Origin of the sequence: Chitinophaga sp. OAE865, assembly GCF_040546735.1 — a bacterium.
Classification (GTDB): domain Bacteria; phylum Bacteroidota; class Bacteroidia; order Chitinophagales; family Chitinophagaceae; genus Chitinophaga; species Chitinophaga polysaccharea_A.
On sequence record NZ_JBEPOF010000001.1, the window covers coordinates 1,802,812 to 1,918,154 of the forward strand.

A 115,343-nucleotide genomic window follows, 5' to 3' on the forward strand; every position below is an offset into this window, starting at 1 on the left:
AACAACCGGATTCCTTACAGTACCAGCGCCAATCGGTGAGCTACGCAGTAGCCGGCGGTTATGCCGGCTTAATGCTGCCGGTGATCACAAGCTTGTATAACAGGTCACTGCGATCGGGCAACTCCCCCCGGGCTGCCGGCTACAGCCGCCTGGCCCTCGGCGTAATGATGCAGCAACAGGAAGATATGCAGGCCGGCGAAGCAGATTATCTTTCCTATGCCTTTGGCGACGAATGGCTGGATTCCCTGCAACAACAAAACCAATCACAAAAACAACAACTGGCAGTTAATAAAGCCGCCAATCATTTCTGGTATTACCAGCTGCTGATCATAGCTGCTATCGCGATTTTACTGGTTGTCCTGGTAACATATTTTGTGCGCGCTTACCGCCTCTCCCGGAAAAATACTGCCAGCATGGCCGCCCTGCAGGAGGAGATCCGGCTGGGTAACAATGCTCTCAGGGATAGCGACGACTTTAAAAATAAACTGATCTCCATGATAGCGCATGATTTCAGAACACCGCTGCACAACATCGTTAATATTACCGGGTTTATAGATGAAAAGTCACTCACTGTAAGGGAAGCCGCCAACATGATCTCGGAAGTGGAACATACTGCTGCCGGTACCCTGGTTATTTTTGAAGAAATATTGCGATGGATCCGTACCCAGTTATCCGGTTTTGTATACCGGCCCAAAATATTCCGGCTGGAAGAAATGATCAGCCATACGGTAAAAAACCTGCAACACCTGGTCACAGGGAAAGAGATCCGCATAGTAGTGGATATCCCGGCAAACACCACCGTTGCGGCCGACTATGAAATGCTGCAGTTTATCCACCGGAATTTTTTACATAACGCTATTAAATTCTCCCCGGATCAGGGAGCGATAACGGTAAAGGCTACACGTAAGGATGGCTGGCTCACCGTTGCCTTCACAGATGAAGGCTCCGGGATAGATGCCGCCATGCTTCCTCACCTGTTTAACTGGAACCGCAACGCTGTTGAAGGAGAACGCGCCGGTAAAGGCGCAGGCCTTGCGCTCATCATCTGTAAAGATTTTATTGATAAAATGAACGGAAAGATACATGCTGAAAACAATGCCGATGAAGGCAGTACTTTTTATTACCAGTTGCCGGAGTGACCAGGAAAAAATATGACGCGTAGTATCCGATATCTGTATTATAAACACATATACGCCGCCGGCCTGCTGGCGATGATATTGTTATGTACTACACAGCGCGCCGCCGCCCGGCAATCCCAATTACCGGGGCTGTTGCAGGAACTGTCTGTTCAGCAGGACAGTATTGACCGTATTAATACCCTTGGCAAACTTGGGGCATTATATATGATGATTAACCTCGACAGCAGCTTTACCTATGCCATCAGGGAATATGAAATGGCAGAAAAATATCAGTACAAAAAAGGATTGGCAGATGCCTTTGATGTGATGAGCTTCTGTTATGCCCTGAGAACAGATTTTAATATTGCCGGTATTTACGGCTACAGGGCACTGCAGCTTCACAAAGCTGTGGCCGACAGCCCCCGCATCGCCAAAACGCTTAGCAACCTGTATCTCTATTACCGGAATATGGGGCGACCGGAAGATGCCAACAATTATTTCTATGAGGCCTTTCATATGGCGGCCAGGCTGCCGGCGTCGCAGGACTCTGTTTATAGCATACTGCTGGTGAATTATGTCATGCGTTTTTATAGGGATAGTACCCGTAAGGACTCCGTACTATGGGCGCTGAGAACCGCAGCAGATATCAGCCGGAAGTATCCTTACAGCCGGCTGCCGCTTTATATCGATGCCTATGCCACTGATACATTGGTAATACAGGGAAGGGGGAAAGAGGCGGAAGCGAGGATCAATCAGCTGGCGGAGGCGGCGCTGAAAAGAGGATTGCCCTATGTGGCAATGGATATTTATAACCGCCTGGAAGATTATAACCGGCTGGGGTACCGTACGGATTCCACCTGTTACCGGGAGCTGTCTTATGAGCTGGCAAAAAAAGCCGGTTGTATTGAGCTGAACCTGCCTACCCTCGCAGGGTTATACGACTACTACCGGCAACAGCGGAATACAGCGAAAACAGGCTACTACAGCAGGGAAATAATGCGGCTGGCCGCACAGTACCGCTACCAGCAGGAAAAGGACCAGGTGAATTACATCGCTTTCTTTTTGAAGGAACAGTCGCTGCAACAACTGGCCCGTAACAACCAGCGGCAGCAGCAGGAGCTGGAACAGGTGCGGCTGCGCAGAAAGCAAAGCCAGTTTATCATAGCAGGGCTGTTCATTATTGTGATCCTGTTATTCATCCTGCTTTACAGCCGGCGCCGGCAATACCTGGCCTGGAAAAGACAGGAGCAGGCATTATCCGACAGCTATACCGGCGTTGCCCTTAAAAATATAGCCCTGCGGGCAAATGATGAGTTCAAGAATAAGCTGATCAGTATTATTACCAACGATTTCCGTGAGCCGTTACAATATATTTCCTCCGCAGCGCTGCAACTGCGCAACCAGGGCGCAAGCCAGGCGGAAATGACGGCTCTGGTCAGGGAGATCGCAGCCGTATCGGGTAATACGCTGAGCATATTTGACAACATTTTAAAATGGATCCGTATGCAGTTATCGGGATTTGCCTACCAGGGAAAGCCTTGTTTGCTGGATGATACTATTGATCATACGTTGAAGCAAATGGTATCCGCCATAAAAGAAAAAGGCCTGGTGGTGGTGAACCTGCTGCCTGCCGGCTGTTGGGTAATGGCCGATCCAGAGATGTTCAGGGGGGCCCAGCTCCACCTGTTGCGGCTTTCCGTACAATATGCACAACCAGGCAGCCTGCTGGTATTATCGGCCTGGAATAAAGACGGGAGGGTGTATGTCCGCATTATTGCGGATACCGGCGCCGGCGCCGGTGATATCCTGCAGCGCCTCTCCGGCTGGCAGCAGGATATGCAGGCCCTTAGTTTTGCTATTACGCGCGACTTTTTAGATAAGATGAAGGGCGGCCTGCAGGCAACGGCCAGTGAAGAGAGGTACCTGGTGTTCACCGCCATGCTGGAAGAGGTTAAAAATACAAACGGATAACAGCTGCGGATGATCGCTGCTGTTATCCGTTTTAATATTGAGCAGTATATTATTTACCGGATTTATCCCCGTCGTACGCCCATTTAATATAGTTGGCGCCCCAGGTAAATCCTCCGCCGAAAGCAGCCATCATCACGTTATCTCCTTTTTTCAGGAACTTTTCATAATCCCACAGGCATAAAGGAATGGTACCTGCAGTAGTGTTACCATAACGGTGAATATTCATCATTACCTTTTCGTCGGGTACATTGATGTACTGGGAAGTAGCGGCAATGATACGTTTGTTTGCCTGGTGAGGAACCAGCCACGCAATATCTTCTGCAGTAAGGTTATTACGTTCCATTACATCCTTCGCAGCCTCCGCCATGTTGGAAACGGCATATTTAAACACCATTTTACCTTCCTGGTATACGTAGTGCTCACGGTTATTTACTGTTTCAATGGTAGCAGGTTTTACAGATCCGCCGGCCTTCATGTGCAGGTATTCGCGGCCATGACCATCACTTTTCAGGATGCTGTCTATTAAGCCAAAGCCTTCAGTATCCGGCTCCAGCAGTACGCCGCCGGCGCCATCTCCAAAAATGATACAGGTGGTTCTATCGGTATAGTCAATGATAGAGCTCATTTTGTCGGCCCCGATAACCATTACTTTGGAGTAACGGCCACTTTCAATGAACCGTGCACCGGTTTCCAGGGCATATAAAAAACCGGAGCAGGCAGCGCTGATATCAAAGCCAAAGGCATTTTTTGCACCGATTTTATCGGTTACCACGTTGGCGGTAGCCGGGAAAGTCATGTCAGGGGTTACAGTGGCCACAATCAGCAGGTCAATTTCTTCCGGGGAAATTCCTCTTTTTTTGCAGATTTCCAGTGCTACGGGAACACACAGATCAGAGGTGCCTTTCCCTTCTCCCTTCAATATCCTTCTCTCCGAGATGCCCGTCCGGGTTATTATCCAGTCGTTGGTTGTATCTACTAATTTCTCTAATTCCTGGTTGGTTAGCACGTAATCGGGAACATATCCACCCACCGCTGTAATAGCGGCCGTTATTTTATTCATATAAACTAAATATGTGTTTAAAACGAGGCGTAAAAATACGATATAAACGTATATTTCCTAAAAAAGTCGCATATGACAAATATTAGGGATTGTCAATCCATTAAAAGTTAGCATCTTTGCCCCGGTTTTCCCAAATACATTATTAATCAATTTCCAAAAGTTTAATAAATTTACTGAATCTTTACCTCGTCGTATGATTGCTTATCTGAATGGAAAATTAGCCTATAAGTCGCCTGCTCTTGTTCATGTGGATGTGAATGGAATCGGTTATGAAGTACAGATCAGCCTCAACACATATTCCCGGATACAGAATATGGAGAGTTGCAAACTGTTAACCTTCCTGCAGATTAAAGAAGATGCACACACGTTGTATGGCTTTTTTGAAGAGGCGGAAAGAAGCCTTTTCCTCCTGCTGATCAGTGTTTCCGGAGTAGGCGCCAGCACCGCGCGCATGATGTTGTCTTCCCTTCAGCCGGAAGATGTGCAACGCGCTATCATGATGGAAAACGAGAAAATGCTCGAAAGCGTAAAGGGAATCGGTGCGAAAACAGCCAAAAGAATAATTCTGGAGCTCAAAGATAAGCTGACGAAACACAAGGATACGGGTATACATTTATCTGCAAGTGTGAACAATACAATCCACGAAGATGCGTTAAATGCTCTGATAACTCTGGGAATAGCCCGGAATATGGCAGAATCGTCGATCCAGAAAGTCCTGAAAAATGAGCCGCTATTGCAAAATTTGGAAGAACTGATAAAGAAGGCTCTGAAAACGTTATAAGAAGAAGTAAATAAAATCCTCTATAAAAACCTATTTTTCTTGGCAAGAAAGACATACTATGGTGCATTTGTAGTGATAGCAATTGTATCCTTTATCATTGTTGATACTGCCGCTAGGGATCGTTCTGGGAATCTGAAATTATTGAGAAGTAGATGGCATCCTGATACCACCATTACTCCTCAAACCAAAATCGATACTACCGGGAAAAAAGATACCTTGAAATACCCCCTTCAAGACAGACGCGGCCCCAAAATAACAGATCAGGGGTCAGGGAACGCTATTGACCTCAAGGACCCCTCGAATATCAACAAGTCGGTAGAATACGACCCGGTTACCAAACAATATACCGTCACGGAGAAAATAGGGAACCAGTATTACCGGAACCCTACCTATATGAACTTCGACGAGTTCTATAAGCTGCAATCCAGACAAAGTGAACAGGACTACTGGCAGAAAAGGGCCAGTGCTCTCGGTAACCTGAACCAGCGCGCCAACGGGCCTGCGCTGTACAACGGCAACAACCTGTTCGACCGTATCTTCGGCGGCAGCAAAGTAGATATCCGCCCCCAGGGTAGCCTGGACCTTACCTTCGGATACCAGGGCCAGAATATCAAGAACCCCGTACTGGTGGAACAAGCCAGGAAAAATGGCGGGTTCAATTTCGATATGGGCATCAATATGAACGTAGTAGGTAAGATCGGGGATAAACTGAAACTTATCACCAATTATAATACCCAGTCGCAGTTCGACTTTGAAAACCAGGTTAAACTGGAATACACGGGCTATAACGATGAAATTATCAAGAAAATTGAAGCGGGTAATGTAAGCTTTCCCCTGCGCAGTACCCTCATTTCCGGTATCCAGTCGCTCTTCGGGGTGAAAACCCAGCTGCAGTTCGGCCGCTTAACTGTTACCAGTGTGCTCTCTAACCAGAAATCACAGAAACAGAACCTCATGCTCAAAGGCGGTACCCAGGTACAGGACTATAACCTCAGGGCCGATGAATATGAAGATAACCGGCACTTCCTGCTGGCGCAATACTTCCGCGACAACTTTAACACCGCCATGTCTAACCTGCCGGTAATTAAATCGCTGGTCAACATCACCAGGCTGGAAGTATGGGTAACCAATAAAACCGGAGCCACCACCCAAACCCGCGATATCGTTGGTTTGATGGACCTGGCGGAACAAAACCCCTACAATAAGAGAGACATCAATGTACTCACCAGCTCCAAGCTGCCGGACAGGGGAACCAACGACCTCTATTCAAAACTGATCAGCGACCCTGCCAGCCGGAACACCGGAACAGTGGTGAGCCGCCTCCTGAATATAGGCCTGCAGCCGGTATCAGAGTTTGAGAAAACATTTGCCCGTAAGCTCGATTCCACCGAATACATTTATAACCGCCAGCTGGGCTTCATCTCCCTTAACCAACAATTACAACCGGATGAAGTACTGGCCGTAGCCTACCAGTATACCTACAACGGAAGGGTATACCAGGTGGGTGAGTTTTCCCAGGATGTACCCCCGGATCAGAACAACAGCGCCAACCAGCCGGTTTTGTTCCTCAAATTGCTTAAAGCCACTTCTGCCCGGCCCACCCTCCCGGTATGGGACCTGATGATGAAAAATATTTACGCCACCGGCGCCTTCCAGGTAAATAAGGAAGACTTCCGCATGGATGTATATTATAAAGATCCCGGCGCCGAAGGACGCCCTCCCAGCGATAAACGGTATATCCCCGATGCGAAAGGCGACTACGCCGGCGCACCGATCATCACCATCCTTAACCTCGACCGCCTCAACAACCAGCTGGACCCACAGCCGGATGGCGTGTTCGATTATGTGGAAGGCTATACGATCAACTCCCTTACCGGTAAGATCATGTTCCCCGTACTGGAACCATTCGCAGACGGGTTGAAAAAAGCCTTTAACGGCGATGCCGCCCTGGAAAAACAATATCTCTATAATGTATTATACGACTCCATTAAAGTAGTAGCGCAGCAGTTCCCGCAACTGAACCGGTATGTGATCAGGGGATCCTACAAATCGGCCAGCAGCTCCGAAATCAATCTCGGCTCCGGTACCACCATCCCGCCGGGATCAGTAGTGGTGACCGCCGGCGGCCAGCAGCTCCGTGAAAATGTGGACTATATCATCGACTATAACCTTGGCAGGCTGAAAATCATCAATGGGGGAGTGCTCAACTCCGGCGTACCTATCAATGTGCAGTTTGAAAATAACTCCCTCTTCGGGCAACAGGTCCGTAACTATTTTGGTACCCGGCTGGATTATCTCGTAAACGATAAACTGAGCCTGGGTGGTACTGTAGTGCGCATGAGCGAAAGACCATATTACCAGAAAGTGAATTATGGAGAAGACCCTATTAAAAATACCATGGTGGGCCTGGACGCGAACTATGCCTCCGAATGGAAAGGGCTTAACCGCTTCCTGGATAAATTGCCCAACTATACCAGCACCTCTCCCTCCAATATCCTGTTCACCGGTGAAGTAGCCCGCCTGTTCCCGGGTCACAGTAAACTGGTGAATGAGCCGGGCAGTAGGAGCGGTACCGCTTACATCGACGACTTCGAAGGCGTGAAAAGCGGGTATGACCTGAAGTTCCCTGCTACCAGCTGGGCACTCGCCTCCACGCCAAAAGGCGCTACCGACGCTAATGGCAGGGTGATGTTCCCCGAAGCAGAATTGAATAATATACTGGATTATGGAAAAAACAGGGCAAAACTGGCCTGGTATATTATTGAACCCACCCTCCAGTTGCCTAAATCACCGAACCTGCCGGCAGGCATCTCTGTGGATGATCAGTCGGACCCCCGGGTAAGGCTGGTATACCAGAAAGAAGTATTTAAAAACAGGTCTACCGACTTCGGACAAAGCCAGCTCAGTACCCTCGATCTGGCTTACTATCCAACAGAAAGAGGTCCTTATAACTTTACCAATACGCCTATAGCCATGGACAACAACGGCCATCTGAGCCGTCCACAGGCTAAATGGGGCGGTATCATGAGAGCCATCGATAACAGCGACTTTGAAACAGCCAATATAGAATACATCGAATTCTGGATACAGGATCCTTTTATCAAACAGCCTAACAGCACCGGCGGTTCCCTGTATTTCAACCTGGGTAACGTATCGGAAGATATCCTCAAAGACTCCAAAAAATTCTTTGAAAACGGGATGCCCGACCCTAACCAGAACCCGAATAAGATCGATTCTTCCAAATGGGGACGTGTACCCAAGTTCCAGCAGCAGATCACCCAGGCATTTGACAATGACCCGAATATCCGCAACTACCAGGACGTTGGGTACGACGGTTTAAAATCGCAGGATGAAGCGGCCTTCTTCAAAGGCTATATGGATACACTGCGTCAGAACTTTGGCGGAAGCCCGGTATATAACCGCGCCGTTCAGGACCCGGCGAATGATGATTATAAACACTACCGCGACCCGGTATATAATGGTCTGAACATCCTGCAGCGTTATAAGAATTACAGCAACCCGGAAGGCAACTCCCCCGTATCTGATCCGAAATCACAGTTCTCTTCCGCAGCTACCAATATCCCCGAATCGGAAGACCTGAACAGGGATAATACCATGAACGAAACGGAGGAATATTTCCAGTACCGGGTGGATCTGAAACCCAATATGGCGGTAGGCTCCAACTTCATTGTAGATAAAATAGAAGCGGATGTAACGTTGCCCAATAACCAGAAAACAACCGAAACCTGGTACCAGTTCAAAGTGCCGCTGAACCAGTACAACGCCAAAATTGGTAACATACCGGATTTCAAATCCATCCGTTTCATGCGTATGTTCCTCACCAATTTCAGCGATTCTATCGTAGTGCGTTTTGGTAAACTGGAACTGGTGCGTAACCAATGGCGCCGTTACCTGTATGAACTGCGCCCCGGCGATCCTATCCCGCTGGATAATACCACTACCTTTAATTCATCTGCTGTAAATATTGAAGAAAACTCTTCCCGTACACCTATTCCATATGTGTTACCTCCGGGAGTAGTTCGCCAGAATACCATCAGCACCAACAATACTACCCTGCAGCTGAATGAACAATCCCTGTCTGTTCAGCTCTGCAACCTGCAGGACGGCGAAATGCGCGCCATGTACAAAACACTGAATATGGATCTGCGCCAGTACAAAAAGCTGCAGATGTTCATTCACGCGGAAGCAGTAGGTACCGCCACCTCGCTGAAAGACGGGCAGATACAGGCAGTGATCCGTATTGGTAGCGACTTTGTAAGCAACTACTACGAATACCGCATTCCCCTGAAAGTAACAGACTGGAATGGTCCGAAAACAGCGCTAGATATCTGGCCTGAACGCAACAACCTCGATCTCCTGATGTCGCAGCTCAGCACCCTGAAACAGCAACGCAATATGTGCGATTCCTGTTCTCCGCTGCTGCCCTACCCTGCCAACCCGGTAGCCGACCAGTACGGAAACTTTATGACGGTAGTGGGTAACCCCAGCCTGGGCGATGCCCGTACCATGATGATAGGTATCCAGAATCCCAAGGATGACGGACAACCCCGCTGCGCGGAAGTATGGCTGGATGAACTGCGCCTTACCGATTTTGATGAAAAAGGCGGGTACGCCGCATTGGCAAGGGTAGATGTACAGCTGTCGGACCTGGGGTCCATTTCCATTTCCGGTAACATGCATACGGCCGGTTTCGGAAATATTGACCAGCGTGTAAACGAACGGTTCAGGGATAATTTCCTGCAATACGATGCAGCCGCCAATCTCGACCTGGGTAAACTGCTGCCAAAGAAAGCAGGGATCTCTATTCCCGTATACGCCGGCTACTCACAATCGGCCAGTAACCCGGAATATGATCCTTACGACCTGGATATAAAACTGAAAGATAAAATTGCCCTCGCCAGGAGCCGACGGGAGAAGGATTCTATCCGGCGCGATGCGCAGGATTTCACTTCCATCAAAAGCCTGAACTTTACCAACGTCCGGAAACTCAACCTGGGCGGTGGTGGAAAACGGCACCTGTGGGATATAGAAAACTTTGACATCAGCTATTCCTTCTCACAGATCCTGCGCCATAACCCCATCATTCAAAGCGATGTGCTCACCAAGCACAGGGGAGGCCTGGGATACAATTTCGCCGGCCAGCCGCATTACCTGGAGCCGTTTAAAAAACTGATCAAAAGTAAAACGCATTGGCTCGACCTCATACGCGATTTCAATGTTAACTATGTACCTTCTATCCTGAGCTTCAGGGCAGACGTTTCCCGGCAGTTTGGCGCTACCCGCGTGCGCAACGTAGGCGGCGATGTGAAATACCAGCTCCCGGAAACCTATAACAAGTACTTTACGTTCGACCGCTACTATACTGTTAAATGGGATCTGACACGAAGCATCAACTTTGAATTCAATGCGGTGAATAATGCCCGTATCGATGAGCCCAACGGACGTATCGATAACTCGGCGAAAAAAGATACGGTACGCCGTAACTTCTTCAAAGGAGGGCGTAATACCAATTACATGCACAACGCCAACTTCACGTACACATTGCCTACGGCGAAGTTCCCGGCGCTGAGCTGGACCAACATCGCGTTTGGCTACAGTACGGAATACCGCTGGACAGGCGCTTCCCAGCTGGCTTTGTATCTCGGTAACGCTATCGAAAACTCCCAGCAGAAAACACTGACGGCAGAATTCAAATTCGTAGAACTGTATAATAAATCGAAATTCCTACGGGATGTAAATGCCAGGAAACCGCAAAACAATAATCAAAACAATAACAATAACAATAAAAACGGTAACCAGCAGAACCAGAACCAAACCGCTTCTTCCGATGAAATTTCACCATGGTTGAAAGGATTGCTGAAACCACTGATGATGCTGAAAAGGATTGGGTTCAACTTTAATGAGAACGCCGGTACCCGTTTACCTGGTTACATAGACAGTACCAAGATCATTGGTATGAACTGGGCCACCATGGCGCCGGGCCTGAACTTTGTGTTCGGCTACCAGCCAGACCGGAAATGGTTCGACAAGTTTGCACAGAAAGGGCTCATTACACCGGATACCTTATTTAACATCCAGGCCCAGCAACAATTTACACAACGTTGGGATTTACAGGCCCAGCTGGAACCAATAAATGACTTGCGCATTGATCTGACCATGACCAAGTCATTTACCAAAACACATACGGAACTGTTCAAAAATCTCACAGATCCGGTGAACTTCCAGCACCTGAGCCCATATGATGCCGGTGGTTTTGAAATTACTTATATCGCCATCAAAACTATGTTTGGTAAGATCAATACCTCGGATGGTATTTCACAAACCTTCCGCAACTTTGAATCGTACCGTAACGCCATTTCAAAACGGTTGGGCGCAGCGAATCCTTATAATAAGGATCCGGGCATTCCAAGCGGCGATCCTAAAGATCCAACTTACGCATACGGTTATACCCGGTATGCACAGGATGTGCTGATACCATCCTTCCTGGCGGCATACACAGGTACCAGCCCCGATAAGGTGTCGCTGCTGAAACAGGGTAACGATAATGTGAGAAGCAATCCTTTCAGCAATTATATTCCAAAACCGAACTGGAGCCTCACTTATAACGGGTTAACCAAGCTGGAGCCATTCCGCTCTTTCCTGACCAATTTTACTATCAGGCACGCCTACACAGGAACGCTGAGTATGAGCTCTTATAATACTTCCATGTATTTTGAAGATCCGCGGCTCACAGGCTACCCGGCGTTCAGGGATACCATATCCGGAAATTATTACCCGTATTTTATGGTGCCCAACCTTACGCTCACGGAGTCCTTCTCCCCATTACTGGGAGTAGACCTTACTTTTGTAAACAGCCTCAATGCCAGGGTGGAATTCAGGAAGAGCCGATCTCTCAGTTTGAGCCTTATCGATTACCAGCTCACAGAAGTGCGCTCCAGTGAGATCATTATCGGCGCAGGCTACCGCGTAAGAGGCGTTCAGCTCCCATTCTCCTTCAGCAGGAATGGTGGCAAAAAGCTGCAGAACGATATGAACTTCAGGCTGGACCTCAGTTTCCGGGACGATAAAACAGCCAATAACCGCCTGGATGCCGACCTGGCTATTCCAACCAGCGGTCAGAAGGTAGTGGGTATCTCCCCGTCTATCGATTACGTAGTGAATAACAGGTTAAACCTGAGATTCTTCTATGACCGCAGGCAAACCATACCGGTGATCTCCACGGCATACCCGATTACCAGCACCAGTGGCGGTATTACCTTCCGGTTTGTACTGTCGCAATAGCAGCCGGATATATATAAACGGATTTATAGTTAGATGGACAACGGCGTGAATTGTCCCGTTTGTCTAACTATAAATCCGTTTTTTCATAACAGGGTATTGATAATTATTTACTAGGTTTGCGGCGTGAAAGGGTTTGGGATCATATGCATATTTCTGGGTCTGCTGTTACAAAACTTCAGCAGGAGCGTGATTTTTGTGCAGTTTAAAATGAACCAGTCCTATATCGCCGGCGTTCTTTGTGAAAATAAGAACAAACCTGAAATGCACTGTAACGGTCGCTGTCATCTTAAAAAGGAACTCGACAGGGATGCGCAGCAGGATAAAAATACCAACAGCGGGAAAGATAAATATGAGGTGATGTTTGTAGAAACGTTACAATCTTTCCACACTACGCCCCCGGTTGATCAACCCGTTTTTAACGCATACTATAAGGCGCCCCGCCTTCATTCGCTGGCCCTGTCCGTCTTCCACCCGCCCCAACTGGTAGTAGCCTGATTTTTGAACCTTAACTACCTGACTAATCCTGTTTGCTATCAGCGAACAGTATAACGACGTACATACATGAAACAATGTTGTTTACTCCTCATTGCTTGCATGGCTGTGGCAAACAGTTATGCACAGCAGATACATGGGCGCGTGGCAGATGCTCAAACCAAAGAAGCCCTGCCAGGTGTAAATGTAAGGCTGTTACATGCCGCTACCGGGTGTAATACCAATACACAGGGGAAATATGAATTAACTGCTGCTGAAGCAGATTCCATAGAAATATCATATGTAGGATATGTTCCTATACAGCTGCCCGTTGATGCAGCGGCAAAAACGCCGGTGATTTACCTGCGGCAGAGCACTACCAGCCTGAATGAGATCATCGTTTCTTCTTCGCGCGACAGACAGCAGCGCTCGGAAGCGCCAATAGCCATCAGCACCATTTCCGCCCAAACACTGAGCGAAACCAAAGCCACTACGCTGGATAGGGTACTGAATAAAGTGAGCGGCGTATACATGGTAGACCTGGGCAACGAACAGCATACCATGGCCATCCGCCAGCCTATTGGTTATAAAAGCCTTTTTCTTTACCTGGAAGATGGTATTCCTGTCAGAACTATCGGCGACTTTAATCACAATGCACTGATCGAAATCAATATGGCTGCATTGAAATCCGTGGAGGTGATCCGCGGGCCTGCCTCCTCTTTATATGGCAGTGAAGCGGTAGGCGGCGCCGTTAACTTTATTACAGCCTCTCCCACATTGGTGCCTACGGCCAAAATTCAACTGGAAGGTAGCAACTGGGGATACAAAAGAACAGACTTCAGCGTATCCAATACAGTAAAGAAGACAGGCTTCGTACTGAGTGGTTACTATGCCAATCAGGCCAATGGCTATATGGACCACAGCGATTTTCATAAACTGGCGCTCACCGCAAAAGTGGAATACCAGGTGAATGAAAAGAATAAATGGACCAACGCCGCCACACTGATCAATTATAAAACAGACCAGACCGGTGGGCTGGACAGCACTCATTTCTTTGCAAAAGATTACCGCAACTTTCAAACATTTACCTATCGTGAAGTAAAGGCATTGCGGTTGCGCAGCACGCTGGATCATGAATGGGATGCGGGTAACCATACTACTTTTACTGCCTTCTTCCGTAATAATACTATCGGGCAAAACCCTTTCTATGCTATCAAAGACATAAGAGGTACTCTGAAAGCAAACGGGCAAATCAACAGTGATGGCTTCAACAGCTATGGCATTATTGCGCAGCACAAAAAACAATTCAGCTGGAAACAGGCCGCGCTCATTGCCGGTATAAGCGCGGATTATAGTCCTGCTACCTATATCGCTAACTATATAGATATTACGAAAGATGCTGCCGGTTATTATACCAGTTATCGTAACACTGATTCCCTGCTCACCGATTACCGCGTTGGACTATTGAACAGTGCCGTATACACACAGTTTGAATTTTCCCCGTTGCCGGAAATGAGGGTAGTAGCAGCTTTACGTTATGATCGGATGGATTATAATTTTGAAAACCATCTCACGCCTTCTGCGTATACCGGCGCACCCAGCGAACGGAATAACTTTAACGCCCTGACACCTAAGCTGGGGCTTACTTATAACCTCGGTAAAGATTGTGGGTTGTATGCAAATTATAGTGTTGGGTTTGCACCGCCTAATATTTCAGAATTGTATACGGGGGTAAAAGTGCCGGTGCTGAAATCTGCAACTTACCGGAACTATGAAGCCGGTGGCTGGTTTGCATTTGCAAAGGAGAAAGGATATGCAGACCTGAGTATTTACCGCATGAACGGCAGTAACGAAATTATCAGTGTAAGAAATGCCGATGGCGTGTATGAAAACCGGAATACCGGCGCTACCACCCACAACGGCGTTGAGTGGAATATTAAATATACGCCGCTTCGAAGTGTATTTGTACGCACCAGCGGCACTTATGCAGCGCATCTTTTTAAAGCCTATTCAGATGGAAGCAAAGTATATAACAACAACCAGATGAGCGGCGCGCCTAAATGGATCACTAATACCGAGATCACCTGGAAACCTGTATTCCTGGATGGTTTCAGGATAGGCGCCGAATGGCAGCATATTAGCAGATACTATATGGATCCTGCCAACACTTCCATATACAATGGATATGATTTGTTTAACGCCAGGGCAGGTTACAGCTATAGGGGATTTGAATGCTGGCTCAACTGCATGAATGTGGGCGATCAGCTGTATGCCACTACTGCAGAAAAATCTGCCTATGGCAAAACGTACAGGGTTGGCCCGCGTCAGACTTTTAACCTGGGCGTGGCCTATACATTTACCGGAAAAAAATAAGCAAATGAAGCAGGCAGCAGTATGGATAGTAACGATGATAATATTTGCCGCATGCCAGCCGCACAGGTTGCAGCCAGGCAAAGCACTGGTGGTGTCGCATGAGGGAAAGGATGCTTCCTGCCCTTATCTTACAAAAGATACGGAAGGCCGGCCGGTATTGAGTTGGGTGGAAACAATCAAGGGCGCCGATACAGGTTTGATGTATTATTCGGTATCTAACGATAACGGGTATACGTTTTCTGAACCGGTGGCGATCCCTGCTTCCTCTGGTGTATACCCGCATGATGAAAATTTACCTAAGCTGCTGTTTAAGCCCGGCGGTACCGTAATAGCCCTTTTTGGAATAGAAGCCAATGACCCGAGGAATAAGTATGCAGGTAAAGTGATGTATACCCAGTCGTTTGATAACGGGAAAACATGGCAGGCCGCCATACCTATGGTAACTGATACAGCAGGGTACGACCAGCGGTATTTCGATATGGCGCTGCTGCCGGGAGGAGAAGCAGCTGCTATCTGGCTGGATAACCGCAAGGATACCAGCGCGGAAGGTTCCACACTTTACTTTGCCACCACCCGTGGCCGCAGCGGGTTTCAAAACGCAGTTCCTGTGGCCACCACTATCTGCCAATGCTGCCGTACCAAAATGTATGTAGCAGAGAATGGGGATATTCATTTGGCGTACCGGGATATTATCAACGATTCTATCCGTGATATGGTGCACCAATTGTCTGCTGATGGGGGCCGTACATTTTCGGCGCCGGTGCGCATCAGCGCAGATAACTGGGTGGTGAACGGCTGCCCGCATACAGGGCCAACACTCACCGCCAACAGTAAAGGGCTGCACTTTGCATGGTTTACAATGGGTGGGGGACAAGGCGCTTTTTACTGCCGATCGGCAGATAACGGAAACACCTATACGCAAAAGGAATCACTGAGCAGATCGCCTATGGCAAAGCATCCGCAAATGGCTACCATAGCAGACCAGGTCCTGGTGGTATGGGATGAACCGGTAAAGTGGAAAAACGATTTTAACAGCCGTATCGGTTTCCAGTATAAAGCAGCGGATGGAAAAACAAAAGAGGCAGGAGTCCTTACGGCCGATAGTGCCTATGCCAATTTCCCGGTGATCAGCGCAGTGAGCGCCGGTAAAGCATTGGTGGCCTATAAGAAAAGAGTGGGAGATAAGAGCGAGGTAGTGGTAAACCTGTTAAGTATGCCGTAACACAATTTTGGGATTTAGTCATTTGCCTGTTAAAAGGAATCAAATAACTAAATCCCAAAAATCAAAAACTTGTTTCAGCTGTAACCCAATGAAAAGCCTTTTTGTCCGGCCCAGTCTTTACGTGATGATGCCCAACGGCCATAATTGCCTTTCCGGGAATTACCGAAATAAAAGCGCCATCCTTCTTTCCACCGGGGATAGTACAGACGCAGCAAATACATAGTCATAAATGTAAGCATAGGGATAGGTTTTCATGATCAGGATAGTTAGCATAAATTTTCTGCAATAAAAAATCCACAGAAAATATATAAATGTTTCCAAATATAAAAACTATCCTCAAGCCACGAAATCACACCTATGTGTTATTTTTTATCTATGTAATAAGCGTTGGCCTGTTGTAAAGGCGTAAGTACCAGGTCGTTGATACAAACGTGCGGCGGCAGCGATGTACAATAGTATACTACGTCTGCTACATCCTGGGCGCTAAGGGGAATAAATCCTTTATATACATCTTTCGCTTTATCTTCATCTCCCTTAAATCTCACCAGCGAAAATTCAGTTTCAGCGGCGCCGGGATGAATAGCCGTTACTTTTATCCGGTATGGCAGCAGATCAATGCGCATACCCTGGGAAATAGCATCTACCGCTGCTTTGGTGGCACAGTATACATTGCCCCTGGCATATACCAGTTTGGCGGCAGTAGAGCCGATATTGATAATATGCCCGGTGGTCCGGGAGCGCATCCATGGAATCACCGTGCGCGACACATACAGCAATCCTTTTACGTTGGTATCTATCATGGCATCCCAATCATCTGTACTGCCTTCATCAATGGTGTTTAAACCGGCAGCAAGACCTGCATTGTTCACAAGGATGTCAATTTTGCGCCAATCTTCCGGAATGTTGCCTAAAACAGCTTTTACTTCCTCTTCTTTTCTTACATCAAAATTCAATGCCAGCACATTGATACCAAATTCCTGCGTTAGCTGGGTTTGCAATGCTTCGAGCCTTTCTTTCCGGCGCCCGGTGATAATCACATCATAACCTTTACCGGCATAAGTAGTAGCGCAAGCCTGACCAAAACCGGCAGTGGCGCCGGTGATAAGAACAATTCCCATGAGCGGTTATTTTTCCTGCAATTTACTAAGGTTCAGCGGACCAACGTAACAGTTCCTTTTTTCATGATCTCTTTCCCGTTGAAATCAGTACCCTGCAATATCCATATGTAGGTGTCTACCGGAGCAGGCGCTCCTTTGAAAGTACCGTCCCATCCGGTGCGGAAATCAGTAGAAGAATAAATTTCCGTTCCCCACCGGTTGAAGATCCGGAAAAATTTGTAGGTGGCAATACCCACCGGGATAAACCGGAAGCGATCGTTCAGCCCATCCCCATTGGGAGAAAACGCATTGGGGATATACATATCGGGGCCGGTATAATATTTTACATGCACGGAGTCGAACCCGAAACAACCCTGCTGATTGGATACACGCAGTGAAAAAGATATATCCCTGTTATAGTTAAGCACCGGCTGCGCAATGTTGGGGTTGCTAAGCCCGTCGGCGGGCGACCAGGAATAAAGATCGCCTCCGCTGCCCTGCATCACCATTTGCTGCCCTTTGGCCAGAATGGTGTCGTTACCGGCATAAGGATTCACTTCATAGATCCGTATATTTTTGCTGACGGTTTTTACACATTGTTTATCTGTTAACAGGGTCAGCGAAATCGTATATACGTCGCCTTTAGTAAACACGTATCTCATGGCACGCTCTGCGCCCGGTGTTATTACACTGTCGAGCATACCAAGATCCCAGATATGACTGGTAATATTTCCATACACATAGGAGGAGGTATCATTGAACTGTATGGGATCACCCCTGCAAACGCCGGTGCTGGTAAAGCCCGCTGTTAATCCGGGGTAATTGAATACTTTGCCTTCGGAGCTGTCGGTGCAGGCCAGCCCGGGATTCACTACCATTTTTACTTTATAAACACCGGTGTCGGGATATTGGTGATAGAACATTGTTCTGGTGTCTGTGAGGGTATCTGTGCCATCACCAAAGGTCCAGTAATAGGTAGATGTATAACCGGCTACGCTGGAATTGGTAATAGGAACATTTAAAGAAGGGTCTTCTGTACAGTTATTCAGCACAGACGGAAAGATGGCAGTGATCTTTGTCTGACAGTTGAATACGGTCAGCAATATATCCTTACTGTGGGTGCCCAGGAATTGTTTGGTAACAGGATCATATTCATTTACACATACGGTTACCACATATTTTCCCGGTCGGTCTGGTGTACAGGTGATCAGTCCTTTGGAGGAAATGGAAATACCAGGGCTTCCGCCCATGGGGTTGCTGCCCGAGTAAGGAGATATATAACTCACTGTGGAATTATAAGGAGGTGGGGTAGTGGAATTGCTTTCATTGGCGTTGGAGCCATCTGTTAATGCGCTGCAGAGATTATAGGTCAGGCTATCGCCATCTTCATCATAAGCAGCATAATCCAGTTGAAACGGCATGGCATTACAGATCACAATGGCAGTATCCCGGTCGAAGTACGCGCTGTTATTATTGGGTCTCGATTCTATACCCGGAATTACGGTGTAGTATGTGGAGCCTTCATGTTCGGAATCATAAATGTTACCCAGCTTTTCGCCCCGGCAGCACCGCTGTGAGGAAACATAATAGCCGCCGGCAATTGGCGGCAGCTCAATAGTGGCGGTATAAAAAGCTACTTCAAGGTGTTGGGCCTGCGGGGCAAGACAAGGATTTTTCAGCGTATCTATCAGCGGGCGGGTAAAAGAAATATAGAGGTAAACAGATGATAAAATTTTGGAGCCGTTGGAACTAAACACGTTGGCGGTAACAGGGTTCTCAAATCTGTCAATACAACCCTGGCGTTCGCCACAGGTAAAATCTGCGTCGCGGTATAATTTGAGAGTGATGAGATAACGGTAGCGGGAGTTATCTTCAGTCATTCCTAATGTCTTATAAAAAATTTCGCCACCAATGATATGATATCCAGCCGCAAAAACAGGGAACAAACAGCAGCTCAATATCATTAAAACTGCGCTCTTCATGATGGGGGATACTACTCTCTGAATTTAACAAAAAAAGAGCATATCCGGTTCAATCACGCCAACTTTATCTTACAAGTGTGACGGTCCCCTTACGTTGAACGGTATTATTGTTAATATCTTTTCCCTGAACTACCCAAACATAGGTACCCACTGCAGCAATACTGCCGTTAACGGTGCCATCCCATCCCTTCAGATAAGCGGTGCTTGAGAATATCAGCTTACCCCAGCGGTCAAACACACGGAAGAATTCCATCTGCACAATACCTACCGGCAACGGGCGGAATATATCATTTAAGCCATCTCCATTAGGAGAGAAAGCGTTAGGGATATATATATCAGGTCCTTTTATAAAGCGTACAAAAATGTTATCTGTTCCGGAACAGCCTTCCTGCGTATAGGCGGTAACGGTATATGTAATATCGCGGTTATACGTAGTTACCGGATTATAAATGTTGCGGCTGTTTAACCCATCCGGAGGGCTCCAGGTATACCGCACACCGCCGGTAGCGTTCAGCTGGAACGGCGTGTTCAGCATGATAATGGTGTCGTTGCCGGCAAACGCATTTACCTTGGGCACTACTTTTACCAGTGCAGTGGCAGTAACCGGTTTGGGGCATCCCAGTGTATCCGTTACAGTTACTGTGAATAAAGTGGTATCAGGCGGATGTGCCAGCGTAACAGCCGATGAGGCTTTATCTACATAAAAGGCAGGCGTCCATTTGTAGTAGGCGCCACCGGTAGCGCGCAGCGTAAGCGGAACGCCAAAACAAACGGTGGTATCCGGAGCGGCAGTGGCCCTGGGAGGGTCCACTACTTTAAGTGTAACGGTATCGGCTGAACGGCATTTTCCCAATGCTACCTGTATCTCATAACTTTGTTTGGGCGGCACAGGTGTTACATACGCATCCGCCAGCGTAGACACTACCTGGTTGCGGTCAAGGTCCGTCCACCGGTAGGTATAAGCTCCATCGGTAACAGCCGGTAAATGTACTTCGTCATTGGTACACACGGTGCTGTCGGAAATGGTTTTCACACGAATGGTATCTCTTACATCTACCTTTATATCCTTGAAATTGGTACAACCCTGTGCATCGGTAAACGTTACTTTGTATTCCGACGATTTTGGAGGGAATACAATGGCATTGGGCGTAGCGGGATTCAGGATAAAATAATTATCGGGCGTCCATGCGTAAGTGCCGGGAAGTGTGCTGATAGCCCACATCTGCAGGCTGTCTTTTGCACAAAGCAATGTATCGTTGGTAGCGGTAAAAGGAGGCTTATCGTATATTACCAGTGGCTTTGTAATGGTTTGCTCGCATCCTTTTATATTCCTTGCCAGCAGCTTTACATTATAGGTGCCCGGTGTTTTGTAGGTATAAAGGGGATTGGCCAGGTTAGACGTATCGCCGTTACCGAAATCCCATTTGTAGTACTCGATGGCGCCGGCATCAGATTGGGTAGGTGCGGAGTTAAACCTGGTTTCTTTATTTACACAGGCGCCGGCAGTACTGAATGCAGGCTTGAATACCGGGTACGCATATACGGTGGCAATGGCGCTGTCGCCGCAATTACTGGCTTTATCCACATACAGCTTTACCGTATACGTGCCTTGTCTGGCATAAGTATGCTGAATAGGATCCGCACTGTTGGTATCGAGAAAGGTGCCGTCCCCAAAGTCCCAGTGGTAGGGCTTTCCCAGTGTACTGTTGTTGGTGAAGGTGATGGTTAAACTGCTGCAGTCTGCATATTTTTCCGGCATGGAAGCAGTGGCCAGCTTCACACAGGAAGTGATGTTGATGTGAAAATCTTTCCGTAATGTACCGATCTTCTGCCCTCTGCGGAATTCATTTACACATACAGTTACCACGTACTTTCCGGCTGCCGGGGCAATGCCGGAAATAATACCGGTTTTAGGATCTATAGTAACGGTAGAACCCAGCGGGCTGCTGCCGCTGAAGGGCGACACATAGCTGGCGAAGTTGTAAGGTGGCGCTACTGCTGCCGGGGGAATATCTCCTTCACTGGTTTGCCCGCCCTTATACGCATCGCAGAACTCGTAGCTGAGGGAATCTGCATCGGGGTCTGTAGCAGAAAAATCATACGTAAATTTCTTATCGGCGCAAACAAGCGTTGCTTCTTCTTTATTAAAGACCGGGCTTGAATTATTGGTAGCGCCGGAGTTGCTGCCGGGTATATCTGCATAATAGGTGGCGCCGGTGCCAAGGTCGCCGGGACGGCCGCCGGGAATAGGCTCTGCTACTATATTCTCCATATAAGGGTCGCGGCAGCAGCTCTGGAAAGCAATGGTATAGCCGGAGCTGTTCACCGGGAGGGAAATAGTAGTGGTGTAAGTGCCTATCTGGTAACAGATCACCGGTGGATTAACAATACACGGATCAATTTTGGCAAGGGTTTTTACTTCAAAATTGGTACGGGTAATCTGGTAACGTCCTATGGTGCGGTAATCGCTTCTGTCGAAAGATGACAATACAACAGCGCTGGGCATTTTGGCAATACGTTCCCCATCGCCGCAAATGCGGTATAATTTCAGCGTAATGGAATATTGAAGCATATTCCCGCTCTGCCCGAGATACTTATAGTAAACCTGTCCGCCTATGATATGGCTGGCCTGCGCCACCAGGGCGCACACCATGCATAGCAGGATGACAAGTAGTTTTTTCACAACAGGTATTTTTTTGATTTATAGTTGACAAAACGCTATAAACTGTTCCAATATCACATTGCTTTCTTCGGCTATTTCCCACATTCCCATGTGGCCTACATTTTCAAAAATATGTATACTGCCTGTTGCCGGTAAAGTTATCTGCGGCAGTATGTTATCCAGTGGTACGGCATTATCATCTTTTCCGATCATAAATAATACCGGCACCCGGAGGGTTTTCAACACTTCTGTTCTGTCCGGTCTTTTTGCCATTGCTTCATAGTACGCCACCAGGGCGGAAAGCTGGCATTCCATGCCCATTTTCACATAGGCGTCTACCAGGTCGTTGTGTTTACTTTTGGTAGCAGGGCTGAACATATTTGGCAATGTTTGCTTTAAAAATGTTTCGGCCCCGTACTGCTCCATTATACGAATGGATTTGCGCCTTCCTTCCTTTTTCTCTTCGCTGTCTGCCCTGGCAGTAGAATGAAAGAGGCCCAGTCCTTTCAGCAGTGCGGGGTATTTTTCCGCCAGTGCCAGCGCAATATAGCCGCCCATAGAGTGACCGATAATAACTGCTTCACTGATATTTTCTGCTAACAGGATGGCATATACGTACTCCGCCATGGATTCAATGGTAAGCGGAGTAGTAAGGGGCGATAACGCGGTGCCGGGTAAATCAGGGATAATAATCCGGTAATGCTCTTTTAGCCGCATTGTTTGGTTGCTCCAAAGCGTTGCATTTTCTGAAAAACCGTGTATAAGCACTATCGTTGCACCCTTGCCTTCGTCGAGCCAGGTGATGTTTCCGTTATTGATTGATTTCCGCATGTCTTAAGCCGGGAATAAATCGTGAAATAAAAGCATGTACCACTAACAAGATACAAAATATTAGTGCTGCTTTCGAAACCAGATCACCATTTTTTACATAGAACGTAATACCTGCCTCCGGTGTTACAGTTGCTTTAAAAACAGCTTCTTTCCAATAGGGTTGTGGCTGATGCACGTTCCCTGCAGGGTCAATGACAGCGGAAATGCCGGTATTCGCGCACCTGGCTATCCATCGCCGGGTTTCAATGGCCCGTATGCGTGCATATTGTAAATGCTGCCGGTGCCCTTCTGTGTTTCCCCACCATCCGTCGTTGGTGATAATGACCAATAAGTTAGCGCCCGGTTTAATATGGGTAGCCATGTAGTTACTGAACACAGATTCGTAGCAGATAACAGGGAACACGTTGATACTATCCTGCGGATTGGTAAACATTTCTACCCCTGGCATTCTGCCGTAGCTGCCGGTAATGCCGCCAAAATCCAGCGCCACGCTTTGCATAAACGATAAATAGCCTACGTAAGGGACTAATTCGGCCCCGGGTACCAGCTCATACTTATGATATACCTGGATGTTCCGGGAAGTATCCACCTGGATCGCGCTATTATAGGCATCCCAGCGGGTGCCGTCGTTCATGGTCCTGGCGGTAGCCGGTATTTCATCGGTAGCGTTGTACCGTTTCGTGGTAGCAGCGCCGCTGATAAGTTTTGCCTTCGGGTAGTGCTGAAGCATCTCGCGGATGGCAATGATCTCCGGTTGATAATTCAGCTCATGTTCCCAGGCGCCCGTTGGAAATAAAGCAGTTTCCGGCCATATAATATAACGGGTATTGCTGTCTGCTTTTTCTTTTGTGAGATGTAAAAGTTTTCCAAGCTGCTCCATCGCCGATCCTGCGCTGAACTTTTCATCATAGGGATCTATGTTCGGCTGCACAATTACCACTTCGGTCTTCCGCGCAGCGTTATCTGCCGGAGCGGATATAAAAGCTGATATGAGCAATGGTAAACCTATTGCCAGCAGAGGTTTCCAGCCTTCGCCCAGCAGGATCTGCTTCCAGCTGAAATCGTATAGGCGCGCCCGTTTCCATACATTGTAGATCACAATATTTACCAGTAGTACCCAAAAGGTGCCTCCGCTGGTACCGGTATACTCATACCACTGGATCCATCCCGGCCTCAATGCAAAAGCATGGCCCAATACCAGCCATGGCCAGCTGAATTCCCAGGTTTGATGAATGTATTCAAATGTTAACCAATATACGATCAGTGCAAAGTAAGCCACCGCTTCCGGCAGTTTCCGCTTCGTGTTTTTGTATCCCAGCCAGGGAATGCTCATCAGCAATGCGTTGAAGCAATTGGCAAACACACCGCTCAGCGGAAGCGTGGTATTGCCTACCCACCAGGTAGACGCCACATTCCAAACAAGAAAAGCCAGGAAAAGAAGACCAAAATATTTCCAGCGGTGCTGTACTTTATCACTGATATACAACAGGGGCGTAAAAGCAACGAAAATGAGCGGCGTAAGCGGCATGGTGGGCCAGGCAAGCCAGCAGATCAAACCACTCAGTATACTCAACAACAGGTAAGGCTTCTTCATGTAGGAATTGCGGATTATGAATGACGAATTATGACGAAGATAAGCGCGGAATCACTGAAAACAAAAACGCCCGGTACTTGGTACCAGGCGTTTATATCTGACATGTTGCTTATCTGCTGTAGTTAGGTGCTTCCTTGGTGATCACCACATCATGCGGGTGGTTTTCCTTCACGGTAGCTGCGGTAATTTTTACAAACTGCGCACCTTGTAAGGCTTTGATATCTTTGGAACCGGTAAGGCCCATACCAGCCCGTAAACCGCCTACAAACTGCTGCACTATTTCAGACAGCATGCCTTTGTAAGGAACACGGCCTACAATGCCTTCAGGTACCAGTTTCTTGATATCATCCTCATCCTGGAAGTAACGGTCTTTACTGCCTTCCTGCATGGCTTCAATAGAGCCCATACCACGGTAGGATTTGAATTTACGTCCTTCGTAAATGATGGTTTCCCCGGGGCTTTCTTCCACACCTGCAAAAATGGATCCTGCCATGATGGTAGATGCGCCTGCTGCAAGGGCTTTCACCATATCGCCGGTATAACGGATACCGCCATCTGCAATAACCGGGATACCCAGTTTCTTCAATGCATCAGCAGCTTCCATAACGGCGGAAAGTTGAGGGAACCCTGCACCTGTAACGATACGGGTAGTACAGATAGAACCCGGGCCTACACCTACTTTTACAGCGTCGGCTCCTGCTTGTGCCAGTGCCAGCGCACCTTCCGCAGTGGCTACGTTACCGGCAATCACCTGCAGTTTCGGGAATGTTTTCTTTAATTTCTTCAGGTTGTTCAGTACAGCAATGGAATGACCATGGGAACTATCCAGGCAAACCACATCTACGCCTACATTGATCAGGGCCTGTGCACGGTCCAGCAGATCGGCGGTGATACCTAATGCGGCACCTACCAGTAAACGGCCAAATTCGTCCTTTACTGCGTTAGGATAGCTGGTCAGCTGCAGGATATCACGGTAAGTGATCAGCCCTGCCAGTTTGCCCTGCTTGTTAACAACCGGTAATTTTTCAATCTTATATTGCTGGAGGATTTTTTCTGCCTTTTTCAGGTCGGTGCCTTCGGGAGCAGTGATCAGGTTTTCGCTGGTCATCACTTCTTTTACAAGGCGTTTTTTGTTCTTCTCAAAACGTAAGTCCCTGTTGGTCAGGATCCCCACCAGTTTGCTGTTGTCGTCAACAATGGGAATACCGCCGATACCGTTTTCTTTCATCAGTCGCAGCGCTTCTCCGATGGTGGCATCCGCTTTCAGTGTAACGGGATCTATGATCATACCGCTTTCACTGCGTTTTACACGCCTTACCATTTCGGCCTGCCGTTCTATGCTCATGTTTTTGTGGAGAATACCTATTCCGCCTTCCCTTGCCAGCGCAATGGCCAGCGTCGCTTCTGTAACAGTATCCATCGCTGCAGATACCATTGGTATATTCAGGCGTATGTTTTTTGTTAATTGCGTAGAGAGATTTACTTCTTTAGGCAGAACTTCAGAGTAGGCCGGTACCAGGAGCACATCATCAAATGTCAGTCCGTCAGCTACAAATTTGGGTTTAGATTTTCCCGCAGGCATGATGCAACTATTAATCAGTTAAAAAATAATTGCACGCAAATGTACACCTAATTACCCAATAAATAAAATAATCACTCCCCACCCGGCCTGGCAGGTTGTTAATTAATCATTAACAAACCAGTTCATAAAGTTGTCCCGGTAAGCTTCTGAGCACACTTTGCATCTCCAGGTTAAAAACAGCGGTAGCTACCTGGCTGCCGGATAACCGGGTTTGCAGGTACAATTCCTCCAGGTGCCGCTGTGATTTTTCCCGGAAAAGCGACATGATCAGCTGTTCTTCTTCGCTCAGTTCGGGGAATAACCGGGTTTGTGACACGGGTACGGAGCCGGCTCCCGTCTTTTCCTGCCAGCCCATAAATGCCAGTACATCCGCTGCACCGGTGAGCAGCGCTGCTTTATTTTGCCCGATCAGGTAATTACAACCTGCCGATTGCGGATCATGCAGCCTTCCGGGGATACAGAACACATCGCGGTGATAGCTGTTGGCCAGGTCGGCGGTGATCAGTGATCCTCCACGCATCCCGCTTTCTATTACAATAGTGGCATCGCAGATCCCGGCTACAATCCGGTTCCGCTTGGGAAAGTTCTGCCGGTCGGGCGCCGTTTGACTTGGATAATCAGTAAGCAGCCCGCCCTGCTCCAGCATCTGCACAGCCACCTGCTTATGCGCCGGCGGATAGATCCGGTCCAGCCCATGTGCCAGTACCCCAATGGTGGGAATCCCGGATGTAAGGGCGGTTTTATGGGCAATAATATCAATACCATAGGCCAAACCGCTAACAATGGTAACACCGGCCTCCGAAAGGCCCGCAACCAGCGCCTCACAAACGCTCCTGCCATAGGCAGAAGGGTGCCGGGTGCCCACAATATTGATCATCCGCGCGGCATTCAGCGATGCATTGCCCCTGTAATACAGCATGGCAGGGTTATCATAGCAATGCAGCAACCGTTGGGGATATGCCGGATCTGTACAGAATAACGGCTGTATCCTGTGCTTCTCCATAAACGCTATTTCCTTTTCTATCTCCGTAAAATCACGGAAACTACGGATAGCGCCCGCTCTTATGGCGCCTACGGTTTCAATCCTTTCCAGCTCCTGCCTGCGGGCATTGAAAATGTTGCCGGCGCTGCCGAAATGTTCCAGCAGTTTCTTTATAGTTATATCGCCGATCAGGGGAATACGGGTTAACGCCAGTTGATACATGAGTTCCTGGGGCATAACAAACAATAATTTCCGCATAATTTACAATTTTCCTCCGGCACTTTTTCTCCCTGGCATGAATTATTTTTGCAGCTACCAACGGATATTTTTATGAAGATGAAATGGATACTGACAGGCATAATGGCAGCAGGATTACTGGCCTGTAAAACTACCCGGCCGGTAGCAGAAAAAAATGCGGGATCGCAACTGCTTCCCGGAGGCCCCGCATGGGCTGCACTATGGCAGCAGCAATCCGGCGAATACAAAGCACTGTGCCTCCAGGCATACCAGCTGGCAGCCCTTCGCCTCGATCAGTACATCGCGGCCAAAGGCAGCAAACCACTGGCGGTAGTTACTGATATAGATGAAACCGTACTCGATAACAGCCCTTACTCGGTACACCAGGCACTGGCCGGCAAAACATACGATGATAAAAGCTGGATGGAATGGACGGCCAAAGCCGTGGCAGACACAGTTCCCGGCGCTCCCTCTTTTTTTAAATACGCTGCTTCCAAAGGCGTGAAAGTATTTTATATCACCAACAGGCTGGAAGCCGAAAGGGCGGTAACCCTGCAAAACCTTCAGCATTACCAGTTCCCGGATGCAGACAATGAGCACCTGTTTCTGAAAACCACTACTTCAGGTAAAGAGCCGCGCCGGCAACAGGTATTACAGCAGTATGAAATTGTAATGCTGTTCGGAGATAACCTTGGCGACTTCTCCTCCACCTTCGATAAAAAACCTTTTGAAGAAAGAAATACCGCCACATTACAGGCAGCGCCGGATTTCGGCAGCCGGTATATCGTTCTCCCCAATCCTATGTATGGCGACTGGGAAGGAGCGCTCTACAATTTCCAGTATAAGCTAACTACCCAGCAGAAAGACTCCATACTGCAAAGCAGGTTGCGGAATTACTAGTGCGGCGTTCCCCTGCGCTGCGGATTTCGTACCCGGAAGAATTATAAAAAATACCCGGCAACCAGCTCAGCTTTACGACAATGTAAACCGATTTCTTCCCATTCATGCCTTAACCTGACAATACTGATGATATAAGCGTCCGCTTACATCTCCCTTAATTATTACAAAATCCCAAAAGTATAATCAGCGAAATCATCATAATCCTGGAAAAGACAAAATCCGCTACAGGCTGATAATCCGGAACACCGTACGCCTGTTGGCAGCTCTTCCTTCTTCGGTGTCGTTGGTAGCAACGGGGTTGCTTTCACCGTAACCCTTTGCAGTAAGCCGGTCTGGCGTAATGCCTTTCTCAGACAGGTAGCTCACAACTGCTTTTGCACGGTTCTGGGAAAGCAATTGATTGTCTTTGTCCGATCCTACATTGTCGGTATATCCTGAAATTTCAATTTTTACAGCCGGGTTATCTTTCAACAGGTTTACCAGTTTGTTGAGCTCTGTTACAGACTCAGGTTTCAGGTTATATTGTTTGCTGTCAAAGAAAATATTATTTAACACGATGCTCGCATTGGCTGCCAGTGGTTGTAATGGAATATTTTTTTCGTAAGGTATACCCGGGTTATGTTCTTTCAGTGAAAAATTATCGGAGTAAAAAAGATATCCTTTCCTGTTCACATGCATGGCATAATCCTTTCCTACCGGTAACGGTGCCAGGTAGTCGCCGTTTTCATTGGTGGTAACGGTAGCAATATTGTAGCCACCCTGCAGATCGGTGATATCGATATTGGCGGTGAGGCGTTTATGCGTGAGCGTGTCGTACACATAACCTTTAACATACAGTGTTTGCAGGGGGCGTGCTTCGGGATAAAGTTCAAAGCTGTAAATATCCAGTGCGCCGCGGGTATCGGAGCGATCAGAGGCCAGGTAGGCGGTTTTCCCGTTTGCTTCCACTACCAGCGATGCGTCTTCGTCAATGGTATTGATAGGATAACCAAGGTTGGTGGCGGGCCCCCAGCTGCCATCCGGTTGGCGCCGCGAATAAAAGATATCCAGTCCGCCATACCCGGGATGCCCGTCGGAAGCGAAGTACAACGTTTGCCCGTCAGCGTGGATGAAAGGAGTTGTTTCCCTGCCGTTGGTATTGATATTGGGGCCCATCCTTTCCGGAACGCTCCACTGCCCGTTGGGTTGCCGCCTGGTTACAAATATATCTGCACCATGATCTGGTGTTTCACGTGCAAAATAAAGTGTTTGTTTATCGGCGCTGAGGCAGGGTTGTGATTCCCAGTCGCGTGTATTAATGGGCGATCCCATATTTTTTGGTGTGGTCCAGCCTGAAGCCGTTTTTTCTGAGTAGTAGAGATCGCAGCTGCCTTTGCCTTCCGGAAATTCGCAGCCTGTGAATACCAGCATGGTACCATCTTGTGAAATGTTTTGTGCGCCTTCATTGAAAGAGGAGTTTACAGGTTCACCCATGTTTTGTGCAGCAGACCAGTGATCGTTATCCCGGTTTGTAATATAGAAATCTTCGTTGCGGCCATTTACACGCCTGGTGAAGATCAATGTTTTACTGTCAATGGTTAATGAGGGGAAGTATTCCGGGTCTTTACTGTTTACCGGGTCTCCAAGGTTTTCGGGGTGGAATGGTACTGCCTGCCTGCCATTGTTTACGGCGAATTCATAATTCACTTTCAGTTTTTCCGCATTGGCACTTTTCGACTTTACAGTTGCAATGTATTGATTGATTAACTGTAACGCACCTACGAAATTACCTGTTCCTGCCATGGCCTTTGAATAGGGTACCATTACCGGACGCAACCCGCTGCTGTCCAGCTGTTTTAATTTTTCAAAAGCAGCTGTGGCAGCAGCATAGTCTTTCAGTTCCACATAGCATAAACCCATTTGCCCGTAGGCATCCGTGAAATTGGGTGCTGCTTTAATAGCTTCCTGCAGCAGCCCGATAGCGGCTTTGGTCTGGTAAGTTCTTACGGCATCAATAGCGCGGTCAAAACTGGCTTTGGCCTTTTTAGGAGCGTTCTCATAGGTAACGGTCTGGGCTTGCAACAGCAGCCCGAAGCCCAGCAGGCAACTTAGTATTAACAGGGAGGTTTTCTTCATAGTATGTATTCGCAATGTAATTAACGAAATTACTATGAAAATAGTGTGAGTGATCGCCGAAGGCGATTAAGGAACGTTAATATACTTATGGATCTGCAACGACATGGTCCACTCGGGATGATCCTTGATATACTCCGTGATCAGCGGCGTCATTTCTGCGCTGCGTTCCCATTCCGGCTGCAGGTACAACTTACAGTGTTTGCCCGCTAAGGCGGCATATTTTTCAGCCCAGGCGAAATCTGTTTTATTAAAGATCACCACTTTCAGCTCATGTGCTGCCTTGCAGATCTCCGGCAATGGCGCCTTGAATTTTTTGGGCGATAAAGTAATCCAGTCCCACTTACCACTGAGCGGGGAAGATCCGGATGTTTCAATATGCGTATGAAATCCATGTTTATGCAGGGAACGGGTAAGTGCATCGAGGTTATGAAGCAGCGGTTCTCCGCCGGTGATCACTGCAATGCGGCCCGGGTAAGCAGCTGCTTCCGTTACAATTTCAGAAACGGCTATCTGCGGATGTTTGTCTGCATCCCAGCTGTCTTTTACATCGCACCACACACAACCCACGTCACAGCCACCCAGCCTGACAAAATAGGCTGCCCTTCCCTGGTGGTAGCCTTCTCCCTGGATGGTGTAAAAGCGCTCCATCACAGGGAGAGTATCGGTATTAATATTTATTGTTGTTACAGACATGTCTTACTTCACAAAGGTCCGGTTTTTTTAGCGTCCGGCTGCATTTAATGCTAAATCAGTTTTCCGGTCTGCCGGTTAGTTCATACTTCCTCTCAAACCAATAGCGGAATGATAGGTATTTTTAAGTAATGCAGCGATGGTCATAGGACCTACACCTCCCGGTACCGGGCTGATATAGCTGCATTTGGGCGCTACTTCATCAAACTTCACATCACCCTTCAGGCGGAAGCCGCTTTTCTTACTGGCATCTTCCACACGGTTAATACCTACATCCACAATTACAGCACCTTCTTTCACCATATCCGCAGTTACAAAATCCGGCCGGCCTATAGCAGCAATGATAATATCTGCCTGACGGCAAATTTCAGCCAGGTTATGTGTCTGGGAATGCGTAAGGGTAACAGTGCAGTTACCAGGATTGGTATTGCGGCTCAGCAAAATGCTCATAGGCGTACCTACAATATGGCTGCGGCCTATTACCACGGCATGCTTTCCTTTGGTGGGAATATTGTAATGCTCCAGCATCAGCATAATACCGTATGGAGTAGCCGGAATAAATGCAGGTAATCCGCTTACCATTTTACCTACGTTCATGGGATGAAAACCATCCACATCCTTGCTTGGATCAATGGTATTGATCACCAGCTCTTCGTTGATATGCTTGGGTAATGGCAATTGTACAAGGATACCATCTACATCCGGGTTCTCATTCAGCAGAATGATCTGGTCCAGCAGATGCTTTTCAGAGATCTGTGCATCAAAACGCAGAAGGGTGGAATTGTAACCGCATTCTGCACATGATTTTACTTTGGATGCCACGTAGGTTTCACTTGCCGGATTATTACCTACCAATATGGCAGCCAGGTGAGGGACCTTTTTCCCAGCGGCCTTCAATTCGGCCACCTGGGCGGCTAATTGGGCTTTTATAGCCTCAGAAACGAGTTTACCGTCTAAAATTTGCATGTGCAAAGGTAAGAAAAAGCTGTATGTAATCAGCTATGAAATCCGCTTTTTGGGAAGCGCCTGCTGCGGTAAGCGGGTAAGGGGAAGAAAATATTTCCTAAGATCCGGCAAAACAAGCCCCTGTAAAGGAACTTGTTTTGCCCGGGCATTGCGCCCGTCAGGAACTTACGATTGGTTCAGTGGAAATTATAAGGCAAAACTTGAATATAATTCTTCCTGCTGATATATGCAACGGAAGAGCCAGATCACAGGGGTTATTAAATTTTTGGCGCCGCATCCAGGATCTCCGGTGCAGATGCGTCTGCATATTTTTCAAAATTACGGATGAACTGACCGGCCAGATCCTTTACCTGCCTGTCGTATGCAGCCTTGTCTTCCCATGTATTGCGCGGGTCCAGTATATCGGATGGAACACCGTCGCAGTGATCCGGGATGGCGAAGCCAAATACAGGATGAGGATGGAAGGTTGCCTTATCAAGACTACCGTTCAGCGCAGCAGTGATCATGGCACGGGTATACGACAACTTCATCCGGCTGCCGGTACCATAGGCCCCACCGGTCCAGCCAGTGTTGATCAGCCACACATTAACATCGTATTTGCGCATTCTTTCACCCAGCATCTGCGCATACTGTGCAGGATGCAAAGGCATGAATGGCGCACCGAAACAGGCGCTGAAAGTGGATTTTGGCTCGGTGATACCAGCTTCGGTACCGGCTACTTTCGCAGTATAACCGGAAATGAACTGGTACATAGCCTGCCCGGGCGACAGCCTGGATACCGGTGGCAATACGCCATAGGCATCGCAGGTAAGGAAGAATATGTTTTTTGGAATGCCGCCTATGGCAGGTTCCATCGCATTTTCAATATAAGGCAACGGGTAAGATACACGTGTGTTTTCCGTGATGGAACAATCCGTATAATTCACCGTATGGGTACCCGGAAAAAATTTGATGTTCTCCAGTAACGCACCTTCACGTACGGCATGAAATATCTGCGGCTCTTTTTCTTCGGAAAGATCAATACATTTTGCATAACACCCTCCTTCAAAATTGAATACGCCGGTAGCGGTCCATCCGTGTTCGTCGTCGCCTATCAGCTTACGTGCAGGATCTGCGCTCAGCGTGGTTTTTCCGGTGCCGCTCAGACCAAAGAAAATAGCGGTATCACCGTTTTCGCCCATGTTGGCGGAGCAATGCATGCTCAGCACATTTTTGTTGTGAGGCAGTTCATAATTCAGGATGGTGAAAATACCTTTCTTGATTTCCCCGGTATAGGCGCTGCCGCCTATAAGAATGATCTTCCTGGTAAAGTTCACTACGGAGAAATTCTGTTGGCGGGTGCCGTCGGTAGCAGGATCTGCCAGGCAGCCGGGGGCCTGGATCACGGTCCAGTCGGTGTGCATTTCATCCAGCTCATCTTCCGAAGGGCGTAAAAACATGTTGTAGGCAAACAGGCTTGACCACGGCAATTCTGTGATCACTTTGATGTTGACCCGGTAATCCTGGTCGGCGCATGCATAGCAATCACGCACCCATACATCTTTGCCGCTGAAATAACGGGTGATCCTGCTGTATAAACGATCAAAATTTTCTTCAGAGATAGGCAGGTTAAAATCGTTCCAGTTAACAGTGTCCGTTGTGATGTTGTCTTTTACAATGAATTTGTCTTTGGGTGAGCGGCCGGTATACGCCCCGGTGTTTACGGCCAATGCGCCTGTATCGGCATATACTCCTTGTTTACGGGCCACCGTTTGCTCTGCGAGTTGTTCGGGTGAAAGTTGGTAATAGACGTTCGCTACGTTCTCTATGCCAAGTCCCCGTAAGTCAGCAACAGGATTCCTTACGCTACTTATTTGCATAAAAGCAAGATTGTTTTGGTGTATAAGCAAAACTAGCGATTTTTTGATATTGTCAAATTCTATAGGTGTTATACCATTGAAATTTAGAAATTAATTACCGCTTTATGGGTGATCGTTGCAATATCTTCAAAATGTGTGTGGTTCATTGCTAGATTGTCTAACCAAAAAAGAGAGAATATACTATTAATTAGTTGTAAGGAAATATTAGTACGATTTTGTCATTTAATGTTGCAGATATTGACCGATTTGCTAATTCAAGCCCTTTTCACATTTCTACCTCCCGAATTTTACATAGGTTTGAGCCCTCATTTGAAATTAAGCGACATGAAGAATCTGCCTTTGGATCCGCAGCTGTTTGTAAAGAACCGCCAGCGCTTTGTGGCTAAAATGCAGCCGCAGTCTATAGCTATTATCAACTCCAACGACGAACTGCCCACCAATGGCGACGCCTTGTATAAGTTCAAACAGAACTCTGATCTGTATTGGCTTACAGGTATTGACCAGGAAGATACCATGGTGGTATTGTTTCCCGATAACCCGGATCCTAAGTACCGAGAAGTACTGGTATTGGTACGCCCGAACGAATTAAAGGAAAAGTGGGACGGGCACCGGTTACGCAAAGACGAAGCCTACGCCGTATCCGGTATGTCTACCGTAATATGGCTCGATAGCCTGGATGCGCTTTTACAACAGTGGATCAACGATGCGGCCAACATCTACCTGAATTCCAATGAAAATAACCGCAAGGCCAACCTGGTACCGGTAAGGGATTACCGCTATGCACAGGAAATGAAAGAACGCTACCCGCTGCATAATTACCTGCGCGCAGCCGTTATCTTCAAAGAACTGCGTGCGGTAAAAACACCGGAAGAAATTAAAGTGATGCAGGAAGCAATGGATATCACGGAAAAAACTTTCCGCCGCCTGCTGAAATTTATCAAACCAGGTGTATGGGAACATGAGATCCACGCGGAAATTTTGCACGAGTTCCTGCGCAACCGCTCCGGCGGCGAGGCTTATGGCTCTATCATCGCTTCCGGCGACCGTGCGCGCACCCTCCACTACGTTTCCAATAACCAGGAGTGTAAAGACGGGGAAGTGGTCCTGATGGATTTTGGTGCGGAGTACGGCGGATATAATGCTGATCTTACCCGCTCAGTACCGGTAAACGGAAAATTTTCACCACGCCAGCGCCAGGTATATGATGCCTGCCTGCACCTGCATAACTACGCGAAATCCATTCTCCGCCCGGGTATTACCATCGCTAAATACCATGAAATGGTAGGAGAGGAAGCCACCAAACAATTTATAAAGATCGGGCTGCTTACAGAAGAACAGGTAAAAAACCAGGACCCGGAAACACCGGCCTACCGTAAATACCTGTACCATGGCATTTCCCATCATCTCGGCGTGGATGTGCACGACCTCGGTCCTTCTTTCCATCAACCTATCCCGGTAGGTGCTGTAATGACCATCGAACCAGGGATTTATATTGAAGAAGAACAACTGGGTATCCGCATCGAAAACAATATCTGGCTCACGGCCGAAGGTAATGTGGACCTGATGAAGAATATTCCCATCACCGCCGATGAAATTGAAGCGCTGATGGCAAAATAACGATGGTGATTTTTATGATTATCCTGGTAAGCAAAGATTAAAAGACAATATTCTATCTTCGCTCACCAGGATAATCACAAATCATCATAATCATAGTTAATGAAACAATTACCGAATATTCTTACCCTATGTAACCTCTTTTGCGGTGCGCTGGCTATTATCTGTATATTGCACGCTCCTGAATACCGCGCAGAGATTAACGGTGCCGACTATACGATTATCAGCCCTGAACCGGTATACTGGGCTTCCGCCCTGGTAGTAATTGCAGGGATCTTTGATTTTTTTGATGGCATGATAGCCCGTCTTCTCAAAGTATCGGGCCCTATGGGAAAAGAACTGGATTCACTGGCGGACGTAGTTACGTTTGGCGTGGTACCCGGTATGATACTGTACCGCCTCCTGCGCAGCGCTTATTTCCAGCAACCGGATGTTTTTGATGTGTCTGTCATCAACCTGGCGCCGGCCTTACTGGTGCCCTGCTTCGCCGCCTATCGCCTGGCTAAGTTCAATATTGATACCCGTCAGTCGGAAAATTTCATCGGGGTGCCAACTCCCGCAGTAGCCCTGCTGGTGGCCTCTTTCCCTTTGATCGTTTTATTTAACCCGTTCAACCTGGCCCACTGGTTCCAGAATATATGGGTGCTCTATATCATCATTGCCCTGCTATGTTACCTGATGGTGGCCGAAATCCCCATGATCAGCCTGAAATTTAAAAGTAAGAGCCTGACGGCCAACTGGCCCCGTTTCCTGCTGATCCTTCTTACCATTATAAGCATACCGCTCCTGCAATTCGCTGCCGTTCCCTTTATATTTATTTGTTACGTAATATTATCGGTAGCAGTACCGCCGAAAATAGAAGCGGTTTAACATTCTGGATTTTTTGATGTAGGTTTGCGGCAAAATTTCTAGCACAATGACTTTTACTGCACATATCAATGTGATGCCACTGAAAGAATTATTAGATCCGCAGGGAAAAGCGGTAATGAGTGGTCTCAAGAACCTCGGCCTGGGCCAGGTACAAGATGTACGTATTGGTAAACACATTACTCTGCAAATTGAAGCCGCCAGCCAGGAAGAAGCAAGGCAGATCGCTGAAAATGCCTGCCAGAAGCTGCTGGCAAACCAGGTAATGGAATCTTTTGAAGTACAAATACAATAATTAATTGCGGATTACGGATAACGGAGCTGTGGGGAGATAACTGGAATTGTCTCCGGGCTGCATCTCCCCACACATTCGTAATTCGTAATTCGTAATTAAATTATGAAATTATATCTAGTTCCATCTCCCATCGGTAACCTCGCCGATATTACCTACCGGGCCGTAAAAGTGCTGGAAGAAGCAGACCTGATCCTCGCGGAAGATACCCGCACGTCCGGCGTACTGCTGCGGCATTACCAGATCAATAAACCCGTTACACCCTACCATCAGCATAATGAGCATAAAATAGTACAGCATCTCCTGCAACAGCTGCAGGATGGTAAAACAATGGCTATGCTCACAGACGCCGGTACACCGGGCGTATCTGATCCCGGCTTCCTGCTGGTAAGGGAATGTACCCGTGCAGGCGTACCCGTGGAATGCCTCCCCGGCGCCACCGCCTTTGTGCCCGCCCTGGTGAACAGCGGCATCCCCATGACCCGATTTGCCTTTGAAGGCTTCTTCCCCCTTAAAAAAGGCCGCCATACCCTCTTTACAAAACTCGCCACGGAAGAACGCACCATCGTTTTCTACGAGTCGCCCATGAGATTGCTCAGAACCCTGGCCGACCTGATCCAGTACTTCGGACCAGACCGTCAATGCTGCGTTTGCCGTGAGCTCACCAAAATGTTCGAGGAAAATAAACGGGGTACACTACAGGAAGTACACGATTATTTCAGCGAGAAAGGGGTAAAAGGAGAAATTGTGGTGGTAGTGCAGGGCGTTGAATAATTATTTTTAACTTCCCGTTGATTGCCGGCATACCCTTGCCGTACCCGTGCTGTTGTTTTGTATAACAAATCATTTAGCCATGCCCGTTACTGATATTGCCGCATTACGACTGCAACACCAGCAGTTGATCAAAACTGCGTTTAAAAAACCACAGGACCTTGTTGCCTACTTCGGCGCCATGCAGGCCCAGGAGCATGCCAACAGCAAATGGGGCGTTGGCGTCAGGCTTCCCGGCAGCACCGATGCAGACATAGAAAAAGCCCTTCTCAACAAAACCATTATCCGCACCACCGTATTCCGCGGCACCCTGCACCTGGTAGCCGCCGCCGATGTGCGCTGGATGTTGCAGCTCATCGCTCCTTCTATAAAAACCCGCATGGGCAGCATGATGCGTAAACTGGAAATGGATGAAACCCTCCTGAAGAAAACCGGCCAGCACATCGCTAGGGCATTACAGGGAGGGAATCACCTTACCCGCAAAGAACTGGTTACCCTGCTGCAGGAAAAAGGTATCAATACAGACGATCATCGCATGAACCATATCATTTACCACGCCGCTATAAACGGTATCATCTGTAACGGCCCCCTGAATGGTAAACAATTCACCTATACATTGCTCGATGAATGGCTTCCCGGTACCACCGCATACAATAAACAGGAATCGCTGGCAGCGCTGGCAAAGCGCTACTTTACCAGCCATGGCCCTGCTACTGTAGCCGATTTCTCCCAGTGGGCAGGCCTGCCCGTTACAGACGCCAAAGCCGGACTGGAAAATGCACAATCCGCCTTAAAATCACTGGAAGTGAATGACACCACTTACTGGATGGCCCCGGGAAAGAAACAAACACCACAGGATACCGCATTGCTGCTGCCGGCCTTCGATGAATATTTCATTGGCTATAAAGACCGCAGTACGCTGATAGACATGCAGTTTGCCAAAAAAGTAATGACCATCAACGGTATTTTTAATCCTGTTATGGTGAGCAATGGCCAGGTCACCGGCACCTGGAAACGCACGTTTAAAAAAGACAGTGTAGCCATTGTTACCGACCCGTTTAAACCACTCAAAAAGGCTGCCCTTAAAGCATTTGAGCCTGCTGCACAACAGTATGCGGATTTTCTGGGGCTTACTCTCAGCAGTTTCTCCTGATTTATATCCCGGCCCTTCCGCATTCATCAAATATCAATGGCGAAATCGCTAAATGATCCTTATTTTAGCTGCTTAAACCAAATGAAACGGAATGAAGTACCGGGTTACAACAGGCAGCTGTATGGCCATCGCTTTGCTGGCAGGCAGCTGGTTAAAGCTAAGCGCGCAGTCGGACCGCTGGCAGCAGAGAGTGAAGTATACAATGGACGTGAAGGTGGATGCGCCGGCCAACCAGTTCAAGGGGCAACAACACCTTGAATATTACAACAACTCCCCCGATACATTAAAGAAGGTCTTTTATCACCTGTACTGGAACGCTTTTCAGCCGGGAAGTATGATGGATGTGCGCAGCCGTGAACTGGGTAAAATTGTGCTGGGAAAAGATAAGAACGGTAACGAGCGCCGCGACTGGGACAACCGGGTACGCGACCGTATTTCCAAACTTAAACCCGATGAAATAGGCTACCAGAAGATCATCTCCCTTAAACGCGATGGAAAACCACAGGATTTTAAAGTAGTGGAAACCATCCTGGAAGTACCGTTGGATAAGCCAATCCTGCCGCACTCCAAAGCAGTGTTTGATATGGAGTTTGCCTCACAGGTGCCGGTACAGATCCGTCGCAGCGGTCGCAATAACTCGGAAGGCGTTGACTTTTCCATGGCGCAGTGGTATCCTAAAATGTGTGAATACGATTATGAAGGATGGCATGCCACTCCTTATATTGCCCGTGAATTTTATGGCGTGTGGGGCGACTATGACGTTAAGATCACCATCGATAAGAAATATGTAATAGGCGGTACCGGTTACCTGCAAAACCCTGATCAGATCGGGCATGGGTATGAAAAACCTGGCGCAAAAGTAACGCCGCCCACCGGTAATACGCTCACCTGGCATTTCATTGCACCTAATGTGCATGATTTCATGTGGGCCGCCGATCCGGACTACAAGCATATCACGCAGAAAGTAGATGGCTTTACCGCCCACTTTTTTTACATCGACAATGAATTTACCCACAATACCTGGCCGCAGCTGGCAAAAATGGTTCCTGCTGCTTATGCCTATATCAAAGCACACTACGGCGCCTATCCTTACGAACAATATTCCTTTATACAGGGAGGCGATGGTGGCATGGAATACCCCATGGGTACCCTTATTATGGGCAACGGTAAAATAAATGGCCTGTATGGGGTAGCCATGCATGAATGGATGCACAGCTGGTACCAGGGAATGCTGGCCACCAACGAAAGCCTGTACCCATGGATGGACGAAGGCTTTACCACCTTTGCGGAAAACAACGTGATCTATAATACCATCGATTCACTGAAAGGACGTAATGCAATGGAAGACTCCTACGCCGGTTATTTTGCGCTGGCAAGAAGCCCGTATGAAGAGCCGGCCAGTACACATGCCGATCACTTTAATACCAACTATGGCTACAGTCTTACCGCTTACTCCAAAGGCGCTGTGTTCCTGGAACAGCTGGGTTATGTAATTGGCGCTCAAAACCGCGACAATGGCCTGCTGCGCTACTATAACGAATGGCGTTTCAAACATCCTAACGTAAATGATTTTGTGCGGGTAATGGAAAAGGAAAGTGGTATTGAGCTGGATTGGTACAAGCAATATTTTATCAATGCGGTGAAGCATATCGATTATGGTATCGACAGTGTTTTTGCAAAAGGCAATAAAACAGTGGTGCGTTTACGCAAAATAGGATATATGCCTATGCCCATTGATTTTATGGTAACTGATAAAAGCGGTAACAAAGTGCTGCATTATATTCCGTTGTCCATCATGTACGGTGAAAAGCCTAATGAGTACCCGGATGTAAAACGTATAGTCGATCCCGTTTGGTACTGGACAAGCCCTGTTTATGAAGTGGAACTGGATACCCCGCTCTCAGACATCAGGGAGCTGGAAATAGATCCCAGCCAGCGTATGGCGGATGTGGACAGAAGTAATAATAAAGCCGTGTCTTAAAAAGATACGTTGTTAATTAATGAGTACCGGGATGTTGTTTATAAAAGCAATATCCCGGTGTTTTTTATGTCTATGTCAATAAAGCTGCAGCCCTGCGTTCTCCTTCTTCCATCATTTCTTTCATTACCTGCGGTATAAATTCCAGTCCTCCCATATGCACATCCAGCGCTTTTTCCGGGCGGATGACATGTAGCTTTATCTTTCTTTTCCCCCTGAAGGGATTGGCGGCAGGTGCATCAAAATACCGTGCTATATCAGCGGCGCTGATGCCTGCTTTTTTCAGATTTTTTTTTACTGCATCCAGGTAGGTAAGTGCATTGTTGATGAGCTGTGTTACCTGAATATCTGTGGCAGCTATTTCATTGGTGTTGTTATCCACATGCTGTTCCAGGATATCGAGCAGATTTTTAAATAAGATATCATCTTCGCCTGGTATTTCCGGGGTGAGAAGGATCACATAGATCTCTGTGGCGCCTTTTTCTATAGCCAGTTTCACAGGATGATAGTGGGCGCCTCCGGCGTTGGTGAACTGCTGTACATGGTCGGGGAGAGAGGCCACTTCCACTGGCGACATAAATACAGGCATACTGCAGGATGCCTGCATAGCTTCGCGGAAAGTGTAATTATCATGAAGGGATATTACATCATAATCTTTCGTCACTATATCCGTACCTGACGGGGAAAAGTAAGTGATGCGGTTGGTTTGAAGACAACGGGCGCTCACGAATATTTCCTTGTTCAGTTGCTGCAAGGCACGGAAACGGGTATCCGTAAAAATATTGGTGATCTTATGCGTAAGGGCAGTAGCGTTGTAAAGGGAGTTGTTTTGGGGAAAGCGTTGCAGCATGGAGCTGGTGCTTACCAGGTCGGCGGTGGTGTTGCTGGTGAATAGTTTTTCCAGCAATGTTATTTCGCCCAAAGCTGCCAGGGGGGCAATTAATGAGCTGATGCCGGTGCCGCAGAAAAAGTCGAAATCAATGGCTGGTTGTTGTGAATATAAGTGCTTCAGAGCGCCAACAGCAAATGCTGCCCTGGAGCCGCCGCCACTGATGACTAACGCAGTTGTAGCCATGAGGATTTTTTAGGTAGCGACAATTTAACTAAAAAATCAAAATATCAGCTGCTGTAATTGGTTTTCCCAGGTATGTCCCTGTAGTTCCTGGTCCTTTAACTTCCCCAGGTGATGGTCATTGTGATGCGCAATAAAATACAGCATCTCACGGATAGTAAGCTTGCCAAGCAGGGGATGGGGAAGGCGGTACCTGTCCAGGTCACTTTCCGGCCAGCCGGCCAGTTTGCTGATTAATTTATCTTTCTGAAGAAGAAAACCCTGTATCAATGCAGATCGCTGCGCCGGGTAGATCACACCTGGCTGGTAAGCCCTGGTCGACTTTGCACCGGCATTCAGTACCCGCTGGTAGTCTGCTACCAGTTGGTCATATGATCTTGACGGGATGGCGCTGGTACCGAAATAAAGCAACGTCACTTTGGGAAATCCCAGGGCGCTGCTTACAGGCCTGATGGATTTTATGAGATGATCGAGCTGCTGGCCGGCAGACCACTTACCGTAAGGAGATGCGGTAAATCGTATATCCGGCAACGTATTCACAAAATCCACGAAGTTGTCGAAACTGGTATTTAATAGAGATTTTATCTCGTGCTGGTTCAGGTACATAGGAAACAAAATTTAGAGGGTTTCAAATACACAATACCTGGCTTTGTAAACAATATACCCGGGCCACTGCATTCTCCTTTGAAGTTACGTCAGATTTGCGAGCCGGCCAATAGCAAATTATATATAAAATGGATTTATGTATAATAAAACCGCCATGTAGCCCGGGAATATTGATCAGCTATGAAGAAAAACTTAAATTATTCCAGCACAGCGCATTCAAAGCCTTGTTTTTGAACGAATTCTATAATAATATTCTCTTCCACCTGGAGATCGGCAATGCGTAATACTTTATCGCAATCGTCCAGGTCCACATGGCAGGCGCCTACCGGAAAACTGGAAGCAATGGCCCGGATCATCTGCTGGCGTTCTTCCGGGCTGCCTATATTGGTTTTGAATATTCCTATCATCGCACAATGTTTTTAGTGTGATTCTTTTTCGTCGTTTTGAGGGGCTTCAGGATCGCGGTAAGAGCCACGGCCACGTTCCCGGTCACGATCATCGCGTTCGCGGTCACGGTCATCACGTTCGCGATCACGGCCGCGGTACCAGTCGTCGCGTCTCCAGCCTTCAAAGCCGGTTCTGCAGCGGTTGCGCAGTTGTTCCCGCATTTTCTCCTGTTCTTCCGGCGTCATGGTGGCCATGCGCTCTTTCAGGCGGGCCTTCCATTCCCTGCCCCGGTTAAATTTATCGTGATGGTTGTGATGCCATCCGAAAAGCAGTTTGCCCAGTAACAACAGTCCCAGTGCCTGCCAGAAAGTGATTACCGGCCCATGGAACAGTTCAGGGATCAGGCAGTTCCATAACAACATGGTAGCAAATCCTACCGCCGTAATGAAAAGTGCGCCGAGTACTACAAATTTTAGTACCTGCAGACCACCTCTTCTTCTGCCAAAATTGTTTCTCATATCTTAATAATTAAATCAGTCGTTAAGTAATTCGTTATACAGCTCCGCCAGTCGCTCCCGGAGGAACAGTACTGCATAACGTTTGCGTGACAGGAGGGTATTAACCCCGATGCCGGTTTCTTCACTCATTTCCTTAAAGGATTTTCCCTCCAGTTCGTGTTGCAGGAATACCTGCCGCTGATCGGCCGGTAGCTCGTCGATGGCTTCCATAATGGCTTCCGACATAATTTTTTTCGCCATGGGGGTGTCTGCCTCCATATTCCTGTCGGAAAGCAGTTCGGGGAGAAATAGCACTTCTTCGCCTTCTATCTCGCGCGTGAAATCAGAAAAAGGAGTTTCTTTCTTCTTACGGAACCAATCGGTGATCTTGTTCCGGGTTACGGCAAACAGCCACCCGGTAATTGAATCCACCTGGCTGCCAAGGCGCAGGTATTCGGTAAACTGGTAGAAAACATCCTGTAAAATATCCTCAGCATCCGACGCATTACTTACCCGTTGCCGGATAAAGTGCAGCAATCGCTTACGCTCCTGCTTCACGGTTGCCTGTATGCGTTCGTTTTGCTCTATGGCCATAATGCTATTTGTAAGGACCAGTTGTTTCATCTTAATAAGGATGACGAAACAACAGAATGGATATTTTATAAGGACGAAAAAAAATCTTCTTAAATTACGTACAAGGAAATCTGTTGTTTATGCATGATCATGCCCACGCCCACACCCCTCCTTTAAATAATGCCCAGGTTAACAGGGCTTTTATATGGGGAATTTCCCTCAACCTGGCTTTCGTGGCAACGGAGTTTATTGCCGGTTTTCTTACCCATTCCCTGGCCCTCATGGCCGATGCAGGGCATAATCTCAGTGATGTGGCCAGCCTGGCCCTGTCGCTGCTCGGCTTCCGCCTGGTCAAAATCACCTCCAACCCCGGCTATACTTACGGCTACCGCAAAAGTACAATTCTTATTTCCCTGTTTAACGCCATGCTGCTGCTTATTGTGGTAGGAGTGATCGGGTACGAGGCTATCCGCCGTTTCAGCCAGCCCTATGAAGTGCCCGGAACGCCCATTGCCATAGTAGCGGGCATCGGTATCCTCATCAACGCATTTACCGCCTGGCTGTTCTTTAAAGACAAAGAAAAAGACCTGAATATTAAAGGAGCCTACCTCCACCTGGCCGCTGATGCCCTGGTATCACTGGGAACGGTGCTGGCCGGCATCATGATCATCTACACAAAATGGTACTGGCTGGATCCTTTACTGAGTATTATTGTAATGGTAGTTATTGTATTTGGTACCTGGGGCCTGCTGCGCGACAGCCTGCGCCTGTCGATGGATGGAGTGCCAAAGGATATCGACCTGCAGGAGATCCGGAAAAAAGCCCTGGCCCTGGATGGGGTAAAGGATATTTATCATATCCATGTGTGGGCGCTCAGTACCACAGAAAACGCCTTAACGGCCCAGGTAACCATAGATCCCCGGCTGGACGCCGCCGGCATCGAAGCCCTGAAAAAAGCGCTGCGCCATGAACTGGAGCACCTGGGCATCCGCCACTCTACACTGGAAACAGGGTTTGGCTCTTAGCCAATACACCGGCGGAAACGCTGGACATCCGCCATCCTGCACTGCAGACCGTGGTTTTAGCTCTTAGCTAATACCACGAACTTCTCCTTAAAACTTTCTTCCGGGAAAATATCATACACCTTTACCAGGCGTGGTTTTAAACCGCTGTCGGAGATTTCCTGGGCCAGGTCTCCGCCTTTGAGGCAAATAAGCCCCTTTTCGAATTGCTTACCCGGCACAGTGGGTTTCTTTATTAAATGTTTGCTCCAGCGCCACAGGTCTCCAAGGGGAGCCACCGCACGCGATACCACAATGTCGAATTTCCGGTTTTTGATATCTTCCACCCGGCTATGCGCCGCAGTGACGTTTTTCAGTTGCAACGCTTCTGCTACCCCTTCCACCACCTTGATTTTTTTACCGATGGAATCTACCAGGTGAAACTGTACTTCGGGGAAAAAGATGGCCAGGGGAATGCCGGGAAACCCGCCGCCGGTGCCCAGGTCAAGGATCTGGGTACCGGGCTGGAAATCTGCAATAGCAGCTATACTGAGAGAGTGTAATACGTGTTTTTCATACAAGGCGTCTATATCTTTACGGGATATCACATTGATCTTCTCGTTCCATTCCTGGTATAATCCCTGCAGCGCCTCAAACTGCGACAGCTGTTCCGGTGTAAAGTCGCTGAAATACTTTAAAATAATCTCCATGCGGCAAAAGTAAAGTAAAAGCAAATAAGCAGGAAGCTATTTGCCTATGCAGGCTACCATTTGTTTTTGGACCTGAAGAACAGGGCAGGGGTAAAAATGATATAATACAATACCATGAAAATGTCCATCAGCCAGCTGAATTTAAACAGGTCGCTTTCATCCAGCCTGCGCATGGCGGAATAAGTAATAATGGACTGTATCAATACTTTACCTCCGAAAATTCCCAGCACATACCAGAGGATGGGCGGCGGAAAGAACAGCGCGAAAATAAAGGCCGGGTAAAAGAGGAAATGCGTCAGCGAAAATAGTCCCAACACAAACTTGTGGCTGAAGCGGTAATGCTTGCCGGTAGACATATGCCTGGTTTTTTGCCGGAACCAGCTTTTCCAGCTCAGCTTAGGTTCTGAGTAAGTGAAAGCCTGTTTGTCGATCACCACGCCTACATTTTTCCTGTTGGCCGCTGTGTTTACAAACAGGTCGTCATCGCCGCTGGCGAGGTGCTGGTGACTTGTAAAACCTTTATGTTTAAAGAAAAGTTCTCTTTTATAGGCCAGGTTACGGCCTACTCCCATATAGGGCATGCCGCTCATGGCGAAGGAAAGGTGCTGTAGCGCGCTGAAGAAGGTTTCATACCGGATGATCTTATTCAGGAACCCCGGCTTTTTATGATAGGCGCCGTATCCAAGTACAATTTCCTTCTTGTCTGTAAAGCCCTGGCTCATCAGGGAAAGCCAGTAGGTGCTGCCAGGCTTGCAATCGGCGTCCGTAAGCAATACATTTTCAAACCGGGCGCCTTTCAAACCGATGGAAAGCGGGTATTTCTTGCCGGGAATAAATTTCGCGGGCTGTTTGATCTCGATATGCCGGTAGTGAGGATAACCCGGCTCAATAGAGCGCAGGTAATACTTGGTATCGTCTTCGGAGTTATCGTTCACCACAATCACCTCATACTCCGGTTTCATATGATGGTGATACCGCTGCTGCAATACCCCCGGCAAATTCTTCTGCAGGTTCAATTCTTCATCCTTGGCACAGATGATCACTGAAAAAGGCCCGTCCGGTGTGTGGTCCAGGTCAAATTTACGTCTATAAAAAGCTACCCGGGAAAATACAAAGAGAAAATAAATGATTTGTATCCCTGCTACGGCAGCAAAAAAGTATAAGGCAATTTCACCCAAATGGTCCATAATGCTGGCAAAAATATAATATTTTTATTATCTGTAAAAGAATTAATTATGAACATTGCACAGGGGCTTCCCGGCAACCCAACCAGCCGCTTCTTCCCCCGCGCTGATCTTCACTTCATTTCAATATCTTTGCGGCCTGAAATATCGACGAGTGAATTTTGAACTGATAACTACAGACAGCGGCAGTAATGCCAGGGCCGGGAAGATCACCACTGCCCACGGGGAAATAGAAACGCCCATTTTTATGCCGGTAGGCACTGTGGGCAGCGTAAAAGCTGTTACACAGGAACAGCTGCGTGCAGATGTACAGGCCCAGATCATTCTTGGCAACACCTATCACCTGTACCTGAGACCCGGCCTGGAAGTATTATCACTCGCCGGAGGCCTGCATAAGTTCAATGGCTGGAACCGGCCCATCCTTACGGATAGCGGCGGTTACCAGGTGTTTTCCCTGGCTGCCAACCGTAAGATAAAGGAAGAAGGCGTGGTGTTCCAGTCACATATCGACGGCTCCCGCCACCTTTTCACCCCTGAAAATGTGATGGATATCCAGCGCACCATCGGGGCCGATATTATTATGGCCTTTGATGAATGCCCGCCCTACCCGTCGGAATACCGCTATGCACGTAAGTCGATGGAGCTCACGCACCGCTGGCTCGACCGCTGCATCAAACGTCTCAATGATACCGAGCCTGCCTACGGTCACGAACAAACCCTGTTCCCTATTGTGCAGGGCAGCACCTATAAAGATCTCCGTAAAGCGTCGGCTGAATATATCGCTTCCCGCAACTGCGCCGGCAACGCCATTGGTGGCCTCAGCGTAGGAGAACCGGAAAATGAAATGTACGAAATGTGCGGACTGGTATGCGAATCCCTGCCGGCAGAGAAACCCCGTTACCTCATGGGCGTGGGAACTCCCTGGAATATCCTGGAAAACATTTCCCTGGGTATAGATATGTTCGATTGTGTGATGCCTACCCGCAATGGACGTAATGGTATGTTGTTCACCTGGAACGGGGTAGTGAATATCCGAAATAAAAAATGGGCCACCGATTTCAGCCCCATCGATGCCAACAGTCCCTGCTTTGCTACCAGTGCCTACTCAAAAGCTTACCTGCGACACCTGTTTGTGGCCGGGGAAATTTTAGGCATGACATTAGCCAGTATCCACAACCTGGCATTTTACCTGGAACTGGTGAAGGAAGCCCGTAAACAAATACTGGCCGGCACTTTCTCTACCTGGAAAACCGGGATGATAGCACAGCTGAAAACACGGTTGTAAAAAGCCCGGACTATAAAATAAACTAATATCTTTGGGGTCATGACTAAAATTGACTGGTACATTTTACGTAAGCTCATAGGTACTTTCATTTATTCCCTGATGATATTCCTATTGATTTCTGTGGTGATAGACACTACGGAAAAGGTGGACGACTTCATGAAGCACCACCTGTCGCTGCATGAGATCATAGTGGATTATTATTTCGGCTTTATTCCCCACATCCTGGCTTTACTGTTCCCGCTGTTTATATTCCTGTCGGTGATTTTCTTTACTTCCAAGATGGCATACCGTTCGGAGATCATCGCCATCCTGGCTGCCGGCGTGAGCTTTCGCCGTTTCCTGCGGCCTTACTGGATGGGTGCATTCCTTTTTGGCGGGGTGCTCTGGCTGGCCAACTACTGGGTGGTTCCTAATGCAAACCGTATCCGTACCAGTTTTGAAAACAAATACCTCCATAGCCATGATGATGAGAAGTCGCAATACGACCGTACCACCCGTATCGATAGCTTCACTTATGTCACCTTTGGCACTTATGATCCCAACTATAAAAGCGGAAGCAACTTCGTGCTGTCTGTTGTAGATAAACAAAACATGACCTTCAAACTGAAGGCCGACCGTATCAGCTGGGATTCCACTTCCAAAAAATGGAAACTGGATTACGTGACCATGCGCACCATGAACGGTTTAAAGGAAATCTGGACCAGCAAGCAGGATACCCTGCTCAAAATACCCCTGGTACCGAAAGACCTTGTGGAAGAAAAGAACCTCCAGGAGGCCATGACCACTCCCGATCTCCGGCGTTATATCCAGCGGGAAAGCATCCGGGGGGCAGAAGGGCTGAATACCTATTGGGTAGAATATTACAGGAGAACTTCGGCAGCTTTTGCCGTGGTGATCCTCACGCTGATCGGGGGTATTATTGCCGCCAAGAAGGTAAGGGGAGGAAGCGGATTACACCTGGCGGTAGGTATCGTTATCAGTGCGAGCTATATTATATTCCTGCAATTTGCTACGGTGTTTTCTGTAAAAGCAGACCTGAACCCGCTGCTGGCAGTGTGGATCCCGAATATGCTGTTCGGCGGACTGGCATTTTACCTGTACCGCAGGGCGCCGAAGTGATGGATAAAGCATGGATACTCCCTGGTTAACCCATATTTACGCCATATTTACGCCATACTTACGCCGTATATATCCCGTACCTATAGATATGATGTATCTATATCTTATCACCTTCTTTCTGCAGGTATTGAATAAGTTGTACCCGGTACAATGCTGTTGTCATCCTATTTATGAAAAGCTGGATCTACCGTTCCCCGGCATTTTCACGGGAAGTTCTCTTCAGGATAAAAATCCGTTTCTCATCTCTTAATAAATTATTTCAAAGATTTTTTCTTTCAAAATTTTCAATTCATTCTGAAAATTTTACATTTCTTTAACGTCTCTATAAGTATTTAATATTTTTCATTTGTAAGATGCTTATAATTATATAATTATGGAGATGCGCCGCGGCAATTTGGCTCCGTTTTTTCATACGCGGATCGTTGTTAATTTGGCATTAAATACCACTAAATGGTGGTAACTTCGTTAACAAATCATTACTTTTGACTATTGATCGATTTTGTTTTCATTACATAACAATAGCAGTAAAATGGGGTACATAAAAGAGAAATTCAAGGTTAAAGCAGATGAACTTAACATTGAAGTAAAAGACCTGGTAAAGAATCACGGCACCAAGAAAATTGAGGACGTAACACTGGCACAGGTTTATCAGGGTATGCGCGGCATCACCGGCCTGGTAACGGAAACTTCCCTGCTGGATGCCAACGAAGGAATCCGTTTTCGTGGATATTCCATCCCGGAATTAAGGGAACATTTACCAAAAGCGCCAGGTGGCGCAGAGCCATTACCTGAAGGCTTATTTTACCTGATGCTGATCGGAGAATTGCCTACAGAAGCAGATGTACAATATCTGTCCAGTATGTGGGGCCGTCGTTCTCATGTACCCAACCATGTTTTTGATGCTATTGAAGCGCTGCCCATCACCGCGCATCCTATGACCATGTTCAACGTGGGTATCATGGCGCTGCAAACAGAATCCTCTTTCGCACATGCTTACGCTGAAGGAATAAATAAAAAAGATTACTGGAGCTACACCTATGAGGATACCATGAACCTCATTGCCCGTCTGCCGCGTATTGCAGCATATGTTTACCGCCGCAAATACAAAGGTGGTCAGCATATTCAGCCAAACGGCATGCTCGACTGGGCCGGTAACTTTGCACATATGCTCGGTTACTCCGATGAAGGATTCAAAGAACTGATGCGTCTTTACATGGTGATCCACGCCGACCACGAAGGTGGTAACGTGAGCGCACACACGACGCACCTCGTAGGCTCCGCACTTAGTGATGCTTATCTCTCTTTCGCAGCCGGTATGAACGGCCTTGCCGGTCCTTTACACGGCCTTGCTAACCAGGAAGTGATCAAATGGATACTCCAGATGCGCGAAGAACTGGGTGGTGGCGTTCCTACCAAAGAGCAAATCGAAGCATACGTACGTAAAACTTTAGCCGAAGGTAAAGTAGTACCAGGCTATGGTCATGCTGTACTGCGCAAAACAGATCCACGCTTCACCGCACAAATGGAGTTCGCTAAAAAACACCTGCCCGATGATGAACTGGTGAAAATTGTATGGCAGGTATATGAAACCGTTCCACCGATCCTGCAGGACCTGGGTAAAGTGAAAAACCCATGGCCCAATGTAGACGCCCATTCCGGCGCATTGCTGGTACACTACGGTCTTGTTGAATATGAATTCTACACCGTATTGTTTGGCGTATCCCGCGCATTAGGCGTACTGGCTTCCCTCTGCTGGGACAGGGCGCTCGGGCTTTCCCTGGAAAGACCGAAATCTGTTACCACCGAATGGATGAAACAGTTCGTGGAAGGAAAAGTAGATGCAATAGCCGAATAGTTTTAATAATTGTTTTTTTAGTAAAAGAGGCAAGTGGTGAATTTTTACCATTTGCCTTTTTTATTTTTGTTGTTCACCAAAAAAGAAATAGCCATTTCTACTTTTACCGCCATATTATCCAACCCGATAGAATACCTGAAAGGAGTGGGCCCGCAGAAAGGAGAACTGCTGCGTAAGGAAATCAAAGTATATACCTTCGGCGACCTGCTGCAATATTTTCCTTTCCGCTATGTGGACCGTACCAGGATCGATAAAATAGCTTCCCTCAGCGGCTATGAAGATTTTGTGCAGATCCGCGGAAAGATCGTGAACATGGTAGTAATGGGCGAAAACAGGTCGAAAAGGTTAGTGGCCACCTTTAAAGATGAAACCGGTACCATTGACCTGGTATGGTTCCAGGGCTGGCAATGGATGCAGAAATCGCTCCGCGAAAACGTGGCTTACCTTGTGTTCGGCAGGATCTCTGTATTTAATGGCGTTACCCAGCTGGCACATCCGGAGCTGGATCTGCTGACTGAAGAAATAGCTACGGGCAAACAATTCCTGGAGCCGGTTTATTATACCACAGAAAAGCTCAAAGCCCGGGGACTAACGGCCAAGGCTATAGGAAAACTGACGAAGAACCTGCTGGAACAATTATCTCCCCTGGAGATCAGGGAAAACATCCCGCTGGATATATTGCAGCAGTATAGGCTCATGCCCAGGTCTATGGCTTATTTCAGGATACACATGCCTGCCAGCGAAGACGATGCGCGACAGGCACAGCGACGCCTGAAATTTGAAGAACTGTTTATTGCACAAATCCGCATATGCAGGCTAAAACTCAAAAGGCACAAGCAATCGCATGGATTTGTATTTGGCGCAGTGGGCGAATCTTTTAATGAATTCTACAACAATCATCTTCCCTTTTCTTTAACAGGCGCACAGAAAAGGGTATTGAAAGAAATACGTACTGATACTGTGCACGGACGGCAGATGAACCGTCTCCTGCAGGGAGATGTAGGCAGCGGTAAAACAATGGTAGCCCTGCTCACCATGCTGCTGGCAAAAGACAACGGCTTCCAGGCCTGTTTAATGGCGCCCACGGAAATCCTCTCGCAGCAGCACTTCAAAGGGATCTCTGAGCTGCTGGAACATATGGATGTAAAAGTAGCCCTGCTAACCGGCAGCATCAAAGGCAAAGCGCGCAGGCAGATCCTGGCCGGCGCGCTCGACGGCAGTATCGATATCCTTGTAGGTACGCATGCCCTCCTGGAAAAAGAAGTGGAGTTCAAAAACCTTGGAATGGCCATCGTGGATGAACAGCACCGCTTTGGCGTGGCACAACGGGCACGCCTATGGGAAAAAAATACTATCCCGCCGCATATTCTTGTTATGACGGCAACGCCTATACCAAGAACACTGGCTATGACCATCTACGGCGATCTCGACGTATCGGTGATCGATGAAATGCCCCCGGGGCGTAAACCTATTACCACCGTTCACCGTACAGAATACCAGCGCCCGCAGGTAATGGATTTTATAAAGGAAGAAGTGAAGAAAGGAAGACAGGCCTACATTGTGTACCCGCTGATCGAAGATTCCGAGAAACTGGACTATGAGAACCTGATGAAGGGATATGAAGAAGTAAAGGCCTTCTTTCCCGAACCGCAGTTTTATATCAGTATGGTGCATGGCCGCCAGCCGGCAGACCAACGGCAGACCAATATGCACCGCTTTGTTACCGGAGACACCAATATCATGGTGGCTACCACTGTTATAGAAGTAGGGGTGAATGTGCCCAATGCCTCGGTAATGGTGATAGAAAGCACAGAACGTTTCGGGCTGTCGCAGCTCCACCAGCTGCGCGGAAGGGTTGGGCGCGGAGCGGAGCAGTCGTTCTGCATACTCATGACAGGCAATAAGTTAAGCCAGGATTCCCGGGAACGGATCAACGTAATGGTGCAAACCAACGACGGTTTCATTATTTCAGAGAAAGACATGGAACTGAGAGGCCCCGGCGATATTGAAGGCACCCGCCAGAGCGGGGTGCTGGACTTTAAACTGGCAGATATTGTGGCAGACAAACCGATCCTGGATGCCGCCCGCGCCAGCGCTGAAAAGATCCTCGAAGAAGATACAGATCTGCTTTTGCCTGAGAATCAGGCATTAAAAGAATTTTTGGCCGCCCAGAGAAGTAAATCTATCTGGAGTAAAATTTCCTGATGGTTTTTACGTTTATTAACTGATGGATGAATGAAAAAAGTATAGAAGCTACTGAAGCTGAGATTCACCTTGTTTCCCATTTAGCCTATCGTACCTCAATTCAGAAGTTTTTGTGCTTGTCCCGACCGTAACAATTTGAGTGGCTTCTGCGTTTAATAGTATTATATTAGTTTTTAAGAATAAAATAAATCTGATCCCGTTGAAATTTACCTTCCCGACCGGCCTTATTGGATGGATGATTTGCTTTTTGTTCACCGGACGATCCGCCCAGGCGCAGCAGCAACGTGCAAACTTCACACCCCTGAATTTTATTGAGAACAAAGGCCAGTGGGATAGAAATATCATCTACCAGACAGAACTGGATGGCGCCGCTATCTTTCTTAAAAAAACAGGATTCACTTTCCTGATGATGAACCAGGAGGACCTCTGGAATCTCAACGACTATGTTCATGGTCACTCTCACCGCGCCGATACCGTGTTCGTTCCCAAAAGCAGCGTTAAACCGGTACAGCCCCAGCCAGGCAACGGCCAGCCGCCTCCGCGGCCCGGTAAAATTCCTGATGTTCGCGGGCATGCCTACAGCGTTACCTTCGTGAACGCAAATCCGGATGTACAAATAGTTCCCGAAAAAGAACAGGAAGCCAAAAGCAACTACTTCATTGGTAACGACCGTACCAAATGGGCCACCGGCGTAAGTTCCTTTCAGGGCATTAACTATAACTCACTGTATTCCGGCATCGATGCACATGTTTATTCAGAAGGCTCCCAGCTTAAGTATGACCTGATTGTGCATCCCGGCGCTAATCCCGATAATATCCAGATGGTGTACGAAGGCGCTACCGGTATGGAACTGAAAAAAGGACAACTGTACGTGCATACTTCTGTGGGAGATGTGATAGAACAACTGCCCTTTGCATATCAGTACATAGATAATCAACGTGTAACCGTTAAGGTGTCTTATAAATTGAACGGTAATAAACTGGGTTTCAGAATATCCGGGGAATATAACCCGGCCTACCCTTTGGTAATAGACCCGATCTATGTGTTCTCTACCGTATCCGGCGCACGTTCTGATAACTGGGGCTTTACTGCTACTTATGATGATGCCGGTAATTTATACGGCGGCGGTATCGTGTTTAACCCCGGGTATCCCGTAACAACCGGCGCCGTGCAAAGCGTTTATGGCGGTGGCACCTTTGATATCGCCATCTCCAAATTCAATCCCAACGGAACCCGGTTGGTGTACGCCACCTACATGGGCGGCAGCGGCCTGGAACAACCGCACAGCTTATTCGTAGATCAACAGGGCAACCTCGTCATTTCCGGCAGAACCACTTCCAGCGACTATCCCAATACCGCTGTAAAAGGAACACGCGGAGGATGGGATATAGCCATCACCAAAATAAATGCAGCAGGCAGCGCCATCATCGGTTCGCTGATCATTGCAGGTACCGGCGACGATGGTGTGAACATGCGGGCCGACCGCCAGGGTGGCGACTGGGTATTGCTGCGCAACTATGGCGACGATGCCCGCAGCGAAGTGGTAGTGGATGATGCAGGTTATATCTATGTAGCCAGCTGCACCCGCTCTACTGATTTCCCTGTAACTCCAGGCGTCTTCCAGGGTACCAACAAGGGCTCACAGGACGCCGTGATCATGAAGATAAACCCGCTTTGCCAGGACCTGGTATGGGCCAGTTACCTGGGTGGCACCAAAGAAGACGCCGCCTATGTAATTGCATTGAACGGCCTCAATAGCCTGTATGTAGCCGGCGGCACAGCCAGCGACGATTTCCCCGCAACAGCCGGCAGCCTGTATCCGCAATACCGCGGTGGCGTATGCGATGGCTTTGTGGTGCATATTTCCGGCGATGGAAGAAGTATTACACAGGGTACTTTCCTGGGATCAGATAATCCGGCTGCAGACCAGGTATACGGTATCCAGCTGGATAAAAACGGATTTGTGTATGTAATGGGCACTACCGAAGGCGCATGGCCTATTAAACAGGTCAGCGCCAATGGATATAATGAAGACGGATTGCAGTTTATTGCCAAATTACAGCCCAACCTGTCGGCCTTCGTGTATTCTACTACCTTCGGCAGAAAAAGAACAATGGTTTCCTCTCCCAATATTTCCCCCACCGCTTTCCTGGTAGACCGCTGCGAGAACGTATATGTGTCCGGCTGGGGCGGAGGTATCAATACTTCCCTGCATTATCCGAACTCGGGAACTGCCGGCTTAACCACCACCAGTGATGGATTACAGCGCAGTACCGATGGGATGGATTTTTATTTTTACGTGCTGCAGCGCGATGCGGTGAGGTTTAGTCCCACCCAGGGCCCGCTGTATGCCAGCTACTTTGGTGGCAATGGTTTGTACGAGCACGTGGATGGCGGCACCAGCCGCTTCGACCGTAACGGTATTATTTACCAGGGTATTTGCGCCTGGTGTAATGTGAGCCAAAGCGGCTTCAAGCCACGGTATCCTACTACGCCGGGCGCCTATTCCAGCACGCCGCCGGCCGCCTGTAATTTCGGCGCATTAAAGATTGCCTTTAATCTTGATGGGGTGAAAGCAGGCGCAAAAACACTGGACCGCCGCACCAACTACTGCGTGCCGGAAACGATCACCTTTGTGGATACCACCCGTCTGCCAGGTAAATCATACCAGTGGTTTTTCCCCGACGATGGCACTGTGCTGAACCTGGGTCCTGAGGGAGATACCGTACAGCATACCTTCAACAAGGTGGGCACCTTCCGTGTAAGGATGGTGAAATATGATCCGTCCAGTTGCAATGGCTCAGATACCGCCTATGTAACTGTGAAACTGGGCAACAACAGGGCGGTGCTCCAGTTTGAAGCCAGGCGCCAGGATCCATGCGATAGCCTGAAGTACATGTTCACCAACGAATCCACACCGGCTGCCGATTTCAGGGATAGCTCATTTATCCTTGACTATGGCGATGGCACACCGCCATTCTATACCGGCATAGATACTTTCCCGCTGATCCATTACTATAAAAATGCGGGCATCTATAATGCTACCCTCACGCTGGTAGACACCAATTTCTGTAATGCGCCGCAAACCATCACCTATACACTTCGTGTAGCCCAGAACGTAGTGGCTAAATTTACAGACCCGGGAACTATTTGCGTAGGCACAGAATTACAGATGGATAATACCACTGAAGGCGGTGAAACCTTTACCTGGACCTTTGAAGATGATGGTTCCGTTTCACACGATCCTTACCCGGTACATAAATTCAATAAGGCCGGCCGCTGGAAAATTACCCTGGAGGTGGATGATCCGAATACCTGTAATAAAAGGGATGCCATTACAATGGAAGTAAATGTAGCGGCGCCACCCACAGCAGACTTTGACTTTTCACCTACCAAGGCAATTGAAAATACGCCAATACAGTTCCTGAACGGTTCATCAGCGAATGCTATACATTACCTGTGGAATTTCGGAGATGGGGATACTTCTTCCCTGGCCAATCCCAGTCATCAATACCTGAGAACAGGTACGTATAATGTGTGCCTCACTGCTACTAACGCAGAAGGATGTACGGATACAAAATGCGAGGAAGTAAGTGCCATTGTGGTACCGCTGTTTGATGTACCGAATGCATTTGCACCAACCGGTAAGAACAATGTATTTTACGTGAAAGCATTTGGAGCCACCAAATTCAATCTTAAAATATTTAACCGTTGGGGACAATTGGTTTTTGAAAGTTCAGATCCTCAGATCGGCTGGGATGGCCGGTTTAAAGGGAATCTGCAACCCATGGATGTTTATGCCTATATCGTAAATCTTGAGTTTACGGATGGCACTAAAGGCAGCAGATCAGGAAGTGTAACCTTGTTAAGATGATGAGCCATGAATCAGATCGTTAAATTATCAACATGTCTGGCAATTTTATTAATTGTTTCAATGGGTGGGACGTATGCGCAGGACCTCCATTTCTCACAATTCTTTAATTCGCCGCTGACAACTAACCCTGCCAATACCGGGTTTATCCCCGACGGCAATTACCGTATTGGCATTAATTACCGCGATCAGTGGACCAGTGTTCCGATCCCATACAGAACAATGTCGGCATATGGCGATTTCCAATTGTTCCGTGACCAGCTGGAATATGGCTGGGTGGGCATTGGCGGTGTATTGCTCCGTGATGTGGCCGGCGCAGGGAACCTGACCTCTACCAAAGGATATGCTTCCATTGCTTATCATCAGTTACTTGGGTTCAGCAGCTTATTGTCGGCCGGCTTTAACGTAGGCTCCGCCGGCAAACGGGTAGATATCACCAAGCTCACTTTTGCCGACCAGTGGAATGGTAAGTTCTTTGATTCGCAGATCCCTACCGGTGAACCTATTACCCAAAGCAGTGTCAATTATTTCGACCTGCAGGCAGGGTTGAATTATGCTTATTTCCCTACAGATAATATTTATGTAAATGCAGGCTTCTCTGTACAACATATCAACACGCCAAGGGAAACTTTTTTCGATGGCAACAACGTGGTGCCCCGCCGTTATATCGGTTTTTTAAATGCCAGTTTGAAGATGAGCGATAAGGTGATCCTGAACCCTGCCGCTTATTATGCTACACAGGCCGGCGCACGGGAACTGATGCTGGGCGCCAATGCCGCTTATAATCTTTCCGGCGATGGCGTACAGCAGCTTTATGGCGGTGTTTACTACCGCGCCAATGATGCAGCTATTTTCCTGGTAGGCTACCAGATCAACGCCATAAGGCTGATGTTTAACTACGATATCACTACCTCCAGCCTGTCTGCCGCCAACAACCGGCGGGGCGCTTATGAAATAGGTATTGTTTACACAGGTCTTTACAGCAACCGCACTTTTAACAATGCCAGGAGATCTACCATCTGCCCATCTTTTTAACTGCCGGGATATTATCACCTGACCGGCAATATGATTATTTTTGTTCCATGACAACGTTTAATAAAGTAACTGCCGCTCATGTAGCGGCATTACGTGAAATAGCCGGCGACCAATATGTTCTGGCAGATGAGGAAAGTATGAGCCGTTATGCACAGGATGAAACCGAAGACCTGCATTATCTTCCCGAAGTGGTGGTAAAGCCGGAAACCACTGAACAGGTGAGCCGGATCATGAAATTGTGCAATGAAGCGCTGTTGCCTGTAACGCCCCGTGGCGGCGGTACCGGTCTTAGTGGTGGTGCGCTTGCACAGTTTGGCGGCGTGCTCATTTCAATGGAACGGTTTAACCGGATCACGCTTATAGATGAAAGGAACCTGCAGGTCATCACGGAGCCGGGTGTGATCACCGAAGAATTGCAAAATGCCGTAAAAGAGAAAGGATTGTTTTATCCGCCCGACCCGAGCAGTCGCGGTACCTGCTTTATTGGCGGCAATATTGCAGAGAACTCCGGAGGCCCCAAAGCCGTAAAGTATGGTGTGGTAAAGGATTATGTGCTGAACCTGGAAATGGTGCTGCCTAACGGGGAAGTGATCTGGACCGGCGCCAATGTATTAAAAAATGCAACCGGTTATAATCTTACCCAGTTGGTAGTAGGCAGTGAAGGTACCCTGGGCATTGTTACCAAAATTGTGTTACGCTTAATTCCATTACCGAAAACAGACCTGCTGATGCTGGTACCTTTTCGCTCTGCGGAAAGCGCCTGTGCAGCGGTGAGCGCTATTTTCCGCGCGGGTTACACGCCTTCCGCCATGGAGTTTATGGAACGTGATGCCCTTGAATGGGTTACCAGATATGTACAAAGCAGTGCTGTAAAAATTGAAGACGATATACAGGCGCATCTGCTCATTGAAGTGGATGGCAACTACCCCGAAGTGCTGATGCAGGAAATGGAAGGCATTGCCGGTGTAGTGGAAGGTTTTGATATCGGGGAGATATTGTTTGCGGAAGATTCCCAGCAGAAAGAAGAACTTTGGAAACTACGCCGCCGGGTGGCGGAAGCAGTAAAGGCAAATTCCGTTTACAAGGAGGAAGACACTGTTGTGCCCCGTGCAGAATTGCCGGTGCTACTGAAAGGGGTGAAAGAGATCGGCAAAAGGTATGGATTCCATTCGGTATGCTATGGCCATGCCGGCGATGGTAACCTGCACGTGAATATCATCCGGGGCACGCTTACCGAAGAACAGTGGAATGGTACCCTCACGGAAGGCATACGGGAAATTTTTCAGCTGGTGAAAACATTGGGTGGTACCATCTCCGGCGAGCATGGTATTGGCTTAGTGCAGAAGAACTATATGGATATTATTTTTGACCAGACCTCCATGCAGCTTATGAAGCAAATAAAGCAGATCTTTGACCCAAAGAATATATTAAACCGGGGTAAAATTTTTGATTGTTAAACCTTTCCGCCGGTAAATAGTTAAATTAATAAATGTGCTCATGAAACGTTTACTTATATGTTTTTTCTTCCTGACCGGAGTGCAGCTGGCCCAGGCCCAGTATTATAAAACAGACACAGCTACCCGTAAAGGCTTCGACCCTTCCCGTTTGGTACTGGGAGGCTCGCTGGGAATGGTGTTTGGCGACTATACCAATGTAGATATTTCCCCGTTGGTAGGTTACCGTTTTTCTGATTATATAGCCGCCGGTGTGAATATTAATGCGCAGTATGGCCAGAATAAATGGTGGGAATATGACCGCGTAACGCAGCGGGATAAATACACCATTTTTGGCGGTGGTATCTGGGGCCGTGTGTACCCGCTTCCAATGGTGTTTATACATATCCAGCCTGAATATAACTTCATTACGCAGAACACTACTTATTACCCGCAAAATGCGGAGAAGCAAACCTATAAAACCAATTATGGTGTTCCCAGCCTGTTGGTGGGCGCCGGCTATACCCAAAGCGTAGGCGGCAGGGTAGGTATTGGTATTTCCATCTTATACGACGTGATCCAGGATCGCCGTTCTCCTTATAACAACAACCTGGTATACAGGGTAGGAGCGGGTCTGGGCTTCTGATCGCCTTCGGCGATGGAAATTGTCTTGGAGCACTGATTACGCTGATTATACTGATTTTTCAGATTTGATTCTGTTGATTTTAGAGATAAGGGAAGATAAAAGCAGATGATATCCGCTTTTTATCTTCCCTTATCTTTTTAAATCTTAAAAATAAAAATCAAACTAATCAGTATAATCAGCGTAATCCTGCTCCAAGACAATTTCCATCGCCGAAGGCGATCTCTTTCGCGCATATTAACCGCATGTTAAATGTTTATAAATGCTAAACTTATTTTTAGTAAGTATTTATCTTTGCAGGGTATTAAATTTCTGGAACGATGGAAATACAATTAGTAGTTTTTGATATTGCCGGCACTACCCTGCATGATGAATCCAATGTAGCAAAGGTATTGCAGCAAACTATCGGGCTGGCGGGAGTAGCCGTAACGCTTGACCAGGTGAACGAAGTGATGGGATATGCCAAACCCTATGCCATCCGCTATTTGCTGCAGCAGCAGAAAGACAGCCGCTATAGCAATGAAGCTTTTATTGGCGACCTGCATGGGCGTTTCGTAGCTGATATGAAAACGCATTATGCCACACATCCGGCAGTGCGGGAAAAAGAAGGGGTATCGGCCGTGTTTGCCGCTTTAAAGGCCAAAGGCATAAAAGTAGCGCTGGATACGGGTTTCGACAGGGCTATCACCAACGTGATCCTGGAAAGGGTGGGCTGGCAGCAGAAAGGGCTGATAGATGCGGTAGCCACCAGTGATGAAGTACCTTTTGGCCGTCCTTATCCTTATATGATTTACCGGATCATGGAAGAACTGGAAATCCGAAGTATACAGGCCGTCGCTAAAACAGGCGATACTATTTCCGACCTGGAAGAAGGCACTAATGCCGGTTGCCGCTATGTAATAGGCGTTACTACCGGTGCCTATACCCGTGAAGAACTGGCGAAAGGCCCGCATACGCACCTGGTGGCCTCACTGGATGAGCTTTTATCTATATTTTAATCACACTATCATTCTTATATCATGCAACAACAACAGGCCGATGTAGCAGTAATAGGCGCAGGTATAGTGGGATTGGCCATGTCGTACCACCTGGCATCGAAGGGGAAAAAAGTAGTGCTGTTTGAGCGCAACAGCAAAGCGATCAGTGCTTCCATCCGCAATTTCGGGCTGGTATGGCCTATAGGGCAAACCGCCGGTAAAATGCACGACCGGGCCATGCGCAGCCGCCGCACCTGGAAGGAGCTGGCCGCTGTAACCGGCCTGCAGTGCCAGGAAACAGGATCACTTCACCTGGCATATGAAAAAGATGAACTGGCCGTGCTGGAGGAATTTGTACAGGCTGCTCCCGGCAATGGTTACAATTGTGAACTGGTGCCCCCCTCGCAAATAGGAAAATATACTTCCGCTGTTAAAACAAACGGGTTGAAAGGCGCACTGTGGAGCGCTTCCGAAATGACGGTAAACCCACGGCAGGCCAGTGCCACCATTGCAAAGTACCTGGAAGAGCATCTGCAGGTAACCGTCCGTTTTGGTACCGCAGTAAATGGCATCAGCATGCCTTACATAGAAACAAAAGACGAGCGCTGGAAAGTAGATGAAGTATTTGTATGCAGCGGTGCGGATTTTGAAACGCTTTATCCCGCTCAGTTTGCAGCCGCTCCCCTGAAGAAATGCAAGCTACAGATGATGCGTACCATTCCCCAACCGGGCAACTGGCAGCTGGGGCCTGCGCTCTGCGCAGGTTTAACACTTGGGCACTATGCGGCCTTTGAAAGCTGTAAAACCCTGGAACCACTGAAGCAACGCTACGCACAGGAAATGCCTGAGTATGTGAAATGGGGTATCCACCTGCTGATTTCACAGAATGGCGCAGGAGAGCTTACCATCGGCGATTCACATGAATATGGTCCGGACTTCGAACCATTTGATAAGGCGTTTATCAATGATCTCATCCTGCAGTATATGCATACCTTCCTGCAGGCGCCGGAGTATACCATCCAGGAACAATGGCATGGCATCTATCCAAAATTAACTAACGGAAAAACAGACCTGGTGTTCTCTCCCGAAAAAAATGTCACCATTGTAAATGGTCTTGGCGGAGCCGGTATGACCTTATCATTCGGTCTCGCAGAAGAAGTGGTGGCGGGCATGCATACCTTTGCGTAACCTTGATAAATTTAAATTAGGTTATTGCTTAAATAATTAATAAATTAATTGCAGATTAAGCGTTATGAGAACACCTGTTGATGAAAACGATAGTACTATCTTAATAAATTTCAACATTATTTATTTTTTTGATTGCCAGCATTAGCAACGTTTCTGCAGCGATGTTTATTTAACAACGCTGCACGTTCATAACGTGTTAAATGTAAAGCAGGTTTCTATATAGTTACCTGCTTTTTTTATGTGTACTGCCGTTACTGTAAGCCAATTATTATATAAATTACATCATTCTCCGTGCCTTCACGGGAACATGTTTTAGCATAATAAAAAAGCAGTCGCATGAACAGTAGTATAAAGAATCTTAAAGAAAGAGACTGGACGGAAACAAGAGCGCATTCCAGCTGGCAGATATTCAAGATTATGGCGGAGTTTGTTGAAGGATTTGAGAAACTGGCAAAAATAGGCCCCTGTATCTCCATATTCGGATCGGCCCGTACAAAACCGGGGAACCGTTATTATGACCTGGCCCAGGAAATATCCACCAGGCTGGCAGAAGAAGGCTTTGGTATTATTACCGGGGGCGGCCCCGGTGTAATGGAAGCCGCCAACAGGGGAGCCCAGGCCGCCCATGGAAAATCAGTAGGCGCCAATATTACCCTGCCTCATGAACAGCATCCCAATATTTATATAGATCCGGAAAATAGCCTCAATTTCGACTACTTTTTTGTCCGCAAAGTAATGTTCACCAAGTATTCCCAGGGCTTTATAATGATGCCCGGCGGTTTTGGTACCATGGATGAATTCTTTGAAGTGGCCACGCTCATTCAAACCAGGAAGATGGATGAAACCCCGATGGTGCTGGTGGGAAAAGAATACTGGAGCGGCCTGCTCGACTGGATCCGCAACGTAATGATGGAAAAGGAAAGCAATATTAATCCTGAGGACCTTGACCTGTTGCAGTTGTTTGATACGGCAGATGAAGTGGTGGAATACTTCCGTGTTTTCTATACAACCAATAAACTAAGACCGAATTTCTGATAATTTCCATTTTAGGAAGCAAAAGCGGATATACATGAACGTAGCCCCGGATAGAATAAAACCCGGCAGAATAACGTTTATGGATATATCCGCTTTTGATGTTTGAAGGCAACAGGCTCACAGTTAGCCGCTTTTCCTTAGCTTTGCAGAAATTTTAATATATGGAGCTTATACCGGCAGCAGTGGAAGCCTACGCAGAAAGATACACCAGTCAGGAAAGTGAATTGATGTACCAGCTGAACAGGGAAACACATCTGAAGGTAGAACAGCCACATATGTTAAGCGGGCAGGTACAGGGACAGTTTCTCAGTATGGTAAGTCATATGATCCAGCCCCGCCGCATCCTGGAGCTTGGCACTTATACCGGTTATTCGGCTATTTGCCTGGCAGCAGGCCTTGTACCCGGGGGAATATTGCACACCGTAGATATCAACGAAGAACTGGAAGCCCTTTGTCATCAGTATTTCTCGGCAAGCGGGAATGGCAGCAAAATAAAAATGCATATCGGCAAAGCGGCTGATGTCATTGAACAGCTGGACGAAGTATTCGACCTGGTGTTTATTGACGCGGACAAATCCGGATATGAACAGTATTACGACCTGGTTTGGGATAAACTGCGCCCTGGCGGATTTATCCTGGCGGATAACGTGCTGTATCACGGCCAGGTACTGGCGCCTGAAAATGAACAGGGCCGCCAGGCAAAGGCCATGGTAAGTTTTTGTGAAAAGGTGCTGGCAGATGACCGTGCCGAACAGGTATTAATTACCATCCGGGATGGTGTATTGTTGATCAGGAAGAAATAAAACGCCCATTAAATCCGAACATACATGCAAGTAAGAAAATTCTTATTGGTAGTCAGTTTTCTTATTGGCTTCGTTACCATACTGCAGGCACAGAACATCACAACGCAGCAGTATATCGCCACCTATAAAAACTTAGCCATCGAGGAAATGCGCCGTTCAGGCGTCCCCGCCGCCATCAAACTGGCGCAGGGAATTATAGAAACACAGTCCGGCAACGGTACCCTGTGTTTGCAGTCGAACAACCACTTCGGTATTAAATGTAAAAATACCTGGACCGGCAAAACCATCAAGTACGATGATGACGCCGCCCAGGAATGCTTCCGGGTATACGAATCCGCCCGTGATTCCTACCGCGATCATTCCGATTTCCTGCATGCCAATCCACGCTATGCATTCCTTTTCCAGTTTGACGGGGAAGATTATAAATCCTGGGCCTTTGGTTTGAAACAGGCCGGGTACGCCACCAATAAAACTTATCCACAGCAGCTGATCAAAGTAATTGAAGATTACAACCTTCAGCAATACACGCTGATTGCTATGGGGAAAGATCCTTCCGATGGCGGCGCTGCTTCCGATGGTACCATGTATGCGGAAGTAACGGAAAAAGAAACCAGGACATCCACCGCAAGAAAAAATCATAACAACACTTCCCCTGCCGGACCAACCCGCAATTATCCCAAAGGGATCTTTGAAATCAACGGCCGCAAAGCAGTATATGTAAAGGCCGGCAGCTCCCTGATCCAGGTGGCCGACCAGCGTAATTTGCGCCTCCGCAAACTGGTGCGCTATAACGACCTGGAGAACGATAATCCGCCTGCAAAAGACATGATCATCTTCTTACAAAAGAAAAGCAAAAAGGGAAACAGGGAATTTCATAACGTAGTGAACGGGGAAACCATGCACGACGTGGCCCAGGCAGAAGGGGTACAGTTAAGATGGTTGCGCCGCCGTAATAAAATGCATGAGGGAGAAGAACCGGCAGCCGGCCAGCGGTTAACACTCGATGGCTTTGCTTCCGCAGCACCGCGACTGGCCAAAAACACCAGGGTACTGAAAGAGGAAGACCAGGAACCCCCTGAAGATTTTTCCCCGCGTAAAGCGATCGATGACATTAAAGAAGAAGTGGCTAAAAATACAATTGGTGGCACTGCTGTACCGGAAACAAAACCTGCGCAGCAGGGTGGCGTACCGGTAGCAATGATAGAAGACCTGAAGAAAGCAGGCCAGGTAACCACCTCCGGCACCGCGGGTACACCAAGGGCATCCACACCGCAACCTGCTCCCCGCCCGGCTACGCCGGCGCCGGTACAGAAATCCAATACGCAGTACCATGATGTGCAGCCGAAAGAAACATTGTATGGTATAGCCAGGATGTATAACAGGTCGGTAAGCCAGCTGCAGGAGTGGAATAACCTGCAGGGATCTGATATCAAAATCGGCCAGCGTTTGCTGGTAAATAAATAAGCAGCGATCTTTCTTTGCTGATGATTGTTAAATAAGGAAATGCAGAAGTATTATGTCAGTGATTAAAGTGCATGACAAAGAGTTCCAACCCTATATTGATGAAGTAGCATTGCAGCAGCGGGTAAAGGAAATGGCGGAACAGATCAACAAAGACCTGCAGGGAGAGCGCCCTTTATTCATAGCTATCCTTAACGGTTCATTTATGTTCGCCGCAGATGTGTTTAAATACCTCACTATTGAAGCGGAGATCTCTTTTATCAAACTGGCGTCTTATAAAGGCACCAAATCTACCGGCAACGTGGTGCAGGCCATCGGGCTGGATGAAGATCTTTTCGGGCGCACCGTGGTGATCCTGGAAGATATTGTGGACACCGGCAAAACGCTGAGCCAGTTCCTGCCCCAGCTGGAGCATCAGCAACCCAAAAAATTACTGGTGGCCTCCCTGCTCACAAAGCCGGAGGCAATGGTGCATCCCATCAAAATTGATTACCTGGGCTTTTCCGTTCCCAATAAGTTCCTGCTGGGATATGGCCTCGATTATGATGGCCTGGGCCGGAACCTGCCAGCCATTTACCAGCTGGTGGAAGCAGGGCAGTAATTATTTTTTCCGGGCGCTTGCCCGGAAAAAATCTTAACTTAATACATGCTCAAGTACCTTTTACTCTTTCTTTTCTGGGGTGGAGGGCTGCAGGCGCAAACAATCTGGGTGTCGGGAGCGGTAGAAGACAGTTTATCCCACCGCCCCATTGCAGGAGTACAGGTGAAGGTGATGGATGACACGGTCCATGTAGTCACAAACGCTTTCGGTCTTTTTAAAATTGCTATCCCCACGGCATCTGCCACGTTATTGCTCACGCAAAACGGTTACCAGCTGAAACAGGTAACGGTGCGCAAATACGACAGGCTGATAATAACGTTGTCGCCCATACGAAAGGATGCGGACCCCGTAGCCCTTGCCAAGGCCCGTTCAAAACTGCAGCATAACAGTAATCCCAATTACGGCAACACCGGTATGGGCACCCGTGCCTTTTACAACGAAACTTACGGCGCTACCTACGAAAATAAATTTGTGCCTGTTTCCACGCACCCGGTGTCGGCTTTTGCGCTGGATGTGGACCGGGCTGCCTACAGCAATATCCGCCGCTTCCTGCGGCTGAAAGAATCCGTACCTGTAGATGCAGTGCGCATCGAAGAAATGATCAATTACTTCCACTACGATTACCCGTTGCCGTTAGCCGGAGAAACAATGGCGTTGTACAGTCATTATACTACCTGCCCCTGGGAAAGCGCCCACCGCCTGTTACAGGTGGCCATCAGGGCGAGGGCGCTGGAAACAGACAGCTTTCCCGCCAGCAATCTGGTTTTCCTGCTGGATGTATCCGGTTCTATGGGCACGCCCAATAAGCTGCCCCTGTTACAGGCAGCCTTTCGTATCCTGGTCAATAACCTCCGCCCGGTAGATAAAGTGGCGATAGTAGCCTATGCCGGTGAGCCCGGCGTTATTTTGCCAGCTACTCCCGGGGATCAGAAAGAAAAGATCCTTAATGCAATAGATAACCTTAGCGCCGGTGGCGCTACTGCCGGCGAAGCCGCTATAAAACTCGCCTACCGCATTGCCTCAGAACAATATATCCCGGGGGGCAACAACCGCGTGATACTGGCCACCGACGGCGATTTCAACGTAGGGCTCAGCAGCGATGATGAAATGGAACAGCTGATCATTGAGCAGAAGGAAAGCGGCGTATTGCTAACCTGCCTTGGCTTCGGCATGGGCAATTACAAGGATTCGAAGCTGCAGTCGCTGTCCGGTAAAGGGAATGGTAATTTTGCTTATATAGATGACCTGGAAGAAGCCAATAAGATATTTGCCCGTGAATTCGGCAGCACCCTGTTCACCATTGCCCGCGATGTGCAGTCGGAAGTATGGTTTAACCCTGCGCTCGTAAAATCGTACAGGCTTATTGGTTATGAGAACAAAGTGCTCCCGGCAGACACTTCTGTGAAAGGGGAGTTCAGCGGAGGAATCATTGGCAGCGGGCATTGTTCCGTGGCATTGTATGAAATTGCCCCTGCGCAAACCGTTACAGATGATACCGTATTGGCTAAGGTGAAAATTTCCTGGCGTGATCCGCAGGATACGGTGATACAACATTTAACCGGTGTTGTTCCCGCTGCCGTGGAAAGTTTTGACAAGGCATCCAACGACTGCCGCTTTGCAGCAGCCGTTGCTTTATTTGGGATGGTGTTGCGCAAATCGTCTTACTGCGGTAAAGGCAATGCCGGAATGGTGAGCGATATTGCGCGTCATGCACTGGGACCAGACAAGGGCAACTATCGCCAGGAGTTTTTGAAGATGGTAAAAATGCTGCGCAAAGGAAAGCATTGATCCCTTTATTTTATTAACCGGTAGCACTTCCTGATCATCTTCTGCTGAAAATCAAAAGGCAAGGTCTGATTGGTAATATCCTTAATGCTGGAGGCGTTGATCTTATCGGCTTCCAGTACAAACCTGCGATAGTTATTGCTGAAGTAAACAACCCCTTCTTTTTTGGTAGCCAGCAATACTTTATTGAGCATGTCTGCATGATCCCGTTGCACATCGAGGAAATCCTTCATCCGCTTGCTGTTGGAAAAGGTGGGAGGATCTATGATCACCAGGTCGTAGGTATTGAGTTTAAGGGTGTCAAGAAATTGCAATACATCGGCATGTACAAAAGTATGTTTAGGGTTATCAAACCCGTTCAGTTTCATATTTTCTTCCGCCCAGGCCAGGTAGGTTTTGGAAAGATCCACGGATGTTACCTCTGCAGCGCCGCCGGCAGCAGCATATACGGAGAAGGAACCGGTATAGCAGAACAGGTTCAGTACCTTTTTATCTTTTGCTTCTTCCCTTACCATACCACGGGTAATGCGGTGATCGAGGAACAGGCCGGTGTCGAGATAGTCCGAAAGGTTCACTTTAAATTGAAGACCCGCTTCATGGGCCGTCATGATATGGCTTTCCAGGCTTAGTTTTTCGTACTGGCTTTTCCTGTTTTCCTTACGCTGCCGTTGTTTTACCCATATCTTATTGGGGGCTACCTCCAGCACTTTACTGATCAGTTCCAGGCAGGTATCGAGCCACTCTTCATGAGCATCTTCTTCCATACCGTGTTTGCGGTGGTATTCTGCAATGTAAACATGATCTTCATATATTTCTATGCTGAAAGGGAATTCAGGAATATCATCGTCGTACACCCGGTAACAGGTGATGTTTTGGCGCCTGGCGAGTTTGGAGGTATGCCGGAAAACTTTCGTCAGCCGGTTTTCGAACATCTGCATTTTTTGTTCCATCGTGTAGAGTTTGGCGTGTTGCGCCTTTGGCGCTTGTCTGAAGCGGATTTTGTCTGACTCAGGATTAAACTGATTACGCTGATTACGCTGATTTGATATTTTTGATTTTAAAAGATTTGGGGAGATATAAGCGAACAAGTATCTGCTTATATCTCCCCAAGTCTTTTTAATCACTTATAAAATCCCAAAAATAAAATCAGCGTAATCAGCGTAATCAGTTTAATCCTGAGTCAGACAAAATCCGCTGCATTAGCTAAAGATATCCCGCACCTTTTCGAAGAATCCTTTTTCAGATTTTTCGGGGTTGGGTTTAAAGTTATCGGACGATTGCAATTTATCCAGCATTTCCTTCTCTTCAGCGCTTACATGTTGTGGCGTCCATACGTTCACGTGGATCAGCTGATCGCCTTTTTCATATGAGTTAACGGAAGGGAATCCTTTGCCTTTCAGGCGGAATATTTTACCGCTTTGTGTACCGGCGGGAATTTTAATTTTGGCTTTCCCGTCGATGGTAGGTACTTCCAGGGAGGTGCCATATACTGCATCGGGGAAAGAGATGTGCAGATCGTAAGCCACATTGAGTCCATCGCGTTGCAGTTCCGGGTGTGGTTCTTCTTCGATCAGGATGAGCAGATCGCCGGGAGCGCCGCCTCTTTCGCCGGCGTTACCTTTACCGCTCATGCTCAGCTGCATGCCTTCCTGAACACCTGCCGGGATATCGATGCTCACCATTTCCTCACCATACATACGGCCTTCACCTTTACAGTGGCCGCATTTGCTGGTAATGATCTGTCCTTCGCCATGACAGGTAGGGCAGGTGGTAACGGTTTGCATTTGCCCGAGAAAAGTTTGGGTAACTTTTCTTACCTGGCCGGAACCGCCACAGGTGTTGCACGACTGGAATGCGTTCTTATCTTTTGCGCCCAGGCCACCGCAATGCTGGCAGGGTACATATTTCTTTACTTTGATCTTCTTGTTGGCGCCTTTGGCGATCTCCTCGTAGGTAAGACGGATCTTTACCCGGAGGTTGGAGCCACGGGTGCCGCGACCACGGCGGTTTCCACCACCACGTGCGCCACCGCCGCCAAAGAAGCTGCCGAAAATATCATCGTTACCAAAAATGTCACCGAAGTTGGAGAAGATGTCGTCCATGTTCATTCCACCACCGCCATATCCACCACCACGGTTGCCATTCATACCGGCATGGCCAAAGCGGTCATATTGCGCCCTTTTATCAGGGTCGCTTAATACTTCATAAGCTTCAGCTGCTTCTTTGAATTTTTCTTCTGCCTCCTTGTTATTTGGGTTGCGGTCAGGGTGAAACTGCATAGCCACCTTACGGTAGGCCTTTTTGATTTCATCCTGGGAAGCAGATTTGGCAACAGCCAGAATTTCGTAATAATCTCTCTTGGTAGACATTATAAAAATCACTTAATGCCGGTGCAAGCACCAGCCTTTGTTTCGGTAAAAAATATTGTTTTACGTCATCGCTGGCACAGGTTATTATGCCACATCGTCATTTTATTTGCCCACAATTACCTTAGCATGACGGATCAATTTGTCATTCAGGTAATAACCTGGTTGCAGTTGATCTACTACCTGGCCAACCAGCTCCGGCGTGGGAGCAGGAATTTCGGTAATAGCTTCATGCAGATCCGGATCAAATGGGGTGTGTATACTCTCCATTGGCTTCAGTCCCTTCGCTTGCAGGGTACTTCTCAGTTTATTGAAAACCAGCATTACGCCATCTTTGGCAGCAGCAATGTCTGTGGTATTTTCCAATTGCTTTATGGCTCTGTCGGTATCATCCAGTACATCCAGCAAAGATATGATAACTTCTTTACTGGCTGTTTGCATCAGTTCTATACGTTCCCGGGCAGTACGTTTACGGTAATTGTCAAATTCCGCCTGTAACCGGAGATATTTGTCACGGATCTCGCCTACTTCTTTTTCTTTCTTCTCCAGTTCACTCACTTCTTCTGAATCAGTATTCGTATTTGAACTATTGCTTATATTTTCTTCTGGCATGCTTTCGTTTTCGCTACCAGCGTTAGCCTGACCGTTTGTCTGCATGTCTTTTTCATTTTCTGTCATAATAAGTAATAATTGTCTGCGCAGGTATCCAGTCAATTTCTTTGCCAACAGCGGTTTTGCCGACAAAAAGGCAGAATTGGGCCGAAAAACCAAAGGCTAACCGCTAAATAGCTACCTTTGCCCCTCGAAATACGATAAATGACTAAAGTTTTTTTAAAGAAACAGATACAGAACAGGGTATTACAAGGGCATCCCTGGATCTTCGGCAATGAAGTGGCCGAAATAAAAGGAGATGTAAATGCCGGTGATATTGTAGATGTATATACGCATAAAGGTTTTTTCCTGGGCCGCGGGTATATCAACCCCCAGTCGCAGATCCTCGTGAGATTGCTTACCCGTGATAAGAATGAAGAGATCAATCCTGAATTCTTTTACCGCCGGCTCCTGAAATGCTGGGAATACCGGCAGAAACTGGGATATGTGGAAAACTGCCGCCTGGTATACGGGGAGGCCGATGATCTGCCTGCACTGGTGATCGATAAGTTCAATGACTACTTCGTTATACAGACACTCGCATTGGGTATGGAAAAATGGAAAGATGCCATCGTGGATGCCATCAACCGTATTTTTTCTCCCAAAGGGATCTACGAGAGAAATGATGTGCCTGTAAGGGAGCTGGAAGGGATGACCCAGCAGAAGGGCTTTCTCAGTGCGCCTTTCGACACTAATCTGATCATTAATGAGAACGGGTTGAAGTTCCATGTGGATGTAGTGAATGGCCAGAAAACCGGTTATTTCCTGGACCAGCAGGATAACCGCCGTGAGATCCGTCATATTGTAAAGGGCGCCGATGTAATGGAGGCCTTTTGCTATACCGGTACTTTTTCCTGCCACGCTGGTTTTTACGGCGCCAAAAGTGTGCTGGGGCTCGATATTTCCGAAACAGCCGTAAGCACTGCCCGCCGGAATGCTGAGCTGAATAACCTGCAGAACATTTGCCAGTTCCAGGCAGTGAACGCATTTGATCAGCTGAAGCAGTGGACAAAAGAGGAGAAGAAATTCGATGTGGTCATACTGGATCCCCCGGCCTTTACCAAAAGCCGTGAAAATATCTCCAAGGCTGTAACGGGTTATAAGGAAATCAATCTTCGCGGAATGAAATTGCTGAAGCCAGGCGGCTTCCTGGTAACGGCTTCCTGCACCAACCTGGTATCGCCAGATCTGTTCCTGCAAACCATTGACGCTGCGGCAAAGGATGCGAAGAAAAGACTGCGCCAGGTAACTTTCCAGACGCAGGCACAGGACCATCCTATCCTGAGAAATATTGAGAACACTACTTACCTGAAATTCCTGATCGTAGAAGTTTCCTGATAAGGACAATTATTAAAAAAGAAAAAGTCACGATCTAAACCGTGACTTTTTCTTTTTTATTTTGATGCCAGATATATCTACTTTACAACATTGAATTTCCCGGATTCTACCAGGTTGCCCCGCTGATCCCGTAACTGGAAAATGTATAAACCATTATAATAATTATCCAGGCTAACCGTTGTTTTAGAACTGATGCCTTTTAACTGATCTATTTTTTTTCCGAGGAAATTATATACAATAAGATCGTACAAGCGATCGTTATTATATTATGCTGTTGAACTTCAAATGTTATGACGGTTGTAGCTGGATTGGGATATAACTTCACAATTTTGCTACCCCCCTCCGTATTTGGTTGGGATTTATCGCTTTGAGCCTTACCTATGCTGGTAAAAAGGCTGAAAACCATTATGAGAATCAGGGTAGAGGTTTTCCACATAGTATTATAAAAATAAAGTTTTTTTCAAATATTTCCTAATTTTTTGTTTGATAAATTCAGCCCGTCCACGCCACGTCTCTGTACATAAAAATAACAAACTACAGGCCATTTTGTTAGCTTTTTCTCACATTTTATGTAATTTTTAACGCTAGAAAGTTTATTTTCATAAATAATTGATTTATAATAGTTTAAAATCTGGGACAATTTACGCTTTCCAGTGTCGAGTTCCGGCTGTTCAGGAAACCCTTGAAAACCAGTGAAATTTCGAAGCCCCCAAACGTCTGGCTGGCAGTTCTCAGCTTTGAAATATTGGTGTCGTAACTCATTCCTACCTCGTATTTATCCATATCAATTTTGATGGTGGGGATAATGGCATCGTTCCACCTGAGGAAGAGGCCGCCATAAATAGCCCTCGTTGATTCCAGTCCCTGGTCCATCAGGCCATACCCGATTAATGCACCGCCAATATATTCCGAATAGGTGCCCTGGTGTAACTGGTTGTAGTGAGCGATCACCTTCACCCTCTCATCTACCGGTATTGTAATACCCGCATTAAAGGTCAGTTTGGGGTGCAGCTCAATATTCTGGTCATTGTAGAAAGAAATTTTAGCACGGTTAAAATGGAAGTAACCGGCCCCGATAAAATAATTCACATCTTCCCCAATCACACTGTTGTAGCTCAATCCCACGCCGGCATCCAGGTAGCTGTAGCCTTTCAGCGCCAGTTTGCCTTCCTCCCCTGTAGCGTTGGCAGGATCAAAACGCCCGTTGGTATACTGGTTGTTGAAGGTCATGTTGGTAGGATCGAATTGCCGTTGTACAAACCCGCCCATAAATCCCATGGAGAGGAAACTGCTTTTATCCCCGTTGAGGGATTTGTGATAGTTGATGGCAGGGAAGATCTGTGTAGACTGTAGTTTGGATGTTCCTGCACGGTCGTAGGTAAGCTGTAAACCCGTGGTAATATAATCATTGCTGCGGCCCACCGGGAATTTTATTTCACCGCTCACCGTACCGGTCTGGTAAGGAATGGTAACGCTGTTCCACTGGTTGCGGTATACGGCCTGTACACGCACATCGCCATTGAAGATGCCTATCAATGCAGGATTGCGGAGAACAGGCGTTTCATAGAACTGTGAAAGATGTATATCCTGGGCATACAGCGGAGTTGCATACGTGATGCAAACAATTGACAGTAATACGCGGTATATGGTTTTCATGTTAGCCAGGTTAAATAATTATCTGAGTAATGTTACGTTACCTTTCATCTTGAAAAATTCATTGGTATCACAATATGCTTCAATGAAGTAGATATATACATCTGATGGTTGGGGCTTGCCATTAAAGGAGCCGTTCCATCCTGTGCTGATATCATCAATATTGATCCGTTCACGGTGATATACTTCCTGTCCCCAGCGGTTGAAGATCCGGAATGATTTTATAAGGCTGATGCCCTTTCCGCGTGGATAGAATATATCATTTTGCCCGTCGCCATTCGGGCTGAAAGTGTTGGGAATAAATACCACATCGGTATTACAAACGAGGTCCACATTCATGATGTCACTTTTCGTGCATCCGTATTGGTTAGTTCCGGTAATACTGTAGGTAATAGGTTTCCGGACAGCGGCAGTAACATAAGGAGAGCTGGTGTTATCCAGGTAATCATCCGGGCTCCATTTCCATTTTACAATATCGGGGCTGCCACTGGCCATCAGCCGCACAACATCTCCCACCATTACCGTTTGGTCTTTACCTGCATTTACCTGTGGTACCGGTTTTACAGCTACTTTTACAGACAGGGGCGCGCTCATGGGGCAAATGGCATCGTTGGTGCCGGTTACCTGGTAAGTGATATCCGCTATGGGTGTGGTTACCGGGTTGGCAATGGTATTATTGGTTAAACCGGTAACCGGCGTCCAGTTGTAGATAGCAGCGCCTGTTGCTTTCAATTGCACCGAAGTACCGTAACAGGCAATGGTATCATTGTTTACGGTAAGATTTACTTTAGGTACCACCACCACATCTGTTGAATCAAATACCGTACAACCGTATACGTTAGATGCCTGAACCAGGTAACGGGTATTTACCAACGGAGAGGCAACGGGATCTGTACAGAGCACACAACTGAGCTGAGTGGCGGTAAGCCATTGAACAGTGCCATCGGATAAGGCGTTGAGGTTAACGCTGTTGCCTTCGCAGATCTTTGGCTGACTGGCAGTTGCTTTTACAACCGGTGTAGGATGAATATTAATGGTTTTAATGACAGAGTCCCTGCAATTGCGGGCATCGGTTACCACCAGCTTTACTGCCTGTCCGCCGGAAGTGCTGTACTTACCGGCTGGCGGCGTATGGGCAGTGGAGCTCTGGCCGTTGCCCAGGTCCCAGTACCAGTTTGCAATCGGGATATTGGGTGAGGTAACAGTATTGTTGATAAAGCTTACCGGCTGGCCTGCACAGGTAACTGGGCCGGTGGTAAAATCAGCCTGCGGCGCAAGAATATTAATATCATCCGGTTTATACACAATATCATCGCAATAGGCGGGATCGTTATAACGAATGGTGAGCTGGTTATCGAAGGTGCCTGCAGTGGCCCATGTTTTTACATAGGTCTGATCCGTGGAAGCGAACGTAGTGCCGTCCCCAAACTGCCAGGTGTAGCTGGATACCAGCCCCAGTGGCACGTTCAGTACGCCATACGTGGCTTTGCTGCCGCGGCAGACAGAGCTGACGCCTGCCGTAAAATCTGCCCGGAAATAATACACCGTCCGGAAACTGCTGTGGTTACAGTTGTTGCCTATCTCTCCTATAGTAAGACGAACGGTATAGTTACCAGGTGTTGTATAATTATGCACCGCATCCCGGGTGTTTACCAGCGGGGAGTTGTCGCCAAAATCCCACTGGTAGGTAGAGTTGGCGCTGGTGCCGATGGAGTTATTGGTGAAGATGAATTTACTTTTATCAGTGCAGTCACGTACTACGGAGAACTGTGATACCGGCCCGGTTACATTTACGGTGGCAGGTGGCGCATCGGTGAAACAGCCATTGCTGCCGGCTTTCATTTGTATTGTAAGGGTACCGTTGGCATTAAAGGAATGCCGGATATCGTTGTTGCTGCCGGATGCCGTTTGCCCGTCCCCGAAATCCCAGCTGTAGGTGTCGGCGAAGCCGGCGTTGGCCAGTAGTCTTACCGGGTCGCCTGTGCAGGTGCTTTCCGGCGATACTGTGAAGCTCACATTGGAAGGAGGATTGCCTGTATGTACAAATTTATCGAAGGAGGCAGTTACCACACATTGCCCCTGTGTAGTAACGGTAACGCCTATATCATAAGTGCCGGTTTGTGTATAAGTGTGGTTCACATTGCCGCCGGTGGAGGATTGCGTAGTGCCATCCCCGAAGTTCCAGGCCCAGGATACTACGGGGTCACTGATATCGTTGGTGGAAACAGCCGTAAAGGCTGCAGTGAAAGGCACGCACCCGGAAAGCGGTGTTACCATGGTAATTTGTGGCAATGAAATATCGATGTAGGCGGCTTTCTTCAACGTAGCCGTACATCCGTTACTGTTAGTAACTGTGAGGGTCACATCATATTTGCCGGCCTGCGTATATTGATGAGGTATATAAGCGTTACTGGTAGTAACCGGGGCAGTTCCATCGCCAAAATCCCAGGTCCTGCTGGCCGCGCCTGTTGTGGCATCGGTGAAATTGGCGGTGAATACTTTGCAGCTTTTTGTTACATCTGCCGAAAAAATCACCTGTGGGGTAGCACCTACTACAAGTTCCCTCCAGTAAGTGCTGGTGGTTGTTCCCCCGCTTACTTTATACACTGCTTCCAGGGTAATTTTTACGGGCCCGCCACTGGTATAGGTTACCTGCGGATGCTCTTCATGCGATGTTCTGCCATCACCAAAATCCCAGTTATAGGTAAGAGGTGTGCCGGTGCTTGTATTTCTCAGTGTAAGTGTAACCGGTGTACACAGGCTGCCCGGCGAAGCGGTATAGGTAAAGTCGGCCTTCTGTGCCAGTAAGGAGTTGGCCTGCAAAAGGGATATGAGCAGTAAGGTCCAAAAACACTTTGCCTGTAGGTATTTCATAGGGTGCACAGGTTTTCCATAGACTAAATGACTACACAAATTAGTAAAAAATACATATATAATTTTTTTGATTTTCGGAATTTTCCGTACCGGGGAATGAAAATGCGGCGGAGTGCCTGCAAATCAATAACATCGGCGACAAAAAATCCGTTGGCAATGTTTTACCGGATCAGTGTAATATTCCCTTTCAGCAGGTTCACAGCGCCTTTATCACACACTACTTCCACATAGTATACAAATACATCCGGGTTCAGGACAGTGCCTTTGTAACGTCCATCCCATCCGGCCGAAGGATCATTGGTGTTCACACCGCTGCGTTCAAATACCAGTTGCCCCCAGCGGTTAAAGATCCGGAAAACACGGATGGATTGCATGCCCTGACCACGCACATAGAATACATCATTCTGACCATCGCCATTGGGTGAGAAAGTGTTTGGGATGAATATATTGCCTTCATTGCACACCAGTTTGATGGCTATATCATCGGTACTTTCGCAACCAAAACGGTTGGTAACCTTTACATGGTAGGTGATGTCATCTGTTGGGGTAGCCGTTGGCGTCAGGCAGTTGTAACAGCTCAGGCCTGTTACAGGCGTCCATTCGGTTTTAATAATGTCGTCGCTTCCTGTTACGGGCAACGGAATAACAGAACCGGTGGCAATTATTATGTCCGGGCCGGCGTTCACTACCGGCGCCGCACGTACGTAAACTTTTGCCAGCACCGTATCTGTAAAACAGCTGCTGTTATTATAACCCACTACCTGGTAGGTGATGGTACCATCAGGACTGGCCACTGGGTCCGCAACATCGGTCCGGTTCAATCCCCTGGCGGGAATCCACTGGTAGCGCAAGGCGCCGCCGGCATTCATTTTTACACTTTCGCCGGCGCATATTTCTGCATCCTGTGCATATATTCTGAAAGGCTGGGTAACGGTAACGGCCACTTCGCCTGTATTCGTGCAACCGTATTCGTTAGTTGCTGTAACATGATATACTGTATCGATATCCGGCCTTACCTGTGGTGATACACTGGCCACATCGGAGATGTTGTAATCAGTCCAGTTCACCATTACATTGGCGGTAGTATTGGCCTGCAGCTGTAGTGCAGCATCGCGGCAGATAGTAGCGGTGGCGGGGGAAGGGTTTAATAACGGTGAAGGATGTACGATCATTTCAGCGGTAGCCTCTGATGGACAGGAGCCATCCCCGTTGGTAATTCTTAATACTACCGGTATGGTGCCTGTGCTGTTTAACAGTATTTCCGGCGGAGCAGGCACGTCGTATGTTTGCCCCGTACCAAGGCTCCACAGCCATTTGGTGCCCGCAATGTTTTTGCTGTCGCTGCCGGATAGTTGTACTTTGCCGGATACGCAAAGTGGGGCAATGGGTGCAATGACGGCTGCTGGCTGAGGGGGAATTACCACCGGCAACGTCTTCTCGTTTATACAGCCATAAGCGCTGGTTACCACCAGCTTAACGTTGGTAGTACCGGGCCGTGGATAATTGAACAATCCATTCAGGCCCGTGGCATTATTATCCGGGTTGCCCGGTACGCCAAAATCCCAGCTGCTGGTGAAATCCAGGCCAAGCGAATCTTTCGTTAACGTTTTACTTTTATTGGTAAATGTAACTTCCCCACCACCACATACCTGGAAATCGTTCGTAACGAAATCTGCTATTGCCTGATCCACGATGATCTTATCATTCCCTTCTGCTTTAACCACGCAACCCTGGTTGTCGAGTAATGACACACGTGGATAATAGATACCTGCTTTCGTATAGGTGTGTGCGGGAGAAACCGGTGTGGTGGAAGTGAGCACGGTACCATCATCAAAATCCCACATATAACTGTCTGTTTTAACAGAAGTGGCGCTTATACTTACCCCTAAAGGTACGCAGCCCTGTGTTGGCGTGGTTTTCATAGTGCCATCGGGCCCTTTGATGGTGATGGGCAGCGTAGCCGTACTGGAGCAGCCTCCTTCGGAATATACCGTTAGTACTACATCATAGGTGCGGGCGCGTGCGTAAATATGTACGTCCGGATCGTTTTTGGAAGAAGTGCCATTGTCCCCGAAATTCCAGCTGGAGCTTACAAAATCCGTTGAGGTATTGGTAAACAGCACTTTCACCGGTGGACACAGGTCCAGGTTGTCCGGAATAGTAAAAGAAGCTTTAGGATCAGGAACGGTGATCACATTTGTTTTGGTGATTTCATCCGTACAGCCTGCAGGAGTGGTCACTTTCAGGGTTACATTGTATTTACCCGGCGCACTGTATACCTTTACAGGCCTGTTGCCGGAGCCGGTGGTATTGTCGCCGAAGTTCCAGGCATAGTTCTGGATAGTGCCTTGCGACTGATCCACAAACGTGAAGGATTTATCAAGACAGGCAATATTGGAGGGTACCATGAAATCGGCCTTCACCCTGTCGAAACGGATCACCTTCTGCACTTTTACCACACAGCTGAATTTATCGGTTACCGTGAGTGAAACCGTATAATCGTTCGCGTTAGTATAGGTATGCTTTATATTAATTGGTTGTGTGGTATAATTTTCTTTATTGCTCTGATCGCCGAAGTCCCATTGCCAGTTGAGGATACTGTTGCCACTGTTCACAGTAGATTTATCAGTGAAGCTGAAGATCTCATCTTTGCATCTTTTACCGGTATAATCAAAATCAGGCGTAGCGCCGTTCACATCAATGCTTACCGGCGGCGCCTGGCGGGTGCAGCTGTTCTTGTCTGTAATGGTGAGCCTGATGGTGAAGGTGCCTGTTTGGTTATAGGTATGCGCAATACCTTTGGCCGGATCAAAATTATAGGCCGGTATATTTTGTATGGGGCTCCCATCTCCCCAATCCCAGCTGTATTCATTGATGTTCGAATTATTTAGTGGTCCTAACGATATGTGAATATTTTCGCCCCTGCATATTCCTGGTTTATCGGGAGTAATGACCGGTTTTTCATCGATGATGTTAACCGATTGGGTAGTGGTGGATGTACAGATCCCGTTATCGATGGTAAGCCGCACCTGTTTCAAACCCGTTGTCTGGTATTTGAAATCAGGATGCTGATCTGTAGAAGTGGCGCCGTTTTCACCAAATTCCCATAGCCATGTTTTTATGGGCGTGGGGAGTGGGCCGAAGGTAGAGTTGTCGGTAAATTTCCGGTGATAGGGATCCACGCAATCGGGAGCTGTTTCAAACCTTGCAATAGGTGGAATGATCTGGATATAATTTCGTTTTATTAACTGTTCAATACATCCATTGTTGTTTACCACGAGGATAATGTCGTGGTTACCGATTTCATTAAAAGTATGATTAGGGTTTTCTTCTGTGCTGGTGCTGTTATCCTGTACAAACGTCCATATCCAGGAAGTACCGCGTGGAACAGACAGGTTAGTGAACTGCACCGGATCTTTGGCGCATGATTTCAGAGGAGTGGCAGAAAAGTCCACCACCGGTCTTGTTCCGGCCATGATGATGGTGGTGCCGCTGGCCGTACATCCGCTGGCCGTTGTTATTGTAACAGTAACGGAGAAAGTGCCCTGGGTGGTGAAAATATGGTGTGGCCTTGCCGCGGTGGAAGTGGCGCCATCTCCGAAATTCCACTGATAGCTTACAATGGGATCTGTAACATCCAGTTCTGCATAGAAATCTACGGGTAACGGAATACAGCCTTCGGTGATATTGCGGTAAATACTGAGATTAGGTTTCGCAATATTGATATACCCGGGCAGGGTGATGGTTTTACTGCAGCCGGAGGCGTTGGATGCAGTAAGTGTGACCGTAAAGGATCCTTCGCGGGTATAAGTGTGGGAAGGGTTTTCCAGGGTAGAAACAGCGCCATCGCCAAAGTTCCAGTTCCAGGAAGCAGCATTAACCGATTGAGCGCTGAATTGTGTAGTAAAAGGAGTATTACAGGCGCTGAGCGGTGTAGCCATCGGGTTGATCTGCGGAGAGGGATTGATGTGAATGGTTTGCTGGGTTTCCTCCATGCAACTGCCAAGCGTAGCCTGCATTTTCACGATATAGTCGCCCGGTGTGGTAAATTGTTTGATGGCGTTGGCAGTGGTTTGTATGGTACCATCGGGGAATGCCCATGTTACCTGACCGGGAACCGGTTGTGTGGTATTGGTGAAGTTAACCGGTTGATCTGCACACGGCGTGGAAAATGTAAACGCCGGTTTTACTTTTTCTATAACAATATAATCTGTTTTGGTGAGCGGAGCAGTGCACCCGCCTGAAGTGGCAGCCGTTAATTTTACTGTAAAGCGGCCTTCCCTTGTATAGGTGTGCTGGTTGGCGGTGCCCGTGGTACCATCGCCATAATCCCACGTATAGGTAACCGGATCAGGGGAGTTGTTGATGGTATTATTAAAGAAGGTGACGGCAAACGGGGTGGTACAGCTTTGGGTTTTGTCTGCCGAAAAAACGGGCGTAGGCGCGCTCTGTATCTTTACGGGTTCAGGGCCTTTGAAAGCCGTACAGCCGTAGCTGTTAGTAACTGCGCTGAGCACATTATAAGTACCTGCCTGTGTATAAGTGTGCGTTACATTGGCGCCAACTGCGCCGCCTCCATCGCCGAAGTCCCAGGTAATATCTGCAATGCTGCCGTCACCGGGTGTTGAAAGATCCCTGAATGTAGCCATGAAGGGCACGCACCCGGTGGTATTAGGTATGCTGAAGTTGACCACCGGTTTATTATACACCTGGATATCAAGCTGTTTTACGATGACATTGGCGCCATAGGTAGCCGTCAGTTTAACATGGTAGATCCCGGGATCCTGGAATGTTTTGGAAGGAGTGAGGTCGTTGGTAACATTGGCGCCAAGTCCGAAGTCCCATTCAATCTGCCGGTAGCCGGGGTCCACTGCAGCGGTAAAGTTCACGAGGAAAGGAGGACATCCTGCTTTTTTATCTGCATTAATGGTAACTGATTGTGCGCGGACAGTCGTTGCCGTCAGCAGCCAGAACAAAATATGTTTAATGACAATCCGTAAATAATAGCGTAGGCTTTTCATGGCATAGGTTGGCGTTAAGGCCGTTTCACAGGTATCTTCAAAGCATAAAAATAACAATAATGTTTGGAAAAGCGATGTATTTATGTATGTGGCTGAATGGCCGTAACTTAGCATAAAAAGAGTTCCGGATATGGATAGTCAGTATTGGAATGACCGCTATCTTAAAGGAGATACCGGCTGGGATATGGGAATGGTATCTCCACCTTTAAAGGAGTATATTGATCAGCTGGTAGACAGGGATATTCGTATACTCATTCCCGGTGGAGGCAACAGTTATGAAGCCGCTTACCTGGCCGGGCAGGCTTTTGGCGATGTAACCGTGCTGGATATTGCACCGGTATTGGTAGAACAGTTACAAAAAACGTTTGCCCGTACCCGTGTGAAAGTGTTGCAGGAAGATTTTTTTGATCATAAGGGCAGTTACGATCTTGTATTGGAACAGACTTTTTTCTGCGCCCTGCCTCCTTTTCTCAGGACAAATTATGTGGAGCATATGTATTCGCTGATCAAACCGGGCGGGCATCTGGCAGGAGTTTTGTTTAACCGTCACTTCCCGCAGGAAGGCCCGCCTTTCGGGGGGACAGAAGAAGAGTACAGGAAGCTGTTTTCTCCTTTGTTTGATATCAAAACGTTGCAGCCATGCTATAACTCGCATCCGGCAAGACAGGGAGCAGAATTGTTTATTAATTTTATGCCGAAAATAAAGACGATATGGGACGAGTTCTATTAGCCGTTGTGATGATGCTTACAGGTATTACTGCAATGGCACAACAGGAAAAGGTGGTAGACGCCGTTGAATTTGATAAGGATATCCGTCAGCCGGATGTACAGGTATTTGATGTACGCACCGCCGGGGAATTTAGCACCGGTCATCTGCCACATGCTTTACAGGCCGATTATACAAAGAAAGCGGAGTTCAAAGAACGGGTACAATATCTCGACAAGAAAAGGCCGGTGTATATTTATTGCCTGAGTGGTGGCCGGAGCAGTGCTGCCGCTAAATGGATGAGGGAAAACGGTTTTACGGATGTAGTTGAACTGGAAGGCGGCATCAATGCCTGGAAGCAGGCAGGAAAGCCACTGGATGGCGTGGCAGAGAAAAAGCCTCAACTCAGTATAGCTGAGTATAATAAGTCGGTGCAGGCAAAGGGCTATGTGCTGACTGATGTAGGGGCTGCATGGTGCCCTCCCTGTAAACAGATGGAACCGGTGTTGGAAAAATTCTTCCAAAAACATCCACAGGTGAAAAAAGTATTTGTAGATGGCGGTAACGACCAGGAAGTGATGAAGTCTGTAAATGCGGCTAAGTTGCCCACTTTTATTTTTTATAAAGATGGTAAGGAGATAGCGAGAAAGGAGGGAGTAATGGAATTGGCGGAGTTGGAGAAGCTGGCAGGATTGTAGCTGAACAAAGAATTTTAAAAGCCCGGAACTAACAGGAAGTTCCGGGCTTTTATTTTAAAATCCGTATATCCCGCCATATTTCGTTTTCGCGTATTCCAGGAATTCCCCGAATGCCAGTTGTTTCCCCGTTACTTTCTCACACAACTCGTTTGATGTATACAATCGTCCGAATGGATGGATATTGGTACGTAACCATGTCAGCAGAGGTTCATAATTACCGGCGGCAATGCCTGCATCTAAACCGGGGACCTGTTTTTGTGCGGCTGCAAAGAACTGTGCGGCATAAAAACTACCCAGTGAATATGTAGGGAAGTAGCCAAAGCTGCCATGCGACCAGTGGATGTCCTGTAGTACGCCGTGTACATCATCCGGTACGGTTACATGCAGGTATTGACGGTAGTATTCATTCCAGGTATGTTTCAGATCTTTTACATCAATGCTGCCATCGATCAGCCCTTTTTCAATTTCATACCGGATCATGATATGGAAATGATAGGTTAGCTCATCGGCTTCTGTGCGGATGAGGGAAGGCTGAACTTTATTAATGGCTTTATAGAATGCGTCCAGGGGAATGTTTCCGAGGTTTTCAGGGAACAGTTGCTGAAGGCGTGGGTAATGATATTGCCAGAAGAGAAGGCTGCGGCCTACATTGTTTTCCCACAGCCGGGACTGCGACTCATGTATACCGAGGCTGGTGGCTTCACCGCAGGGAAGGCCATATTGTTCCGTGGGCAATCCCTGTTCATAGAGGGCGTGACCGCCTTCATGGATGCAGCTCCAGGTCATATTGCCAAAATCGTTTTCATCAATGCGGGTGGTCACCCTTACATCAAGCGGGTTGAAGCTGGTGGTGAATGGATGTTCTGAAACATCCTGCCTGCCTGCTTTCAGGTCGTATCCCATTTTTTCAAGAAGGGAGATGCCGAATTTCCATTGTGCATCGCGGTTATAGTGCAGGTGGAGGAAGTCCTTGTTAATAGCGGGTTGCTGTTCTATCTGGCTGAGCAGTGGAGAAAGGGCAGTTTTTACCTCGTTGAAAATAGTATCCAGCATACCGGTATGCGCGCCTTTTTCATACTCATTAAGCAGTGCGTTGTAGGGATGTCCTTCATAGCCGAGAATACCTGTTTCCTGTTTTTTCAGTTCCACCATCCGTGCAAGTGCTGGGGCGAAGAGAGAGTAGTCGTTCGCCTTACGTGCCCTGATCCAGGCGTGATAGCTTTCGTTGGTAGCTTTCGATAGGTCAGCTACAAAGGAGGCCGGGTATTTTTTATTCTTTTCATAGTCTTCGGTAGAAAGAAGGATATTCTTTTGTTCTACCGGATCCAGATCTGTATTTCCTTTCAGCGCCTGGAGGATGGCGTCCAGCTCAGGGGCAGTGAATAGTTCATGGGCGATAGCGCTGAGGGTAGTGATCTGCTGACCCCGGAACCCGGCTCCTTTTTCCGGAAGATAGGTTTCCTGGTCCCAGCCGAGTACGGCCAGGGCGTTTCTTACGTCCGCAATTTTTTGCATTTTTATTTTGTAATCCGAATACTGTTCTGCTGTAGATTTGCTTCCGGGCATAAAAGATATTTTTTGCAAATTTAGCTGATGCCACGAATGAACCATTAATTTTTGCAGATATGAAGATAAAAGAGATCATACAGGCCATTGAACAGTTTGCGCCTTTGCAGTACCAGGAGAGTTACGACAATGCCGGGCTGATTTTCGGGCGTGCAGATGTGGAGGTCACCAATGCCCTGCTCACGCTGGATGCAACGGAGGAGGTGATTGATGAAGCCATAGCAAACGGATGTAACCTGGTGATAGCCCATCATCCGATTGTTTTCGGGGGATTAAAGAAGATCAATGGGAATTCCTATGTGGAGCGGGTGGCAATTAAGGCTATTAAACACGATATAGCTGTTTATGCGGCACATACCAACCTGGATAATGTTCGTAACGGGGTATGTGCGCAGATGGCGGCTAAACTGGGGCTGGAACAAACCCGTGTATTACAGCCCAAACGGGGATTACTGAAAAAGTTATACACATTTGTGCCGGTGGCAGATGTGGAGATAGTGAGGGCTGCTTTATTTGAAGCAGGCGCCGGTCACATCGGGAACTACAGCGAGTGCAGTTTTAACAGCGCCGGTGAGGGTACCTTCCGGGGGGCCGAGGGCACAGATCCTTATGTGGGTACGCCTGGTAAAAGACATTTTGAAGCTGAAATAAAGTTGGAAGTAATTTTTCCGGTATATTTGGAAGGAAAAATTTTACAGGCGCTGTTGGGTAGCCACCCTTATGAAGAGGTGGCCTATGATGTGATAAGCCTGGAAAATGCTTATCAGCAGGTGGGTTCGGGATTGATTGGCATCTTGCCGGAGGCAATGGATGAGCTGGATTTTTTACAATTTGTGAAAAAGCAGTTCCTTACCGGTTGTGTGAGATATACCCCTTTGAGAGGGCGTTCCGTAAAGAAAGTAGCGTTATGTGGGGGAGCGGGCAGTTTCCTGTTAAAACAGGCGATAGCTGCAGGGGCAGATGCCTACATTTCCGCCGATTTTAAGTATCACGAATTTTTTGATGCTGATAATCAATTAATTATAGCAGATATTGGACATTTTGAGAGCGAGCAGTTCACTGTGGAATTATTTTATCATATATTGACCGAAAAATTCCGTAATTTTGCGCCTCTTAAATCTACGATTAAAACAAACCCGGTAAATTATTTATAATACATGGCAACCGTAAAAGAATACTCCGTTGAAGAAAAATTAGCGTCTGTACTCAGATTGCAAAAGATTGATTCCAAGCTGGATGGGATCCAGGTGCTGAAAGGGGAGTTGCCGATGGAGGTAAAAGACCTGGAAGACGAGATCGAAGGCCTGAATACACGTCAGTCTCACATTGAGAATGAAATGAAAGGTATACAGGACTTTGTTGCCAGCAAGAAGAACGCCATCAAGGAAGCGGAAGCGTTGATCAAGAAGTACGAGAAGCAGCAGGATAATGTGAAGAATAACCGTGAGTTCGAGGCCATCACCAAAGAAATGGAGATGCAGGCGCTGGAAATCAAGCTGGCTGAAAAGCATATTAAGGACGCTAACGAAGAGATCAAGGAAAAAAGCCGCGTATTGGAAGTAGCCAAGAAAGCGGTGGCGGATAAAGAAGCGAACCTGAAGCATAAGAAAGGCGAACTGGAAAAGATCATCGGCGAAACAGATAAAGAAGAGAAAGCTTTCCGCAAAGAAAGTGAAGAAGCTAAAACCAAGGTAGATCCCCGTTTATTACAGGCTTACGAAAAGATCCGTAAAAACTACCGCAATGGTTTGGCTGTGGTAACTGTAGAGCGTGATTCCTGCGGCGGGTGCTTTAATGCCATCCCTCCTCAGCGCCAGGCGGAAATCCGTCAGCATAAAAAGATCATCGTTTGTGAACACTGCGGACGTATCCTGGTGGATAATGATCTTGAAGCTACCGTGACGATCTAACCATCCCGGCATAAACATTTTGAAAGGACATCTGAGGATGTCCTTTTTTTATTGGCGTATGTGTATAAAAAAATATACTAATTTATTTAGTTTTGTTTTACTAATTATATTAGCTTTGTGATGGTTGCCTTTGCGCAGGTACCTTGCGTAGTAACTCTTTTATTTTGTGGCAGGGAATTAGCTAAACAATACAACTTTAAAAAATGTGAAGTGTTATTTGGGATTTGGAAGATGTTATGAGAGATTTGGCCTTTAATTCAGGAATTTTTCCCGTATGCGTATTATTTTTTCTTTGTTGTTATTGTTGAGCGTCGGATTTAACGTGAGCGCCAGGCAGAAAGTTTTTGATTTTAATACCCGCTGTGAGCAGGCGTATGATGCTATCATGCAGTTGAGGTTAAACACCGGACGGGCTTTGCTGGAAGCAGAGAAAAAAGAGCACCCGGATAACCTGGCGCCTTATTTCCTGGATAACTATGCGGATTTTTTCCCGCTCTTCTTTAATGAAGATCCCGCAGAGTATTCAAAGAAAAGGAGCCTGCGATCGTTCCGGCTGAATAAAATGGCGGAAGGATCACCGGATTCTCCTTACTACCTGTACACACAGGCGGCTATTAAATTCCAGTGGGCGCTGATCAAAATAAAGTTTGACGAAAAATGGGATGCCACCTGGGAGATCCGGAAAGCATATATGATGCTGAAAGAAAACCAGCAGCGGTTTCCCGGTTTTGTGCCCAATAACCTGTTGCTGGGCGCTATGCAAACCGTATTCGGGACCATTCCGGAGGGATATAAGTGGATCACCAATATCCTGGGCCTTAAAGGCAGTATGAAAGAAGGAATGGCCAATGTGAACAAGTTCATTGAGAGCAATGCGCCGGAAGCGAAGATGTTCCGGGAAGAATCCTACTATTATTATTGCTACCTGATGTTGTTTATTGTGAATAAACCGGAAGAAACGTGGGAATTCCTGCAAAGAAAACAGCTGGATACAAAAAATAACTACCTGTTTGCTTTAATGGTGGCAAACCTGTCGCTGAACAACCAGAAGGCTGCCACCGGGATAAAAGTGCTTCAGGAGCGTAATGATACAGCCGAGTATGCGGATATCCAGTATTACAACTATGTAATGGGCTTACTGAAACTTACCAGGTTAGACCAGGATGCGCACATTTACCTGGAACGGTTTGTCAATAACTTCAAAGGCAAGTTTTATGTGAAGGAGTGCCTGCAGCGGCTCAGCTGGTACTACTACCTGGAAGGGAACCAGGCTGCGGCAGATAAATACCGGGCTTTGATCCTTACAAAAGGCGGGCTGGAAACGGATGCAGATAAACAGGCATTGAAGGAAGCCAAAACCGGCAAATGGCCTAACCCCTTCTTATTGCGGGTACGTTTACTGAGCGATGGCGGGTATTTCACCAAGGCGCTGGCATTGCTGCTTACAAAAAAAGCTGCAGAGTTCCCGGCAATGGAAGATAAACTTGAATATGCCTACCGCCTGGGCCGCATTTACGACGAAAGCGGGCAAGACGATCAGGCTATTGCCATGTATGAAGTAACCATAAAAGTAGGCAGCAACAGGCCGGAATATTATGCGGCACGCGCTTCCCTTCAAATGGGTTACATTTATGAAAAAAGAAACGATAAAACAAAAGCCATAGAATGTTATCAGCGTTGTCTGAACATGAAAGGCCATGATTATAAAAACTCCCTTGACCAGCGTGCCAAAGCAGGCATGCAGCGGGTCAACGGAACCTGAGCTTTCAACATCATAAAGGAATTTCCTTACTTATGTTACAGCGATTAACCATCAAGAACTACGCAATTATCGATCACCTGGAAGTGGACTTTTCAGGAAACCTGAACGTGATCACCGGGGAAACCGGTGCAGGTAAATCTATTCTGCTCGGGGCCCTTTCCCTGATACTGGGAGAAAGAGCGGATCCCGGGGTGTTGTTCGATAAAACCGGCAAATGCATCATAGAAGGATTTTTTAAAGTAAAAAAATCACAGGTGGCCAATTTCTTCCAGGAACATGAACTGGATCTGGAAGACCAGCTGATCATAAGAAGGGAAATAAGTGCCGCAGGTAAGTCAAGGGCCTTTGTAAATGATACGCCGGTGAATATCTCCCAGCTGGCAGAGCTCAGTGGCTACCTGGTAGACCTGCACCAGCAGTTTGATACGCTGGCGCTCGGCAATGCCGATTTCCAGAGGGAAGTGATCGATGCACTGGTAAACAAACCCGCGGAACTGCAACAATACCACCAGGAGTTTATTCAGTACACACAGGTACAGAAGAAATATAAACAACTGCTGGACAACCGTGATAATGCAAACAAAGAGCTGGACTATAACCGTTTCCTCCTCGATGAACTGGCGGAAGCGGGTTTTGATCCGAACGAAATAGAAGACCTGGAAGCGGAGCTGCAAACATTAAGTCATGCGGAAGAGATCAAGAATACCCTCAACCGTGTTTATTTTCAGCTGAAAGAAGATGAACAACCTATCCTGCAGCAGCTGAAGCAACTGCAGTCGTCACTGCAGGGATTGTCAGGTTTTCATAAAGATGTACCGGCAGTGGCTGAACGCCTGTTATCTGCCTATCTGGAGCTTCAGGATATCGCCGGGGAAGTGGAAAGTATTAATGATCATGTACAATACGATGCCCAACGGATAGAACTGGTGAATGAAAGGATGGCGCTGGGTTACCGGTTATTCAAGAAACATGGCGTACATACCACGGGTGAACTGCTGGCTATAAAGGAAATGCTGACACAGAAGGTAGACGATGTATTGAACCTGGATGAGCAGCTGGCATCGCTGGAGCAGGAACAAACGCGGCTGAAAGAAAACCTTATGAAAGCAGCCGGCGTTATTACCGGTCACCGCCAGGAACAGGCGGGGCCTTTTGAAAAACATGTGAATACCCTGCTTGCACAGGTAGGTATGCCCAATGCCCGTCTGAAAGTGGCTATCACACCCGGAGAGCTCAATCCCTATGGACAGGACACTATCGAATTCCTGTTTGACGCCAATAAGAGCAACCAGTTTGCACCGGTAGGCAAGGTGGCATCCGGTGGTGAATTGAGCCGCATTATGCTATGTATCAAGTCGCTTGTAGCGCAATCAGTAGCGTTACCCACGCTGATCTTCGATGAAATCGACACAGGGATTTCCGGGGAAGCGGCCCGCCAGGTAGGAGTTATCCTGAAAGGCCTTGCCAAATCGCACCAGATCATCTGTATCACTCATCAGCCGCAGATTGCGGGCAAAGCAGATGCACATTACTTCGTGTATAAAGATGCCAAAGCTGATAAAGTAACTACCAGTGTACGTTTGTTATCGCCGGATGAACGGGTAAATAAGATCGCCCAGATGCTGAGCGGAGAGCGGCCCACCGCTGCCGCGCTGGAAAATGCACGTGAAATGCTGGCTGTACATTAACAACAGCCTTTCCATAACAGCTGTTAGCCTTTAGCAGATTGCCTTTAGCTGGTATAAAACCATCTAAATGCCGTTGCAGACAGCTAACAGCTTTTTTTTTCAACTATAACGACTATTTTTGCCGAAATTAATTTTTGACCAAATGGCTCATAACTTATTAAAAGGGAAGAAAGGTATCATCTTTGGCGCACTGGACGACAAGTCTATTGCCTGGAGAACAGCACTGCGTTGCGTGGAAGAAGGCGCTGAAATTGTGCTTACCAATGCCCCTATTGCCCTGCGTATGGGTGAGATCAACAAACTGGCGGAAACCTGTAAAGCACCTGTTATTCCGGCTGATGTTACCAATATGGATGATCTGACCAACCTGTTCAACAAATCCATGGAGCATTTTGGAGGCAAGATCGACTTCATTCTCCATTCCGTTGCTATGGGTATGAACATCCGTAAAGGCAGAAGCTATACTGATCTTGATTACGATTTTAATCACAAAACATTTGATATCTCTGCAATGTCGCTGCACCGTGTGCTGCAAACAGCCTATAAGCTGGATGCACTGAATGAATGGGCCTCTGTTATTGCATTGTCTTATATCGCGTCTCAGCGTGTATTCCCGGACTATGGTGAAATGGCAGATGCCAAAGCCCTGCTGGAGTCAATTGCACGCAGTTTCGGCTACCACTATGGCACACACAAGAAAGTACGCGTAAACACCATCTCCCAGTCGCCGGTTAAAACAACTGCAGGTGGCGGTGTGAAAGGTTTCGATGGCTTTATGTCTTATGCAGAAAAAATGAGCCCATTGGGTAACGCCACTGCAGACGAGTGCGCCAGCTATGCTGTGGCCATGTTCTCTGACCTCACCAGGATGGTGACTATGCAGAACCTGTTCCACGACGGTGGTTTCTCCTTCACCGGTGTTTCCAAGCCAGTGATCGACCAGATGGAAAAATAAATATACTTATTTATTGAGCCCGGCGATGTGGCGGATGATGACATCATCATTGCAGCATCGCCGGATCAGCAGATACCAAAATAAAAGCCGCTTCCTTATCAGGAGCGGCTTAGTAATTATTTGTCATAGTAAAACGGGAGTGTGCGGTAAGCGATAGTGGCTAATATTCATCCTCGTTAAAGAAGAAGTCGTCCTGCGACGGATAATCAGACCAAATATCTTCAATCCCCTCATAAATTTCTCCCTCATCCTCCAGCTCCTGAAGGTTCTCGATTACTTCGATCGGTGCACCGGAACGAATGGCGTAGTCGATAAGTTCGTCTTTAGTAGCTGGCCATGGAGCGTCCTCCAGGTATGAAGCTAATTCTAATGTCCAGTACATCTTATTAAAATTTTTACTTTTTAATTTTCCGCAAAAGTATTATTTAATTTGAAATAAACAACTTTTACTATTTTATCGGTTAATTACTTTTCTTTGGGTTATGCTAACCGCTCGCAATGTCACCAAAAATTATTCCAATTTACCCATATTAAAAGGGGTAGATATTACTGTCAGTAAGGGAGAGATAGTAACTATCGTAGGATCGTCCGGGGCGGGCAAAAGCACTTTGCTGCATATTCTCGGAACCCTTGATACGCCTACTGCAGGGGAGATATGGCTGAATGATGTCAATCTGACGGCTTTAAAGGGAAATACCCTGGCCGATTTCAGGAACCGTCATATTGGCTTTATTTTCCAGTTCCATCACCTGCTGCCGGAATTCACCGCCCTGGAAAATGTTTGTATCCCCGGCTACATTGCCGGTACCCGGAGAAGCCAGGTAAAGGAAAAAGCCGTGTTCCTGCTGGAAACGCTGGGCCTCAAAGACCGGCTGGAGCACAAACCCAACGCCCTCTCCGGCGGAGAGCAGCAAAGAGTGGCCGTGGCGCGCGCCCTGATCAATGATCCTGACGTGGTAATGGCCGATGAGCCAACCGGTAACCTCGACTCCCGCAACGCAAGGGAGCTGCATCACCTTTTTATGGAACTGCGGGATCAGCTGAAGCAAACCTTTATCATTGTTACGCACAATGAAGAGCTGGCGCCTATGAGCGATCGTCAGCTGGTGATGAAGGATGGTAGAATTATTTAGCCGTAAATACGGATGCCGGCCCTGAAAGTATTACAGTGTGCATTTACGATATCACGGATATGGGTGGAATAACCGCCTCCCATGGCCACTGCACAGGGAATATGATGTTGCCGCAGTGAATGGAAAACCATTTCATCCCGCTCAAGGCAGCCCTGCTGCGTTATTTTCAGCTTCCCGAACTTGTCTGTTTCCAGGATATCCACCCCGGAGAGATAAAAAACAATATCGGGTTTTACCCGGTTAATCAGCACAGGCAGAGCATCTTCAAGTAATTGCAGGTAGGCGCCGTTATCCATACTGTTTGCCAGGGGAATATCCCAGTCGGACACTTCTTTGTGAAAGGGATAATTGTGCGCGCCATGCATACTAAACGTATATACATGGGGGTTACCTGCAAACAGCGCCGCGGTACCATTGCCCTGGTGAACGTCCAGGTCTATCACGAGCGCCTGCCGGATCAGTTGCCTGTGCAGCAGGTAATTGGCGGCTACGGCAAAATCGTTGAGCAGGCAGAAGCCTTCCCCATGATCTGCAAACGCGTGATGGGTACCTCCTGCCACGTTAAAACCAATACCATGATCCAGCGCATGCAGCGAAATGTCAATGGTGCCCTGTGTAATAACGATTTCGCGTAAGGTGAGGGCGGGCGACTGCGGGAACCCTATCTTCCGCTGTTCACGCGGTTCCATCGTTTGATCCCGCAGCTTATGCCAGTACTCCGCGGTGTGTGTGAGGAGGATAATGTCTTCTGTGGCGGGTTCAGGGGCGAACAACTGCCCGGGTGTAATAACACCTTCCCGCAGCAGCTGGGCAGGTATCAGTTCATATTTGAGCATCGGGAAGCGATGATCGGCCGGCAGGGGATGGGTATATATATCGTGACTGGCAATTATCATTGTGCTCGTATAATCGATTTTCCGGCTATTACAAACACGGGGTCCCTTTCGTCAGGGTCAAGGGTAGCCGAGCCGGTAAAGTGGCCAAAAGCGGGTAAAATGCCGCAATGGCGGCCAAAATAAAAACAAGGTAAACGCAGTCGTTGCCTGCCTGCACCCTGCATTACAAAAGCCGGGTGCAGGTGCCCGGAAAAAGTATAGGCGAAGCCATTGTTATCTTCACAAGGCTCATGGATAAAATGAATGTTACGCAGGGTAAGCGCAGGATGTATGTTGATCTGCAATTGTTCGTACACATCATCGGCCATGATATCATGGTTACCTTTTACGAGGTCGAAGGAGATCCGGGAAAACTGTTGCCGCCATAGCCTGAAATACTGCACTTCGTTATTTTCCCGGCTATGGAACATATCGCCCACTATAATGATCCGCTCCGGCAGATAATGGGTGATCAACTGTTGCAACCGGAAAAGGTCTTCCTGTACAATGCCCGCCGGTACTGCAATTCCGGCCTTCCGGAAATGAGCAGCTTTCCCCAGGTGCAGATCTGAAAGGATCAGCGCTTTCTCTTCTTCCCAAAAAATTGCCCGCTGGGGCGATAAATGCCAATGCTGCTCCTGAAAGTGAAATATTTCCCCAACCACTGGTTCAACTGTTTTTTAATGAGGTGCAAATTAGAGATTTCTTAGCCGTTCACCGTGATCAATTTTTTGATCCTGTCTTCCAGCTTTTCACTGGTCATGGTATCACGCAAACTGTCTACCTTAATAGGAAAGCAGAAAGGTGTAAGCTTTTGCGGTGTGGTGATCACAATCCGGCTTACTGCGATACGTTCCAGCGTTTCCCTCAACCGGGCTTCTTCCATCTGGTAAAAGAAAGCTTCATTGAATGCCTGTTTCAGCAACAGGTTTTGCGGATCATAATCCCTGAACACATTGAACAGCAGCGACGCTGATGACTGCAGGTGACGGTTGGCCTTGTGTTTGCCAGGATAGCCCTGGAATATTAAACCGGCTATTACTGCGATATCGCGGAACTTGCGGCGGGCCATTTCCGTGGCATTTACACTGGTTTGCAGTTCGGTCAGCAGGTTTTCGGTAGAAAACAGTTCTTTGGCATTTTCGGCTGTTAAGGGGATAGGCTGGTCGGATAACAATTCAAAACCATAATCGTTCATAGCCATAGAAAAAGTAATGGGTTGGATACGGCTGATCCGGTAGGCCAGCAGTGCTGCCATTACTTCATGTACAAGTCGCCCTTCAAAGGGATATACGAAAAGATGATAACCATCCTTTGTATTGATCTGTTCAATCAGCAGCTCGCCTGCTTTGGGAATATGCGACAGCTCTTCTTGTAAATTGAACAGCGGTTGCAGGGCGATCAGCTCAGGATCTTTTGTGTTCCTTGATAAGGCTTCATTGAATTTTTCCCGGAGCATGCGCCCCAGGTTCGACGACAAAGGGATACGGCCTCCCTGGTAGCTGGGTACGATGGATCTTTTCGAATTTGATTTGCGGACCAGTACCGTCATATCCTTGATCAGCACAAATTCAAGGTTGCGGCCAGCCAGCGTAAAGGAGTCGCCGGGAGATAACCGGGAAATAAAGCTTTCCTCTATTACGCCAATGTAGCCACCGCTCATAAACTTCACTTTCAGCATGGCATCACTTACAATAGTACCGATGTGCAAGCGGTGGCGCATGGCCATCATGCGGCTGCGGCAGATATAGAAATTACCTTCCCGTTCTACTTTTTTGAATTCATCATAACTGCCCAGGGCGTCACCACCGGTGGTAAGAAAGGAGAGTAGCCACTGCCAGTCATCTTCCGTGATATGCTGATAACAAAAGGTATGTCGTACTTCTTCCCAGATGTCGGTGGCATGAAAGCCGTCGGATACTGCCAGTGTCATCAGGTACTGGAGCAATACATCATAGGCAAGTAGCACAGGCATCCGGCTTTCAATGAGATCCTGTTCCATAGCTGCTTTCAGTGCAGCCGCTTCTACCAGTTCCAATGCATGTGTGGGCAAAAAGAAAATTTTGCTGATAGCCCCGGGCTGATGCCCGCTGCGGCCGGCCCTCTGGAGAAAACGGGCCACTCCTTTGGGGCTGCCTACCTGTATCACACTGTCTACCGGCCGGAAATCCACGCCCAGATCCAGGCTGGCGGTACATACCACCGCTTTCAGGATGCCGTTGTGCAGGGCTTCTTCCACCCATATGCGCAGTTCCATGTCTATAGACCCGTGATGCAGTGCCAGTGCACCGGCCAGCATGGGATCTTCCCGTAGCAGCGCCTGGTACCACAGTTCAGATTGGGACCGGGTATTGGTGAATATCAGCGTGGTTTGACTGTCGTTGATAACAGGAAGCGCCTGTGGCAGCATTTTGATCCCCAGGTGCCCTGCCCAGGGATAGTTTTCTATTTCATGGGGGATCACGCTTTTCAGGGCAATATTCTTTTTCAGTTTGGCGCGGATAATAAGCCCATCGCTGTGATACGGTCCCAGCAATACTTCCATGGCTTCGTCGAGGTTGCCGATAGTAGCGGAGATCCCCCATACCTTCAGCTGGTTTTCACGCAGTCCTCTCAGGCGGCTGAGGGCAAGCTCCACCATCACGCCGCGCTTGCTGCCTATGAGCTCATGCCATTCATCCACCACAACGGTGTGCAGGTGTTTAAAGACGGAGGGGTATTCTTTCTGGGCCAGCAGCAGGTGCAGGCTTTCCGGTGTAATGATCAGCACTTCCGGCATTTGCTTTTTTTGTGCTGCGCGGGTAGAAACAGGCGTGTCGCCGCTGCGGATGCCTACCTGCCAGGGAACATTGAGCTCCTGCAGCGCGCTTTCCATGGCCCTGCCCAGGTCTTTGGCGAGTGCGCGCAGCGGTGTTATCCACAAAAGCTGTAAGCCATTTTTTGTTTTACGGGTATAATCCTTTGGGTGCGCATCAATCCATGCGATAACGGCTCCCAGGAACAGGGAGAAGGTTTTCCCGAAGCCGGTAGGGGCATTTACAATTCCCGATTTACCCTGCAGGTAAGCTTTCCAGGCATCCTCCTGGAATTTGAAGGGCTTCAGGTCTTTTTCGCCCAGCCAGTTATTGATCACTTTCCATCCACCCGAACGTTGTTGCATAGGAATGAAATTAGCATAAAATGATAAATCGTGAAACGCTTATTTTTGCGTTATGCTCGCAAAATTTTTCCATCTCACCGAACATCAGACAACTGTAAAAAAAGAAATACTGGCAGGGTTAACCACCTTTTCAACTATGGCATATATACTGGCGGTTAATCCCAGTATCCTGTCGCGCACAGGAATGGATTTTAATGCGCTGATCACTGCTACGGCACTGGCGGCAGCCATTGGTACGCTGGTAATGGCGTTGTATGCCAGGCTGCCTATAGGCGTGGCGCCGGGGATGGGATTGAATGCTTTTTTTGCTTATACTATTGTGTCCTCTATGGGCTATAGCTGGCAATTTGCGCTGACCGCCGTGTTCCTGGAGGGGATTATTTTTATTTTTTTGTCGATGTTCCGGATCCGGGAGGCGATCATCAACAGCATACCGGAGAACCTGAAACATGCCATTTCAGTGGGTATAGGCTTATTGATCGCACTGATAGGGATGGCCAATGCGGGCATTATTGAAACGGGTATGCACCATGTGGGCAACGGAAAACTGGATGGAGTGATCCTGAAAATGGGAAACATTACCAGTATAGGCCCCCTTATTGCATTGATAGGGCTGATTGTCAGCGCTGTGCTGATGTACCGTAATGTGAACGCTGCATTGCTGATCGGCATACTGGCGGCCACGGTGGCAGGAATCCCGCTGGGAATTACGCATTTCCCGGCAAACGGCCAGCTGGTAAGCCTTCCGCCTTCGCTGGCGCCGGTAGCCTTCAAACTGCAGTTTGATAAGATATTCAGCCTAGATATGGTGATGATCCTCTTCACCCTGCTGATGGTAAATCTTTTTGATACTGTAGGTACGCTGATAGGGCTTTGTAATAAAGCCGGGCTGCTGGATGAGAAAGGAAGACTGCCCCGCGCCAAACAGGCGTTGATGGCAGACGCAGTAGGCACTACTGCGGCAGGGTTATTAGGTACCAGCGTGGTAACGGCTTATGTGGAAAGCGCCAGTGGTATTGCAGCAGGAGGTAAAACCGGTTTAACATCCCTTACAGTGGCTGTAATGTTCCTCCTTTCCCTGTTCTTTGCCCCGGTGTTTGCCATGATCCCGCAGGCGGCTACAGCACCCGCGCTGATCATTGTAGGTATGCTGATGATGGGGGCTGTTACCAAAATAGATTTCAACGATGTAACAGAAGCGATTCCTGCGTTTTTAGCTATTGTGATGATGCCTTACAGTTATAGCATAGCAGAAGGGATTGTGTTTGGTATGTTGTCTTACGTATTGTTGAAAGTATTAACCGGGCAGTACAAAAGCATCAGTCCTGTTATGTATGTACTGGCAGTGTTGTTTATCATCACTTTTCTTGTGAAGTAATTATTCTTTTAATGTAACGGTATCGTCGCCTACGTAAAGGGTATGCATCATACCACATTTAAGCGCATAGTTATTTTTCTGATGCCCTACGGGGAAATTGAAACACACAGGATAATTGAAATCCTTTACTTTTTCCAGCACCATATCGTATACTGTTCTGCCAAATTCTTCGCCGGGATCATCCGGTTTAATGCGGTTAAATCCGCCAATGATAAGACCGGCGAGGTTGTCGAGCTTATGTGAGCGCTGGAGGGTGCCCAGCATACGGTCAAGGCTATACGGATATTCCCCTACTTCTTCCAGGAACAGGATCTTGCCGTTTGTATCAATTTCAGAGTTAGTGCCCGACATACTTTGAATAATGGAGAGGTTGCCGCCGGTGATCACGCCCCGTGCTTTTCCTTTGCGGTTACGCGTATCCGGCAATGCGGTGTATTGCATTTTTTTACCGGTAAGCGCCTGGTAAATAGACATGATGGTATCCTGAACAACAGGATCTGATTTTCCGAAATCATCGGGGAAGCTATTGCACATTTTTGAGTGCAGGGACGCTATGCCGAAATGCCGTCCGATATGGCAATGCAGTACTGTCGCATCGCTAAATCCGATCACCCATTTGGGTTTCCGCTGAAAGTGCGAGAAATCGAGCTTGTCAATGATCCGCGCGGTGCCATAGCCTCCACGGCCACACATAATTGCTTTTATATCATCATCGTTCAGCATGGCCTGCAGGTCGGCAAGCCTTTTGGCATCAGTTCCGCCGAAGCTGTAGTCGCGGTCGCCAACGGTTTTGCCTATACGTACATTAAACCCCCAGCTTTCCATAATCCGGATAGCAGGTTGTATTTCATCCCTGTTAATGTATCCCGCAGGACAGGTAATGCCAATGATATCGCCGGGCTTCAGATAAGGAGGAACAAGTGGCTCCTTCTTATCTGAAGGGACGGATAATCCAATGCCGGCAAGTGTTTGCAGCGCAGGTAATCCTGCGCCGGTGGTAATAAGGGCAGACAAAAAGTGTTTCCGGTTCATACGCTTAAAATAAGCATATTTCGCCAGATAACTATGCTGTGATCATTTCGCGGATAGACCAGTGGGCAACGTATTGTTCATCTTTCAACCGGATGATGTCAATAATGCGGAGGGTAGCTTTCCGGCCGGTGGGCGCCTGGCCCATAAAAGGAGCGGAGAAGGTACCTGTAAAGGCTTTATGGGTAACTACTTTATCATCTTCCGCTATCATATCAAAAATTTCCAGCTGAAGATCCGGCATAGCAGGATGTAACAATTTTAAAATAAAATCGCGGGTGGCATTGCGGTCCTTGCTGCCTTCCGGCGCCGTATGATTTACAAAGTCCGGCGCAACGATTTCTTCAAACGCCTGCAGGTTGCCTTTCACCAGGAACTCTTCATTGAAGCGTTTTACCACTGCCTTATTCTTTTCGGATAATGTTTGCATCTTCTTCCTTTTTTATGCACACAAAATTATCGCGGAATATTTACGGCCGGTAACGGGAAAAGCTCAGATGATCGCCTTTTTGGCTCTGATATGATTGGGAGTGAGGCCATAGCGCTGTTTGAAGATGCGGATAAAATGCGATGTGCTTTCAAAGCCACAGGTGGCGGCTATTTCGGCTACCTGCTGTGTAGTGGACTCCAGCAATGTGCGTGCATAAGATAGCCGTTGTTCATTGATCCACCGGCGCGGGGATGTTTGATACTGCTGTTGGAAATCACGTTTAAAAGAAGCCAGGCTGCGGCCGGATAACCTTGCCATCTCATCCAGGGTAACCGGCTGAAACAGGTGTTGCTTTACAATGAATGTAATGTCCTGTGGCTGTGCATATACAATCTGCTGCATAAAGGCAAGTACGGAAGCATGCTGTGGTGTGCCCAGTAATAGGAGGAAGGCCTCGTATAACTTTACAGACAGCAAGGCTGCCAGCGTAGATGGCGCCTGCCTGAAGTAAGCAGTGTACTGCTCTCTGAAAGCCTCCAGCAATGGAGTGACCGGGACTGTGAGATAGTTGGTGGCAGCAGCTTTTACCGGTGTTGTATAATTGTATTTGTGCAGGAACCTGCGCAGTTGTTCATCTGAAAAATATAACAGCAAACTTTGAAACTGTAATCCATCTTCCACAAAATCCGACATCACATAGAAGCCACGTTTCATCAATAGTATAGAGCCTGCTTCTACTTTCACGGTGCGATGGTCGAAATGTAAAAGTTTATGCCCTGTTAATACAAATATCATTACATTTTCCGTCAGGAATATGGTGCGCTTATCGGCCCTGTTTCTTTGCTTTAGCTGGGCAAAATGCATGTTGCCTGCTTTAAGGATCTGTTGGCCCTCCTGGTTTGTTGGAAATTTGACTAACATAGGATAAAGGTAAGGGAAATTGGTTTTTAACCTTTCCACATCCCAAACGTTATTATTAATGGCAGCATTTTTGAATCTATTTCCAAAACCTGATGCTATGCGTCTCCTCTTTTTTTGTTTATCACTTCTATTTGTTACCACTGTGGTAACCGTCCAGAAAAGCGCCTGGCTTATTACACCCGGAAAATCTATAGGGCAGATAAATCTTGAAGCTCCTGCCCAGAGCCTTTCCGTATTGGGAAAACCGGATGGCGGCGATGCAGCCATGATGAAAGCATGGCGCATCTGGTACAGCCGCAGAAAAGATAACAGCATTGATTCATCACATATGCTGGCGGTATTTACTGCTATGCGTACCCAGGATACACAATATGTAAAACAGATCCGGGTCAATTCACCGAAATTCAGAACCAGTAAGGGAGTAGGGCCGGGAAGTACTATTGCCGCTATCAGGAAAGCATATCCCGGTGTGGAGAAAGCGCAGGCTTATGAATCGGCAAATAAAGCAAGAAAGATTGTGGTGTATGAAGACAAAAAACTGGGAATTGCCTTTGAAACGGCTAATTCCCGGAGCAGGAAACCGGTATGTTCCATGGTAGTTGTTTTTGATCCCGGTGAATCTGCTGCGGGTGTCCTGGATTTTCATACAGGGTTTGATCTTATGAACCCCGTGGTTCCATAGTTTTTGCCGGGCTTCTCTTTTTCTCCGTCGGGCCGGGATCTGCAAAGCGCCGGCCATTATGCGCGGCTGATAAACTTTCCTTTTTAGAAAATTCATAAACGGAGGGATAAGCCATTTGGTTACTATAACCGCTAACTTTTTATCTTGTGTTCTTTACACCTATATTATAACTAACAGCGACGCCGGCTATACCATGAATATCGGGGTTATATTGATTGTTATTAAAGAGATAAGAAAAACTAACACCGAATGAGTGATGACTAACCGGGAATCTTATCCCCGTACCAAGTGCAACGCCCGACACATGTACCTGGTTGGTGGTTACTTCTTCATCATCCACAAATTCCACACTGCGGGTGGAATTCTGAAAACCATAACCTGCACCTGCATAAAATCCCCATTTTGTAAAATCCTTCCTGGAGGCCGCGTTCCCGTAATTCCATGTTAAAAGGAACGGTACGTTGGCCATGAAGATACTGGTAGAATTGCCACCGGTATTGCTGTTGTAATTATCACCGATAGAGGTACCAAGACCAAGCTGTACACCGGCAGAGATCACCGATTTACCGGAGAAATGTATCATGTTCAGCCGGGGAGAATAAACGATTCCTCCGCCCAGGAAATTATGCGTGGAAAATAATCCTCCGCCTATTGCATGGGAAAACAAGGGCGATTGCGCCCGGGCAGTAACACATTGTATTAAAAAGCATCCTGCACACAGTAATGCGTATAGTCGTAACATTGGTACCGGGAATAGTTTCAGAGATACTGTGTTAGCGTTAAAAAACTACCTGGTGTGTAGCTTTAATCACTGAAATAACAAATATACTTTGTGTATGGCTCAGATTATCCAACTCACCAAGTTTGTTCACATAAAATTCACGGTATTCGTCCATGTCTTTCACCTGTACCTTGATCATGAAGTCGAATTCACCGGAGATATTCAGGCATTCCGTTACTTCTGTAAAGCTGAGTATTTCCTGGATAAATTTCCTGCCGCATTTTTTATTGTGTTCTTTCAGTGTGATATAACATAACACGGTAAGGCTCTTATTAATTTTCCTGGGGTCTACTATGGCGGCGTATTGCTTGATAACGCCTGCCTGCTCCATCTTCCGTATGCGTTCATATACCGGGGTAGTACTGAGGTTTAACTGACGGGCTATATCCCGGATGGTCATTTTAGCATCCTCTTGTAATAATTTCAGGATGCCAAGATCTTTTTCATCCAGGTTTAATTGTATATCCGTATTATTTTCTTTTTTACCGGCCATGAGTATTTCAGTTTGGAACAAATATCTGATTTATTGAAAGATAATGGCTGTTTATTCTAAATTTTTAATAATTAAATGTCGTTTGAGATGTTTTATTAGGTTTGTGCCGTGAAACGAAAACGGATTATATTGACCGTAGCCTGTATGGCTATTTTCTTTGAAGCGCTGGATGTGTCTGTGCTTAATATGGCCATTCCACAGATGGAATCATTTTTCCATTTCGGTGTAAACGCCATTCAGTGGGTGCAAACAGTGTATGTATTATTTTATGCAGGATTTGTATTACTTGGCGGCAGGTTAGCAGATACTGTAGGGAAGAAGAAGGTATTTGTGACAGGCGCCAGCTGTTTTGTGATGGCGTCCCTGGCGGCGGGATTTGCCACGGGCTTTCCCTGGCTGCTGGTATGCAGGGCCTTGCAGGGAGCAGGCGTGGCGCTGGCCATCCCGGCAGCAATGGCTGTTATTACCAATACCTTTACTGAACCTGCTGAAAGGAACCGTGCCTTTGGTGTTTTTGGCGCCACTGCTGGTATCGGGTTTGCTACGGGGCTGGCCACGGGCGGCTTAATCAGTAATTATCTTGGCTGGCAATGGGTGTTTTTTATTAACGTGCCCGTAATAGGATCGGCCATTATACTGGCCATGATCTATATTCCGGCAGACGAAAAGCCGGTGGTAAAGCCGGAGCATAACCTGTTGAGCGCTCTGCTGATCACCTGCCTTATGATGCTGGCGGCGTGGCTTATCCATGATCTTGGTAATATTACCCATCACTTTGTTCAGTATGGTTTGTGGTTGCTGCTGTTCCTCGCCGCAGGTATATTTTTTATACGCCGGGAACGCGTGCATCCTTCACCGTTAGTAAACTTCCGCTTGTTCCGGTTACACGGAGTGATCACAGGAAACATTGGTGCAGTAATGCTTGGCAGCATCTTTCTGAGTTATATCTTCATGCTTACATTATACCTGCAGAAAGATCTCCGTTTCACATCCTCACAAGCGGGGCTGCTGTTATTTCCTTTCAGTATTTTATCCGGTATTGTTTCGAAATTCATACTGCCACATCTTTTCAGAACATTGGGCGTAATAAAAACAGCCATGCTTGGTAATACATTTATGGGGGCCGGTATCCTGTTTTTTATGGCCAGTTATTTTACGGATTATTCTTTTTTATTTATTCTCTGCGCAGCAGCCTGTATTAATTCATTTGGTATGGCCATCACATTTCCCTGCGTAACCATCCTGGCAGTGCAATCTGTACCGGAGCCGCAGCAGGGACTTGCTTCGGGGATCAACGGTACGGCCAATGCATTAGGAGGCGGACTGGGCTTATCTTTATCAGCACTGGTGATGCAGCTGGCAGCAACAAAAGGCTGGAGCAGTTATAGTGTCGCGTTAACCATGCTGGTGATCATTGCGGTGCTGTCTGTTGTACAACTAGGGGTGTTCTACCGGAAGAATGCGTCAGCTCCCGGTGTTGTGCCCGTTCACCCGTAACAGCTCTTTCAGATCTTCCAGGGTATTGATCTCTGCTACGGGCTTGTCTTTCCTCCAACGGTTAATACGCGGGAAACGCAGGGCAACGCCGGATTTATGACGATTGGAAGCGGCAATGCCTTCAAAGGCAATTTCAAATACCAATTGGGGTTGCACTGTTCTTACGGGGCCGAATTTTTCAAGGGAGTGGCGTTTGATCCAGTTATCAACTTCGGCAATTTCTTTATCTGTAAGGCCGGAATAGGCTTTGGTAAAGGGTACCAGCTGATCCCCGTCTTTCACCGCAAAAGTATAATCGGTATATAAATTTGAGCGACGGCCATGGCCTTTCTGTGCATATATCATCACCGCGTCTATGGTGAGCGGGTCAATTTTCCACTTCCACCAGTCGCCACGCTTGCGGCCTACCTGGTAAGCAGCAGCCTTTCTTTTGAGCATTAATCCTTCGCTGCCTTTATCGCGCGACTGTAACCGCAGTTGTGTTAATTCATCCCAGCTATCGAAAATAATTTCCGGTGATAATTGTAACACTGGCGCCTGTATGTTTTGCACCAATGTTTCCAGCAGGGCACGCCGTTCTGCCAGTGTTTTTTCCCGGATATCTGTTCCTTCCCATTCCAGCAGGTCATAACTAAGGAAGATGACCGGCGCTTCCTGCAACTGTTTGCGGGTTACATTTTTACGGCCAATTCTTGTTTGCAGTGTTTGAAATGGCAATGGTAATCCATCTGCAAAAGTCAGTATTTCCCCATCCAATACAGTTCCATCCGGTAATGCAGTATTCAGGGGAACAAATTCCGGGAACTTTTCGGTGATCAGTTCTTCCCCCCGCGACCATACGAACAGTTGTCCTTCCCGCTTGATGATCTGTCCGCGGATCCCATCCCATTTCCATTCCGCCTGCCATTCTTTTTCCGTTCCCAATGTTCCGGGCGGTCCTTCCAGTGCGTAAGCCAGGTAAAATGGGTAAGGCCGCGACGCGTCTGCACCGGTAGTATGCTGATGTAACAATTCTTCGATGGTAACATTATGCGGATCCCAGTTGCCGCTGATCATATGTGAAAGGGTAGCAGGCTCGATGTCGTAAGTTCTGGCCAATGCGTTCACCATCATTTTCTGCGACACGCCTATACGAAAGCCCCCGGTGATCAGTTTGTTGAACACAAACCTTTCCCCGTTATCCAGGGCATCCCATGCCTGTAAGATAAAAGCCTGTTTGGTTTCTTCCGTTGCTTTTTCCAGTTGCTGCAGCTGTTCCAGCCAGTAGTGGAGAGGAGCGGCTACGGGCTTTGTCCGCGGCGGAAGCAGTAAGGCTATGGTTTCACCGAGATCGCCTACTGTATGATAGCATTCTTCAAAAAGCCAGTCGGATAACCCCGTAACCTGTATGCACCATGTTTTAAGCTGTGTGCTGTTAACCGTCCGTTTAGGGCGGCGCCCGGAAAACAAGGCCAGCACCCATGTTTTATCTTTATCCGGCGCTGTGGCAAAGTATTGGCTCAGCGCCCCCAGCTTCTCGTTGGTTTTGGTGCTGTTGCTTAATAATTGTACCAGTTCAGCAAATTGTTGCACGGTTTAAGATTCTGGGTTATTAATAATTTCTTCATCGCCATAAGAAGTAGTTACTTCTCTGGCGGCAATACCTTTCTCTGTCAGATAACGGGCAAATACGCTGCTGAAGCCATGTGTGGCATATACCTGTTCAGCGCCGGTAGCGGTAACTGCGTCCAGCAGCCCGGCCCAGTCGGCATGATCAGATAACACGAAGCCCGCATCCGCATTCCTGCGCCGCATATTACCGCGAACCTGCATCCAGCCGCTGCAGATGCCCAGGGAATAAGGCTGGAACCTGCGCATCCATACATTATCTTCTGCCGAAGGCGGTGCAATGATCACGGCATTCTTAAAAGCTGTTTTTGGTGTTTCAGGAGTGATCCTTTCCACGGGAGGTAAAGGCCAGCCTTCCTGTAACAGTACTTCATGCGGAATGGCAATGGCGCCATGGGCCAGGAAGTGATCCACTTTGTCTTTCAGGTGATACAGCAGCCGTTGTGCTTTACCAAGACTGTAAGCCAGCAGTACACTGGCTTTACCGGCCTGCTGGTTTTCATATATCCATTGGGTGATACCATTGAAGATCTGTTGCTGAGGCGCCCACCGGTAAATGGGCAGGCCGAAAGTAGATTCTGTGATAAAGGTATGGCAGCGGATGGGCTCAAACGGGGCCGATAGCCCGTCGTTCTCCAGTTTGTAATCGCCGCTGGCTACCCACACTTCCCCATCCTGCTCTACCCGTATCTGTGCTGAGCCAATAATATGACCTGCGGGATGCAGGGACACTTTCACGCCATTAAAGAAAATAGTTTCCCCGTAAGCAACGCCCTGCACCTTTATATCATTACCAAGTCGTAGCCGTAGCAAGGGAACACTGGCATTTTCACATAAGTAGTATTGATTTCCCCAGCGGGCATGGTCAGAATGCGCATGTGTGATCACAGCGCGCTTAACGGGTTTCCAGGGATCGATGTAGAAATCCCCTGCACCGCAGTATATGCCGTTATCGGTGAATTGCAGCACGTTCATATAGGGAATGTACGCAAAAAAAATCGTGCCACGACAACCGTCGTGGCACGATTCAGATGATGTTGCGAGGCAACTATTTATTCATTTTAATATCTGCGCTGTCCCCCTTCTGGATAATGTAGATATTTTTATTTTCAAAGTAGGAAGGTGTTTGTTCTCCTTCTTTCAGGTACACCGGCAGAAAATTGTAATTAGTGATCACTTTAGGTGCATTACTCACCATGCTGTTGAAATAAACGCCATTGGTATACAGCAGTTTCACAAAGTAGTAGGTCAGGTCAAAGCCTTTGAAAGCCATGTCCGACGGGCGTGCCTTGTATACCCTGCGGAAATAATCGGAGATATACTTGCTATAGTAATCTGTTTTGTCGTTGTAATAGGGAGATGAATAATATACCTGTAAGCCTTTAAACTCGGGCTCTTTCAGCTTGATCACATCCCAGGTGGGCATACCAAAGATCTGCAGGGGATAGGTAGCAGCGGAAACGCTCAGCTTACGCAGCAGGCTTTTGGCGCCGGCTTCATCCAGGGCAGTTACAATAACAGCATTGGTACGGTCTGTAAGCAGGTATTTGGAAATTTCTTCCGGTGTGGTGGCTTCATTCCATACTACTTCGCGGATCCTCGATTTCCTGGTGCTTTCCATCTTTTCGTAGGAAGCCCTGAAATCTGCTGCCAGTCTTGTTTCAAAGGCAGTGTTCCTGCGGAACAGCACGATGTTCTTATTGGTGAAAGCGTCCTGGATATAATTCTGGAGCGCATCACAATGTGTTTTCAATGTGCTGTTAGAGATATATAAAAACGGGTTGTCGCTGATACCGCCATCGTTGGGATAGGTACCGGAAACGAAATTGATCTCTTTGCTTTTGGCAAAATCGCTAAGTTCTTTCAGTTCGGGATTGCTTACTGCTCCGAGGATCAGGTCTGTTTCGTCGAGTGCTTTGCTGCGGATCAGGGAAGATACGCTCTGCCTGGCTTTGCTGTCGTATACGGTCACTTTCAGGTTATATCCCAGTTGCTGCAGGGTATCCAGTGCAAGCTGGGCACCTTCATAAAATTCAAGACCGGGCAATACATACCGGGGCATAGTGCGGCCGGGGATTTCTGTACTGTTGGCAAAAACGGAATCGAGGTATAATGGTGCAAAGAATGCAATGTTGTAAGAGGCTTTTTTAACTTCTTTACCGAATGCAGGTACATTAAAAGGCGCCTTTGCAGCTTCTTTCTTATTATCCTCCGGTTTTTTTTCCGGTTTAGGTTTACTCAGAGATGGTGGTGGCCCGTCTACCTTACTGGTGCTTTTCCTGGTAGATGAGCAGGAGCTGATCAAAACCAATAAAGCCAATCCGGATAACAGGTGCTTAATAGAAACTAAGTGGTTCATAATTGGCGCTAATTTACAAAAATCATTCCGGGGAATGTGAAATAAAGCATTACGGAGTTATGGATAGAAGAAATTATTCTGTCTATCCACAACTCCGTAACTATAGCTCAGTATTTTATTGCCTCCTTTTTATTCCCACTCAATAGTAGCAGGCGGCTTGGAGCTGATATCGTATACCACGCGGTTGATGCCTTTTACCTTGTTAATGATGTCGTTAGACATTTTAGCGAGGAATTCATAAGGCAGATGCGCCCAATCGGCCGTCATACCATCTACGGAAGTCACTGCGCGTAAAGCTACCGTAAATTCGTAGGTACGTTCGTCGCCCATTACGCCAACGCTTTGTACCGGCAGCAGGATGGTGCCTGCCTGCCAAACCTTGTCGTATAAGCCTGCTTCTTTCAGCCCTTCTATATATACATTATCTGCTTCCTGCAGCATGTGTACTTTTTCGGGGGTAATGGCGCCAAGAATGCGGATAGCCAGTCCGGGGCCGGGGAAAGGATGACGACCCAGGAATATATCGCTGATGCCTATTTCACGGCCTACGCGGCGTACCTCGTCTTTAAAGAGAAAGCGCAGCGGTTCTACCAGCTGCATGTTCATTTTTTCCGGTAAGCCGCCTACGTTGTGATGGGATTTGATGGTAACGGAAGGGCCGTTCACAGAAACGGACTCAATTACATCGGGGTAAATAGTGCCCTGGCCCAGGAAGGAAATATCGGTGAGATGAGTGGCTTCCTGTTGGAAAACATCGATGAACAGGCCACCTATGATCTTGCGTTTTTGTTCCGGATCGGAAACGCCTGCCAGTTTCCCGTAAAAAAGATCTTTTGCGTTGACCCCTTTTACGTTCAGTCCCATATGTTTATAAGATTCCAGTACTGTTTCAAATTCGTCTTTCCTCAGCAGGCCATTATCCACAAATATGCAGAACAGGTTTTTACCGATGGCTTTATGGATCAGTTCTGCGGCAACAGTAGAATCAACGCCGCCGCTGAGGGCCATTACCACCCTTTTATCGCCTACCTGTGCTTTGATCCTTTCCACTGTTTCGTGTACAAAAGCGGCCGGAGTCCAGTCCTGGCTGCAGTTACAGATATGTAGCAGGAAGTTGCGCAGGATCAGTTTTCCTTCCAGGGAGTGGGTTACTTCCGGGTGGAACTGTAAGCCGAACATGGGGTTGGCTGCCAGGGTAGTATTTTTGAAAGCCGCTACCGGTATATTTTCTGTAGTGGCAATGATCTCAAATCCTTCGGGGATGCGTTTAATACTATCTGCATGGCTCATCCATACCTGGCTTTTTGCAGAGATATCATATAACAACTTTTCCTCTTTGTCGTTGTGCTCCATAAAGGCGCGTCCATATTCGCGGAGGTTGCTTTTTGCTACTTCGCCGCCAAAAACTTTGGCCATCATCTGGGCGCCATAGCAGATACCGAGTACCGGCACTTTTGCAGCAATGGCCGCAATATCAAGGATGGGCGCATTTTCGTCATTTACCGAAAAAGGACTGCCTGATAATATAACACCTTTAATGGTTTCATCCCAGGCAATAGGCTGAAGACAAGGTTTAATTTCGCAATAAACATTCAGTTCACGGATGCTGCGTGCAATCAGCTGTGTATACTGGGAACCGAAATCGAGGATAAGTATCTTTTCTGTCATGGTGGTGCAAAGATAAAGTCCTTCTACGAATTTCGGATTTGGAAATTCGAATTTCGGAAATCTGGCGTATCTTTCTGTTATAATTTAAACCCATGATATCAACAAAATCGTTCCTATGTCAGGCCGCTATGGCCTTTTCTGCTGCTGTACTCCTTTATTCCTGCGACGTAATCGGACAAAATCGTGTAAAAGGCAATGGTCATGTAATTAAAGAGGAAAGGAAGGTTGCGCCTTTTCACAGGATCAAGGTAGAGGGCAGCATGAACGTATATCTTACCCAGGGCGCTGCTAAAGCAGCTGTTATTGAGGCAGAGGATAATATTGCTCCGCTGGTGGAACTGGTGGAAGAAGATGACCGTCTCGTTGTAAGGATCAGGCGGGGCGTTTCCATCAGCACTCATAAAGACCTGAACGTGTTCCTCACCACTCCTGAGATAGATGACGCCAGCCTGGCCGGTTCGGGCGATCTGAAACTGGATGGGAAATTTACTTCCCGTTCTGATGTGAAATTCAGCCTGTCCGGTTCCGGTAATCTCAAGGGAGAAATCAATGCCCCTGCAGTAAAGGCTTCTATTGCCGGTTCGGGTGATATGAAGCTGAAAGGGGAAACAAAAGATGTGAACCTTTCCATTGCCGGCAGCGGTAACTTCGAAGGTGACGAGCTGCTGTCTGAAAATGTAAATGTTAATATTGCCGGTAGTGGTGATGCAGATGTTTACGCCAGTGTAAAACTGGAAGCGAAAATTGCAGGTTCCGGAAACGTAAATTATAAGGGTTCCCCCCAGATATCCTCTTCTGTAGCGGGTTCAGGCAATATTAATAAAAGATAGGCATCAACATTTACAAATCTTTAACATTTTAAATATCATATTTGTTAGTGTCAGACAGTTTATAGAGATGTTTTGAAGAAAACATATCAAAGTCCTTGAGTCCAGGTACAGCATTCGCCATAATTAACCCGCTGATGCTGTACCTGGCTGGGGCACAAGACAGAACCCCATAACAAATACCCCGCTCCATCAACATTTGCGTCAAATTATCATTAAATCACATGAATGATTGCTGTTTTTTTGTATGTTTACGGCTTGAATTGCAGATTTTACCGTTTGAATTGTTGATTTACGTTTTGAATTGTTGAACTCCTATTCCTTTTATGAACGAAAGACCGAAGGTCCTGGTGGTATATTATACACAAACAGGACAATTGAAAAGGATTATTGATCATGTGCTAGCCCCGCTGGAAGGCAAAGCCGACTTTACATTTGAGGAACTGGTGCCTGTAACGCCTTTCCCTTTCCCTTGGGGAAAGCAACAATTTTACGACACTATGCCGGAAACTGTTCAATCCACCCCACGTGGTATTAAACCGCTGAAAGTGGACGTGAATGCGCATTTCGACCTGGTTATCCTGGCTTATCAGCCCTGGTTCCTTTCCCCCTCACAGCCAACCGCTGCCTTCCTGCAAAGTGAGGCCGGCAAACAGCTGCTGAAAGGTAAAAAGGTGATTACGCTGCTGGGAAGCCGTAATATGTGGCTGAACGCACAGGAAAGAGTAAAAAATTACCTGCACCAGGCGGGTAGTACCCTTGTGGGTAACATTGTGCTGGTAGACAAATCACCTAATCTCATTTCTGTGATCACTATCCTGCGGTGGGCTTTCAAGGGAAAAAAAGAGGCCACCCGGTTTTTGCCGCAGGCAGGGGTACAGGAGAACGAGATCCTTACTTCCGGACGGTTTGCCGGGCCCATAGCCGCAGCACTGCAACAGGACAAATGGGATACCCTGCATTCGGAGCTACTGTCGCTCGACGCCGTGGAACTGCTTCCAAATCTGGTAGTCCTTGAAAATAAAGGTATCAGGGCATTCCGTTTCTGGGCTAAGTTCATCAGTGCAAAGGGCGGTCCTGGTGCGGCCTCCCGCCAGGGACGTGTATCCATGTACCGGGCATTACTGCTGGCAGGTATCTTTGTTTTAACACCTATATCCCTGGTTACTTCCATTATACAGTTAAATCTGAAAAAGGCCAAACTGCGCCGAGAGGTGGACTATTATAAGGGTATTTCCCTGAGATAAAAGCGTATCAAGTCCACCTTAAAGGTACACCAAAGCCTGGTGTAATGCTGGTACAAAGCGACCTTTACGCCGTGGCTTGATACTTGTAATTCCAATTAGAATTCTATATTTACGTCTGTATACAACGTATATTAAATTAAAATATATTTTACTGTGAGCTGGCTGGCAAGGCAAGACAGTTCAGACCAGGTTTTACATGTAGCCTTAAAAGACGAATAAATTCAAATGAAGGAAGTTTATATTACCAGGCTGTCTAAATTTTTACCGAACAAGCCTGTAGAAAATGATGAAATGGAGAGCATTCTCGGCATGGTAGATGGAAAGGCTTCCCGTGCGCGTTTGAAGATACTTGGTAACAATAAAATCAAAACCCGTTACTACTCTTTGGACAAGGAAGGGAAATCCACCCATTCCAATGCGGAAATGACAGCAACAGCTGTATCGCAATTATTCGATGAGCAGTTCCCCATCAGCAAACTGCAATTACTGGCTTGCGGTACCACTTCTCCGGATCAGTTGTTACCCAATCATGCCGCCATGGTGCATGGCATCCTGAAATGCCAGCCGGTGGAGCTGATTGCAGCTACAGGCGCTTGTGCTGCGGGGATGCAGGCATTTAAATATGCCTGGATGTCTATCCGTTGCGGTAATACTTCCAACGCTGTAAGCACCGGCTCTGAAAAATTCTCCGCCTGGATGCTGGCACAGAAATTTCAGCCGGAAGCTGAAAATCTGAAAAGTCTCGATGAAAATCCCATCATCGCCTTTGAAAAGGATTTCCTCCGCTGGATGTTATCAGATGGTGCCAGCGCCGCCCTTTTCCAGGATAAACCTAATGAAGAAGGTTTATCCCTGCGGGTTGACTGGGTAGAAATACTCTCATATGCCAATGAGCTGGAAACCTGCATGTATGCCGGCGCTATCAAACAACCGGACGGCACTACCACCGGTTGGATTGATATGACCCCGGAAGAATGGGCACAGCACAGCGTATTCTCCTTTAAACAAGATACCCGGTTACTTGGTAAAAATATTGTTCCTTCCGGAGCACAGATGTGGAAAGAGCTGGTAGAGCGCCACAATATTAATCTCGATGAAATAGATTTCTTCCTGCCCCACTTGTCATCTGAGTTTTTCAGGTTAAAGATAGATGAGGAAATTACCAGGTTAGGTGTTCCTATTCCTTTGGAGAAGTGGTTTACCAACCTGGCCAGCGTAGGTAATGTTGGTACGGCATCCCCTTACCTGATGCTGGAAGAACTGATGAACACCGGCCGCTTTAAGAAAGGACAGAAAGTTGTAATGATGGTTCCGGAAAGCGCACGTTTTTCATATGCTTATGCACACATCACTGTGGTGTAAGTAATCACTTCTAAAACTGCTCTCATGAAAAAAGAGGAAGTACCGCAGGATAGTGATAATCTGCATGAAGGTACATTCAAGCAAATTATGTATGCGGTGGATAATTCCGGTAATTATGTACAGGTGCAAAGCGCTGGCTGGGAGCCGGAAAATATTGCACAAGGCCAGGCCTGGGAAGAAGTAAATGAAAGGGTAAAAGCGGCGCGCGCCCGGGTAGAAGCAGGCGAAATAAGCCCTGTAGCCTATTATATGGAAAAGAACCTGATGGATCTGCCTTTGCTGGCCAGCTATGTAGGTAAATTCCAATGGCAGGTGAAAAGGCACATGAAACCAGGCGTTTTCAAAAAGCTCAGTCCCAAACTATTGCAGCGTTATGCTGATGCCTTCAAAGTGAGTTTAACAGATCTCTTGCAGATCAGATAAAGCATAATATTAATAACGGATTTGTGGGTAGGTGTTATCCGATGATCTTCCCACAGATCCGTTATTCGTAATGCTGCTACAAATAAAAATATGACTAATTCTTTTTTCCAACACAACCAGACCGCGCATTGTGAAAGTGGTGTAATATCAAACCTGCTGGGGCATTATGGTTTACAGATCAGTGAACCAATGGCATTTGGTATTGGTGCAGGTATTTTTTTCGGCCATCTGCCATTCCTGAAGGTAAACGGGGTGCCGGGCACCACCTATCGGATATGGCCGGGGGCTATTTTCCAGCGGGTGTGTAAGCGGTTGGGTGTGCGGATGGAGTCACAGAAATTTTCCACACCGGAAAAAGGAATGCAGGCGCTGGATAAAGTAATTGAAGCCGGTATTCCTGTTGGATTGCAGTCCAGCGTATATTACCTGCCTTACTTCCCCGCTTCCTACCGGTTTCATTTTAATGCACATAACCTGGTTGTTTACGACAAAAAGGACGGGCAATACCTCGTGAGTGATCCGGTAATGGATTCAGTGACCACCATTGACCCGGAAAGCCTGGCGCAGGCCCGCTTTGCCAAAGGATTCCCGGCGCCCAAAGGAAAAATGTACTACCCTGTACATGTACCTCCCGCCGCCTCATTTGAAAAGCCGATCAAAGCGGGTATAGAACAGGCATGTCACTTTATGCTGAAAGTGCCTATCCCCATGTTTGGTGTGAAAGGGATCCGTTTTCTTGCTAAAAGAGTAGCTAACTACGCCGAAAATCCCGGCGACCGGAAAGCGACGCTGTACCTGGGAAATATTATCCGTATGCAGGAAGAGATCGGTACCGGCGGTGCAGGCTTCCGTTTCCTGTACGCTGCATTTTTACAGGAAGCAGCGGTGTTACTGAAGAAAGATGAACTGAGCAAACTGGCGGGAGAACTGACGCAAACCGGGGACTTATGGCGTAATTTTGCATTTGCCGCTGGCCGTGTATGTAAAAGCAGATCAGCAGACAATGTTTCCTATAAAGAGCTGAGCCAGATGTTACTGGAATGCGCGGCCTCCGAAGATGCTTTTTTCCGCAAACTGGCGCAGGTGAAGTGGTAATTAAATATTTAAAGAATCATGTCCGGCATATCTGTAAAAGAATTATATAAAACCTACAAGGGAAGTGCAGAGCCTACACTGAAAGGACTTACATTTCAGTTCGGGAAGGGAAAGATTGCCGGTTTGCTTGGTCCTAACGGTGCCGGCAAAACTACTACGATTTCAATATTATGCGGCATTGTACGGGGCGACAGCGGGGAGGTGATCATACAGGACCTAAAGCAGGAAGCTTCCCACAGGGAAGCCATCAAACATATTATCGGAATAGTACCGCAGCAGATAGCCCTGTATCCGCAACTCTCTGCCGTTGAAAATCTTACTTATTTCGGCAACCTGTACGGTTTTAAAGGGAAACCGCTGCAACAAAAAATTATGCATTACCTGGAATTGTTTGGCCTGGAGAAAAGTGCGCACAAGGAAATACATAAATATTCCGGTGGAATGAAGCGGAGGGCCAACATTATTGCCGCTATCCTGCACAACCCCAAATTGCTGGTGCTGGATGAGCCTACTGCAGGAGTGGATGTTCAGTCGCGTAGTATGATATTACAATTCCTGCGTGATTACAACAGCCAGGGAGCCAGCATCCTGTATACTTCCCATTTGCTGGAAGAGGCACAGTCGTTGTGCGAAGAAGTAGTGATCATGGATGCAGGAAGAATGATAGTGCAGGGTAACCCGTTAACCCTGATACATCAGCACCCCGGCTGTAATAACCTGGAAGACGTATTCCTGCATTTTACCGGAAACGCGCTCCGGGACTAATTTTTAAATGCTAAAGCGAAGGGCTAAAAAGTGATGTTAAGACTACTGGCAACAATCAGGAAAGAGTGGCAATTACTGTTACGCGATAAAACAGGGATCATCCTCCTGTTTATAATGCCCGTGGTATTAATTACTGTAATGGCGTTGATCCAGGATGCCCCCTTCAAAGATTACCAGGATATCAGGTTCGATATTTTAACGGTAGATAATGATCATGGCCGTTTGGGCCGCTCTGTGAAAGAAGGGCTGGCTTCAGGCGGACAATTCAATATTATCGATTCCCTTGATGGCCGGCCGGTAACTGCCGGACAGGCCAAACAACTGGTGAACGAAGGTAAATACAAGATCAGCATTATTATACCTGCCGGTGCTACAGCAGCTATTGTGAGCAATGCCAACCGTATTGTAAATGACATCACCCACAGGATGGGAATGTCGGTATCATTACCGGTAAAGCAAACGCCCGATTCACTAAACGTGACGATCTATTTTGATCCGGCTGCAAAGAAAGCATTTAAGGGCGCTATCCACCAATCGGTAGATAACTTCCTTACACAGGTGGAAACCGATTTGCTGCTGAGCCGCATTAAACAACAATTGCGGAGCAAAGACAGCAGCGCCGGCAC

At 47.6% G+C, this 115,343-nt stretch carries 90 protein-coding genes (2 of these 90 only partly in view); 49 read left to right on the forward strand and 41 right to left on the reverse strand.

Translation table 11 applies throughout. The features are described from left to right. Positions 1 to 1,139: the 3' portion of a sensor histidine kinase gene (locus tag ABIE50_RS07605; protein WP_209866910.1), read on the forward strand. 769 nt of this gene lie to the left of the window's left edge; 1,139 of the gene's 1,908 nt are visible here — the last part of the coding sequence; its start codon lies beyond the left edge, outside the window; it ends in the stop codon at positions 1,137 to 1,139. A 12-nt stretch (positions 1,140 to 1,151) separates the two neighbouring features. Next, the gene (locus ABIE50_RS07610; protein WP_209866912.1) at positions 1,152 to 3,089 is read left to right on the forward strand and encodes a sensor histidine kinase; all 1,938 of its coding nucleotides are present in this window, start codon (positions 1,152 to 1,154) and stop codon (positions 3,087 to 3,089) included. 49 nt (positions 3,090 to 3,138) lie between these two features. Here the strand turns inward: ABIE50_RS07610 and ABIE50_RS07615 are convergent, their stop codons facing one another. Next, positions 3,139 to 4,149 carry a beta-ketoacyl-ACP synthase III gene (locus ABIE50_RS07615; protein WP_209866914.1) on the reverse strand — a complete coding sequence of 337 codons (1,011 nt, stop codon included), beginning with the start codon at positions 4,147 to 4,149 and terminating at the stop codon, positions 3,139 to 3,141. A gap of 193 nt (positions 4,150 to 4,342) precedes the next feature. Between ABIE50_RS07615 and ruvA the strand changes: the two genes are divergently transcribed. From ruvA to ABIE50_RS07640, 5 genes are all read left to right on the forward strand, one after another. Further along, entirely contained in the window at positions 4,343 to 4,930 is a 588-nt protein-coding gene (ruvA, locus tag ABIE50_RS07620) for a Holliday junction branch migration protein RuvA (RefSeq protein ID WP_142683719.1), read from the forward strand. A 39-nt stretch (positions 4,931 to 4,969) separates the two neighbouring features. Then, positions 4,970 to 12,232 carry a T9SS outer membrane translocon Sov/SprA gene (gene sov / locus ABIE50_RS07625; protein WP_209866916.1) on the forward strand — a complete coding sequence of 2,421 codons (7,263 nt, stop codon included), beginning with the start codon at positions 4,970 to 4,972 and terminating at the stop codon, positions 12,230 to 12,232. A 186-nt stretch (positions 12,233 to 12,418) separates the two neighbouring features. After that, positions 12,419 to 12,727 (forward strand): hypothetical protein, encoded by a 309-nt coding sequence (locus ABIE50_RS07630; RefSeq protein ID WP_142683717.1) that lies wholly within the window; start codon positions 12,419 to 12,421, stop codon positions 12,725 to 12,727. Positions 12,728 to 12,826: 99 nt separating this feature from the next. Beyond that, the gene (locus ABIE50_RS07635) at positions 12,827 to 15,076 is read left to right on the forward strand and encodes a TonB-dependent receptor domain-containing protein (RefSeq protein ID WP_354027915.1); all 2,250 of its coding nucleotides are present in this window, start codon (positions 12,827 to 12,829) and stop codon (positions 15,074 to 15,076) included. 4 nt (positions 15,077 to 15,080) lie between these two features. After that, positions 15,081 to 16,298, forward strand: coding sequence for a sialidase family protein (locus ABIE50_RS07640; protein WP_209866921.1), 1,218 nt, complete (start codon positions 15,081 to 15,083; stop codon positions 16,296 to 16,298). Positions 16,299 to 16,372: 74 nt separating this feature from the next. On the opposite strand, the gene ABIE50_RS07645 is transcribed toward ABIE50_RS07640, so the two are convergent. The 8 genes from ABIE50_RS07645 to dprA form a co-directional block, all read right to left on the reverse strand. Continuing rightward, complete coding sequence (locus tag ABIE50_RS07645; RefSeq protein ID WP_185937097.1) at positions 16,373 to 16,537, reverse strand: hypothetical protein; 165 nt, start codon at positions 16,535 to 16,537, stop codon at positions 16,373 to 16,375. 123 nt (positions 16,538 to 16,660) lie between these two features. Beyond that, complete coding sequence (locus tag ABIE50_RS07650) at positions 16,661 to 17,416, reverse strand: SDR family NAD(P)-dependent oxidoreductase (RefSeq protein ID WP_209866923.1); 756 nt, start codon at positions 17,414 to 17,416, stop codon at positions 16,661 to 16,663. A 32-nt stretch (positions 17,417 to 17,448) separates the two neighbouring features. Continuing rightward, positions 17,449 to 19,275, reverse strand: a complete 1,827-nt coding sequence (locus ABIE50_RS07655; RefSeq protein ID WP_209866924.1) for a T9SS type B sorting domain-containing protein — start codon at positions 19,273 to 19,275, stop codon at positions 17,449 to 17,451. Between the two features lie 166 nt (positions 19,276 to 19,441). After that, positions 19,442 to 22,060, reverse strand: coding sequence for a PKD domain-containing protein (locus ABIE50_RS07660; protein ID WP_209866926.1), 2,619 nt, complete (start codon positions 22,058 to 22,060; stop codon positions 19,442 to 19,444). An 18-nt stretch (positions 22,061 to 22,078) separates the two neighbouring features. Then, positions 22,079 to 22,870, reverse strand: coding sequence for an alpha/beta fold hydrolase (locus tag ABIE50_RS07665; protein ID WP_209866928.1), 792 nt, complete (start codon positions 22,868 to 22,870; stop codon positions 22,079 to 22,081). Next, positions 22,851 to 24,464 (reverse strand): apolipoprotein N-acyltransferase, encoded by a 1,614-nt coding sequence (gene lnt / locus ABIE50_RS07670; RefSeq protein WP_209866930.1) that lies wholly within the window; start codon positions 24,462 to 24,464, stop codon positions 22,851 to 22,853. Before lnt ends, ABIE50_RS07665 begins: the two co-directional genes overlap by 20 nt. 109 nt (positions 24,465 to 24,573) lie before the next feature. Beyond that, positions 24,574 to 26,046 (reverse strand): IMP dehydrogenase, encoded by a 1,473-nt coding sequence (gene guaB / locus ABIE50_RS07675; protein ID WP_209866932.1) that lies wholly within the window; start codon positions 26,044 to 26,046, stop codon positions 24,574 to 24,576. A gap of 109 nt (positions 26,047 to 26,155) precedes the next feature. Continuing rightward, complete coding sequence (gene dprA, locus ABIE50_RS07680) at positions 26,156 to 27,286, reverse strand: DNA-processing protein DprA (protein ID WP_354027916.1); 1,131 nt, start codon at positions 27,284 to 27,286, stop codon at positions 26,156 to 26,158. Between the two features lie 78 nt (positions 27,287 to 27,364). On the opposite strand from dprA, the gene ABIE50_RS07685 reads away from it, so the two are divergent. Continuing rightward, positions 27,365 to 28,165 carry a 5'-nucleotidase, lipoprotein e(P4) family gene (locus ABIE50_RS07685; protein ID WP_354027917.1) on the forward strand — a complete coding sequence of 267 codons (801 nt, stop codon included), beginning with the start codon at positions 27,365 to 27,367 and terminating at the stop codon, positions 28,163 to 28,165. A gap of 222 nt (positions 28,166 to 28,387) precedes the next feature. Here ABIE50_RS07685 and ABIE50_RS07690 read toward each other — a convergent pair whose 3' ends face one another. From ABIE50_RS07690 to pckA, 4 genes are all read right to left on the reverse strand, one after another. Then, positions 28,388 to 30,280, reverse strand: a complete 1,893-nt coding sequence (locus ABIE50_RS07690; RefSeq protein ID WP_209866935.1) for an OmpA family protein — start codon at positions 30,278 to 30,280, stop codon at positions 28,388 to 28,390. A 66-nt stretch (positions 30,281 to 30,346) separates the two neighbouring features. Beyond that, entirely contained in the window at positions 30,347 to 30,973 is a 627-nt protein-coding gene (locus ABIE50_RS07695) for a 7-carboxy-7-deazaguanine synthase QueE (protein WP_354027918.1), read from the reverse strand. A gap of 75 nt (positions 30,974 to 31,048) precedes the next feature. Then, on the reverse strand, positions 31,049 to 31,936 hold the full coding sequence (gene folD / locus ABIE50_RS07700; protein WP_142683706.1) for a bifunctional methylenetetrahydrofolate dehydrogenase/methenyltetrahydrofolate cyclohydrolase FolD: 888 nt from the start codon (positions 31,934 to 31,936) through the stop codon (positions 31,049 to 31,051). 257 nt (positions 31,937 to 32,193) lie between these two features. Then, entirely contained in the window at positions 32,194 to 33,795 is a 1,602-nt protein-coding gene (gene pckA, locus ABIE50_RS07705; RefSeq protein ID WP_209866937.1) for a phosphoenolpyruvate carboxykinase (ATP), read from the reverse strand. A gap of 324 nt (positions 33,796 to 34,119) precedes the next feature. Here pckA and ABIE50_RS07710 point away from each other — a divergent pair, with 324 nt between their 5' ends. The 6 genes from ABIE50_RS07710 (at position 34,120) to ABIE50_RS07735 (ending at position 40,473) form a co-directional block, all read left to right on the forward strand. Further along, positions 34,120 to 35,412, forward strand: coding sequence for an aminopeptidase P N-terminal domain-containing protein (locus ABIE50_RS07710; protein WP_209866939.1), 1,293 nt, complete (start codon positions 34,120 to 34,122; stop codon positions 35,410 to 35,412). 99 nt (positions 35,413 to 35,511) lie between these two features. After that, positions 35,512 to 36,279, forward strand: a complete 768-nt coding sequence (locus ABIE50_RS07715; RefSeq protein WP_209866940.1) for a CDP-alcohol phosphatidyltransferase family protein — start codon at positions 35,512 to 35,514, stop codon at positions 36,277 to 36,279. A gap of 46 nt (positions 36,280 to 36,325) precedes the next feature. Then, entirely contained in the window at positions 36,326 to 36,571 is a 246-nt protein-coding gene (purS, locus tag ABIE50_RS07720) for a phosphoribosylformylglycinamidine synthase subunit PurS (RefSeq protein WP_142683702.1), read from the forward strand. A gap of 102 nt (positions 36,572 to 36,673) precedes the next feature. Continuing rightward, positions 36,674 to 37,342, forward strand: a complete 669-nt coding sequence (gene rsmI, locus ABIE50_RS07725) for a 16S rRNA (cytidine(1402)-2'-O)-methyltransferase (RefSeq protein WP_209866942.1) — start codon at positions 36,674 to 36,676, stop codon at positions 37,340 to 37,342. Positions 37,343 to 37,421: 79 nt separating this feature from the next. Then, entirely contained in the window at positions 37,422 to 38,492 is a 1,071-nt protein-coding gene (locus tag ABIE50_RS07730; protein WP_209866944.1) for a winged helix DNA-binding domain-containing protein, read from the forward strand. A gap of 91 nt (positions 38,493 to 38,583) precedes the next feature. Then, complete coding sequence (locus tag ABIE50_RS07735) at positions 38,584 to 40,473, forward strand: M1 family metallopeptidase (protein WP_354027919.1); 1,890 nt, start codon at positions 38,584 to 38,586, stop codon at positions 40,471 to 40,473. Between the two features lie 70 nt (positions 40,474 to 40,543). Here the strand turns inward: ABIE50_RS07735 and ABIE50_RS07740 are convergent, their stop codons facing one another. The 5 genes from ABIE50_RS07740 to ABIE50_RS07760 form a co-directional block, all read right to left on the reverse strand. Further along, positions 40,544 to 41,545: a patatin-like phospholipase family protein gene (locus ABIE50_RS07740; protein ID WP_209866945.1), complete on the reverse strand. Its 1,002-nt coding sequence runs from the start codon at positions 41,543 to 41,545 to the stop codon at positions 40,544 to 40,546. Positions 41,546 to 41,581: 36 nt separating this feature from the next. After that, positions 41,582 to 42,148, reverse strand: coding sequence for a DinB family protein (locus tag ABIE50_RS07745; RefSeq protein ID WP_209866947.1), 567 nt, complete (start codon positions 42,146 to 42,148; stop codon positions 41,582 to 41,584). A 197-nt stretch (positions 42,149 to 42,345) separates the two neighbouring features. Beyond that, on the reverse strand, positions 42,346 to 42,555 hold the full coding sequence (locus tag ABIE50_RS07750) for a hypothetical protein (protein WP_142683697.1): 210 nt from the start codon (positions 42,553 to 42,555) through the stop codon (positions 42,346 to 42,348). A 12-nt stretch (positions 42,556 to 42,567) separates the two neighbouring features. After that, positions 42,568 to 43,053, reverse strand: coding sequence for a PX domain-containing protein (locus ABIE50_RS07755; protein ID WP_209866949.1), 486 nt, complete (start codon positions 43,051 to 43,053; stop codon positions 42,568 to 42,570). A 15-nt stretch (positions 43,054 to 43,068) separates the two neighbouring features. Beyond that, on the reverse strand, positions 43,069 to 43,656 hold the full coding sequence (locus ABIE50_RS07760; protein ID WP_325638814.1) for an RNA polymerase sigma factor: 588 nt from the start codon (positions 43,654 to 43,656) through the stop codon (positions 43,069 to 43,071). Positions 43,657 to 43,745: 89 nt separating this feature from the next. On the opposite strand from ABIE50_RS07760, the gene ABIE50_RS07765 reads away from it, so the two are divergent. Next, positions 43,746 to 44,630 carry a cation diffusion facilitator family transporter gene (locus ABIE50_RS07765; protein WP_209866950.1) on the forward strand — a complete coding sequence of 295 codons (885 nt, stop codon included), beginning with the start codon at positions 43,746 to 43,748 and terminating at the stop codon, positions 44,628 to 44,630. A gap of 56 nt (positions 44,631 to 44,686) precedes the next feature. On the opposite strand, the gene rsmG is transcribed toward ABIE50_RS07765, so the two are convergent. Together rsmG and ABIE50_RS07775 are read right to left on the reverse strand one after the other, a co-directional pair. Next, complete coding sequence (gene rsmG, locus ABIE50_RS07770) at positions 44,687 to 45,316, reverse strand: 16S rRNA (guanine(527)-N(7))-methyltransferase RsmG (RefSeq protein WP_142683695.1); 630 nt, start codon at positions 45,314 to 45,316, stop codon at positions 44,687 to 44,689. Positions 45,317 to 45,369: 53 nt separating this feature from the next. Beyond that, complete coding sequence (locus ABIE50_RS07775; protein WP_142683694.1) at positions 45,370 to 46,503, reverse strand: glycosyltransferase; 1,134 nt, start codon at positions 46,501 to 46,503, stop codon at positions 45,370 to 45,372. Positions 46,504 to 46,654: 151 nt separating this feature from the next. On the opposite strand from ABIE50_RS07775, the gene tgt reads away from it, so the two are divergent. The 15 genes from tgt to ABIE50_RS07850 all read left to right on the forward strand — a co-directional run bounded on the left by tgt (position 46,655) and on the right by ABIE50_RS07850 (position 67,799). Then, positions 46,655 to 47,785 carry a tRNA guanosine(34) transglycosylase Tgt gene (gene tgt / locus ABIE50_RS07780; protein WP_209866956.1) on the forward strand — a complete coding sequence of 377 codons (1,131 nt, stop codon included), beginning with the start codon at positions 46,655 to 46,657 and terminating at the stop codon, positions 47,783 to 47,785. 39 nt (positions 47,786 to 47,824) lie between these two features. Beyond that, positions 47,825 to 48,904, forward strand: coding sequence for an LptF/LptG family permease (locus ABIE50_RS07785; RefSeq protein ID WP_209866958.1), 1,080 nt, complete (start codon positions 47,825 to 47,827; stop codon positions 48,902 to 48,904). A gap of 529 nt (positions 48,905 to 49,433) precedes the next feature. Continuing rightward, entirely contained in the window at positions 49,434 to 50,759 is a 1,326-nt protein-coding gene (locus ABIE50_RS07790) for a citrate (Si)-synthase, eukaryotic (RefSeq protein ID WP_142683691.1), read from the forward strand. Between the two features lie 51 nt (positions 50,760 to 50,810). Then, a complete protein-coding gene (recG, locus tag ABIE50_RS07795) occupies positions 50,811 to 52,964 on the forward strand; it encodes an ATP-dependent DNA helicase RecG (RefSeq protein ID WP_354027920.1) in 2,154 nt (717 codons plus the stop codon). A gap of 199 nt (positions 52,965 to 53,163) precedes the next feature. Next, entirely contained in the window at positions 53,164 to 56,838 is a 3,675-nt protein-coding gene (locus ABIE50_RS07800; RefSeq protein WP_209866960.1) for a DUF7948 domain-containing protein, read from the forward strand. Between the two features lie 6 nt (positions 56,839 to 56,844). Then, positions 56,845 to 57,870 carry a PorP/SprF family type IX secretion system membrane protein gene (locus ABIE50_RS07805; RefSeq protein WP_209866961.1) on the forward strand — a complete coding sequence of 342 codons (1,026 nt, stop codon included), beginning with the start codon at positions 56,845 to 56,847 and terminating at the stop codon, positions 57,868 to 57,870. 47 nt (positions 57,871 to 57,917) lie between these two features. After that, a complete protein-coding gene (locus ABIE50_RS07810) occupies positions 57,918 to 59,327 on the forward strand; it encodes an FAD-binding oxidoreductase (RefSeq protein WP_209866963.1) in 1,410 nt (469 codons plus the stop codon). Between the two features lie 40 nt (positions 59,328 to 59,367). Beyond that, complete coding sequence (locus ABIE50_RS07815; protein WP_209866965.1) at positions 59,368 to 59,949, forward strand: hypothetical protein; 582 nt, start codon at positions 59,368 to 59,370, stop codon at positions 59,947 to 59,949. Positions 59,950 to 60,266: 317 nt separating this feature from the next. Continuing rightward, positions 60,267 to 60,944, forward strand: a complete 678-nt coding sequence (locus tag ABIE50_RS07820) for an HAD hydrolase-like protein (RefSeq protein WP_209866967.1) — start codon at positions 60,267 to 60,269, stop codon at positions 60,942 to 60,944. Positions 60,945 to 60,965: 21 nt separating this feature from the next. Further along, positions 60,966 to 62,111 carry a TIGR03364 family FAD-dependent oxidoreductase gene (locus ABIE50_RS07825; RefSeq protein WP_209866969.1) on the forward strand — a complete coding sequence of 382 codons (1,146 nt, stop codon included), beginning with the start codon at positions 60,966 to 60,968 and terminating at the stop codon, positions 62,109 to 62,111. A 336-nt stretch (positions 62,112 to 62,447) separates the two neighbouring features. Continuing rightward, positions 62,448 to 63,146, forward strand: a complete 699-nt coding sequence (locus tag ABIE50_RS07830; protein WP_142683683.1) for an LOG family protein — start codon at positions 62,448 to 62,450, stop codon at positions 63,144 to 63,146. A 161-nt stretch (positions 63,147 to 63,307) separates the two neighbouring features. Beyond that, a complete protein-coding gene (locus ABIE50_RS07835) occupies positions 63,308 to 63,949 on the forward strand; it encodes an O-methyltransferase (protein WP_209866972.1) in 642 nt (213 codons plus the stop codon). 24 nt (positions 63,950 to 63,973) lie between these two features. Continuing rightward, entirely contained in the window at positions 63,974 to 65,413 is a 1,440-nt protein-coding gene (locus ABIE50_RS07840; RefSeq protein ID WP_209866974.1) for a glucosaminidase domain-containing protein, read from the forward strand. Positions 65,414 to 65,465: 52 nt separating this feature from the next. Further along, positions 65,466 to 66,011, forward strand: coding sequence for a hypoxanthine phosphoribosyltransferase (gene hpt, locus ABIE50_RS07845; protein WP_142683680.1), 546 nt, complete (start codon positions 65,466 to 65,468; stop codon positions 66,009 to 66,011). 45 nt (positions 66,012 to 66,056) lie between these two features. Further along, positions 66,057 to 67,799, forward strand: coding sequence for a YfbK domain-containing protein (locus ABIE50_RS07850; RefSeq protein WP_209866976.1), 1,743 nt, complete (start codon positions 66,057 to 66,059; stop codon positions 67,797 to 67,799). Between the two features lie 5 nt (positions 67,800 to 67,804). On the opposite strand, the gene ABIE50_RS07855 is transcribed toward ABIE50_RS07850, so the two are convergent. From ABIE50_RS07855 to ABIE50_RS07865, 3 genes are all read right to left on the reverse strand, one after another. Beyond that, positions 67,805 to 68,746 carry a class I SAM-dependent methyltransferase gene (locus ABIE50_RS07855; protein ID WP_260607331.1) on the reverse strand — a complete coding sequence of 314 codons (942 nt, stop codon included), beginning with the start codon at positions 68,744 to 68,746 and terminating at the stop codon, positions 67,805 to 67,807. Between the two features lie 249 nt (positions 68,747 to 68,995). Continuing rightward, a complete protein-coding gene (gene dnaJ / locus ABIE50_RS07860) occupies positions 68,996 to 70,165 on the reverse strand; it encodes a molecular chaperone DnaJ (protein ID WP_209866979.1) in 1,170 nt (389 codons plus the stop codon). 102 nt (positions 70,166 to 70,267) lie between these two features. Next, entirely contained in the window at positions 70,268 to 70,840 is a 573-nt protein-coding gene (locus ABIE50_RS07865) for a nucleotide exchange factor GrpE (RefSeq protein WP_354027921.1), read from the reverse strand. A gap of 138 nt (positions 70,841 to 70,978) precedes the next feature. Here ABIE50_RS07865 and ABIE50_RS07870 point away from each other — a divergent pair, with 138 nt between their 5' ends. Beyond that, positions 70,979 to 72,151, forward strand: a complete 1,173-nt coding sequence (locus ABIE50_RS07870) for a class I SAM-dependent rRNA methyltransferase (RefSeq protein WP_209866981.1) — start codon at positions 70,979 to 70,981, stop codon at positions 72,149 to 72,151. Between the two features lie 77 nt (positions 72,152 to 72,228). Here the strand turns inward: ABIE50_RS07870 and ABIE50_RS07875 are convergent, their stop codons facing one another. The 4 genes from ABIE50_RS07875 to ABIE50_RS07890 form a co-directional block, all read right to left on the reverse strand. Next, positions 72,229 to 72,402 (reverse strand): T9SS type A sorting domain-containing protein, encoded by a 174-nt coding sequence (locus ABIE50_RS07875; protein WP_209866983.1) that lies wholly within the window; start codon positions 72,400 to 72,402, stop codon positions 72,229 to 72,231. A 373-nt stretch (positions 72,403 to 72,775) separates the two neighbouring features. After that, positions 72,776 to 73,807: a PorP/SprF family type IX secretion system membrane protein gene (locus ABIE50_RS07880; RefSeq protein ID WP_209864934.1), complete on the reverse strand. Its 1,032-nt coding sequence runs from the start codon at positions 73,805 to 73,807 to the stop codon at positions 72,776 to 72,778. A gap of 18 nt (positions 73,808 to 73,825) precedes the next feature. After that, positions 73,826 to 76,678, reverse strand: a complete 2,853-nt coding sequence (locus ABIE50_RS07885; RefSeq protein ID WP_209864932.1) for a PKD domain-containing protein — start codon at positions 76,676 to 76,678, stop codon at positions 73,826 to 73,828. A 161-nt stretch (positions 76,679 to 76,839) separates the two neighbouring features. Then, on the reverse strand, positions 76,840 to 81,699 hold the full coding sequence (locus ABIE50_RS07890) for a PKD domain-containing protein (protein WP_209864929.1): 4,860 nt from the start codon (positions 81,697 to 81,699) through the stop codon (positions 76,840 to 76,842). A gap of 130 nt (positions 81,700 to 81,829) precedes the next feature. Between ABIE50_RS07890 and ABIE50_RS07895 the strand changes: the two genes are divergently transcribed. Then, positions 81,830 to 82,429 carry a methyltransferase domain-containing protein gene (locus tag ABIE50_RS07895; RefSeq protein ID WP_209864926.1) on the forward strand — a complete coding sequence of 200 codons (600 nt, stop codon included), beginning with the start codon at positions 81,830 to 81,832 and terminating at the stop codon, positions 82,427 to 82,429. Further along, positions 82,411 to 83,103 carry a rhodanese-like domain-containing protein gene (locus ABIE50_RS07900; protein ID WP_209864923.1) on the forward strand — a complete coding sequence of 231 codons (693 nt, stop codon included), beginning with the start codon at positions 82,411 to 82,413 and terminating at the stop codon, positions 83,101 to 83,103. Before ABIE50_RS07895 ends, ABIE50_RS07900 begins: the two co-directional genes overlap by 19 nt. A gap of 54 nt (positions 83,104 to 83,157) precedes the next feature. Here ABIE50_RS07900 and ABIE50_RS07905 read toward each other — a convergent pair whose 3' ends face one another. Next, entirely contained in the window at positions 83,158 to 84,618 is a 1,461-nt protein-coding gene (locus ABIE50_RS07905) for a carboxypeptidase M32 (protein WP_354027922.1), read from the reverse strand. Between the two features lie 110 nt (positions 84,619 to 84,728). Between ABIE50_RS07905 and ABIE50_RS07910 the strand changes: the two genes are divergently transcribed. The 5 genes from ABIE50_RS07910 to ABIE50_RS07930 all read left to right on the forward strand — a co-directional run bounded on the left by ABIE50_RS07910 (position 84,729) and on the right by ABIE50_RS07930 (position 90,984). Beyond that, entirely contained in the window at positions 84,729 to 85,823 is a 1,095-nt protein-coding gene (locus ABIE50_RS07910) for a Nif3-like dinuclear metal center hexameric protein (RefSeq protein ID WP_209864917.1), read from the forward strand. Between the two features lie 3 nt (positions 85,824 to 85,826). After that, a complete protein-coding gene (locus ABIE50_RS07915) occupies positions 85,827 to 86,579 on the forward strand; it encodes a zinc ribbon domain-containing protein (protein WP_142683668.1) in 753 nt (250 codons plus the stop codon). A 274-nt stretch (positions 86,580 to 86,853) separates the two neighbouring features. Next, positions 86,854 to 88,341, forward strand: coding sequence for a tetratricopeptide repeat protein (locus ABIE50_RS07920; RefSeq protein ID WP_209864903.1), 1,488 nt, complete (start codon positions 86,854 to 86,856; stop codon positions 88,339 to 88,341). A gap of 32 nt (positions 88,342 to 88,373) precedes the next feature. Then, positions 88,374 to 90,029 (forward strand): DNA repair protein RecN, encoded by a 1,656-nt coding sequence (gene recN, locus ABIE50_RS07925; protein WP_209864900.1) that lies wholly within the window; start codon positions 88,374 to 88,376, stop codon positions 90,027 to 90,029. 142 nt (positions 90,030 to 90,171) lie between these two features. Then, entirely contained in the window at positions 90,172 to 90,984 is an 813-nt protein-coding gene (locus ABIE50_RS07930; protein WP_142683665.1) for an enoyl-ACP reductase FabI, read from the forward strand. Positions 90,985 to 91,144: 160 nt separating this feature from the next. Here the strand turns inward: ABIE50_RS07930 and ABIE50_RS07935 are convergent, their stop codons facing one another. Next, positions 91,145 to 91,366, reverse strand: a complete 222-nt coding sequence (locus ABIE50_RS07935; RefSeq protein WP_012794455.1) for a DUF2795 domain-containing protein — start codon at positions 91,364 to 91,366, stop codon at positions 91,145 to 91,147. A gap of 100 nt (positions 91,367 to 91,466) precedes the next feature. On the opposite strand from ABIE50_RS07935, the gene ABIE50_RS07940 reads away from it, so the two are divergent. Beyond that, the gene (locus ABIE50_RS07940; protein ID WP_209864897.1) at positions 91,467 to 92,117 is read left to right on the forward strand and encodes an ABC transporter ATP-binding protein; all 651 of its coding nucleotides are present in this window, start codon (positions 91,467 to 91,469) and stop codon (positions 92,115 to 92,117) included. Here ABIE50_RS07940 and ABIE50_RS07945 read toward each other — a convergent pair. The 3 genes from ABIE50_RS07945 to ABIE50_RS07955 are packed head-to-tail and all read right to left on the reverse strand — an operon-like array spanning position 92,114 to position 96,152. Next, the gene (locus ABIE50_RS07945; protein ID WP_209864895.1) at positions 92,114 to 93,013 is read right to left on the reverse strand and encodes a histone deacetylase family protein; all 900 of its coding nucleotides are present in this window, start codon (positions 93,011 to 93,013) and stop codon (positions 92,114 to 92,116) included. The genes ABIE50_RS07940 and ABIE50_RS07945 overlap by 4 nt on opposite strands. Then, positions 93,010 to 93,657: a ligase-associated DNA damage response endonuclease PdeM gene (gene pdeM / locus ABIE50_RS07950; protein ID WP_209864892.1), complete on the reverse strand. Its 648-nt coding sequence runs from the start codon at positions 93,655 to 93,657 to the stop codon at positions 93,010 to 93,012. The genes ABIE50_RS07945 and pdeM overlap by 4 nt, the downstream gene beginning before the upstream one ends. A gap of 41 nt (positions 93,658 to 93,698) precedes the next feature. Beyond that, positions 93,699 to 96,152: a ligase-associated DNA damage response DEXH box helicase gene (locus tag ABIE50_RS07955; protein ID WP_209864889.1), complete on the reverse strand. Its 2,454-nt coding sequence runs from the start codon at positions 96,150 to 96,152 to the stop codon at positions 93,699 to 93,701. 52 nt (positions 96,153 to 96,204) lie between these two features. Here ABIE50_RS07955 and ABIE50_RS07960 point away from each other — a divergent pair, with 52 nt between their 5' ends. Then, positions 96,205 to 97,530 (forward strand): NCS2 family permease, encoded by a 1,326-nt coding sequence (locus ABIE50_RS07960; RefSeq protein ID WP_209864887.1) that lies wholly within the window; start codon positions 96,205 to 96,207, stop codon positions 97,528 to 97,530. Here ABIE50_RS07960 and ABIE50_RS07965 read toward each other — a convergent pair whose 3' ends face one another. From ABIE50_RS07965 to ABIE50_RS07975, 3 genes are all read right to left on the reverse strand, one after another. Then, on the reverse strand, positions 97,531 to 98,391 hold the full coding sequence (locus ABIE50_RS07965; RefSeq protein WP_502913958.1) for a S66 peptidase family protein: 861 nt from the start codon (positions 98,389 to 98,391) through the stop codon (positions 97,531 to 97,533). Between the two features lie 202 nt (positions 98,392 to 98,593). Then, positions 98,594 to 98,989 (reverse strand): ester cyclase, encoded by a 396-nt coding sequence (locus tag ABIE50_RS07970; protein ID WP_209864883.1) that lies wholly within the window; start codon positions 98,987 to 98,989, stop codon positions 98,594 to 98,596. A gap of 63 nt (positions 98,990 to 99,052) precedes the next feature. Continuing rightward, complete coding sequence (locus ABIE50_RS07975; protein ID WP_209864881.1) at positions 99,053 to 99,910, reverse strand: AraC family transcriptional regulator; 858 nt, start codon at positions 99,908 to 99,910, stop codon at positions 99,053 to 99,055. 97 nt (positions 99,911 to 100,007) lie between these two features. Here ABIE50_RS07975 and ABIE50_RS07980 point away from each other — a divergent pair, with 97 nt between their 5' ends. Next, on the forward strand, positions 100,008 to 100,592 hold the full coding sequence (locus ABIE50_RS07980) for a hypothetical protein (protein WP_209864880.1): 585 nt from the start codon (positions 100,008 to 100,010) through the stop codon (positions 100,590 to 100,592). Between the two features lie 139 nt (positions 100,593 to 100,731). Here the strand turns inward: ABIE50_RS07980 and ABIE50_RS07985 are convergent, their stop codons facing one another. Both ABIE50_RS07985 and ABIE50_RS07990 read right to left on the reverse strand, forming a co-directional pair. After that, complete coding sequence (locus tag ABIE50_RS07985; protein ID WP_209864878.1) at positions 100,732 to 101,334, reverse strand: hypothetical protein; 603 nt, start codon at positions 101,332 to 101,334, stop codon at positions 100,732 to 100,734. A 37-nt stretch (positions 101,335 to 101,371) separates the two neighbouring features. Continuing rightward, on the reverse strand, positions 101,372 to 101,866 hold the full coding sequence (locus tag ABIE50_RS07990; protein ID WP_142683654.1) for an Lrp/AsnC family transcriptional regulator: 495 nt from the start codon (positions 101,864 to 101,866) through the stop codon (positions 101,372 to 101,374). A 144-nt stretch (positions 101,867 to 102,010) separates the two neighbouring features. Between ABIE50_RS07990 and ABIE50_RS07995 the strand changes: the two genes are divergently transcribed. Continuing rightward, positions 102,011 to 103,363, forward strand: coding sequence for an MFS transporter (locus ABIE50_RS07995; protein ID WP_209864875.1), 1,353 nt, complete (start codon positions 102,011 to 102,013; stop codon positions 103,361 to 103,363). Here the strand turns inward: ABIE50_RS07995 and ABIE50_RS08000 are convergent. The 4 genes from ABIE50_RS08000 to guaA all read right to left on the reverse strand — a co-directional run bounded on the left by ABIE50_RS08000 (position 103,331) and on the right by guaA (position 108,998). Continuing rightward, on the reverse strand, positions 103,331 to 104,935 hold the full coding sequence (locus ABIE50_RS08000; RefSeq protein ID WP_209864872.1) for an ATP-dependent DNA ligase: 1,605 nt from the start codon (positions 104,933 to 104,935) through the stop codon (positions 103,331 to 103,333). The two genes, ABIE50_RS07995 and ABIE50_RS08000, sit on opposite strands and share 33 nt — an antisense overlap. Positions 104,936 to 104,938: 3 nt before the next feature. Continuing rightward, on the reverse strand, positions 104,939 to 105,946 hold the full coding sequence (locus tag ABIE50_RS08005; RefSeq protein ID WP_209864868.1) for a ligase-associated DNA damage response exonuclease: 1,008 nt from the start codon (positions 105,944 to 105,946) through the stop codon (positions 104,939 to 104,941). 73 nt (positions 105,947 to 106,019) lie between these two features. Beyond that, on the reverse strand, positions 106,020 to 107,330 hold the full coding sequence (locus ABIE50_RS08010; RefSeq protein ID WP_209864865.1) for an ABC transporter substrate-binding protein: 1,311 nt from the start codon (positions 107,328 to 107,330) through the stop codon (positions 106,020 to 106,022). A 129-nt stretch (positions 107,331 to 107,459) separates the two neighbouring features. Further along, on the reverse strand, positions 107,460 to 108,998 hold the full coding sequence (guaA, locus tag ABIE50_RS08015; RefSeq protein WP_142685473.1) for a glutamine-hydrolyzing GMP synthase: 1,539 nt from the start codon (positions 108,996 to 108,998) through the stop codon (positions 107,460 to 107,462). Between the two features lie 92 nt (positions 108,999 to 109,090). On the opposite strand from guaA, the gene ABIE50_RS08020 reads away from it, so the two are divergent. From ABIE50_RS08020 to ABIE50_RS08050, 7 genes are all read left to right on the forward strand, one after another. Further along, on the forward strand, positions 109,091 to 109,828 hold the full coding sequence (locus tag ABIE50_RS08020; RefSeq protein WP_142683649.1) for a head GIN domain-containing protein: 738 nt from the start codon (positions 109,091 to 109,093) through the stop codon (positions 109,826 to 109,828). A 323-nt stretch (positions 109,829 to 110,151) separates the two neighbouring features. Next, positions 110,152 to 111,072, forward strand: a complete 921-nt coding sequence (locus tag ABIE50_RS08025; protein ID WP_209864862.1) for a hypothetical protein — start codon at positions 110,152 to 110,154, stop codon at positions 111,070 to 111,072. A 225-nt stretch (positions 111,073 to 111,297) separates the two neighbouring features. Further along, the gene (gene darB, locus ABIE50_RS08030; protein WP_142683647.1) at positions 111,298 to 112,434 is read left to right on the forward strand and encodes a dialkylresorcinol biosynthesis protein DarB; all 1,137 of its coding nucleotides are present in this window, start codon (positions 111,298 to 111,300) and stop codon (positions 112,432 to 112,434) included. A gap of 24 nt (positions 112,435 to 112,458) precedes the next feature. After that, positions 112,459 to 112,857: a flexirubin biosynthesis protein DarG gene (gene DarG, locus ABIE50_RS08035; protein ID WP_209864859.1), complete on the forward strand. Its 399-nt coding sequence runs from the start codon at positions 112,459 to 112,461 to the stop codon at positions 112,855 to 112,857. Positions 112,858 to 112,947: 90 nt separating this feature from the next. Further along, a complete protein-coding gene (darH, locus tag ABIE50_RS08040; protein WP_209864835.1) occupies positions 112,948 to 113,952 on the forward strand; it encodes a BtrH-related acyltransferase DarH in 1,005 nt (334 codons plus the stop codon). 18 nt (positions 113,953 to 113,970) lie between these two features. Beyond that, complete coding sequence (locus tag ABIE50_RS08045; protein WP_354027923.1) at positions 113,971 to 114,717, forward strand: ABC transporter ATP-binding protein; 747 nt, start codon at positions 113,971 to 113,973, stop codon at positions 114,715 to 114,717. 33 nt (positions 114,718 to 114,750) lie between these two features. Further along, positions 114,751 to 115,343: the 5' portion of an ABC transporter permease gene (locus tag ABIE50_RS08050; protein ID WP_142683644.1), read on the forward strand. It continues 700 nt past the right edge of the window; the window shows 593 of its 1,293 coding nt (coding positions 1-593); the start codon lies at positions 114,751 to 114,753; its stop codon lies beyond the right edge, outside the window.

Bases quoted from the DNA above. Each gene is read 5' to 3' on its own strand.
- ABIE50_RS07610 (WP_209866912.1), top strand. From the start codon at position 1,152: ATGACGCGTAGTATCCGATATCTGTATTATAAACACATATACGCCGCC.
- ABIE50_RS07615 (WP_209866914.1), bottom strand. From the start codon at position 4,149: ATGAATAAAATAACGGCCGCTATTACAGCGGTGGGTGGATATGTTCCC.
- ruvA (WP_142683719.1), top strand. From the start codon at position 4,343: ATGATTGCTTATCTGAATGGAAAATTAGCCTATAAGTCGCCTGCTCTT.
- ABIE50_RS07635 (WP_354027915.1), top strand. From the start codon at position 12,827: ATGGCTGTGGCAAACAGTTATGCACAGCAGATACATGGGCGCGTGGCA.
- ABIE50_RS07640 (WP_209866921.1), top strand. From the start codon at position 15,081: ATGAAGCAGGCAGCAGTATGGATAGTAACGATGATAATATTTGCCGCA.
- ABIE50_RS07645 (WP_185937097.1), bottom strand. From the start codon at position 16,537: ATGCTTACATTTATGACTATGTATTTGCTGCGTCTGTACTATCCCCGG.
- ABIE50_RS07650 (WP_209866923.1), bottom strand. From the start codon at position 17,416: ATGGGAATTGTTCTTATCACCGGCGCCACTGCCGGTTTTGGTCAGGCT.
- ABIE50_RS07655 (WP_209866924.1), bottom strand. From the start codon at position 19,275: ATGACTGAAGATAACTCCCGCTACCGTTATCTCATCACTCTCAAATTA.
- ABIE50_RS07665 (WP_209866928.1), bottom strand. From the start codon at position 22,870: ATGCGGAAATCAATCAATAACGGAAACATCACCTGGCTCGACGAAGGC.
- lnt (WP_209866930.1), bottom strand. From the start codon at position 24,464: ATGAAGAAGCCTTACCTGTTGTTGAGTATACTGAGTGGTTTGATCTGC.
- guaB (WP_209866932.1), bottom strand. From the start codon at position 26,046: ATGCCTGCGGGAAAATCTAAACCCAAATTTGTAGCTGACGGACTGACA.
- dprA (WP_354027916.1), bottom strand. From the start codon at position 27,286: ATGCGGAAATTATTGTTTGTTATGCCCCAGGAACTCATGTATCAACTG.
- ABIE50_RS07685 (WP_354027917.1), top strand. From the start codon at position 27,365: ATGAAATGGATACTGACAGGCATAATGGCAGCAGGATTACTGGCCTGT.
- ABIE50_RS07690 (WP_209866935.1), bottom strand. From the start codon at position 30,280: ATGAAGAAAACCTCCCTGTTAATACTAAGTTGCCTGCTGGGCTTCGGG.
- ABIE50_RS07695 (WP_354027918.1), bottom strand. From the start codon at position 30,973: ATGTCTGTAACAACAATAAATATTAATACCGATACTCTCCCTGTGATG.
- folD (WP_142683706.1), bottom strand. From the start codon at position 31,936: ATGCAAATTTTAGACGGTAAACTCGTTTCTGAGGCTATAAAAGCCCAA.
- pckA (WP_209866937.1), bottom strand. From the start codon at position 33,795: ATGCAAATAAGTAGCGTAAGGAATCCTGTTGCTGACTTACGGGGACTT.
- ABIE50_RS07710 (WP_209866939.1), top strand. From the start codon at position 34,120: ATGAAGAATCTGCCTTTGGATCCGCAGCTGTTTGTAAAGAACCGCCAG.
- ABIE50_RS07715 (WP_209866940.1), top strand. From the start codon at position 35,512: ATGAAACAATTACCGAATATTCTTACCCTATGTAACCTCTTTTGCGGT.
- purS (WP_142683702.1), top strand. From the start codon at position 36,326: ATGACTTTTACTGCACATATCAATGTGATGCCACTGAAAGAATTATTA.
- rsmI (WP_209866942.1), top strand. From the start codon at position 36,674: ATGAAATTATATCTAGTTCCATCTCCCATCGGTAACCTCGCCGATATT.
- ABIE50_RS07730 (WP_209866944.1), top strand. From the start codon at position 37,422: ATGCCCGTTACTGATATTGCCGCATTACGACTGCAACACCAGCAGTTG.
- ABIE50_RS07735 (WP_354027919.1), top strand. From the start codon at position 38,584: ATGAAGTACCGGGTTACAACAGGCAGCTGTATGGCCATCGCTTTGCTG.
- ABIE50_RS07740 (WP_209866945.1), bottom strand. From the start codon at position 41,545: ATGGCTACAACTGCGTTAGTCATCAGTGGCGGCGGCTCCAGGGCAGCA.
- ABIE50_RS07745 (WP_209866947.1), bottom strand. From the start codon at position 42,148: ATGTACCTGAACCAGCACGAGATAAAATCTCTATTAAATACCAGTTTC.
- ABIE50_RS07750 (WP_142683697.1), bottom strand. From the start codon at position 42,555: ATGATAGGAATATTCAAAACCAATATAGGCAGCCCGGAAGAACGCCAG.
- ABIE50_RS07755 (WP_209866949.1), bottom strand. From the start codon at position 43,053: ATGAGAAACAATTTTGGCAGAAGAAGAGGTGGTCTGCAGGTACTAAAA.
- ABIE50_RS07760 (WP_325638814.1), bottom strand. From the start codon at position 43,656: ATGAAACAACTGGTCCTTACAAATAGCATTATGGCCATAGAGCAAAAC.
- ABIE50_RS07765 (WP_209866950.1), top strand. From the start codon at position 43,746: ATGCATGATCATGCCCACGCCCACACCCCTCCTTTAAATAATGCCCAG.
- rsmG (WP_142683695.1), bottom strand. From the start codon at position 45,316: ATGGAGATTATTTTAAAGTATTTCAGCGACTTTACACCGGAACAGCTG.
- ABIE50_RS07775 (WP_142683694.1), bottom strand. From the start codon at position 46,503: ATGGACCATTTGGGTGAAATTGCCTTATACTTTTTTGCTGCCGTAGCA.
- ABIE50_RS07785 (WP_209866958.1), top strand. From the start codon at position 47,825: ATGACTAAAATTGACTGGTACATTTTACGTAAGCTCATAGGTACTTTC.
- ABIE50_RS07790 (WP_142683691.1), top strand. From the start codon at position 49,434: ATGGGGTACATAAAAGAGAAATTCAAGGTTAAAGCAGATGAACTTAAC.
- ABIE50_RS07805 (WP_209866961.1), top strand. From the start codon at position 56,845: ATGAATCAGATCGTTAAATTATCAACATGTCTGGCAATTTTATTAATT.
- ABIE50_RS07810 (WP_209866963.1), top strand. From the start codon at position 57,918: ATGACAACGTTTAATAAAGTAACTGCCGCTCATGTAGCGGCATTACGT.
- ABIE50_RS07815 (WP_209866965.1), top strand. From the start codon at position 59,368: ATGAAACGTTTACTTATATGTTTTTTCTTCCTGACCGGAGTGCAGCTG.
- ABIE50_RS07820 (WP_209866967.1), top strand. From the start codon at position 60,267: ATGGAAATACAATTAGTAGTTTTTGATATTGCCGGCACTACCCTGCAT.
- ABIE50_RS07825 (WP_209866969.1), top strand. From the start codon at position 60,966: ATGCAACAACAACAGGCCGATGTAGCAGTAATAGGCGCAGGTATAGTG.
- ABIE50_RS07830 (WP_142683683.1), top strand. From the start codon at position 62,448: ATGAACAGTAGTATAAAGAATCTTAAAGAAAGAGACTGGACGGAAACA.
- ABIE50_RS07835 (WP_209866972.1), top strand. From the start codon at position 63,308: ATGGAGCTTATACCGGCAGCAGTGGAAGCCTACGCAGAAAGATACACC.
- ABIE50_RS07840 (WP_209866974.1), top strand. From the start codon at position 63,974: ATGCAAGTAAGAAAATTCTTATTGGTAGTCAGTTTTCTTATTGGCTTC.
- hpt (WP_142683680.1), top strand. From the start codon at position 65,466: ATGTCAGTGATTAAAGTGCATGACAAAGAGTTCCAACCCTATATTGAT.
- ABIE50_RS07850 (WP_209866976.1), top strand. From the start codon at position 66,057: ATGCTCAAGTACCTTTTACTCTTTCTTTTCTGGGGTGGAGGGCTGCAG.
- ABIE50_RS07855 (WP_260607331.1), bottom strand. From the start codon at position 68,746: ATGGAACAAAAAATGCAGATGTTCGAAAACCGGCTGACGAAAGTTTTC.
- dnaJ (WP_209866979.1), bottom strand. From the start codon at position 70,165: ATGTCTACCAAGAGAGATTATTACGAAATTCTGGCTGTTGCCAAATCT.
- ABIE50_RS07865 (WP_354027921.1), bottom strand. From the start codon at position 70,840: ATGACAGAAAATGAAAAAGACATGCAGACAAACGGTCAGGCTAACGCT.
- ABIE50_RS07870 (WP_209866981.1), top strand. From the start codon at position 70,979: ATGACTAAAGTTTTTTTAAAGAAACAGATACAGAACAGGGTATTACAA.
- ABIE50_RS07880 (WP_209864934.1), bottom strand. From the start codon at position 73,807: ATGAAAACCATATACCGCGTATTACTGTCAATTGTTTGCATCACGTAT.
- ABIE50_RS07885 (WP_209864932.1), bottom strand. From the start codon at position 76,678: ATGAAATACCTACAGGCAAAGTGTTTTTGGACCTTACTGCTCATATCC.
- ABIE50_RS07890 (WP_209864929.1), bottom strand. From the start codon at position 81,699: ATGAAAAGCCTACGCTATTATTTACGGATTGTCATTAAACATATTTTG.
- ABIE50_RS07895 (WP_209864926.1), top strand. From the start codon at position 81,830: ATGGATAGTCAGTATTGGAATGACCGCTATCTTAAAGGAGATACCGGC.
- ABIE50_RS07900 (WP_209864923.1), top strand. From the start codon at position 82,411: ATGGGACGAGTTCTATTAGCCGTTGTGATGATGCTTACAGGTATTACT.
- ABIE50_RS07905 (WP_354027922.1), bottom strand. From the start codon at position 84,618: ATGCAAAAAATTGCGGACGTAAGAAACGCCCTGGCCGTACTCGGCTGG.
- ABIE50_RS07910 (WP_209864917.1), top strand. From the start codon at position 84,729: ATGAAGATAAAAGAGATCATACAGGCCATTGAACAGTTTGCGCCTTTG.
- ABIE50_RS07915 (WP_142683668.1), top strand. From the start codon at position 85,827: ATGGCAACCGTAAAAGAATACTCCGTTGAAGAAAAATTAGCGTCTGTA.
- ABIE50_RS07920 (WP_209864903.1), top strand. From the start codon at position 86,854: ATGCGTATTATTTTTTCTTTGTTGTTATTGTTGAGCGTCGGATTTAAC.
- recN (WP_209864900.1), top strand. From the start codon at position 88,374: ATGTTACAGCGATTAACCATCAAGAACTACGCAATTATCGATCACCTG.
- ABIE50_RS07930 (WP_142683665.1), top strand. From the start codon at position 90,172: ATGGCTCATAACTTATTAAAAGGGAAGAAAGGTATCATCTTTGGCGCA.
- ABIE50_RS07935 (WP_012794455.1), bottom strand. From the start codon at position 91,366: ATGTACTGGACATTAGAATTAGCTTCATACCTGGAGGACGCTCCATGG.
- ABIE50_RS07940 (WP_209864897.1), top strand. From the start codon at position 91,467: ATGCTAACCGCTCGCAATGTCACCAAAAATTATTCCAATTTACCCATA.
- ABIE50_RS07945 (WP_209864895.1), bottom strand. From the start codon at position 93,013: ATGATAATTGCCAGTCACGATATATATACCCATCCCCTGCCGGCCGAT.
- ABIE50_RS07955 (WP_209864889.1), bottom strand. From the start codon at position 96,152: ATGCAACAACGTTCGGGTGGATGGAAAGTGATCAATAACTGGCTGGGC.
- ABIE50_RS07960 (WP_209864887.1), top strand. From the start codon at position 96,205: ATGCTCGCAAAATTTTTCCATCTCACCGAACATCAGACAACTGTAAAA.
- ABIE50_RS07970 (WP_209864883.1), bottom strand. From the start codon at position 98,989: ATGCAAACATTATCCGAAAAGAATAAGGCAGTGGTAAAACGCTTCAAT.
- ABIE50_RS07975 (WP_209864881.1), bottom strand. From the start codon at position 99,910: ATGTTAGTCAAATTTCCAACAAACCAGGAGGGCCAACAGATCCTTAAA.
- ABIE50_RS07980 (WP_209864880.1), top strand. From the start codon at position 100,008: ATGCGTCTCCTCTTTTTTTGTTTATCACTTCTATTTGTTACCACTGTG.
- ABIE50_RS07985 (WP_209864878.1), bottom strand. From the start codon at position 101,334: ATGTTACGACTATACGCATTACTGTGTGCAGGATGCTTTTTAATACAA.
- ABIE50_RS07990 (WP_142683654.1), bottom strand. From the start codon at position 101,866: ATGGCCGGTAAAAAAGAAAATAATACGGATATACAATTAAACCTGGAT.
- ABIE50_RS07995 (WP_209864875.1), top strand. From the start codon at position 102,011: ATGGCTATTTTCTTTGAAGCGCTGGATGTGTCTGTGCTTAATATGGCC.
- ABIE50_RS08005 (WP_209864868.1), bottom strand. From the start codon at position 105,946: ATGAACGTGCTGCAATTCACCGATAACGGCATATACTGCGGTGCAGGG.
- ABIE50_RS08010 (WP_209864865.1), bottom strand. From the start codon at position 107,330: ATGAACCACTTAGTTTCTATTAAGCACCTGTTATCCGGATTGGCTTTA.
- guaA (WP_142685473.1), bottom strand. From the start codon at position 108,998: ATGACAGAAAAGATACTTATCCTCGATTTCGGTTCCCAGTATACACAG.
- ABIE50_RS08020 (WP_142683649.1), top strand. From the start codon at position 109,091: ATGATATCAACAAAATCGTTCCTATGTCAGGCCGCTATGGCCTTTTCT.
- ABIE50_RS08025 (WP_209864862.1), top strand. From the start codon at position 110,152: ATGAACGAAAGACCGAAGGTCCTGGTGGTATATTATACACAAACAGGA.
- darB (WP_142683647.1), top strand. From the start codon at position 111,298: ATGAAGGAAGTTTATATTACCAGGCTGTCTAAATTTTTACCGAACAAG.
- DarG (WP_209864859.1), top strand. From the start codon at position 112,459: ATGAAAAAAGAGGAAGTACCGCAGGATAGTGATAATCTGCATGAAGGT.
- darH (WP_209864835.1), top strand. From the start codon at position 112,948: ATGACTAATTCTTTTTTCCAACACAACCAGACCGCGCATTGTGAAAGT.
- ABIE50_RS08045 (WP_354027923.1), top strand. From the start codon at position 113,971: ATGTCCGGCATATCTGTAAAAGAATTATATAAAACCTACAAGGGAAGT.